This is a genomic window from Lactobacillus sp. WILCCON 0149 (genome assembly GCF_057197965.1).
Genome location: NZ_JBUBHO010000001.1, coordinates 1,496,022 through 1,611,364, shown reverse-complemented (window position 1 = coordinate 1,611,364; position 115,343 = coordinate 1,496,022). Strand labels below are relative to the sequence as shown.

Below are 115,343 nucleotides of genomic sequence, written 5' to 3'. Positions count from 1 at the left end.
CAATGAGCGTTACTCCCACAACCTCAGAAATGACTGGCTCTTGATCGGCAAGGTCATGGCCTGGTTTTTGCCAGTAGCCATGCTCCTTATGCTGCAGCCTGACTTCGGGACCACCCTGGTCTTTGTAGCGATTACCGCGGGGATCCTTCTGGTTTCAGGGATCTCCTGGAAAATCATCATTCCTGTCTTTATCCTGATGGTAGTCGTTGGCGTCGGCGTCATCCTCCTGGTCTTTACCAGTGAAGGGCAGACGATTTTGCGCCATTACTTCAAGACCTACCAGTTGGAAAGAATCAAGTCCTGGAGTGACCCCTCTGGTGACAACTCAAACAGCGCCTACCAGCTCTGGCAGAGCATGAAGGCCATCGGGTCTGGGCAGATTTTTGGCAATGGCTTTAACAATATTAAAGTCTACGTGCCAGTCCGGAACTCAGACATGATCTTCTCCGTGGTTGGGGAAAGCTTCGGCTTTGTCGGCGGCGTGGCCTTGATCGGGATTTACTTCGTCTTGATCGTGCAGATGGTCAAGATCACTTTCTCGACCAAGAACGCCTTCTATTCATATGTGTCCACAGGGATTATCATGATGATTTTGTTCCACGTCTTTGAAAATATCGGCATGAGCATTGATTTACTGCCCCTTACCGGGGTGCCTCTGCCGTTTGTTTCACAGGGTGGGTCTGCCTTGATCGGGAACATGATCGGGATCGGCTTGATCCTCTCGATGAAGTGGCACAACAAGGACTACATGTTCAGCACGGCTGGCGACTTTTAACTGAGAACGAAAAAATAGCCTCAATCTGGTTAATTCCAGTTTGAGGCTATTTTTTATTCCAAGGTGGCTAAGATCTGCTTTACGATCATGTTCAAATCGCGGTCTTCGTCAGCTGCTTTATCAGGAAGGACGATGAAGCGCTGGACAAAGTATCCGGCAATTGGCGCTGTTAAAAGGCGAATCAGATCAAGGGAATTATATTCTGGATGCTTTTCTAAAAGAATGCCTTTTACGCTTTTTGCCAGCTGGGGATTTTCAGTAAGTCGCTGTTTGGTCTCTTCCAAAGTTTCATTGATAAAAGCAGGATTGGTCAAGGCTTCTTGCAGCATGATCTTGATAACCTGCCGGTTTTTCTTGATGAAAGCGAAACGGTTGAAAACGATGAAGTGAACCAGCTCCTGCCGGCTTTTGGCTGAATTCTGCTTGATCTCCTGGATGAAGTCTTCTTGAATCTTAGGAAAAAGCTCGTGGGCCACCGGGCTGATGACCGCATTCAGCAGGTCGGACTTGGTTTTATAGTACTTGAAGATCGTGGCCTGGCTGATCCCTGCCCGTTTGGCAATTTGGGCGGTAGAGGTGCCGTCAAAGCCCTGCTTGGAAAAGAGCTCGATGGCCGCAAAGAGGGCCTTCTTTTGCCCCTGGGGCAGCTTTTTGCTCTGTAATAATCCTTGATAGTCTTCCAGAATCGTTGCATCGCTCATCTAAATTACACCTTTCGATAACGTTTCAAGCCCAGAATGTTGACCGCGGTCAAGATGACTAGGAAGAGGACCAGGGCCCACAGGTCGCCTGCTAGCTGGGCAAGACTTGCTCCTTCCATAATGATACCAGTCATCGCGTCGCCAGCGTAGGTCAAAGGCAGAATTTTACCAATAACTTGTACCCAGCTGGCCATGGAGGAAAGAGGAATGATTCCGGAGAAGAAGACCTGCGGCACGATTACCAAAGGCAAAAACTGCATCATTTGAAATTCAGATTCGGCAAAGGTGGATAAAAGCAGGCCAAAAGCTAGGGCGACGAAGGCGGTCAGTACGCAGACAAGCGTGAGATCAGCCAGGCTGCCAACAACTTCAATTTTTAAGATATAAATGCCAGCAACGCTGATGACGATCGCCTGCAAAAGGCCCAGGATCCCGTAGCCCAGCATGTAGCCAAAGACGATGTCGCTGCGCTTGACAGGAGTGGCTAGCAGGCGGTCAAGCGTACCAGTTGTCCGTTCGCCCAAGAGGGCCATGCCAGAAATCAAGAAAACAAAGAAGAAAATGAAGAAGGCCATCAAAATTGGCGCGATCTTGGCGAAGTAGCCAGTGTCCTTGTCACCATAACGGTAATGGTTGACAATTTTTACCTTCTGGCTGCTTGCCTTGATCTGACCGCTGGCTTGAATGCTGGTCTGAATAGCAGCATTTTTTCCGCTGAGCTTGGCCAGCGACTGACTTAGCTTGCTGATCACTTTTTGCTGAGTTATCAAGCTTTGCTTGAGTTTGCCTGCCTGTTTGGCCGTGTTTTTGGTCTGGCTTTTAACCAGGGCGGCTTTGAGCGCTGACTTGGTTAGGGCTGTCTTGCTGGAGTCGATGTTGGCGTGGGTAACTGTGTAGCGGTTGCCTTTTCTGATAATAACGCCGTCAACCTGCCGCTTCTTGAGAGCCCGCTTTGCCTTGGAGCTGCTGGAATATTTTTTGACGGAAACGCCTGAAAGATTATCTAGATCGCTGACGACTTCCTGTTTGACATTGACCGTGGCTAGAGTCACTTTAACGTCACTATTGGCGGAAAACATGGTGTTCATCAGCCAGAGGATAATCAAAGGGCCGACGAACATCAAAAGCAGGGTGCGTTTGTCTCGGCTCAGTTCAGTTAAGACTTTTTTGGTGATTGTCAAAGTTCTCATATTTCGTTTTCCTCTTGTTGTTCAGCTTGTAAAAATACACCCTCGATTGTGGAGACCTGGTAGTCGGCCTCCAGTTGCTTTGGTGAGTCAAAAGCAATGATCTGCCCGTGTAAGAGCAGGGCAACACGGTCAGTCAGTTCTGCTTCATCCATGACGTGGGTGGTGACCAGAATGCCGCGGCCCTTGTCGCGCAAGTGTCTCAGCTCCTGCCAAATCTGCCGCCTCAAAGCTGGGTCAATGCCAACCGTGGGCTCGTCAAGAATCAAGAGCCTTGGTTTTCCAAGCAGGGCGATTGCCAGGGAAAGCCGACGCTTCATTCCTCCGGAAAAGTTTTTGACTCGCTCATCCAGGCTCTGCGTTAAATCGACGACTTCAGCGGCATGATCGATTTGATAAATGATTTCACTTTTGGGGATGTTTTTCATGACCGCGAAAAAGTGCAGGTTTTCCCGGGCAGTCAAATTGTCATACAGGGCATCGGCTTGGGCCATGTAGCCCAGCTCACCCAGGATATGCCGGTTCGGCATCTTTTTGTCCAAGATGAGGGCCTTGCCGGCTGAAACTTTTTCCATGCCCAGCATAACCTTGATCATGGTTGACTTGCCCGCGCCGGACGGACCGATTAAACCAACGATTTCGCCGGGATGCAGGCTTAAGCAGATCTCATCTAAAATTCTGTGTTCACCAAAGTTTTTGTTGACGTGATCCAGCAGAATCAGCTTTTCTTCTTCGGTCATAATGTGCTCCTTTTCTTTGCTTACCTTTTATCTTTTTCTCTCAGTAAGTGAGTAATCACTCACCTACAAGAAAGAATTATAGTGAGTGTTCACTCACTTAGCAAGAGTTTTTTTAAAAAAGTAAGGCAGAGCGGAATGAAAGCAGAAAAAAACGCCAAACCAAGCGGTTTAGCGGTTAAAAAATTATGCTGGACTTAGTCCAAAGCAGCCTTGTTGTGCCGAACGACCAGGATGTCGCAGTCAGCAGTTCTGGTGACGTATTCAGTCACGCTGCCGATGAGCAAACGCTCAACGGCGTTCAAACCGGTCGCGCCGACAACGATCAAGTCGATGTCGTGCTTCTTCGGGAATTCCCGGCTGATGATGGCCTTTGGTGAGCCGAATTCGATAGAGTAGTGGACTTCCTTGACGCCGCTGTCTAAGGCAGACTGGTAGTACTTTTCCATCTTCTTCTTGGCGTCGTTGGAAACCTGCTCAACCATGGCTGAGTCAAAGCTGGAAACGTTCTGGAAGGACCGCGTGTCGATAACGTGGAGAATTTCCAGGCTGGCGTTCATGTGCTTGGCAACCGTAACGGCCTTCTTGAAAGCCAGGTCAGCTTCCTTGGAACCGTCAACAGCTACTTGGATATGTTTGTATTGGTATTGTTTAGTCATTTTTGCCACCTCTTCCTGTCTCTATTTTACCAAAAAAATGAAAGCATTTTAATAAATTTACTGATTGTTTTGCGAAAGAAGGAGGGCGAAGATAAAAATCGTCGCTGAGCCCAAAAAGAGGGTGATCAAGTTGAGATACTTGTTGCCAAAGAAGAGCAAAATGATCCCCAAAACGCTGATCGCGAGAAGCGTCCAGGCGCAGATGGTCATCAAACTGTGAAGCTCCGGGGAGCTGGAAACGTCAAAGACCAGGAAGGCGCCGTTTCTCCGGTGCCAGAGGTACCAGGCGGTCAGCAGCATGCAGGCGATAAAAATAATCATGAAAATACGGATGTAGAGCATCGAATGAACTTTCTAGTTTTCAAAAGGGCTGAAAACACACTGAGTAATCTAGGGGCAGGAATAAACAAAAAAGCGGCCCGAAGGACCGCTGTTATTGTCTAAGAAAATCCGAGTTGACCAAAGCATAAATGGCGCTTGTTGATCCCGTAAAAAAATCACAAAATCCGGCCCATCGCGCAGTGAATATGGATTCTGCGTAAGCAGCATTCCGATTCAGTAGTTACTGACAGGCCACCACGTCCTTAAGTTTGATCGGTCAACTAATTTACAAATAAGCTTTCTGACGATCAACTCAGATCACTTATTATAATATAGAACCCGGCAGCCTTTGTCAAGTAAAATCGTAGCGCTTTCACTTTCTCTTAAGACCCTCTTTTTGCAGGTCATGCAGGCGCTGGTACTGGCTCTTAAAAGCTGCTTCAAACTTGCTCTCGCCCTTAGGGGCAAAGTACTGCTTGCCCTGCAGGCGGTCAGGCAGATAGGCCTGGGCCACCCAGTCGCCCGGGTAGTCATGGGGGTAAAGATAGCCAGTTCCGTGGCCCAGCTTGCCGGCACCTTGATAGTGGGCGTCTTTCAACTGGTCGGGAATCTGGCCGACATTAGTCTGGCGGATATCGGCTAAAGCCGCGTCGATAGCTGTCATAGCAGAATTGCTCTTAGGAGACAAGCAGAGCTCGATGACGGCGTTGGCCAGGGGGATCCGGGCTTCTGGCAGGCCCAGCTGCTGGGCGGTCTGTACGGCTAAAATAGCCCGCTCACAGGCCGGCGGATTGGCCAGGCCGATATCTTCATAGGCAATTACGCTGAGCCGGCGGCAGATTGAAACCAGGTCACCGGATTCGAGAAGCCGGCCCAGGTAGTGCAGGCCCGCATCAGTGTCAGAGCCCCGGATGGACTTTTGAAAGGCGGACAAGAGGTCATAGTGGCCGTCCCCGTCGGCATCAAAGTTCTGGATTTTCAGCTGCAGGGAATCGGCCATGTCGTCCAAGGTAACCGTGAAAGAGGAGGCGTCTTTGCCTTCAGCTTCCAGTTCCTGCTTGGTCGACAAAACCGCCAGTTCCAGGCTGTTTAAAGTGGCCCGCAGGTCCCCGTTGCCTTTCTGGGCCAAAAATTTCCCCGCTTCATCCGTCAGCTTGGCATGGTACTTGCCCAGGCCTCTTTCTTCATCGGTTAAGGCCCGGTTGACAGCTGTCAAAATCTCGTCTTCAGTCAAAGGCTTCAGTTCAAAAATCTGGCAGCGGGACCGGATGGCCGGGGAGATGGCCAGGTAGGGATTTTCCGTGGTGGCCCCGATCATGATCACCTGGCCGGATTCCAGCAGCGGCAAAAGGAAGTCCTGCTTGACCTTGTTGAGCCGGTGGATTTCATCCAGCAAAAGGACGACCGTCCCGCTCATCTTGCCTTCAGCGGCGACCTGGGAGAGCTCTTTTTGCCCGTCGGTAGCCGCGTTGAGCTGGCGGAAGGCATACTTGCTGCTGCCGGCGATCGCGCTGGCGATGCTGGTTTTGCCAATGCCCGGCGGTCCATACAGAATCATGGAAGAGAGCTGCTTGGCTTCAACCATGCGGCGGATGATCTTTTTAGGGCCGACCAGGTGCTGCTGGCCGACGACCTGGTCGATGGACTGAGGCCGCATCCGGTAGGCTAAGGGCTTCATTTATCGCCCCCAAAGAATTTGGCCAAAAAGCCCTTTTTCTTTGGCACCGGCAATTCTTCCGCCGGCAGGGGCGGGGCGTAGACCTGAGTCAATTCGATCCGCATCCGGTTGATGGCTTCCTTGCTGACGACCAGAACGGCAGAATCGTCATCGCCTTTTCTGGCACTTTCGTCATTGACCAGACGGAAGGGAACCTGCTCCTTGCTGGCCCGGCTTTCAATCTGGCTGACAAAGGCCGGGTTGGGGGTGTTGGCGTTGATTAAAATGGTGTAGCCCTTGTAGTCAGCAAAGTGATCCAAGAAAAGTTTGGTTAACTTGGCGTCTTCACAGTCTTTGATGGTCATGCGCACGAAAACCCGCTCCCTCAAAGAGCCCAAGAAGCGCCGCCGCTCGTCAGGTCTGGTCTGCGGAGTAATGCCGCTAGCAGCATTTTCGACTCTTTTGGCTAAATCTTCAGTCATGGCTTCGTCCTTTCTAAAAATTAATACTGTCTTTTTCTGGGTCTAAAGCATATTATAACTGAACTTTTTGGGCAAGAAAAAAGCCTTTCCCAAAACTGGGAAAGACTTTGAAGCCGAATTGATATTACAGCAACTTGTTGTAGTATTCAACAACCAGGGCTTCGTCAATTTCTGGTTCCATTTCGTCACGTTCTGGGAAACGAACCAATTGACCTTCCATCTTGTCTTCGTCAAATGAAACAAATGATGGACGTGAAGCAACAGCTTCCAAAGCGTCCTTAACTTGTTGCAGGTTCTTTGACTTTTCCTTCAAGCTAATGGTTTGACCAACCTTAACTTCGTATGAAGGAATGTCAACGCGCTTGCCATCAACAGTGATGTGGCCGTGGTTTACCAATTGACGGGCTTGTTCACGGGTAGTAGCCAAGCCGAGACGGTAAACAACGTTGTCCAAACGACGTTCAAGCAAGATCATGAAGTTGGTACCGTGTTGGCCTTCACGGATCTTACCAGCGCGGGCAAACAAAGTACGGAATTGACGTTCGTTCAAGCCGAACATCCAGCGCAGCTTTTGCTTTTCGTGCAATTGCATGCCGTATTCTGAAAGACGGCCGCGTTGGTTAGGACCGTGTTGACCTGGAGCGTATGAACGACGAGCAAGTTCCTTGCCAGTGCCTGACAAAGAAATACCCAATCTTCTTGACCGCTTCCAACTTGGACCAGTGTATCTTGACATATTAAAATTCCTCCAATAAAAATAATAAAAATTGTTGGAGTAAAATAATCACAATATAAGCTCAACATTCGTGCATCCCGAGTTTACATTTTCGCCCGTGCAGCGTGGGTTACTCGTTCACTAAACGTCCCGGGATGTTGACGTTCTTGTCGCTTATGGCTGCAAATATTTTACACGTTGACCATTATAAGGGCTTTGGGCCCGGAAAGCAAGAAAAAAACGCAGAAAGTCTGACAAAGTCGAAATATTTCAGAGGCTAGTTTGGTATAATTAACTTTAGTTCGGAGGAGAAAGATATGTCATCAACACAATCTCTACTACTCATCACTTTAATTATCACGATCATCGTCCTGGTCATGGCCATGCTTTTGATCAACCGCCGGCAATTGCGCGAGATCGAAGAGCTCGACAATGAACTGGGCAATATGGAAGACTTGCACTTAGAGCGCGCTATCGGCAAACTGGACCAGATGGAACTGGCCGGGGAAAGCCTGGCCACCCTCAATACCTGGAAGAAGAGCTACCAGAAGGCAGCGGAACTTTTTCCTGAAATCCAGCGCTTGATTGAAGACGGGGCAGACGAAAATGCCCGCTACCGCCTGGTCAAATCCCACCAAAGCATCAAGCAGGCCAGAGAATTAGTCGACTCCATCTCTGAAGACGTCAAGAATTCATCGGATGTCTTTACCCAACTTTTGGAGTCGAACCGGGAAAACAAGGCCCAATATGACGAATTGATGCAGAGCTACCGGGAAATCCGCAAGGAAATCCTGGCTGATTCTTTTGACTACAGCGTGGCGTTAGAAGAGATAGAAAACCACTTGTCCGCCATGGAAGAAGACTTTGCCCAGGCCAAGAATCTGTCGGCTCAAGGCGACCATGTTGAAGCCAAGCGGGTTTTGGCGAAAATACGCGACGATCTGACGGCCTTGAAGACCAAGCTGCCTGAAGTTAAGGAAGACCAGCACAACCTGCAGACCGTTTTTGCCGAACAGCTGGACGAAATCGCGGCTGGCTACAAGCAGATGCGGGATGCCAAGTACGGTTTCGGCAGCCTGGACGTCTTGCTGGAAATCAAGCAGAGCAACGACCAGATTGACCGGTCCCTGGCTTCTTTGGCCCAGCTGGATTTGGAAGAAACCAGCAAGGGGATGAAGAAGGTCGAAAAGGAGATCAAGACCCTTTACGGGATCCTGGAGAAGGAATACAAGGCCCGGCCTTTTGTTGAAAAGAACCAGGACAAGCTGCAGCGGCTCTTGACCCACCAGCAGACCGTCAGCCAGCAGCTGATCAAGAAATTGCGCCACATCGACGAAAGCTATGAGCTGACCCACGGGGAACTGGACGAAAGCCGGGAGCTGGAAAGAGAAGTCCATAAGATGGATTCTGACTACATCCGGGCCAGCCAGCGGATCGCTGATGGCCGGGCGGTTTACTCTGAAGTCCAGGACGACTGGATCAGAATTCTTGGCCGCCTACAGGAAATCGGCAAGCGCCAGCAAGAGCTCTCTGAAGCGGTTGACGGCCTTTACGAGGCTGAAGAAGTTGCCCAGCGGTCAATCAAGGAATTCAAGCAGCAGGTCTCCCTGGTCTACCGCCACCTCAGCCGGCAGAATCTGCCGGGGATTCCGGAAGGCTTTTTGCAAATGTACACCCTGGTCATCAATGAAATCAGCAAGACCAGCGGGGAACTCAACCAGGTCCGGATCAACATGGAAAAGATTTCTGAAGAACTGGTGCAGATCTCAGATGACGTTGACCGCCTGCAAAGAGAAGCAGAAGACATTATCAGCTCAGCCAATCTTTTTGAGCTGACCATGCAGTACTCCAACAAGTTCCTGGACAATGAAGGCGTAGTCCGGGCCCGCAGAAACGCTATGAAGCTGTATGACCGGGACTACAACTACAAGGATGCCCTGGACACGATCGCTACGGCGGTGGAGCGGGTTGAACCAGGCAGCTACCAGCGGATTGAAAATTCCTACTATCAAGAACAAAAAGAGCTGATTGATTGAAGTCAAGCGGCTTTTGGACTAAAATAAAATATCATTTAAAACTAAGCGGTCATTAAAATGGCCGCTTTTTTCAAGGAGCAAGAAGAGTGATTTATTTTGACAACAGTGCCACGACGAAAATGGCACCTGAAGCATTAGAGACCTACAGCCAGGTCGTGACCAAAATCTGGGGCAACCCTTCCAGCCTGCACAAGTTAGGCGACCGGGCCCACGGCCTGCTGGAAGCTTCCCGTAAGCAGATCGCGGATTTGCTGGGAGTAAATACCGATGAAATCTACTTTACTTCCGGCGGGACGGAATCCAACAACACGGCCATCAAGGGGACGGCCTGGGCCAAGCGGGAATTCGGCAAGCACATCATCACCTCATCCGTTGAGCATGCCTCAGTGGCCAATACCTTCACCGAACTGGAAAACCTGGGCTTCCGGGTTACCCGCCTGCCAGTTGACAAGGAAGGCCGGGTCAATCCAGAAGACTTAAAGGCCGCCCTGGACAAGGACACGACTTTGGTTTCTATCATGGGCGTCAACAACGAAATCGGGACCATCCAGCCGATCAAGGAAATTTCTGAAATCCTGGAAGACTACCCGAACGTTCACTTCCACGTCGACAATGTCCAGGCCCTGGGCAAGGGGATCTGGGACCAGGTCTTCACCTCCCGGGTCGACATGATGAGCTTCTCTTCCCACAAATTCCATGGTCCGCGCGGCATCGGCATTTTGTACAAAAAGCGCAGCCGGATGCTGATGCCTTTGTGTGAAGGCGGCGGCCAGGAAAAGGGCTTGAGAAGCGGGACGGAAAACCTGGCGGCCATCGCGGCCATGGCCAAGGCCACCCGCCTGCTTTTGACAGATGAAAAGGAAAAGGCTGACAGAGAATACGCCATTAAGGAGAAGATCAGCAAGTACCTGGCAGATAAGCCGGGCATCCACATCTTCTCTCCTTTGCAGGCTGACTTCGCTCCCCACATCCTTTGCTTTGCCTTGGAAGGGATCCGGGGCGAGACTTTGGTCCACACTTTGGAAGACCAAGACATCTTTATTTCCACCACTTCCGCCTGCGCCTCAAAAAAGGCGGACGAAGCCAGCACTTTGGTGGCGATGAAGACGCCAGATGAAATCGCGACCAGCGCCGTCCGCCTCAGCTTTGATGAAAGCAATACTTTAGAAGAAGCAGACGAATTCATCGCGGCTTTTGACAAGATTTACCAGCACTTTGCCAAGATCAACCACTTAGGAGAATAAAATTTGCAATACACAGAAATCATGATTCGCTACGGCGAACTGTCCACTAAGGGCAAGAACCGGAAGGACTTTATCAACCGCCTGGCCAGCAATGTCCAAAAGGTGCTCCGCGACTTCCCGGACTTGAAGATCCAGACCCACCACGACCGGATGCACATCCTTTTGAACGGGACGCCTTTTGAACCAGTAAATGACCGCTTGAAGGTCGTTTTCGGGATCCAGACCTACTCACCAGTCATCAAGACTGAAAAGAGCCTGGAAGCCATTGAAAAAACTGCCCTGGAACTGATGCAGGCAACTTACAAGCCAGGCATGACCTTCAAGGTCAACACCAGAAGAAGCGACCACAAGTTTATCTACGACACCAATCAGCTGAACCAAATGGTGGCCGACTACCTTTACAACCACATGGAAGGCCTGCAGGCGGAAATGAAGCACCCGGACATGGTCCTGCTTTTGGAAATCCGCCAGGACGGGGCCTACATCTCCAACCAGCTCTTGCATGGGGCAGGCGGGATGCCGGTTGGCACGGCCGGCAAGGCAGTGATGATGCTGTCCGGCGGGATCGACTCCCCGGTAGCTTCCTACCTGGCCATGAAGCGGGGCGTGAACATTGAAATGGTCCACTTCTTCTCACCGCCATACACTTCTGAAAAGGCCCTGGCCAAGGCCAAGGAATTGACCAGCATTTTGGCCAAGTACAGCGGCCGGATCAATTTTATCGAAGTGCCTTTTGCTGAAATCCAGGAAACGATCAAGGAAAAGCTGCCAGAGGGCTACTTGATGACCGTTCAGCGCCGCTTCATGCTGCGCCTGGCTGACATCATCAGAGAGAAGCGTCATGCTTTGGCCATCTTCAACGGGGAATCAGTTGGCCAAGTTGCTTCCCAGACCTTGGAATCCATGGCAGCCATCAATGACGTGACGACCACTCCTGTATTGCGGCCAGTTGCCACCATGGACAAGACCGAAATTATCGCCAAGGCTGAAGAAATCGGGACTTTTGACCTGTCCATCCAGCCATTTGAAGACTGCTGCACCATTTTTGCCCCGCCGCGGCCAAAGACCAAGCCGAAGATCGAAAAGGCCCGGGAATACGAAAGCCGCCTGGACGTTGACGGCTTGATTGAGCGGGCCTTGGCCGGAGTCAAGGTCACTCCGATCTACCCAGGCCAAAGCTTCCTGGACGACCTGGCTGAAGAAGACGCGGACCTGCTTTAATGCTGCGCCTGGACAAATTTTTGGCCAACATGAAGGTGGGATCAAGGTCCCAGGTTCATGAGATCATTAAAGCTGGCCAGGTGACGGTCAACGGGAAGGTCTGCCGGTCAGCCAAGCAGAAGGTGAAAGAAGATGCTGAAGTCCTGGTCAAGGGCCAGGCCATTGTCTACCAGCAGTACCACTATTTTTTGCTCAATAAGCCAGCTGGCGTCTTGTCAGCAACGGAAGACTCCCGGCAAAAGACCGTCCTGGACCTATTAAAAGACCAGGACCGCTATCAAAAAATTGCCCCAGTTGGCCGTTTGGACAAGGACACAACTGGTCTCTTGCTTTTAACCAATGACGGGCAATTGGCCCACCAGCTCCTGGCTCCGGAATACCATGTGGCCAAGACCTACTACGCGCTTTTGGCCGGAGTGGCTGATGAAGAAACGGCCAAGGCAATTGCGGCAGGCCTCACTTTAAAAGACGGAACAAAGCTAAAGCCGGGCAAGCTGAAGATCTTGAGGCAAGACAGAGAACAAGAGCAGTCAGAAATCGAGATCACCATTACGGAAGGCAAATATCACCAGGTCAAGCGGATGTTTGCCTCCCAGGGGATGAAGGTTTTAAAGCTCAAAAGGCTCAGCATGGGTCCCTTGACTTTGCCGGCTGATTTGGCGGCTGGCTCCTACCGGCCTTTGACGAAAGAAGAGCTGGCGGCCTTAGAGCAAGTTTCCCTTTAATGGCTGAAAAAATTATGCTATACTTTGTGACAAAGCCAAGATCAAGAGGTGGCGCTTCATGACAGAGAAAGGTCATTTAAGCTGAGAGACCGGAAGGCGCCTGGTAGCTTGATTCGCTGGCCGGCTGAAGCAGGAGTAAGCCGGTCCGGTATCCGCGCCGTTACCGCGTTTAAGCGGAGCATTATGCTCAATTTAGGTGGTACCGCGGTTATATATCGTCCTAGACATTTACTTGTCTAGGACTTTTTTATTGGAGGAAATTTATGACAGAATTAGCACCAAAATACAACCCGCAAGAGGTTGAAGCTGGCCGCTATCAAGAATGGCTGGACGAGGACCTGTTCAAGCCGTCCGGCGACAAGAAGGCCAAGCCTTACTCAATCGTTATCCCGCCGCCAAACGTTACTGGCAAGCTGCACCTGGGCCACGCCTGGGACACGGCGATTCAAGACACCTTGATCCGCTACAAGCGGATGCAGGGCTATGACACCCTTTACCTGCCTGGCATGGACCACGCCGGCATCGCCACCCAGGCCAAGGTTGAAGCCCGCCTCAGAGAACAAGGGGTCAGCCGCTATGACCTGGGCCGGGAAAAGTTCGTGGAGAAGGTCTGGGAATGGAAGGACGAATACGCCAACATCATCAAGAGCCAGTGGCAAAAGCTGGGTCTGTCCCTGGACTACAGCCGGGAACGCTTTACCCTGGACAAGGGCTTATCCAAGGCTGTCCGCCGGGTCTTTGTTCAGCTCTACAATGAAGGCTTGATCTACCGGGGTGAATACATCATCAACTGGGACCCGAAGCTGCGGACTGCCTTGTCTGACATCGAAGTTGTCCACCAGGACGACCAAGGGGCCTTCTACCACATCAACTACCCGCTGGCTGACGGTTCTGGCAGCGTGGAAATTGCTACTACCCGGCCGGAAACCATGTTTGGTGACACGGCCGTGGCTGTTGCCCCAGGGGATGAACGCTACAAGGACTTGGTTGGCAAGAAGCTGATTTTGCCGCTGGTTGGCAGGGAGATCCCGATCATTGAAGACCAGCACGTCGACCCGGAATTCGGGACTGGTCTGGTGAAGATTACCCCGGCCCACGACCCGAACGACTTTGAAGTCGGCAACCGGCATGACCTGCCACGGATCAACGTGATGAACGATGATGGGACCATGAACGACAAGGCGGGCAAGTACGCCGGCATGGACCGTTTCGACTGCCGCAAGCAGCTGGTTGAAGACCTTAAGGCTGAAGGCTACCTGATCAAGGTTGAACCAATCGTCCACTCAGTTGGTCACTCTGAACGTTCCGGCGTGCAAGTTGAACCTCGCCTGTCCACTCAATGGTTCGTCAAGATGAAGCCGCTGGCTGACAAGGTTTTGGAAAACCAAAAGGGCGAAGGCAGAGTCAACTTCGTGCCAGACCGCTTTGAAGGCACTTTAGAGCGGTGGATGGAAAACGTCCACGACTGGGTCATCTCCCGTCAGCTCTGGTGGGGTCACCGGATTCCTGCTTGGTACAACAAGCAGACCGGGGAAATGTACGTCGGTGAGGAAGCGCCAGAAGATATTGAAAACTGGGAACAAGACCAGGACGTTCTGGACACTTGGTTCTCCAGTGCCCTCTGGCCATTCTCAACTTTGGGCTGGCCGGATGAAGACTCTGCTGACTTCAAGCGCTACTTCCCAACCAACGCCCTGGTAACTGGCTATGACATTATCTTCTTCTGGGTTTCCCGGATGATCTTCCAAAGCCTGCACTTCACTGGCGAGCGGCCATTTGACAATGTCGTTTTGCATGGCTTGATCAGAGACGAGCAGGGGCGGAAGATGTCCAAGTCCCTGGGCAACGGGATCGACCCAATGGACGTCATTGACAAGTACGGCGCCGACGCTTTGCGCTGGTTCCTTTTGAACGGGACCGCGCCTGGCCAGGACACCCGCTTCAGCTACACCAAGATGGACGCTGCCTGGAACTTCATCAACAAGCTCTGGAATGCCAGCCGTTTTGTGATCATGAACCTGCCGGAAGACGCCAAGCCTGCCCAAAAGCCGGACACCAGCAAGTTTGACCTGGCTGACGCCTGGATTTTTGACCGCTTGAACCATACTGTCAAGGAAACCAACCGTCTCTTTGACGAATTCCAATTCGGGGAAGCCGGCCGGGAAATGTACAACTTCATCTGGAATGACTTCTGTGACTGGTACATCGAAATCTCCAAGGTTGCCCTTTACGGCGACGATGAAGAACTGAAGGCCAGAAAGCAGGCTAACTTGACCTGGATTCTGGACCAGATTCTGCGCCTCATCCACCCAATCATGCCATTCGTGACTGAAAAGCTCTGGCTGTCCATGCCGCATGAAGGCAAGTCCATCATGACTGCCGCTTACCCGGAAGCCCACGATGAATTTGACAACGCCAAGGCTGATGAAGACATGGCCTTCTTGATCGAAATCATCAAGGCGGTCCGGACCATCCGGATGGAAGTGAACGCTCCAATGTCCAGCGCTATCGACATCTTGATCCAGCTTGATGACGAAAAGAATGAAGCAATCCTGCGGGACAACATGGAATACGTGGAAAACTTCCTGCACCCGAAGAAGCTGGAAATCTCCGGCAAGATCAACGCGCCGAAATTAGCCAAGACGGCTGTCATCGCGGGGGCCCAGATCTTCGTGCCGCTTTCAGAACTGGTTGACCTGGATGAAGAAATCGCCAAGATGGGCAAGGAAGAAGCCCGCCTGGAAGCTGAAGTCGACCGGGCAAGCAAGAAGCTGGCCAACAAGGGCTTTGTTGACCACGCTCCAGCTGCCGTGGTTGAAAAGGAAAAGGGCAAGCTGGCTGAATACGAAAGCCAGCTGGCCGGCGTGCGCGACCGCATCAAGGAATTGAAAGAAAGTCGTTAAAGACGTGAAATTTAAGACAGTTAATGAACTTACCGCTTACCTCTATCATTTGCCGCGCTTGCACGAAAAGAGCGACCTGACCTATGTCAAACGGGTGCTCAAGGCCCTGGGCGATCCCCAGGACAAGGTCAAGTGCTGCCACATTACGGGAACCAACGGCAAGGGCTCAACTGCATATTACCTGAGCAATCTGCTCCAAAAGGCCGGTCAGCAGACTGGCCTTTTTGTTTCGCCCTTTATCATCAGTTTTAACGAGCGGATCCAGCTGAACGGGCAGGCAATTGCGGATGATGACCTCTTGGCCGTTGCCAACGAAGTCGAAGCAGCGGTAGACCGCCTGCGCGAAAAAGAGGCGGATTTTGCCCTGGTTACCTTTGAATATGAAGTCGCGATGGCCTTTCTCTTTTTTGCCAAGCAAAAATGCGACTACGCGGTTATTGAAGTTGGCATTGGGGCTGAGCATGATAAGACCAACGTGATAACGCCCGCGGTCAGCTTGATTACCACAATTGGCCTTGACCATGAACAGATCATCGGGCCGACCTTGGCGGACATTGCTAAAGAAAAGAGCGGAATTATCAAGCCAGCTGTCCCAGTTATTCTCGGCGATATTCCGGCCAGCGTGCGGAGAATCGTTGAAGAAAAAATCACCAAAACTGCCAGTCCTGCTTACTGGCTGGGCCAGGACTTCCAGGTTAAGGAAGAAAAAACAGGCTATGAGCTGCTAGTTGCCGGACAAAAATACCAATTGCCGACTTGGCCCCTGCCTGAAGTTAAAGACGCGGCCATGGCTTTGGCGGCTTTTGCCGTATTGCCTCTTGCTTTAAGTAAAAAAGCAGCAGAAGAAGCCTTGACCAAGACGACGGTTCCTGGCCGCTACCAGCGCCTGGAAAAGGCGGGATGCAGCTTTTTGCTGGACGGGGCTCACAATGTCCAGGCTGGCCGCGAGCTTGCGGCATATGCCCGCCGCTTGGCCAAAGAAAAGGGCGGCCGGCTTTTGGTTTTAGCCGGCATGATGAAGGACAAGGACTTGAGCGACTTTTTAGCCTTGCTGAAGGACGAAAAAGTAACCTTGACCAGCCTGGCCTACCCGCGGGCTGCTAAAAAGGCTGACTTTCCGGCCTGGGCCCAGGAAAATTTTGCCTATGAGGGTGATTTGAACCAAGCTTTAAAGCAAGTGATGGCGGAAGCTGGCGACCAAGACTTGATCTTGGTTACGGGTTCTTTTTACCTGGTCAGCGCGGTTCTGCAGCTTCTGCAGGTGGACTGAGGATGAAAGATGAAAGAGGAAAAATATGCGTGTTGAAGCTTTAAAGACGGACAAGCAGGGGGTTATTTTTGACATGGATGGACTCCTGGTCAACTCCGAAGAGCTCTACTGGAAGGCCAACATCCAGGCTGCCCGGGAATACAAGCTGGGCATCAGCGATGATACTTACTTGGGCTTGGTTGGCGCCAGCGTCAAGGCCATGGATGAATTTTACGAAAAATACTTTCCAAGCGATGAGGTCCGTCAAGCTTTTGTCAAGCGGACTGACGACCTGGTCTGGGAGTGGACCGACCAGGGCAAGCTGAAGCTGAAGGCCGGAGTCAAGGAGGCCCTGGAGCGCTTTAACGATCTGGGCTTAACGATCGGGATTGCCAGCAACAACTATAAGAGCGTGGTTGACCACAATCTTTGGGTGACCGGCTGCCGGAACAGCTTTGACTTTATCGTTACCCATGATGAAGTTGCTGAGAAAAAACTCCGCTCCAAGCCTTTCCCGGACCTCTATCTGGCTGCCCAGGAGCGCAGCGGCCTTAGTAAAGACCAGCTCTTGATTTTTGAAGACTCCAGCATGGGGGTCGAGGCAGCGGAAAATGCCGGGATTGATTGCGTTATGATTCCGGACCTTAAGCCTGCTACAGCAGAAGACCGGGCGCGGGCCCAAATGATTTGTCCGGACTTTTTTGACTTTTTGAAAAAAATTTCCTAGTTTTTGGCGTAATTAGTAGTAGAGCGTAAAAATAAGGAGGAAAGTCAAATGACTGAAACTACGCAAAACTACTATTATGTTGAAAGTGACCGTGACCTGCTCAAGCTGCTCTTTGACCAGCTGCCCTGCCAGAGTCTGGATGATCTGTTGCACTTGCTGGACCAAAAGCACATTGCCAGCTTCAAGGACATCTTGGACTATGCCTCAGGCCCCGATTGTTCCAATGACCTGGCCTTGACCATCGAGGTGGCCATGGATCGTTTGCGGCGGACTGACATGCGGCGCAGCTCTGACTGGGCCAGCAGCTCTAAGATTGGCAATTACCTGGCCAATAAGCTGCTGGGGCAAAAGCAGGAGCAGTTCTGGGTCCTGTATTTTGACCAGCAGCAGAATCTGTTGGGGGAAAAAATGCTTTTCCAAGGCACCCTGGACCGGTCCTGGGTCCACCCCAGAGAAATTTTCCGCTGGGCGGTGGTCTACGGCTGCGCCAGCATTATTGTGGCCCACAACCATCCCAGCGGGGCGCTGACTCCGTCAGACAATGACCTGGAACTGACCAAGGGCTTGAAAAAAGCCAGCAAGATCATGAAGATCACCTTTCTGGACCATTTCATCATCGGCGGAGGCGAATACTTGAGCCTGCGGGAGAGGGAATTGTTTTAAAATTAGCTAAAATTTGTACCAATCCATGACTTTCACGGGCATTATGCTATAATTAAGCAAGATTAAGCGAGTAAATAAGGAGAGATATCCGTGTTTGGATTAGGTTCAAAGAATATCGGCATTGACCTGGGTACCGCCAACACCCTGGTCTACGTTGAAGGCAAAGGCATCGTTTTGCGTGAGCCTTCAGTCGTTGCCAAGAATACCAAGACTGGCGAAGTTATTGCAGTTGGTTCAGAAGCCAAGGAAATGATCGGCAGAACTCCAGGCTCAATCGTGGCTATCCGCCCGATGAAGGACGGGGTTATCGCTGACTACGACACGACCGCGGCCATGCTTAAGTACTTCATGGGCAAGACGGTCGGCAATTCCAAGCCTTCAGTCATGATCTGCGTGCCTTCAGGCGTCACTGAAGTTGAAAAGCGCGCAGTTATTGACGCTGCCCGGGTGGCAGGCGCCAGAGAAGCTTATGTGATTGAAGAACCATTTGCCGCAGCTATCGGTGCCGGTTTGCCGGTTATGGAACCAACTGGTTCCATGGTTGTTGACATCGGTGGTGGTACGACTGACGTAGCCACTATTTCCCTGGGCGGGATCGTTTCTTCAACTTCCATTCGCCAGGCTGGTGACAAGTTCAACCAAGCAATCACCAACTTCGTTCATGGCAAGTACAACCTGCTGATCGGTGAAAGAACCGCTGAAGACATCAAGATCCAAATCGGTTCAGCTTCCGTGGAAGCAGCCAAGGAAATCGAATCCATGACCATCCGCGGCCGTGACCTGGTGTCAGGTTTGCCGAAGTCATTGGAAATCAGTGCCGTTGACGTTGCAACTGCTATTCAAGACGTTGTTCAAGACATCATTGTTGCGATCAAGGAAACTTTGGAATTGACTTCTCCTGAAATTGCCGCAGACGTAATTGACCATGGTATCGTCCTGACCGGTGGTGGTGCCCTGCTCAAGAACTTGCCAGAAGTCATCTCTGACGCGACCAAGGTGCCGGTCTTCATCGCTCAAGATCCGCTTGACTGTGTAGCAATCGGTACCGGTGAATCTTTGAAGCACCTGGACGTAATGCGGAAGACTAGCAGATAAGAAATAAGAAAACCGGCCTCCGGGCCGGTTTTTATATTTGGATAGGTGTCTATGAAGAATTTTTTTCAAAACAGGAAAATGCTGGCGGCTTTTGGAACCGTGGCGCTTTTAGCAGCCCTGCTTGGCTCAACGGTGATGCTGAGAAATAACTTGAGCGCGCCGCTTTTAATCCAGCGCTTGGGCAATGATATCGTCTCTGTTGGTTCAAGAATCGTGAGCGTGCCGGTTTCCTGGTTTACTGACGGAATCGACAGTGTCAATGACTTGAAGAACGCTGCTGACGAAAACAGCCATTTAAAGAAGAAAGTATCTGAACTGGCTCAAGTAGAAGCCAGAAACGCTGCCTTGGAAAAGGAAAACAAGCAGCTGAAGGCAGCGGCTGGAATCAAGAAGACCTTGACCGGCTATACGACAACGACTGCTTCAGTAATTTCCCGCTCAAGCGACAGCTGGTCAGAAGTCTTGACCATTGACAAGGGGAAGAGCTCAGGCTTAAAGAAGGACATGGCAGTTATGTCTGGCGGCGGCGTGATTGGCCGGATCCTGGAAGTCGACGCGGCTACGAGCAAGGTGGAACTGATTACCACGACTGACAGCTCAGCCAACCGCTTTGCCGTGCAAGCCACGACTGACACGGGCAAGGTTCTGCACGGGATCATTAGCGTGCAGTCCGGCGGAACTTTGACCTTCACCCAGGCCTCCAGCTCAAGCAAGCTGAAGAAGGGGACCAAGGTCTACACCAGTGGCCTGGGCGGGACTTCGCCAAAAGGGCTCTTGATCGGGACGGTGGCGGAAACCACCAAGGACAGCTTTGGTCTGTCTGACTTGATCAAGATCAAGCCGGCCGGCAATTTGAGCGACGCGTCCGTGGTAACGGTCGTCAAAAGGAGCGTGGCTGGCTAATGCGGATTTTTAAGCAATGGGTTTTGGCAATCGCTCTTTACCTGGCCATGGTTTTGGAAGGGACTTTGTCCGTTTACCTGCAGCCGGCCTTGACCTACCAGCATGGCCGAGCAGGGCTCTTGATCCTGCCAATTTCCGTTTTGATCATCGCTTATGAAGATGACCGGAATGAAAAAGAAATCTGGCTGGCTCTGGCTGCCGGGGTGGTTGCTGATCTCTATTTCTGGGGGATCATCGGGATCTATACCTTTATCCTGCCAGCCCTGTCGGCATTTGGCCGCTGGTATGCCCGGGTCTTTCCCGAACTCTTCGTTTTCCGTCTGCTGGGCAACATTCTGGCGATTACCGTTGCCTGCCTTTATACCTGGCTGGTTTTCCGGTTGATTGGCTGGACGGATCTGACCTTGAAGGCGATTGGCTTCAGCTTGTTGTACACGGCTGGCTGGACAACCGGGATCAGCCTGTTGACCTACTGGCTTTGGGCCAAGCTGGCCAGATCTTATCCTTTCCTGGTTGACTTGGACAATTACCGGTATTAATAAGCGCATAAAAAAGCGGCCAGCGTGAAGCTGACCGCTTTTGAGCGTATTGCCGGTTTATTGGGCAGTTAAGTAGTAAATGACTGAGGCTGCCACGCCAAAGAGCGTGATTAAAGCCATCAGAACTACCATGAAATTCTCAATCTTTTGAAATGTCGACTTTTTCTTTTTACGTGCCATAGAAGCCTCCTATATGAGAGTGATTATAACCTTTTTGGCGGCGATTTGCAATTTGCTTGCTGCACTTTAAGAGAAAAATAAAATTACGCGTGGTGCTAGTTGAAGAAGTTGAGTCCATATCTCTGTAGGATGTAGCTGATATTGTAAGTTAGTACGATTATCTCGACGGTTTGTTGGAAACCGTCTGTACTTCTTGCAAGAATATTTTCAATTCCGTAGTACTTTAGTACAGAGAACACACTCTCGATCGTTCGGCGAATTGCCATTAGCTCTCTTTTGTTATGCTGCTTAGCACCTTTCATATTTTTCCGGTAAGGTGTCCACAGTATATAGCCGTTTATCTTGAGAGTATCGTGCAGCTGCTTGCCTATATAGCCTTCATCGCCTAAAATAAAGTGCCCTTCGGGATGGGTAGTGAGAATCAGCTCTTCTGCTTCTTTTGCATCGTGTATTGATGCTTGTGTGATTACATAGCCAAGAACATAACCGTCTTGAGCTACGGCAAAGTGGCCTTTAAAGCCGTAATAGTAAAACTGTTTGGTTGAGTTATAGCCAATGTTGGCAATTCCTTCAAACACTTTAGCTCTGCGGTTTCTGATTGGCTGACACAAAGGCATGGGTAGACTGTCAATGATCATGTACTGATCAGACAGATCGACTCTTGAGTTTAGTTCGTTGACGATCTGAACAGTGATGCCAAGAAGCGCTCTAGCTCTGCGATTGAAACGAGATCTGGAGAGCCCACAAAGTCCCCAACAGCGAGCAAATCTGCGCTGAGAAGATATACCTTCCTCAGCTTGCCAGACAAGTAATGCAATAATTTCGTAGTCTGGAACCTTTACCAGACTGGCATTGCGACGGTGAGTTAACCGAGATGGAGCGTACTTGTAATAAAGTTTCTTGCAGATTTTCGACAAAGTTCGAAATTCCACTTGCAAACGGTGACTATAACGTTTAATCTGTAGTTGGTTCAACATTGTAAGGACTCCTTTCTTTTTTCCAACTAGAGTCTACAATGTTGGACCTTTTTTGTTAAGAAATTGAAACTATATTTCAACTAGCACCACGCGTATAAAATTGTGTTAAACTAGCTAGCAGATGGAGGAAAATTATGCTGATGATATTCTTATTGCCGGTCTTTGGCCTGGCCGCCGCCTACCTGGTCAACTTGATCTGGCCCAAGGCCGCTTTTAGAGGCTACGACGTTATGCCTTTCTTTTTGATCTATGCCTGCCAGCTGATGACCAATTTAAAGGGCGTGCCTTCCTTTTTGCCTGCCGGCTTTCTGCTTTACTTCATATTGATACTGCTGGCCGCAATCAGATGGGCCATGATCAATAAGAACATTTCCCTGGGGAAAATGTTCCGCCAGTTCTGGTCCTATCTTGATGCCTGCAGTTTCTTTTGGTACTGCGGACTGCTTTTGGTCGTTTTAATCTGAATGAGAACTGTCAACCGCCCTTGGCGGCTGGCAGTTTTTTAATTTTTTCGGAAATCTGCTTGTGTTTTTCAGATATTGTGGTTTAAAGTGGGGATTTGTGGTAAATTGTTAACAGAAGGGAGGAGCCTGCCATGTTCATGGGCGAATACCAGCACAATTTGGACGCCAAAGGCCGCTTGATCATTCCGGCAAAGCTGCGCGAACAGATTGGGCCAGCCATGGTTTTGACCCGGGGCATGGAAGGCTGCATTTTTGGCTATCCTTTGACGGAATGGGCCAAGATCGAGGCCAAGCTGGCCAAGCTTCCTTTGACGAAGAAGAACGCGCGGAGTTTTACCCGGATGTTTTATTCGGGCGCCATGGAAGGTGAATTCGACAAGCAGGGGAGAATCAACTTGTCCCCCACCTTGAAGAAGCATGCCGGCCTGGTTAAAGAATGCGTCATTGTCGGCGTCTCCAACCGGATTGAAATCTGGGCCAAGGAGCGCTGGGAAGAGTATTCTGACGAAGCCAATGAAAGCTATGATGAAATTGCGGAAGATTTGGACGATATCGAGTTATAAAGATGGAATTTAAGCATACTAGCGTGTTATTGCACGAAACAATTGACAACCTGGCCCCTCGAAGCGGTGGCACTTACGTAGATGCCACCTTTGGCGGGGGCGGGCATGCAAGATACCTGCTAAGTAAGCTGGATAAAGGAAATCTGATTGGTTTCGACCAGGATCAGTACGCGATTGACACCGCCCAGAGCAATTTCGCTGACTTTTTAAAAGAAGACAGCCAGCCGCGCTTGCAGCTGGTCCACAACAACTTCAGTCACTTAAAAGAAGAACTGGATAAGCTGGGCATCAGCGGCATTGACGGCATCTACTATGACCTGGGTGTTTCATCCCCGCAGCTGGACCAGGCTGAGCGCGGTTTTTCCTACCGTTTTGATGCCAGATTAGACATGCGGATGGACCAGAGCCAGGACTTTGACGCCTACCAGCTGGTCAACCAGTATGACCAAAAGCAGCTGGCTGACGTTCTTTACCGTTATGGCGACGAGAAGTTTTCCCGGCAGATCGCCAGAAAGATCGTTGAAAGAAGACGGGTCAAGCCGATCGAAACTACTTTTGAACTGGTAGAGATCATCAAGGAAGCCATTCCGGCAGCAGCCCGCCGCAGCGGCGGACACCCGGCCAAGAAGAGCTTCCAGGCCATCCGGGTGGAAGTCAACCACGAGCTGGACGTTTTGCAGGCCTCTCTGGAAGAAGCCATCAGCCTGCTTAATCCCGGCGGCCGGATCAGCGTCATTACCTTCCAGTCTTTGGAAGACAAGATCGTCAAGAAAACCTTCAAGAAGTATTCAGAAGTTGAAATTCCCCGCGGGATGCCGGTTGTGCCCGAAGGGATCAAGCCAACTTTACGCCTGGTCAACCGCAAGCCAATTACGGCTAGCGAAGAAGAACTGGCGGAAAACAACCGGTCACACAGTGCAAAATTAAGAGTAGCAGAGAAATTATAAAGAGGACCACAATGGCTGGAAACACAGTTAGAAAATATAATTACGAACCAGAAGAGGAAGCCCGGAAAAGTCCTCGTTTGGTGGTTGACCCGCAGAAGGTGCCGTACTCAGCTTTTGAAAAGCTGCTGGCAGCCTTGGGCCTGCTTGGAGCAGCTGCCTTGATTACCTTGAACGTGTCTGCCAGCGTTTCGGCGACTTACGCCCAGCGGCAGTTAACCAATGTCAAGGAATCAATTACCAAGCAAAAGAACGCAACGGCTGACTTGCAGCAGGAAATTGGCGAGCTATCGTCAAATACCCGCTTGAACAAGATCGCCCAAAGTCAAGGACTGAAGTTGCGTGAAAATAACATTAGGACAATTCGCTAATGAAGAAGACCACTAATTTAAGAAAAATAAAATCCAGAGCACACGGCTATCGCTTTACAGTTGGGAGAATTCTAGAGCTAGTCGTTGCTTTGGTTTTTCTTTTTTTTGCTGGCCGCATGCTCTATCTGTCGATTTCCAAGACCATTGACGGCCAGGACATCAGTAAGAGAACTGCCGCGATTTACCGGCGCAACACTGTTTTGACGGCTAACCGGGGCACGATTTACGATAAAAACGGCCTGGTGATTGCCCAGGACTCCCACACCTACACGGTTTACGCGATTTTGGACAAGACTTATGTCGACTCCAATAAGAAACCGCTCTATGTCAAGGACAAGGAAAAAACAGCTGAAAAGCTGGCCACGGTTTTGCCAATTTCAAAAGCGAAAATCCTCAAGTATCTGAATCCAAAAAACAAGAACACCTTCCAGGTACAGTTCGGGACAGCAGGATCCGGTTTAACCTTGACTGAGAAAAAGAAGATCCAGGCCATGCACCTAACGGGGATCAAGTTCATGGAAACGCCGTCCCGCTTGTATCCAAATGGGGTTTTTGCCTCAAACGTGGTCGGCTACACGGTTTCAAAGACCAATTCCAAGAGCCAGGCGACGGAACTGGAAGGGGTCACGGGGCTTGAAGCCTACTTTAACAAGATCCTCAAAGGGACCAACGGTTATGAGACCAGCATGGTTGACTCCACGGAAAACCAGCTGCCAAGCGGGTCTCATTCCTACAAGGCAGCTAAAGACGGGGACAATCTCTACTTGACGATTGACTCTCAGCTGCAAAGCGCCCTTGAAACCTATATGAGCAAGGTGCAGAAAAACTACAAGCCTAAAGCCATGACAGCGGTTATTGAAGACTTGAAGACCGGGAAGATTCTGGCAGCCTCTCAGCGGCCGACCTTCAACTCCCAGACCAAGGCCGGGATCAGCAAGGCGGGCAGCAACCTCCTGGTCCAGTCCAGCTATGAGCCTGGTTCTGTTTTCAAGATCCTGTCTCTGGCAGCCGCGGTCAACAGCGGCAACTATAATCCAAATGCCTACTACCGGTCAGGGTCAATTACTGTTTCCGGCTCCACCATCTATGACTGGCAGAAGTCCGGCTGGGGGACGATTCCATACTCCCAGGCCTTCCCTCGTTCCAGCAATGTCGGGATGGTCTACTTGGAAAGAAAGATGGGGGCCAAGCTCTGGCGCAAGTACCTCAAGATGTTCCGCATTACCCACAAGACCGGGATCACCCTGCCAGGTGAAGTATCCGGCAGCTTGTCCTTCTCCAGTCCGGTTGACCAGGCGGTAACTTCCTTTGGTCAAGGGGTCACGGTCAACGTCATGCAGATGATGCAGGTTTACAGCGCCCTGGCTAACAACGGGCAGATGGTCAAACCGCAATTGGTGGAAAAAATTACCGATTCTTCCGGCAAGACGGTCAAGAGCTACAAGGTTCAGAAGGTCGGCAAGAAAATTTTTACGACCCAGACCAGAAAAGTAGTCATGCAGAATATGAAGAAGGTTCTGGATGAAAAAATCGGGACGGGCCACACCTACTACATGAAGGGCAAGGACTTCGGGGTCAAGACCGGGACGGCCCAGATCGCCAAGGCAACCGGCGGCTACATGACCGGGGACCGGAACTACATCTTCTCAGTCGTAGGGATTACCCCGACCGACAATCCCCGCTACTGCATTTACTTGACCATGAAGCAGCCAAGCCGTTTAGGCAGCGGGGCAGAAACCATCCTGGCCCAGATCTTCAAGCCGATGATGAGCCGGCTGGTTCTGTTGAACAAGGGTGACAAGTCAGCTTCAGCCGTGGTCAAGGTGCCTAAATTTACTGGCATGACCTACGCCAAGGCTAAGAAGACCGCGACCTCAAACGGCCTCAATCTGGTTCGGCTGGGGACCGGGTCCAAGGTTCTCAGCCAAAAGGCAGCGGCGGGCGAAACGGTATCCGTCGGCAGTACTGTCTTTGTTTTAACCAGCGGCAAGATCACCCTGCCAGATTTGACTGGCTGGAGCGAAAGCAAACTGGAGGCTTATGCCTCCCTGGCTGGAATCAAGCTGCAGCTGTCGGGCAGCGGCAAGGTCAAGTCGCAAAGCCTGGCTGAGGGGACAACTGTTAAATCAGGGACGAAATTGAAAGTAGAGTTAAAGGAGTAATAGATCGATGCAAGCAAGTTTGATTGCTTTTATGATTTCACTGGTATTAAGCGCCTTGCTTTTGCCATGGCTGATTATCTGGATGAGAAGCCACGACGAAGGCCAGCAGATCCGCGGTGAAGGACCAAAGTGGCATGAAAAGAAGTCGGGGACGCCGACCATGGGGGGAACGGTCTTCGTTCTTTCAGCCGCTGTGGCAACGATCGCCATCTGTGCTTATAAGGGCCAGCTGACCAAGACAGTCTGGATTTTGTTAGTTGCCCTTTTGGGTTACGGGGTTATCGGCTTCCTGGATGACGGCTTGAAGCTCTTTTTCAAGCGGAACCTGGGCCTTAGAGCCTGGCAAAAAATGGCCCTGCAGCTGGTCGTAGCCGCCGGGATCGTTTTGCTGGCAGCCAGTGACAACTTTGACTTTGGCCTCTACCTGCCTTTTGCCGGGGTGGTCAAGAACATGGCTCTGTTTACCTTGTTTGAAGTTTTCTGGCTGGTTGGCTTTTCAAACGCCGTCAACCTCTCAGACGGTTTGGACGGCCTGGCAACCGGTCTGTCCTTTATCGCTTACGGAACTTACGCCTGGCTGGCCTTCAAGAGCCAGAACTTTGGCGTTTTGGTCTTCTGTATGGCGGTAATGGGGGGCCTGGCAGCCTTCTTCATGTTCAACCACAAGCCGGCTAAGATCTTTATGGGGGATGCCGGTTCCCTGGCCCTTGGGGGCGGTTTAGCAGCGGTCAGCATCTTCTTGGGCCGGCCATGGTCCTTGCTTTTGATCGGGATCGTCTTTGTCTGCGAAACGGCCAGCGTTATTCTGCAGGTTGCTTCGTTTAAGACGACCGGCAAGCGGATTTTTAAAATGACGCCAATCCACCACCACTTCGAAATGCTGGGCTGGTCCGAATGGAAGGTCGACCTGGTCTTCTGGCTGGTTGGGCTGATTGGCAGCGGAATTTATTTGATGATTTGGGGATAATTAACGATGAAAGAAATCGATAAATATGCTGGTAAAAACATTCTTGTTTTAGGTCTGGGCCGGAGCGGCTTCGCGGTCAGCAAGCTGCTTTTAAAGCTTGGCGCGCGCCTGACTTTAAATGACAAGGCGGACCTTACGGCTGACCCTAAGGCCAAGCAGTTGGCTGACCTGGGCGTCAGAGTAATTGGCGGCAGTCACCCGGTTGACCTTTTTGACCAGGAAAAGTTTGACTACCTGGTCAAGAATCCCGGCATCCCTTACGAGAACCCAATGGTGGCCAAGGCCAGCGAAAAAGGGGTTCCTGTCATCACTGAACCTGAAGTTGCTTTAAGCGCCAGCGAATCACCTTATGTCTGCGTAACCGGGTCAAACGGCAAGACCACTACGGTCATGCTGACCCAGCAGATCATGGACCACTACCTGGCAAAGCAGGGCCACCACGCTTACGCGGTCGGCAACATTGGCTGGCCGATTTCTGAAGTAGTTTTGGACCAGGCCGGCCCAGATGACCTTTTGGTCGTGGAAATGTCCAGCTTCCAGCTGATGGGGGTTACCGACATTGAACCAAAGGTAGCTGCCATCGTTGACATCTACAACAATGTTCACCTGGACTACCATAAGACTTTTGACAACTATGTTGATGCCAAGTTGAACATTGGCCGCTTCCAAAAGGATAGCGACTACTTCCTGGCCAACTTTGACCAAAAAGACATCCTGGCCAAGGAAGAAAAGGCAACCCACGCTAAGATCTTGACTTTCAGCGAAACTGATTCAGCAGCTGACTTCTACATCGGCCAGGACTACTTGATGCATGGCGATGAAAAGATGATGAAGATTGCCGACATCAAGCTGCCTGGGATCCACAACTTGCAGAACTCCCTGGTTGCCATCGGCATCAGCAGCCTGATGGGGGCGGGCAAGGACGACATCGCGGCCGTTTTGTCCACCTTCACCGGGGCTGAACACCGCCTGCAGTACGTGACGACCCTTGACGGGGTCAAGGTCTACAATGACTCCAAGTCAACCAATATCGAGGCTGCCACCGTGGCCATCCAGTCCTTTAAAGAGCCGGAAGTTCTCTTGGCCGGCGGCCTTGACCGGGGCTTTGTCTTTGACTCCCTGATCGATCTGTTTAAAAAGCACGTTAAGGCCATCGTGACCTATGGGGAAACCCGCTACCTGCTGGCTGACGCGGCCAGAAAGGCCGGGATCAAGACTATTGTGGTCGTTGACAACCTGCATGAAGGGGTCAAGGCAGCAGCCAAGCTGGCTGAAGCTGGCGACGTCCTGCTCTTTTCACCGGCCTGCGCTTCCTGGGACCAGTTCAAGACCTTTGAAGAACGCGGCGAATATTTTGTCAAGTATGTAAAAGAATTGGAAGAGAAATAAAATGAGAGTTATTTTTTCTGGTGGCGGCACGGGCGGCCACATTTATCCCATCATGGCCTTGATTGAACGCCTGAAGGAAGAAGGCATCTGCCAAGACGATGAGATTTTGTTCGTCGGCACCAAGAAGGGGCTGGAATCCAAGATCGTGCCAGCCGCCGGGGTCAACTTTAAGACCATTGACATCCAGGGCTTTGACAGAAAGCACCTGCTGAACAATGTTAAGACCATCCAGCTCTTTTTGAAGGCCACCAAGCGGGCCAAGGAAATCCTGGCTGACTTTAAGCCGGACGTTGTCCTGGGCACTGGCGGCTACGTCAGTGGGGCGATCGTTTATGAAGCCAGCAAGATGAAAATCCCGACCATGATCCACGAGTCAAATTCCGTGGTCGGGGTGGCCAATAAGTTCTTAGGCCACTATGTGGACAAGATCTGCTACACTTTTGATGACGCGGCCAAGGAATTTCCGGAAAAAAAGAAGCTGGTCAAGACTGGCAACCCGCGTTCCCAGCAGGTTTTGAGCTTAAACGCCAAGCCTGTTGACCTGGAGGGAGACTTGGGCCTTAACCCGCAGATTCCTACGGTCCTGGTCTTTGGGGGTTCCCGGGGGGCTTTGGCCATCAACCGGGTTATGCTTAAGTCCTTGATGGAGCTGAAGAAGAAGCCTTATCAAGTGATCTGGGCCACTGGTACCTACTACTATGACGCTATTGAGAAAAAGCTGGCTGACGTTGACTACGGCGACTCCATCAAGGTCGTGCCGTATATCGCCAACATGCCAGGCCTCTTGCCGGAAATGACCTGCGTTGTTTCCCGGTCCGGGGCAACCAGTCTGGCTGAATTCACGGCTTTAGGCGTACCGGTGATCTTGATCCCAAGTCCAAACGTCACCCACAACCACCAGATGAAGAACGCCATGGACCTGGAAAAGGCCGGGGCAGCTTTGGTGATTGCTGAAGATGATCTGAACGAAAACACCTTCGTGTCTTCAATTGACCACTTGCTCTTAGACCAAAGCTATGCAGAAAAGATGCGGCAGGCTTCCAAAGCCTTGGGCGTGCCAGATGCCTCTGACCAGGTCATCAAGGTCATGAAGGAAATTGCCAAGAAGAACTGATGAAAAAAGATTAGGAGGAAGCGATGGCTCGCAAACGGATAACCCGCAGAGATCCAGAAGAGGAACTCTCTAAATTTTTACGCCACGAACCTGGCCAGGGGCAGGAAGGGCGGAAATTGTCGAGCCAGCTTACTTCGCTTAAAAAAGAGCGCAGGCGGGGCCTCTTGACCCGGCTGGGCTCGATCATGACCGTCTGCCTTTTGGCCATAGCCTTTTTAGCCTACTACGTTTCGCCTTTGGCTGACGTATCGACGGTCAGGGTGCTCGGAGCCGATGACCTGGATGGCAAAAGCATGGTTGAAGTAGCCCAGATCAAGGCTTCTGACAAGGTGGTCGATGCCTTGCGCAGCCAAAAGAAGATCAGCAAGAAGCTGGCCGCTAAATACCCCGAAGTTGCTTCAGTTACTTTATCAGTTAAGGGTCTGAACACTTTGAACATGCAGGTGCATGAACGGAAAGTGATTGGCTACATCAAGGATGGGTCCAGCTACCGGAAGATTCTCGCCAATGGGGAACTAGGCACCAAGAGCCTGGCTTGGAGCGAGGTGGATCATGATAAGCCGCTCTTTATTGGCTACAGCAAGCAGGTGGCCTTGAAGACCAACCTTAAAATTTTTAACTCTTTTCCTGAATATTTCAAAAAGCAGGTTAAGATGCTGTCTGGCAATACCAGGCGCAAAACCCAGATGATTCTGGTCATGAAAGATGGCAATGTGATAATCGGCAACACTGAGACGATAAAATCCAAGGTTAAGTACTATAACTCGATTAAACAGGATTTGACAACCAACAGTGTCATTGACATGGAAGTCGGTGCCTTTACCCGTCCTTTGACCAGCGCGGAAAAAAAGGCCTACGGCTTGTCTTAATTTTGTATTTTTAAAAAATTATGATATTATCTAAATATTAGAATTGGGGGAAGGAAACTTGGATAATTCAACTTTGTTAGTTGGTCTGGACATTGGGACCACGAGCATCAAAGTCGTTGTTGCCGACGCCGCTCATCAAGAGCTGCAGGTTTACGGGGCAGTTGCCGCGCCAACGCATGGGATGCGGCATGGAAAGATCGTTGATATCGATCAAGTTGCCGAATCTGTCAAGAACGCGATCCAGCAGGTCAGCGAGAAAACCAACAGCAAGATCAACCGAGTGGTGACAGCTTTGCCAGTCAGCATGCTGCAGCTGGAAAATGCGACTGGTCTGGTCAATATTTCTGATTCTGGCAAAGAAGTTGCCAATGAAGACGTGCAACAGGTGATGTATGCCGCCATCAAGGCCGCCAAGAAAAAGGACCGGCAGGCAGTTGCCTTCTTCCCAAGCCGCTTTTTGATTGACGGGGAAAAGGACGTTGACGATCCGCGGACCATGATTGCCCGCTCCCTCTTGGTGCAAGGGCTGGTAATGACGGCGCCGTCAGCGGAGATTCACAACATCAACACGGTTTTGAATCACGCCGGCATCCGGAACAACTTCTTCGTTCCGGCACCAATGGCCGTTTCCAGCGTGGCGCTGGATGAAGCTGAAAGAACCTTTGGGGCAATTCTGCTGGACATGGGCGGCGGCAGCACGACCGCCACGGTTATCCGCGACGGTCAGATCAAGTACGCCACGGTTGACCTAAAGGGGGCAGCTGACATCACTCACGACATTTCCGTGGTTTTGTCAACGACCATGAGCGATGCAGAAGCCTTGAAGCGGGATTATGGCTATGCCGACCCAGACCTGGCTTCTGAAAATGAAAAATTTGCAGTTAAAGCCGTGGGCAAGGACGAAAACAACCTGGTCAGCGAGAAGTATCTTAGTGAGATCATCAACGCCCGCCTGCAGCAGATCCTGCGCCGGGTCGGCCGGGGCCTGTACAACCATGATGCCCTGTCCTTGCCAGCCGGGGTCATCATTACTGGCGGCAGCGCGCTTTTGGCCGGGATCGATGAATTGGTAGCAGCCGACTATGACGTCAAGGCCAAGATCTACCAGCCTGCCCAGATTGGCCTGCGCAACCCGGTTTATTCAGTGGCTTACGGGATCGTCAACTATGCCAACCAGTTGAGCGACATTGGCTACCTGGCCAACACCGTGATTTATCATGATTCAGCTCTTGCTTCCAACGAGCGGCCGGCCAGCGGCGGAAATAGTCAAAAAAATGCTAAAAGAGTGACGCGGAAAGCTGAAAATGACACTGAATTAGCTTATAATAAGACTAAGCATGATGGGGAAGTAGACACAGAAACCCGGCATGAAGAAAAGACTAATAATAACGAAAATAAAAACAAGGGCTTGGCTGCATTTTTCAGAAAGTTCTTTGATTAAGGGTGGTAAACGTAGATGGCTTTGGATTTTACTTTTGATTCAGATGACAACAACAACGCAGTTATCAAAGTAATTGGCGTTGGCGGGGCGGGCGGCAATGCCGTCAACCGGATGATTGAAGACGGCGTGCAGGGCGTCTCCTTCATCGCGGCCAACACCGACGTACAAGCTTTGAACAGCAACAACGCTGAAGTTAAGATTCAGCTGGGGCCGAAACTGACCAGGGGCTTGGGAGCAGGTTCACATCCTGAAACCGGGCAAAAGGCCGCTGAAGAAAGCGAAGAAACGATTGAAGACGCGCTTAAAGGCGCTGACATGATCTTCATCACTGCCGGCATGGGCGGTGGTACTGGTACCGGGGCAGCCCCGGTGATCGCCAAAATTGCCCGGGAAACCGGTGCTTTGACGGTTGGGGTGGTTACCCGCCCATTTAGTTTTGAAGGCCCTAAGCGGTCCAAGAATGCCGCTGACGGGATCGCCAAGCTGAAGGAATACGTTGACACTCTGGTCATCGTTGCCAACAACCGGCTTTTGGAAATCGTTGACAAGAAGACGCCGATGATGGAAGCCTTCAAGGAAGCCGACAACGTCCTCAAACAGGGTGTCCAAGGCATTTCCGACTTGATCACTTCAACCGACTATGTGAACCTGGACTTCGCCGACGTCAAGACGGTCATGGAAAACCAGGGTGCAGCCTTGATGGGGATCGGCCGGGCCAGCGGTGAAAACCGGACGGTGGAAGCAACCAAGATGGCGATCTCCTCACCACTTCTGGAAGTTTCAATTGACGGGGCCAAGCAGGTCCTCTTGAACATCACTGGCGGTCCGGACTTGACCCTGTTTGAAGCCCAGGATGCTTCAGAAATCGTCTCAACTGCTGCCGGCGAAGACGTTAACATTATCTTCGGTACGGCCATCAACCCTAACCTTGGCGATGAAGTCGTGGTTACGGTGATCGCAACTGGGATTGACGACGAAGCTGAAGCAGCTGCGTCTAAGCAGTTGCCAGGCCGCGGCCACCAGGTGAGCGCTCCTAGAGAAAAGCCAGCTGCTCCCAAGATCTTGACTCCAGAAGAAGCAGCTCCAGCTGCTCCAGTGCAAGAAGCTCCAGTTCAAGAAGAAGTCAAGCCGGCCAGCCCGGTTAAGGAAGAGAAGCCAGCCATGATGGACCCAATCAGCGTTTGGGGCCTCAACGACGATGACTACTCAAGACGGCAGAACCCGGAAGAACAGAAGCGGCAGGCTGAAGAAAAAGATGCAAAGCTGGATGCTGATCCGAGCAGCACGATTTCACAAATTGACATCAACACCGATTACGACGACGATGATGATGACGACATTCCGTTCTTCAAGCATCGCCGGGACCGGTAAAGGAGGCAGAATAAATGAACAACAAATTGAAAGACTTTTTCGGCTTCGGCGATAACGATTCCTACGAGGAAAGAGACAGCTACGAAGACCGCTACGAAGAACAAGAAGAGATGCAAAACAGCTACCGGCCAAGCAGCAACCGCGACAGCAATGTCGTATCCATCAAGTCCGGCCAAGCTGGCAGCGGCCCAAGCAAGATCGTTCTTTACGAACCGCGGGTTTACTCTGATGCTAAGGAAGTAGCTCAGAACTTGCTCAACCAAAAGGCGATCATCATCAACTTCAGCCGGATGGACGATGCTTCTGCCCGCCGGGTGGTTGACTTCATCACCGGGACGGTTTACGCCCTCAATGGTGAAATCCAGCGCGTTGGCGACAAGATCTTCCTGGCTACCCCGCCGAAGTTTGAAACTGATGGCAAGATCACTGAACTGCTTGATAAGAAAGATACTTTAGGTTAATGCAAACATTTTTGGTTTTTTTGTACCGGCTGCTCTACTTCATCTGTGAAGCTTACAGCCTCTTGATCATTATTGATGCCTTTATGTCTTGGATTCCGGCGATCAGCGAATCAGCGGTTGGCCGTTGGATTGACCGGATTGTCAACCCCTTTGTCAACCTTTTTAGGCAGGGGCCGATCTTGCGCTTGATCTACGCGACTGGCATTGACATCTCACCGATGATTGCCTTGTTTGTGATCTACTTTGTCCAAAGCGTTGCCTTGGGCTGGCTCTTCAACATTTTAGGGAGGATTTTCCTATGATGGACAAGCGCCAAGCCAGCAGCTTTTACCCACATTTTGCAATTGAAGAAAGACCAACAATTGACCATTTTGTTGGTCTTTTTAATCGCCTTTTGTTTACCGGTCAAGCTGTCTTGACCGACTTCCTGGACCCCCGGCAAAGGCAGATCATGGAGACGATCGCTGGCGGGGAAGCCATCGTGCAGGCTTTTGGCGGCTATGAAGAAGCAGAAAAGTGCCGTCTCTACATTAGTCTTGAATGGGAGAACCTGAAGCCAGATGACTACCAGGTTCAGCTTTTTGAAATTGCCTATCCGCAAAAGTTCGCCAGCCTCCGCCATAGCCAGATTCTGGGCAGCTTGGCCAATTCCGGGGTAAAGACCGGCACCTTTGGCGACATCATTACGGATGGGCAAGGCCGATGGCAGTTTTTCGCGGAAAAAGAACTGGCCGAATTTTTTGCCAGTCAGATCGACCGGATGGGGCCGGTCAAGGTCCGCCTAGAAGAGAAGCCGTTAAAAGACCGCTTAGAAGCAGAAGACAATTCCGAGGCCATTACTGCTGTGGCGTCCTCTATGCGCCTGGACGCGGTTTTAGCGGCTCTAAGCAATAAATCCCGCAGCCAGGTAAAAGAGGCCTTGGAAGCTGGAGAGGTCCGCTTAAACTGGCATGAAGAAATGAGGGGGGAAAGCCTGCTGAAAGTCGGGGACATCTTGAGCCTGCGCCGCTTTGGCCGGGTCAAGCTCTTGTCCGCTCAGCCCAGCAAAAAAGGCCGCCTCCGGCTGGAAGGCCAGTTTTGGCCAGCAAAAAGACAATAAATATTGTCAATAACTTGGGATAATGTCCCGTAAAATTTAAATTATTAGCGGGGAATTTTCCCCGCTATTTTTATGTGAATCTGTGATATCTGTGCGCTTTTTTCTGCTGCTCAATGAACGAAGCACGCTTCCAAGGATGGGACATCGGTGGAATATACTTTTTCCGCGGTTTCTTCTTCTTGGTCTCGAAATCAAGATCTGGAGAGACCTTGGCATTCTTCGGAATCTCGGTCAAGGCGTACACTTTTTCGTCAACGGTGACCAATAACTGGCCATCTAACGCTTGGATAACCAGGCATTTAGTGCCTTTGGCAAAGCAAATAAGCTTGTTTGAGGCATCTGTGGCTTGATAATAGTGATTCTTGTAGGAGATAGCCGAGCCGCTGTCAAACGTACGTGGAGACAGTACTGCCAGCGTGTAGTTGATCTTCTCGCCATTAGGGCTGTCGGCGAAAGCTGACTCAAATTTGCGTACATCCTGCCCAAACTTCTCGTTGAATTTTGGTACAAAAACCTCCCGGAGATACTTGTTGGCACCTTCGATTGTTGTTATGTTGTGGAGCCTCAGTTCGGGCTTTAAACGGCTCTGTACGGTCTGATTCGCCCGTTCTACCATGCCTTTGGCCTGTGAGACGCTAGTGGTTACGATGTCTGTTCCGAGAGTCTTGCAGGCATAACCGAATTGCGTAAGTACATCTTTGTGCTCTGCCTTGGTCTTAGCCGTCTCGTAGTTGAAAACAGTCCGATTATCGGTCTTGAATCTAAGAGGGATACCGTAATCCACCAGAATCTGCTCGTAGACGTGATAGTATGCATTCAGAGTCTCCTGCCAGTCGAAGTAGGCGCCGACCAGGTTGCCTGTGGCGTTGTCTATGGCTAGGTGCAGGTGAGCCTTCTTATCGCCAAACCAGAGCAGGGAAGAGGCATCCATTTGAATTTCCTCACCGAAGTACTTACAGCGCTCGTGACGAGGGTGTGCGTCTTCTAAGGCTACCTGGTGGTCGATAACCTCTTCGGAAACTTTGGTTGCCTGCTTTGGGTGATCCCGGTACCACTTCTTTTTGGCCATTTTCCGCTTAGTTTGCCTCCAAGGCTTTGGCGAAAGGATGTAATTGTCCTTAAGCAGGTTATAGACCTTGGTGTAAGAAACAGAGATGTGCTCAATTTCATCAAGTAGCTCAACGAAGTGAGTCAAGTTGCAGTCTTGATATTTGGTGCGATATAGGGTTACAATTTGGTTGTTAATTTCTGTGGTGAGACAATTAACAGGTAAGCGGCCGGCGTTCCCATGAACAAAGGCCGCTTTTCCTTTGCTTCGATATTGGTTGATCCTTCTGTTCAGCTGTCTAACTGAGATCCCCAAGATAAGGGCAGCTCTCTTCTTGTTTCCGCCGTGATCAACCAGTTCTTTGATGATTCTGTATTGTTCTTCGTACTTCATAGTTAACCTAACTTTCTTCATTGTCCGTAACCTCCGATATATGGAGATTATGCCAGACATTTTCCTCTTTGGGACATTTTTCTCTGTTAACACTTAAGACATTATCACTTGTTAAACACATTTTGGCCAGCAAAAAGACAATAAATATTTGACAAAGGGCCGGTTGATGCCTTAAACTCTTTTACTGTAGATAGAAAACTTTTTTCATTGTTTTTTTATCTCTTACATAATTACGATTAATAAATCAGACTGACAGTCCTGCTTTAAGGCGACCTTAGCGAGTTAATGATGGTGGAAGATTAACACAAGCCGGCGAGCGATCAGCTGCCGATTGGTCTGAACGGGGGCCGGCACGATAAGCCGGCAGGAGTGGGGCCCTTCGGGGCTCAATTTAGGTGGTACCACGATAGTCTCGTCCTATTTTAGGATGAGGCTTTTTATTTTAGCGAAAGGATTTTTACATATGCGGGTTAAGGATACGCTGAACCTGGGCAAGACCAAGTTCCCGATGCGGGGCAACCTGCCCAAGCGGGAAGCAGAATGGGAAAAGAACTGGGAAGACCAGAAGTTTTACGAAAGACGCTTGAAGCTTAACGAAGGCCATGAAAGATTCGACCTTCACGACGGCCCTCCATTTGCCAACGGCAACATCCACATGGGTCACGCCTTGAACAAGATCACCAAGGACATCATCGTTCGGAGCAAGAACATGGAAGGCTACTATGCTCCTTATGTTCCAGGCTGGGATACCCACGGCCTGCCAATTGAGCAGCAACTGACCAAGCAAGGCGTTGACCGCAAGACCATGGACCGGGCTGCTTACCGGGAATTGTGCCGGAAGTTTGCCATGGAGCAGGTTGAAAAGCAGCGGACCGACTTCAAGCGCTTGGGCGTCATGGGCGACTGGGACCACCCTTACATCACCCTTTTGCCGGAATTTGAAGCTGCTGAAATCCGGGTCTTCGGCAAGATGTACGAAAATGGCTACATCTACCAAGGCAAGAAGCCGGTTTACTGGTCCTGGTCCAGTGAATCAACTTTGGCTGAAGCCGAAGTTGAATACCACGACGTGGAATCACCATCAATCTACATCTCCTTCCCGGTCAAGGACGGCAAGAGCAAGCTGAGTGAAGAGAACACTTACTTCTTGATTTGGACGACCACCCCATGGACTATTCCTTCCAACCAAGGGATCGCCGTCAACCCGAAGTTTGACTACTCAGTCGTTGAAGTCGGCGACCGCCGCTACGTTGTTGGCACTGACCGCTTAAGCGCCGTAGCCGAAATTTTGGGCTGGGACGACTACAAGACTGTTCAGCACCTTAAGGGGACGGACATGGAATACATGGTGGCCAAGCACCCTTACATCGAAGGCCGCGACAGCCTTTTGATGGAAGCCGTCTACGTTACTGACGATGATGGTACCGGCCTGGTCCACACCGCTTCCGGCTTTGGTGAAGACGACTACAACACCGCCATGCGCTACGGCTTTGACGTTTTGTCACCAATGGACAACAAGGGCTGCTTCACTGAAGAAATCCCTGACCCGGACCTGGTTGGCAAGTTCTACACTGACACCAACGAAATCGTTAAGGAAAAACTGGCAGCTGCCGGCAACCTTTTGCACTACAGCACCTTTGTCCACTCCGCCGCTCACGACTGGCGGACCAAGAAGCCGGTAGTCTACCGGGCAACCACTCAATGGTTTGCCTCAATCTCCAAGTTCAGAGACCAGATCCTGGACCAGATTGAAAAGACCACCTTCTACCCGGCCTGGGGCAAGACCCGTCTTTACAACATGATCAAGGACCGGGGCGACTGGGTAATTTCCCGCCAACGTGCCTGGGGCGTGCCTTTGCCGATCTTCTACGCTGAAGACGGCACGGCTATCGTGACTCATGAAACGATCGAACACGTGGCTGACCTCTTTGCCAAGGAAGGCTCCAACGCCTGGTTCACCCACCCGGTTGAAGAACTTTTGCCAGAAGGCTTTACTTCAGAACACTCACCAAATGGCAAGTTCACCAAGGAAACTGACATCCTGGACGTTTGGTTTGACTCCGGGTCATCCTGGAGCGGGGTTCAGGCTCTGGGCAGAGACGTGCACTACCCGACTTCCATGTACCTGGAAGGCAGCGACCAATACCGGGGCTGGTTCAACTCCAGTTTGATCACCAGCGTGGCGACTAACGGGGTGGCTCCTTACAAGTCAGTCCTGTCTCAAGGCTTTACTTTGGACGGGCAAGGGCGGAAGATGTCCAAGTCATTGGGCAACACGATCGCTCCTAACGATGTCATCAAGCAAATGGGGGCTGAAATCATCCGCCTCTGGGTTGCTTCCGTTGACGCATCCGGTGACGTTGGCGTGTCAATGGACATCCTGCGCCAGGTTTCAGAAGGCTACCGGAAGATCAGAAACACCTTCCGCTACATGCTGGCCAACACGGCTGACTTTGATCCGGAAAAGGACCGGGTAGCTTACAAGGACCTGCGCAAGATCGACCAGTACCTGGAAGTCAAGCTCAACGACTTGGTTGCCGAAAGCATCGTCAACTACGACAAGTATGACTTTGCTGACGTTTACAAGTTAGTCTTCAAGTTCATCACCAACGACCTGTCCGCCTTCTACCTGGACTTTGCCAAGGATGTCCTCTACATCGAAGGCAAGGACAGCCACGCCCGCCGGTCAATGCAGACGGTGATCTACGATGCCGCTGTCAAGCTGGCTAAGATCCTGGCACCAATTTTGCCGCACACCATGGGCGAAGTTTGGGGCTACTTGAAGGAAAATGAAGAAGACGTCTACCTGTCCAACTTCCCTGAAATCGAAGATTACGCTAATGCTGACGACTTGAAGGATAGCTGGGGCGAATTCATGAAGCTCCGCGATGACGTTCTGAAGGCTCTGGAAGAAGCCCGGGACCAAAAGCTGATCGGTAAGTCCTTCGAAGCCAGCGTGACCGTTTACCCAAGTGAAGAAACCAAGGCTGCCTTGGACAAGCTGGCTGGTGAAGACTTCCGGGAAATCTTGATCGTGTCCAACTTGGTCATGGGTCAAGGAGAAGTACCGGCTGACGCCAAGAAATTTGACCACGCCAGCGTCCTTGTCCGCCGGGCCGAAGGCGAAGTCTGCCCACGCTGCCGGATGTACCGGACTGACCTGGGTGCTGACAGCCGTCTGCCGCAATTGTGCGGCCGCTGCGCATCTATCGTGGTCAGCGATCACCCGGAAGTACTTGAAGAAGGCTTGGAAGACTAATGCGGACCGGAGTTGTAAAGCAATTTGCCGAAAAAGCAAGTTTCGGCTTTATCGAAGACGATCAAAATCACAAATCATATTTTGTCTTTTATACCGCCATCAAGGAGGAGGGCTATAAGAGGCTTGAAGTCGGCCAGCGGGTGAGATACCAGCTTGCCCAAGGTAAACACGGCCTGCAGTGCATCAACGTTTACTTGGCCAAAGACTAAGCAAAGGAATGACATATGGATTTAAAGGAAACTGAAATTTCAACGAAGGAGGCTTTCCACGGCAGCTTCATCAACCTGCGGGTTGAAAACGTGATGCTGCCAAATGGGAAAACCGCCTCCAGAGAGCTGGTCGACCACCGGCCTGCCTCAGCGGCCATCTGCATCAACGATGAAAAGAAGATGCTCCTGGTTACGCAATGGCGGGAAGCAATCAAGCAGCTGACTCTCGAAATTCCAGCCGGAATGGTTGACGCTACCGACGTGAGTCCCTTGGATGCAATGAAGCGGGAGTTAAATGAAGAAGGCGGCCTGAAAGCCGAATACTGGGAAAAGGTTGCCGAATTCTACACTTCACCAGGATTTTGCAATGAAAAGCTGTACCTCTTCTACTGTGACACGCTCAGCCCAGTGGCTGACAAGCTGGACCTGGACGAGGACGAATTTTTAACGGCAGAATGGTACAGTCTTGAAGAGTTAAAGAACCTGTTGACAGAGGGCAAAATTGTCGACGCGAAGACCATTTATGCTATTTCCGTATGGGAAAACATGCTGCTGACCGGTTCAGAAGGTTAGACTATGACAGAGAAACGTTCCGATTACCGCCGCCGCCAGGCAGAACAAGCAGAAAAGGCAAATAGACAGGAAGCAGCTGATTCAGCTGCTTTTCCTGCTTTTAAGCAGAACCAGGAGCAGAAAGCCCTGAAGGCAGAAAGGCTGAAAAAAAGGCTGAATTTTGCTATCCTGGTCGTGTGCCTTTTAATCATCCTGGTTTGGGTGATTTTATTGAAATTTTAAATTGAATTGAGGATTACCGATGAAAATTGCAATCGTTGTGCCAATGGCTGAAGAAGCTGAATTTTATCATCAATACTTTTCCTCAGGTAAAAAAGAAATGTTCGGTTCAACTGAATTCGGGCATTTTTCCGTTGCCGGCAACGATCTTTACCTGGGCTTGACTGGGATCGGCAAGGTCCAGGCGGCCATGAACCTGACCAGCCTTTTGGCCAAGGAAAAGATGGACCTGGTCATCATGACCGGGTCAGCCGGGTCTTTGCAAAAAGATGTTCAGCGGATGGACCTGGTTTTGCCAAGCGAATTTGCCTACCACGATGCCCACAACACTTCAGCGGGCAACTATGTCGAAGGGCAGATTCCGCAGGAACCGGCCCGCTTTAAGCTGGACAGCGCGGAAAGAGACAAGTTCAAGGACTTTTTGGCCAAAAAGGGCGTAGCCTACAAGGAAGGCCTGGTCGTGACCGGGGACTCCTTTATTTCCTCTCAGGCGCAAAAAGATGAAATTCTGGGCAATTTTCCAACTGCCCTGTGCGTGGAAATGGAAGGGGCGGCTTTTGCCCAAGTGGCCTACCACTTTAACGTGCCGTTGATTGCCTTGCGGGCAATTTCCGATAATGGGGATGAAGATGCCGACAATGACTTTGCCGCCTTTGTCAGAAAGGTTGGTGCCCAGGCGGCAGAACTGATCGTGGAATACTTAAGGGAGAATGATTTGTAAATGAAGCAGGTATATCTTGACAACGCGGCAACGACGCCGATGTCACCGACCGTCATTGACGTGATCGCTGATGAAATGGCCAATGACTTCGGCAATGCTTCCAGCACCCACACTCTGGGCCGGAAGGCCCGCAACACCGTGGAAACGGCCCGGCACACGATTGCCCAGGCCATCAATGCCAAGGACCAGGAGATTATTTTTACCTCCGGCGGTTCAGAAAGCAACAACACGGTAATTTTTGGCGTGGCGGAAATGCAGAAAGACGTGGGCCGGCACTTGATTACGACCAAGATCGAGCATGAATCAGTCTTAAAATCAATGCAGCACCTGGAAGAACTCGGCTACGAAGTGACCTACCTGGACGTTGACGGGGACGGGCACATTTCCCTTGACCAGCTGCACGAGGCCATCAGAGACGACACGATTCTGGTCTCAGTCATGGCGGTCAACAACGAAGTTGGCAGCATCAACCCTCTCAAGGAAATCGGGCAAATCGTCAAGGAAAGCAATGCCTTCTTCCACGTTGACGCTGTCCAGGGCCTGGGCAACATCGATCTGGATGTTGAAGAAATGGGAATCGATTTTATGTCGACTTCAGCCCACAAGATCTATGGGCCGAAATTCCTGGGCTTCCTGTATGAAAGAGACGGGATCCGCCTGCCAAACCGGATTTATGGCGGCGACCAGGAATTGAAGCGGCGGGCCGGTACGGAAAACGTGCCGGGGATCGCCGGCTTTGGCCAGGCAGTAGCTGAAGTGCAAGCTGAATCCAAGGCTGACCTGCAGGCCAAGTACACTGACTTCCAGAAGATCGTCTTGAGCCGGCTGGATGAAAGCGGGGTAGCCTACGAGGTCAACAGCCCCTTGACCGGCCTGGTTTCTCACCATGTCTTGAACCTGCGCTTAAACGGCCTGTCCACCTATGTCCTTCTGGCCAACCTGGACCTGGCCGGCTTTGAAGTGTCGGGCGGTTCTGCCTGCACGGCCGGCAGCCTGACCCCGTCACACGTTTTGACGGCTATGTTTGGCCAGGATTCGCCAAAGGTCAGCGAATCGATCCGGATTTCTTTTGGCCGCTACAACACGGCGGAAGAAGTGGAAGCCTTCGCGGATGCCTTGGTAAAGGTGGCCCGCAAGCTGCAGGACCGGAAGCGGGAAGACTAAATAGTTGCTTTTTTGAAGGAATGTACTTACAATTAATAAGCGAGGTTTTACTTTATGGCTAATACTGTGATGATCAATGGCGACAAGCGGAAGTTCATGCTTAATCCAGACGTGAAGCTGTATGCGTTGATTGACGCCGGCTTCCAGAAGACCCCCCGGGGCAACTTCGTCTACGAGCACCCACTTTACAACGAATCGCCTTACAACGCGACGACCAAGCTGAAGATGACGATCAAGAGTGACTTGTCAGGCTTGACTATGATCGTTACGGATCCAAGCGGCCTGAAGAAGGTAAACATTTTTAAAAACAAGCAGCTGGCTCCGACGGTTGAACTTTTGGACTATATCTTGAAGGACCTGGAGGAGCGGAAAATTTTAAGCGAAGTGAAGGATTGATTTAATGGTTGACAATAGCAAGATCAGAGTCGTTGTCGGCATGAGCGGCGGGGTTGACTCTTCAGTAGCAGCCCTTTTGCTCAAGCGGCAAGGCTACGACGTCGTCGGCGTTTTTATGAAGAACTGGGATGATACCAATGATGATGGTGTCTGCACGGCAACTGAAGACTACGAAGACGTCAAAAAGGTTGCCGACAAGATCGGCATCCCTTACTATTCGATCAACTTCGAAAAAGAATACTGGGAGCGGGTCTTCCAGTACTTTTTGAAGGAGTATAAGGCTGGCCGCACGCCTAATCCCGATATCATGTGCAACACCGAGATCAAGTTCAAGTCCTTCCTGGAATATGCCCTGGACCTGGACGCTGACTACCTGGCCATGGGTCACTATGCCAAGACCATGGTTGATGAAAATGGCGTGACCCACATGATGCGGCCAAAGGATGGCAACAAGGACCAGACTTACTTCTTAAGTCAATTGACCCAAGAACAGATCAAGCGGGTCATGTTCCCCCTGCAGGACTTGACTAAGCCGGAAGTGCGGCGGATTGCCGAAGAAGCCGGCCTGGTCAACGCCAAGAAGAAGGACTCAACTGGGATTTGCTTCATTGGGGAAAGAAACTTCAAGCACTTCCTCAGCGAATTCCTGCCAGCCCAAGGCGGGGACATGGTGACTCCGGACGGGCAAGTTGTCGGCCAGCACGCTGGCCTCATGTATTACACGATCGGCCAGCGGCAGGGCCTGGGCCTGGGTTCAACCAAGCAGTCCACTGCTCCGTGGTTTGTCGTGGGCAAGGACCTGGCAAAGAACCAGCTGATCGTTGAGCAGGGCTATGACAGCCCCCGCCTTTACGCTGACCGCCTGCAGGCTTCCGGCATGACTTTCTTTACCGGCAATCCTGACCAAGATACGGAATTTAAGGCGACCGCCAAGTTCCGCTACCGGCAGTGCGATGTCGGCGTTACTGTCAAGTATCACGCGGACAGCAAGACGGCTGACGTCTACTTCGACGAGCCAGCCCGGGCGGTTACCCCGGGCCAGGCCCTGGTTTTATACGATGGCGAGGAATGCCTAGGCGGCGGAAACATTGACGCTGCCTTCAAGGATGACAAAAAGCTGCAATTAGTTTAACGGCAAGGCCAAGTCCCAGCGGACTTGGCCTTGTTCGTGTTTTTGGGGTTAGGCTTTTGCTATAATAAATAGCGATAGTTACGAGAGGCGATAAAAATTATGGAAATATATTTTGTAAGACATGGCAAGACTCAGTGGAACCTGGAGCAGCGCTTCCAGGGCGGACAAGGCGATTCAAAATTGCTGCCGGAAAGTTTGGCCGACATTGAGAAGCTGGGACGTTATTTAAAAGGGGAACATTTTAAGGCTGTTTACGCCAGTCCTCTGGACCGGGCAAGAATGACGGCCCAAGGGCTGATTGATGCGGCCGGGATCCGCCTGCCCCTGCATATCGATGAACGCTTGCGGGAAATGAACCTGGGCAAGCTAGAAGGGATGAAGTATGCAGAGGCGGAGAAGCTCTATCCCCAGGAAATCGGCAATTTTTGGCATCACCCAGACAAGTACGACAGCAAGGTCGTAGACGGGGAAAGCTATGAGCATGCCATGGCCAGGGGCCTGGACTTCGGCCGGGAAATGGCCAAGAAGTACCCGAAAGACAACGACAAGGTTCTGGTGGTCAGCCACGGGGCAGTTTTGTCAGCTATCATGGGGGCGCTTTTGGGCTATGACCTGGCAAACTTGCGGAAAAATGGAGTCATCTACAACACCAGCGTTTCAATCTTGGAAAGCCAGGAAAACGGACCGGACTTCAAGCTGGTCAAGTGGTCAGACGTTACTCCTTTAGGACATAAAATGTCAGAAACGGATGGTTTGTAATGGAGCAAAAGATCAATCAGCTTTATGAAGAAGGAAAAGTTGACCAGGCGATTCATGCTTTGATTGAAAAAATCGACCATAATCCCCGGGAAACTGACAATTACTTGCAGCTGGCAACTTATCTTCTCGACCAGGGCAGCGCTGAGCAAGCCAGGGAGCTTTTGACCAAGGCGCGGGGGATCGCGGAAGACCCCCAGGCCTTGACCTATGACCTGGCGGTCTGTGACTACGCCTTGGGCGACTTTGACCAGGCCCTGGCCCGCTTGGCCCAGATTCCGGATGACGACATGACCATGTACCAAAAGGCTCTGGTCTACCTTAAGCTGGGCCAAAGCCAGAAGGCTCTGGCTTATGCCTTGTCGATCAAAGAGAGCGACGACCGAGTAAAAGAACTCATCGGTGACATCTGGCTGGCCCTGGGAGAACTAGAGTCTGCCCGGGCCAGCTACCTGGAGATTGCTGAAGGGCAGAGAACAAGCAAGCTGAACTTTTTGCTGGGTCTCACTTATTTCAGCCAAGACCGGGACAAGGCAGAAGAATTTTTTGCCAAATCCAAGGAGCAGGATCCCAAATATTACCAAAAAGCCAAGGATCAATATGAGTCCCTGCTGAAGCTTTTGAGCCAAGGAAAGGCAGGGGCAGGTAAAGAATAATAAGGAGCGGGAAATGACCGAGTTTAGCGGTGAAGTAAAGAGCGTGATTTATGAAAACGCGCAAAATATGTACAAGATCTTGCTGGTCGCCGTAAATACGCCTCTGGCCGGCTACGACGATGACGAAATCAAGGTGACGGGGACCTTCGGAGACCTGGAAATTGGCCAGGAATACAGCTTTACCGGTGAACTGGTCACTCACCCCAAGTACGGCTTGCAGTTTCAAGCGACCGGCTGCCAGCCGGCCTTGCCTAAAGAAACCGGCGGGGTGGTCAAGTACCTGTCTTCTGACAAGTTCCCCGGCATTGGGCCCAAAACAGCGGAAAAAATCGTTGACCAGCTGGGCGGCGGGGGCCTGAAGAGCCTGCAGGCTGATCCGGCCTTGATTGCCCAGCTGGATCTTTCCCAAAAGCAAAAAGACAGCCTCTTGTCTGGCCTGGCCCAGATGGACTCTTTTGACGACCTGGCCATGACTTTGGCCAGTTACGGGATTCCCCGCAAGGTGGCTGGCCGCCTCTACCAGAAGTACCATGACCAGACCTTGAAAAAGCTGCAGGCTGACCCCTACCTGCCTTTAGGCGAGGTGACCGGCTATTCCTTCAAGCAGGCCGACCATCTGGGAATTGGCTTTGGCATTGCCCTTGACAGTTTGGAGCGGGCTAATGGCGGCATCCTGGCCGTTTTACTCCAGGCCTTGACTATGGATGGGGAAACCTATCTGGAACTGGATCAGCTTTTGCCGGCGGCCAAGGAACTGACAAATATCAATTATGACCGGCTGGCTGAAGCGGTCAATGACCTGCAAGACAAGAAAAAGGTCGTCGTGGAAGATGGCCGGGCCAGCCTGCTTGGACCATTTCAAGTGGAAAGTGAGATCGTGACTGACCTGGCTGACCTTTTGGCCAAGGGCAAGGAGGAGGACTATAAGGACAAGGACTTGGACCAGGCCATCAAGCGGGCTGAAAAAAAGCTGGGGATCAGCTATGACCCTGAGCAAAAGCAGGCCATCAAGAACGCGGTAACCAGTCCGGTATCAATCTTGACCGGGGGACCAGGCAGCGGGAAGACGACCATCATTGACGGGATCCTGCTGGCTTTAAAGGACCTGGCCGACATGGACGAAGAAGAAGCTGAAGAAGCAATTCTCCTGGCTGCCCCAACTGGCCGGGCCGCCAAGCGGATGGGAGAAGTGACCGGCTATCCGGCCAAGACCATCCACCGGCTTCTGGGTCTGGGGATCGACAACAGCGAGGAGATGGAGCTGAATGATTTGGAAGGGGAGATCTTGATCGTCGACGAAATGTCCATGGTTGACATCTACCTCTTTGAAAAGCTGCTCAGCGCCATTAGCAATGTCCGCCACCTGGTCTTTGTCGGCGACAAGGACCAATTGCCATCCGTTGGGGCAGGGAAAGTTTTTGCTGACTTGATTGAGGCGGACTTCATTCCAACCTGCCAATTGCAGGTGGTCCACCGGCAAAAGGATGATTCAACGATTATTCCTCTGGCTCATGCGGTTAATGAAGGGGCCGACCCGGCTGTTCTATTGCAAAAAACGGCCAGCTACTCCTTTATTCCCTGCCCGCCCCATGCCGTGCCTAGCGCTGTTGAGCAGATCACCCGGGCAGCCTTAAAGAGCGGCTTTGCGGCTGACGACATCCAGGTTCTGGGTGCCATGTACCGGGGTGACGGAGGGATCAACAGCTTGAACGACACCCTCCAGCAGGTAATTAATCCGGAAAAGGGCAATGATCAAGCAGTTGAAGCCCATGGCGAAAATTTCCGCTTGAACGACCGGGTCCTGCAGTTGCAAAATGACCCGGAACGAGGGATCTACAACGGCGAGATCGGCAAGGTCGCTTCCGTTGACCCGGAAATGCTGGAAGACGAAGATGATGAGGTCAAGCTTTTGGTCAATTTTGACGGCAAGGAAGTGGCCTATACGCAAGCTGACTTGAACAATCTAACCCGGGCCTATGCCATCACCATCCACAAGTCCCAGGGATCGGAATTTCCTTTGGTCATTCTCTGTTTGACCATGCAGAACTATATCATGCTCAAGCGGAACCTTTTGTACACGGCCATCACCCGGGCTTCCCAGAAGCTGGTCATGGTTGGCCAGGAGCAGGCTTTTGCCCAGGCCATGCGGGTCAAGGGCAATGAGCGGCGGACCAACCTGGTCTGGCTCTTGAAGGAACGCTTTAAGCCTGAAGAAGGCCAAAAGACAGAAGAGCAAGAAACAGAAGAAGAGGATGAGAGTAAGTTACCAGAAGAAAAAGCTGAAGACTACATCTTGACCGGGGCCCGGATCAGCCGGGCGGAGATTTCCCCCATGGTCGGCATGGAGGACCTGGTTCAGGGATGCAAGAATCTGGTAGAAATCGTCCGGACCAAAGGGACCGCTGGCATAATTAAATGAACTTTTTGACAGAAGGACTGGCTTGACCAGTCTTTCTTTTTTGCCTAAAACTTAAGAAAGTTACTTTTTGTAAGCAAAGTACTGACAAGGGAGAAGAGATAGGATATACTAAACATAACTTACAAAAAGTTAGTTACTCTTGAAGAAAGTTGGGTAAAAAATGACGGAAAAAGAAACAAGAAAGACAGTTAAAAACATCATCATTGGTTTCGGCAAGGGGGGCAAGACCCTGGCCAAGTTCCTGGGCCAGCAGGGCGAAGAAGTCCTTTTGGTTGAAAAGTCACCGAAAATGTACGGGGGTACCTGCATCAACATCGCCTGCCTGCCGTCCAAGCGCTTGATTTTGGAAGCAGCAGCCGGCAGCGATTTTTCTGAAGCAGTAGCTGGCAAAAATGAGATGACGGCTCAGCTGCGGGAGAAGAACTACCAGATGCTGGCTCAGGAAGACACGGTGACCGTGCTTGACGGCCAGGCCCGCTTCATCGGCGAAAAGGAAATTGAAGTCACTGGTCCGGCTGGCAAGCAGATTTTTAAGGGTGAACGGATCTTTATCAACACTGGGGCCAGCCCGGTTCTGCCACCTATTCCTGGCTTAAAAGAGAGCAAAAAGCGGCTGGATTCCACCCAGGCCATGGACCTGGATGACCTGCCAAAAGAACTTTTGATCCTGGGGGCGGGCTACATTGGTCTGGAATTCGCGGCCATGTTTGCCAATTACGGCAGCCAGGTGACTATTTTGGATCACAGTCCGGAATTTTTGCCAAGAGAAGACGATGATATCAAAGCCGCTGTCAAGGCTGACCTGGAAGCGGCTGGAGTTAAATTCATCTTAGGTGCCGATATCGAAAAAGTCAGCGATGAAGCTGATAAGGTCGTAATTGACTACCAATTAGGCGAAGAAAAAATGACTGCTTCAGCCGACAAGATCCTGGTCGCTGCCGGCCGGCGGGCCAACACAGCTGACCTTAACCTAGAAGCGGCCGGGGTAGAAACTGATGACCGGGGCAATATCAAGGTTGATGACTTCTTAAGAACAAGCGCTGACCAGGTCTGGGCCCTGGGCGACGTCAAGGGCGGACCGCAGTTTACCTATGTTTCATTAGATGACTTCAGAATTGTCAAGGACCAGCTTTTTGGCGAAGGCAAGCGGAAAGCCAGCGACCGGCAAATCCTGCCGACCAGTGTCTTCATTACTCCGCCTTTGTCAGCCGTTGGTCTCAATGAAAAAGCCGCTCAAAAGGCCGGGGTCGACTACCAGCTCTTCAAGCTGCCGGTTGCTGCCATCCCCAAGGCTAAAGTAGCCAAGGACAGCCGGGGCTTGTTCAAGGCCCTGGTTGACCCGGCAAGCGGGCAGATCCTGGGGGCCAGTCTGTACGGCCTGGAATCCCATGAACTGATCAACCAGATTGCTTTGGCCATGAAGGCCAAGCTGCCTTACAGCTTCCTGCGTGATCAGATCTACACCCACCCGACCATGAGCGAGGCTTTCAACGACCTCTTCAAGTAAAAAATGACAAAGGGCATAAAAAAAGAACTCCGGCAGGAGTTCTTTTTTGCTATCAAGCTTTATTTCTTTTCGATCAGCATTGGCAGGATCATCGGCCGTCTTTCGGTGCGGGAGTATAGGAAGTCCTGCAGGTTCTCGACGATCGCCTTGCGGATTTCGCTGTCCTTAGGCTTGTCGCTCTTAGCCATTTCCGTCTTCAAGACATGGTAGACGTGCTTCTGGGCCGCGTTGATCAAGTCCTGAGACTCGCGCATGTAGACAAAGCCCCGGCTGAGGATGTCAGGACCTGCCAAGACCCGCTTGTGCTTGTAGTCAACCGTGGCTACGGCAACGACCAGCCCTTCTTCAGACAGGATCTGCCGGTCGCGGACAACAATGTTGCCGACGTCAGCGGCACCGGAAGTGTCGACGAAGACGTCCTTGACGTGAATGTCACCGGCAATTCTGGCCCCGTCAGGGCTGAAGCAGACTACTTCACCATTCTTCAAGACGAAGGTGTTTTCTGCTGGCACGCCTGCTTGCTGGGCCAGGTGGGCGTGGACAACCTGCATCCGGTATTCCCCGTGCACCGGGATCATGTACTTTGGCTTAGACAATTCGACCATGAGCTTCAGTTCTTCCTGGCCGCCGTGGCCGGAAGTGTGGACATTGTTGACCCGGCCGTGGACGACGTTGGCTCCGCCTTCCATCAGCTTGTTGATCAGCTGGTTGACGCTCAAGGTGTTGCCTGGAATTGGGTTTGATGAGAAGATCACGGTGTCGTGCGGCTTCAGTTTGATCTGCCGGTGGGTGCCGTTGGCAATCCGGGAGAGGGCAGCCAGAGGTTCACCTTGCGAACCGGTGCAGAGGATCATGACCTTTTCCGGCGGCAGGGAGTTGATCGTTTCTGCGTCGACGATCAAGCCTTCCGGCACATCCAGGTAGCCTAAATCGATCCCGTTTTGGATCCCGTTCTCCATGCTCCGGCCAAAAATCGCCACCTTGCGGCCGGTGTCGATCGCGGCTTGAATGGCGGTTGACACCCGGTAAAGGTTGGAAGCAAAAGTGGCAAAAATGATCCGGCCCTCAATGCCGGTGATGATGTTGTGCAAAGAGCCGGCAACGAAGCGCTCAGACTTGGTAAACTGCGGCACTTCGGCATTGGTTGAGTCGCTCAAGAGGGCCAAAACGCCTTCTTCACCCAGCTGGGCCATTCTCTGGAAGTTAGGGGCCGGCTGGTTCATGACTGGGGTCAAGTCGAACTTGAAGTCACCGGTGAAAACAACCGCGCCAAGCGGAGTGTGAACGGCAATCCCCAAAGTGTCGGGGATTGAGTGGGTGGTTCTAAAGAAAGTCACGCTGAGCTTGTCAAAAGTCAAAACCGTGTCTTCATGTTCTTCATGCAGTTCAGTCCGATCCAGAATTCCATGTTCTTCACACTTGCTCTTGATCAAGGCCAGGGCAAAAGGCGTGGCGTAGACTGGAATTTCCGGAATCTTTTCCAGCAGGAAGGGAATCCCGCCGATGTGGTCTTCGTGGCCGTGGCTGACAACCAGGGCCTTGATCTTCTCCCGGTTCTTGACCAGGTAGGAGTAGTCGGAGATAACATAGTTGATCCCCAGCAGCTCGTCTTCTGGAAACTTGATGCCGCAGTCCATGATGACGATTTCGTCTTGGTATTGGACGCAGTACATGTTACGGCCGATTTCGTGTAATCCCCCGATCGCGAAAACGGCTACTTCGTTTTGCTTAATCTTCACTGTCAGCTTGGCCGAAGGCAGTCAGCTTGAAGTCGGCGTGTTCTTGTTCGTACTTCAAGGAGTTGCCAGTTAATTCTTGGATGAGCTCGATGTTGTAGGGGGTGTTTTGTTCAACGAGGGCTCTGGCTTGGACAACGTTGTCGGCTTCCATGTAGAGAGTCTGGGTCGTTTCTCTGCGTGGGTTAACGATCTTGTCCTTTTGATATAAAACTTTGTAGATCATAAAAAATCTCCTTATTGTTTAATTGTAATTCGATCTCTGTTTGAGAAATTTTGACAAAAATACTCAATAGCTAATTAAAGTTTAGCATAATTAGAAAAGCAAGTATAGAAACAGAACTTGCCTATAAGGAAAAAGAGAACAAAAAAGTCCAAGCCAGGACGAAGCGGGCTGGCTTGGACTCTTGGGCCTAGTAGATGACGATGGTGTCTTCATCCAGGGCAAATGGGTTCTTCTTGTTGATCCGGTCGTAGAAGAGGTGGCCGTTCAAGTGGTCGATTTCGTGGCCGGAAACGATGGCTGGGTAGCCTTTGAGGCGGATGGTCTTTTCCTCGCCGTCAACTGTCCAGTAGTGAACCGTAACCTTGTTTGGCCGCGGAACGTAGCCGTCAATGACCTTGTCGACGCTGAGGCAGCCTTCGCCTTCGCCCAGGCAGGTCTTGCGGACGGATTCAGAGATGATTTCCGGGTTGACGTAAACTTCCTTAAAGATAATTTCACCCTTGTCATCTGGAACCAGAAGAGCAGCCATGGATACGCCTTCTCCGACCTGCGGGGCAGCCAGGCCGACGCCGGCCCGGAGCTGGTGCTTGGCGGCAATCTTTGGATCTTGTGAGTTTACCAGGTATTCCATCATGTCATCGGCCAGCTTGCGGTAGTGGTCTGACAATGGAAAAGTCAATTTTTGAGCAACTTGCCGCAAAACGGGATCCCCGTCGCGGACAATATCTTTCATTAAGATCAATTTCGTTTCTCCTTTTAAAATAATCGCTAATATATTTTTACCACAAAAACGCCCCTTATGGTTAAACATTCTCTGAAAAGCCTTTGTAAACTAAAGGAAATTTGTTGACCAGGTCCAAGAGTGGTTGTACAATAGATGATTGTAAAAAATATAAACTGATTACTTCGGCCAGCCTACTATCTAAGGCTAAAGGGAACTGTGCTTTTGTCACAGTTCTTTTTATGAGGAACGGGGAGGAAACATTTTTGGCAGATCAAAAGAGAAGAGAAAACATCAGAAACATCGCGATCATCGCGCACGTCGACCACGGTAAGACTACCCTGGTTAACCAGCTGCTCAAGCAGTCAGACACTTTACCAGAACACATGAACCTGGAAGACCGGGCAATGGACTCCAACGCCATTGAACGTGAACGTGGGATCACGATTCTGTCAAAGAACACCGCGGTCAGCTACAAGGGCACGACCATCAACATCCTGGACACCCCAGGCCACGCCGACTTCGGTGGGGAAGTTGAACGGATCATGCACATGGTTGACGGTGCCCTGCTTCTGGTCGACGCTTACGAAGGCCCAATGCCGCAGACTCGCTTCGTTTTGCAAAAGGCCCTGGAAGCCGGCGTTAAGCCAGTTGTTGTCGTTAACAAGATCGACCGTCCTGGTGCTCGTCCAGCTGAAGTTCTGGATGAAGTCCTGGAACTCTTCATCGAACTTGGCGCCAACGACGAACAACTTGAATTCCCAGTTGTTTACGCTTCTGCCTTGAACGGTACTTCCAGCTACTCAGACGACCCGGCTGACCAGGAAGAAACTATGGACCCGGTTTTCGACACCATCATCAAGGCCATTCCGGCTCCACTTGACAACGAAGACGAACCTCTGCAGTTCCAAATCACCATGCTTGACTGGGACGACTACGTTGGCCGTATCGGTGTCGGCCGCGTTTACCGGGGCAAGATCAAGGTCGGCGACGAAGTTACTGTCATGAAGCTTGACGGTTCCAAGCAAAACTTCCGCGTGACCAAGCTCTTTGGTTACTTCGGTCTGAAGAGAAACGAAATCAAGGAAGCCAAGGCTGGCGACATCATCGCCATCAGCGGGATCAATGACATCTTCGTCGGTGAAACCATCGCTTCTAAGGAAAACCCAGAAGCCTTGCCAATTCTGCGGATCGACCCGCCGACTCTGCAAATGGACTTCGTGGCCAATGACTCACCATTCGCCGGCCGGGAAGGCAGCCAGGTTACTCCAGCCAAGCTGGAAGAACGGCTTTTGCGGCAAACCCGGACTGACGTTTCCTTGAAGGTTGAACCAACGGATCAATTGAACGCCTGGACTGTTTCAGGCCGTGGGGAACTTCACCTGTCCATCCTGGTTGAAGAAATGCGCCGGGAAGGCTTCGAACTGCAACTGTCACGGCCAAAGGTTATCTACCGGGAAGTTGACGGGCAAATGTGCGAACCATACGAAGCTGTCCAAGTCGATGTGCCAGACGAATACGTTGGTTCAGTTATCGACGGCTTGTCCCAACGCAAGGGTGAAATGCAGAACATGGTTTCCAAGGGCAACGGCCAGACCCGCTTGGAATTCTCAGTTCCTTCCCGTGGTCTGATCGGCTACAACAACGAATTCATGTCCGCAACTGGTGGTTACGGGATTATGAACCACACCTTCAGCGAATACAAGCCAGTCGTTAAGAACTGGAACCCAGGCCGGCGCAACGGTGCTTTGGTTTCCATCAACCAGGGTCAGTCAACTACTTACTCCCTGCAGTCAGTTGAACAACGTGGCCAGCTCTTCATCGGTGCCGGCGTGCAAGTTTACGAAGGGATGATCGTTGGTGTATCTTCCCGTGACCGTGACATCGCTGTCAACGTAACCAAGGGCAAGAACCTGACCAACACCCGTGCTTCTGGTAAGGACCACGCGGCTGCCATCAGAACGCCAAAAACTTTGACTTTGGAAGAATCAATCGAATTCTTGAACGATGACGAATACTGTGAAGTAACTCCAGAAAGCCTGCGCCTGCGGAAGAAGATCTTGAACACTTCAGAACGGCAAAAGTTTGACAAGAAGAAGGCCAAGACCAACTAATTGTTATTTTTTGGTAAGTCTCTCCCCCTATTTATAGGAGGAGGGGCTTTTTTGTTTTATAATGAAAAGCGACGATTATTTTTAATGAGGGGAAATAGTGAAAAGCGTGAAGGAAAATAAAACGGGAGCTGGCAAAATTGCCAAAATAAAAGAGACATTCAAATATTTCGACTACCGGATCTTCATCGTCTACTTGCTTTTGATGACGATCGGGGTGATCGCGGTCTATTCAGCCAGTTCAGAAATCCTGCTGATCAACGGTTTTAAAGCCACGGTTTATGGGCAAAAGCAGCTGATTTACGCCTTTTTCGGGGTGATAATCTGCCTGGCCTGTTACAGCATCAACCTGGATTACTTAAGGCGAGGCAAGCTGCTCTTATGGCTGCTGTTAATCGTGGCTGGATTATTGGTCTACGTTAGGGCTTTTGGCCAGGCAGTCAACGGGGCCAAGGGCTGGATCAACCTGGGCCCGATCAACATCCAGCCTTTGGAACTGGCCAAGCTGGTCTTGCTCTTGTATCTGGCCCGGATGCTGGCTAAAGCCGATGGGCGGTTAGTGCGCGGGCATATCATTTCCCAGCTTTTGCCAACGGCTTTAGTAGCAGGCTTTTTGATGATTCTGGTCTTGATCGAGCCAGACTTCGGGGGGACAGCCATTCTTTTTTGCCTGGTCTTGATCATGTACTCAGTTTCCGGTATTCCAACCGGCTACGCTCTTTTGAGTCTAATCGGCATCACCGTTCTGGTCGTCGGGGGTTTCAGCTTGATTGTGGCCTGGAACCCGAGCTTCTTGCAGGATGTTTACGTCTACAAGCGTTTCATCGCTTTTTTGCACCCGTTTAAGACAGCGGCTAATGAAGGGGCCCAGCTGGTCAATTCCTATTACGCTATCCACAACGGCGGTTTATTTGGCCTGGGCCTGGGCAACAGCATCCAGAAGCGGGGCTATCTGCCAGAACCTTACACGGACTTTATTTTGTCGATTATCGCCGAAGAAGTCGGCTCTTTGGGGGCGTTATTAGTTCTGGGCCTGCTCTTTTACCTGATGCTTTTGATCATGGAGCGGGGGGTCAAGGCCCAGTCCCAGTACTCCACCTTGATCTGCTTCGGGGTGACCGCGATTATCTTTTTCCAGACTTTATTTAACGTTGGCGCGGTATTAGGCCTGATGCCGATCACTGGGGTGACTCTGCCCTTTATCTCTTATGGTGGGTCATCACTCTGGGTTTTGTCGGCCGCTATTGGCCTGGTCTTAAATGTTACCGCGGAAGAAAAAATCAGACAGGAGGTGCAAGCAGCTGATGAGTATTAACCAAGAATTAAAAGAGCAGGAGATTCCCAGCCGGACCAGTCTGATCGTGTACCTGCGCAATGTCAACAACGACCAGTTCAAGCTGCGCCGGTTCGGGGACATCGTTTATTTTTCCAAAAAGCTGCATTATTTGATTCTGTACGTCAACCAGGAAGAGGCGGAAGAAACGGCTAGCAAGCTGCGGAGCTTTAGCTTTGTCAAGAAGGTTGAATTTTCCCAAAATGATGCCCTGGACCTGGACAATCAGAAGATTGAGCAGCAGATCAGCGACATGGCCAAGGAGGCCGAAGAGAAGTTAAATCAGACAGATAAAGAGGACTGGATCAAGTGAGAATCATTTCTGGAAAATACGCCAAGCGGAATCTGTTTACACTCAAGAGCCAAAAGACCCGGCCAACTAGTGACAAGGTCAAGGAATCCTTGTTCAACTCCCTAGGCCAGTTTTTTGCTGGAGGAGAGGTCCTGGACCTGTACGCTGGCAGCGGGGCTTTGGGCATTGAAGCCGTCTCCAGAGGTTGCGACCATGCGGTATTAAACGACGTCAGCCGGCCGGCCTGCCAGATCATCAGGAAAAACGTGGACCTAACCAAGGAGCCGGACCGCTTTGAGGTCTTCACCATGCCGGCTAAAGTGGCCTTGAAGGTTTTCGCTGAGCAGGAAAGGAAGTTTGACCTGGTCTTTTTGGATCCGCCATATGCCAAGCAGCAGATGGTCAAGGACATGACCGCTCTTGCTTCCTTGGGCCTGCTCAATCCTGGAGCCAGGATAGTCGTGGAAACTGATGAGCAGACAGACTTGCCGCCGGTTTCAGGCTTTGACCTTTTGAAAGACCACCATATGGGCAAGACTATCGTAAGAATTTACCAGAGGGCAGAATAGATGACGACAGCGCTATTTCCGGGGAGTTTTGACCCCATTACCAACGGACACATGGATACCATTGAGCAGGCGGCGAAGGTCTTTGACCGCCTCTTGGTCGTGGTAATGACCAACAGCTCAAAAAAGGCGCTTTTCACGCCAGATGAGCGAGTGGACTTGATCCAGGCCGCGGTAAAAGAACAAGGACTGACTAATGTTGAGGTCCTGGCCCGGCCTGGCCAGCTGACGGTTGACCTGGCTAAGGAGCTGGGGGCCGGAGTCCTGGTCCGCGGGGTCCGCAACAGCAGCGATTTTCTCTATGAGCAGCAGATCGCCCAGCTGAACCAGGAGCTAGCCCCGGACCTGCCGACTGTGTTATTTATGGCTAAAGCGGCCAATAGTGCTTTGGCATCGAGCATGCTGAAGGAAATTGCCATGTTTGGGGGCGACTTGGACCGCTTTTTGCCCAAAAAGGCCGCCAGAGCCTTGAAGGAGAAGCTGCAAAGTGAAAGTTAAAAAAGACAGACAAAGCAAACAGTGGCGCCGGGCCCTGGTTGGCTTATTTACAGTCATCCTGCTGGCCCTGGTCCTGCTTATGCCGACCAAGTACGTGATTGAGGCGCCAGGGGATGCCCTGCCGGTCGGCGACTATTTAAAGACCACTGGGGTTAAAGCTAAGAACAACCTCTACTTCGTGACCGTGAGCGAAAGGCGGGCGGTTTTAGGCGACTATTTATGGTCTTTTACCCAGCCATATGAAGACCGCTTGACCATGGATGAAGTGACCGGGGGGTCAAGCACTGAACAATATGAACAGCTGCAGGAATGGTACATGCAGACCAGCCAGCAGACGGCCATCTATTACGCGGCTAAGAAGGCAGGGCTTAAACCCAAGCTGAAGTATCAGGGCGTATATGTGATGGACCTGCAGTCTACTTCCAGCTTTAAAAAGAAGCTCTTGATCGGGGACACGATCGTGGCGGCCAACGGGCATAAGTTCAAGTCCGTCAAGGGCTTCATGAGCTATCTGCAAAAGCAGAAGATTGGGCAGAAGGTGTCGATTACGGTCTTGCGGTCCGGGAAAAAGCGGACTTTTACCGGGAAAATCGTCAAGGTTAAAGGCACCGGCAAGCCGGGGATCGGAATCAGTATGGTGGAAAGAGTCAAGGTTGAAGTCAGCCCGAAGACCACCATCAGCACGGGCGACATCGGCGGCCCGTCAGCTGGTCTGATGTTCTCCCTGGCCTGCTACCAGAACTATACTGGCAAGGACTTGACCAAGGGCCATAAGGTTGCCGGGACGGGGACGATCGACGCAAGCGGCAAGGTCGGCATCATCGGCGGCGTGGACAAGAAGGTCGTGGCCGCGGATAAGGAAGGAGCAGAAGTATTTTTCGCCCCAACCGACCAAACCGGGGTCAAGAAGTCCCAGACCAACTACGCCGTGGCCAAAAGAACGGCCAAGAAGCTGGGCACGAAGATGAAGATCGTGCCGGTGGCAACTTTTGACGATGCTTTGAAATACCTGCAAAAGCACTACAAGTAAAGAACAAACAGATTAAAAGAACCGAAGCCAGCCTTCGGTTCTTTTTTTGCCTCAGTAACTTTTTCCCGGCTTTTTTAGGAAAAAAGGCTGTATTTGGCGTACTAGTTATTGAGGTGATAAAAATGAATCAGTCAAACGAAAAAACGGAAGGCAAGCAAAAGCTGCAGGACCTGCTTGCCTGGCTGACCGAAAAGAAAATGTACATCATAATCGTTTTGCTGGCGCTAGGGGGCTTTTACTATGTCAACCGGCAGCCAGCCGCTGACAATTCAGCTCTTTTGTCCAGCAGCCAGAGCATGAGTGAGAATAGTGGCCAGAGCCTGCAAAGTTCCAGTGTCAGTTCAGTGGCTTCCAGCGCCAGCTCAGCGGCTGGCGCAGCAAATAGCGAAGTAGTCTGCGATATTTCAGGAGCCGTCAAGCACCAGGGGGTCTATCGGCTGAAAAACGGGGCAAGGCTGGAAGACTTGATTGAAAAGGCCGGAGGCTTGACCAAGGATGCCCAATTGAAGGCCATCAACCGCAGCCAGCTGTTAAAAGACCAGGACAAGATCTACATCCCTGGCAAGGGGGAGAAGGTGGAAGCGGCCCAGACTGCTAATTCAGCCTCGGCAACTACTCCTGCTTCTTCTTCTGCTTCTTCATCAGCTTCTTCTTCAACTTCTGGCGCAGCTTCTGGTGACTTGATCAACTTGAACACGGCCACGGCGGCCGACCTGCAGAAGCTGAACGGGATCGGGGAAAAGAAGGCTGAGCAGATCATTGCCTACCGGCAGGAAAAAGGGTCTTTTAAGAGCATTGATGAGTTGAAAGAGGTGTCGGGAATTGGCGACAAGACCTTCGCGGCAATTAAGGATCAGCTTACGATCTAGCCTGGAAGCCGGTTTTTACTTTCTTTTGGCCTTGGCCAGCGTCAGCTTGTGTGGGGTCTTTCAATTGCAAAAATGGGGAAGGCTCTTGGCCTTGGCTGCCTTGCTTTATCTGCTGTTTTTGCTCAAGGGAAAATATGGAGGCTTATTTAAATTTGCTCTTTCTTTCTTGCTCCTGCTGGCTTTAGTCTTGGCTAAAGACCAGGTGAAGCCGGGCGAGCCGGCAGGCGACATCCGCCTTTATCCTGACCAGGTGAAAATTACTGACGGCTGGCTAAGCGGGCGGGGGCAGACTGCGACGCAGCAAGTGCAGGTTTACGGGCCGGCAAGCAGGGAGGCACTAGCTCTGCTTGAAAATGGGCAGAGCATTTACTTAACGGATGTTTCTGGAGCCGTCAGCGAGATTGAGCCGGCGACCAATCCGGGCCAGTTTGACTACCGCCGCTATTTAGCCAGCCAGCATGTCTACCGGCAGGTCAAGCTGGCTAATTATCAGGTAAGGCCAGCTCCGGTTAGTCTTTTGACCCGCCTGCATGGCCTGCGCTGGAAAATTCAAGCTTATCTTAAGCGCCTGCCGCGCCTCTTGGCCTTTTTTGCCAGTGAATTGCTGCTGGCGGAAAATCCGGCTGGGGACAACCAGGCCAACTTGAATACCTACCGGGATCTGGGGGTTATCCATATCTTGAGCATTTCGGGGATGCACGTGGGTATTTATGTCTTTGCCTTGGCAGTTTTAGGCAGCTGCCTGCACATGACCAAGGAGGAAGTTTTTGCCGCCTCCTGCGGCTTGTTGGCTTTTGAGGTCTTCCTGAGCGCGGGTCAGCCCGGTTTTATCCGGGCGACTCTCAGCTATCTTTTTTCTGCCGGCCTGGCTTTTAAGGGCCGGCGGATCGGCCGGGCGGATTTGCTGGGCTTGACCTATTGCTGCCAGCAGCTTTTTACTCCCCGCCTTTTGCTGGAAACGGGCGGGATCTTGACCTATTGTTTGGCCCTGGGCCTGGTCTTGACGGCGAAATTGCCAAACTTCAGGCAGGCCTTCTGGCTGAACGGCCTGCTGACGCCGTTTTTGCTTTACTTTTTCTACCAGGTCAATGTCTGTACGATTTTTTACAATATTTTGGTCGTGCCCTATTTCAATTACATAGTCATGCCTTTGACCGGACTGGCCTTGCTGGCTCCGCCCGGTCTGACGGCAATTTTTGAAAAAATCCTGGAGACGGCGGAAGGCCTATTGGCTAATATAGCCAAAACCGGCTTTGGCCAGTTGATCTATGGCCAGGTCAAGGGCTGGCAGCTGGCCCTGCTATTTGCTTTGACCTTCCTGTATCTCATTACGAGTAAAAAGAAATACCGCCATATTCTGGCGGCAGTTTATCTCTTAATTTTTGTCAGCATCCATTTTCCTTTGGAGGGGCAGGTCTCTTTTATCGACGTGGGCCAGGGCGACAGCATCCTTTTAACGACGCCCATTAGGCGCCGGGTCTACTTGATCGATACCGGGGGCAAGCTGACTTTTGGCAAAAAGAAGCAGAGCCAGCCCCAGATTGACCGGATTACAATTCCCTTGCTAAAATCCCAGGGAATCAGCCAGATTGACGGTGTCTTCGTCAGTCACCAGGACGCTGATCATGTCGGTGACTTGGGGCCGCTTTTAGAAGAAATGCCAGTCAAACGCCTCTATATGGGGGCCGGCCTTATTCAAAATCCCAGCTTTCGGGCTAGGATAGCCGGCCGGGTGGCAAAGACCAAGCTGATTGAGCTGAAGGCAGGGATGGAGGTAAAAGAAGCGATCAACTTCCAGGTTCTGCACCCAGAAGTAGCGGGAAAAGGGGAAAACAAGGACTCTTTGTCGCTCACTTGCCGCTTGGCCGGGAAAAGTTGGGGCTTTACCGGTGACCTGGACCAGGCAGGTGAAGAGGCAATTATCAAGAAGTATCCGGATTTAAAAATTGACTACTTCAAACTTGGCCACCATGGCAGCGATACGTCTTCTTCAACTGTTTTTTTACAGGCAATCCAACCGAAATTAGTCTTTATCTCAGCCGGCCGGAACAACCGCTACCACCACCCCAAGCCGGAAACTTTAGCCAAATTGCACCAATTGGGGATTTCCTACCTCAATACTCAAACGGAAGGGATGATCAGCTGGCATTACGGCAGCAAGGAATACTTCAGCAGTTTTCTGGAAGGGCGGCGGGTATGTTATCATTATTAAAGACTTACTTTTAGAGGGAGGAAAGCGGCTTGCCAAATTTAATATCCCTGTTTCCCAACAGCCAGGCAGGCAACCCAAATGTCTTGCTGCAGGGACCGGATGCTTTTTTAAATGACTATCTGGCTCACAATTATGTCCAGCAAGCAGCCTTTCAAGGTCTGGAGAAGGTGACAGTCGACTGCGAGAGCGATCCGCTGGACGACTTGATCGCTGCTTTGGCGGAGGCTAGCCTCTTCAGCCAGCAAAAACTGGTTTTAGTCAAGAACCCAATTTTTTTGACGGGGAAATTCCCAGCCAAATATAAGCAGCAAGGGGACCAATTGCTGGAAATCTTCAGCCACCTGGACCAAATCGACGATGTGATCGTTTTAGTAGCCAGCTATGAGAAGCTGGACCGGCGCAAGAAACTGACCAAGCAGGTGGAAAAGAGCTTCAACACAGTCTCTACCGCTGTCAAAAGCTATGAAAGCGGCCGGGTCATGCAGGCCTTAGTCAAGGCGGAAGGCTACCGCTTTGGCAAGGGGGCCATGGACCTCCTCATGGAGAGAAGCGACCAGGTTCTGGACGCGGCCCTGGGCAATTACAACAAGCTGAAGGCCATCAGCGACGGCCAGGAAATCAGCCGGGACTTGGTGGACCGGAACATCGACCTTAGCCTGGACCAGAATGTTTTTGCTATTTTGGAAGCTGCCTTAAAAGGTGACTACCAAGAGGCGATTGACCGCCTGGACGGACAGCTGCGGGAAGGAACCTACCCCTTGCAGCTGGTCGCGGTCTTTTTCAGCCAGGTCGAATTTTTGCTCTGCGTGAAGGTGATGGGGCAGAGAAGGCGGAGTGAAAGCGAGATCGCCAAGGAATTGTCCGCCCACCCTTACCGGGTCAAGACAGCCTTGAAGTCCAGGGCGAAAGTCGGCCAGCTGAAGCGGATGCTGGCTCAGCTGATCCAGCTGGACTACCGCTACAAGAGCGGGGTCTGCCAGGGCAGCCGCTTTTTAAAGGCTTTTATCTTGACCTGCTAGGCAAAAAGAGAAACAAAATACAGAAAAAGGCAAAAGAAAAAGAGCGGGAAACGAATTGTTTCTCGCTCTTTTGTTGATTGCTAGTTTAATTACTTAGCAAGCTTAGCCAAACGACTCTTGTCACGGTTAGCCTTGTTCTTGTGGATCAAGCCCTTTGAAGCAGCCTTGTCCAATTCACGGATAGCAGCAACGTGTAATTCGGAGGCGTTGTCCGCACCAGCAGCTTGAGCAGCCTTGAACTTCTTAACGGCAGTTCTCATAGTGCTGAGTTGAGCAGCATTGCGTTCGTTAGCAACAGCTTGAGTCTTAACACGCTTGATAGCAGATTTGATTTGTGGCATTAGGTTCACCTCCAATAACTGATTGAAATTCACTAAATTATTATACTGAAAGCCGGCGCCAGATGCAAGAAGAAATTTTGCTTGCTTTTTCTAAAAAATCGGGTATGATTATATTTGTTATGTGAACCTCGGACGTTGTCTTTACGTTTCACCTAACGGCTGACGCTGTCCGGGGCAATTTTTTTAAAGAAAGGTGCAGAAACATGGCAGTTTCAAAAGAAAGAAAGAACGAAATCATCAAGGAATACGCAACCCACGAAGGCGACACTGGTTCCGTAGAAGTACAAGTTGCTGTTTTGACTGAAGACATCAACAACTTGACTCAACACATGCGTGAACACTCACACGACCACCACTCATACGTTGGTCTGTTGAAGAAGATCGGTCACCGTCGTAACTTGCTTCGCTACTTGCAAGAAAACGACCTGGAACGTTACCGTGCATTGATCGCTCGTTTGGGTCTGCGTCGTTAATCAAGGACTCATCAAGAGGCTGGGCTTTTCCCGGCCTCTTTTCTTTTTCTCTTTTTTGCTTTTCACTTTTCTTTCTTTTCCTTTGCAGGCTTAGTGACTATCATGCTCATGCCCTTTATGTTAAAATTAAAAAGATTATAAGCGTTTTGATCGACAGATCCATATAAAGCATCTATCAGACAAAGAATTGATTTAACATGATTACGAAAAGGAGAGGTTTATGTCAGACAAGTTAAAAATCATGGTTCTCAGCGGGGTCCGCGAGCAGGGCAAGGACATGTTTGCCGTTCAGGTAAACGATGAAATTTTTGTTTTGGACGCCGGCCTCAAGTACCCGGACAGCTCATTGTTCGGGATCGACGTGGTAATTCCGGACATGGAATTCTTCAAGCAATATGGTGACCAAGTCGCGGGGATCTTTTTGACCCACGGCCACGCCGACTCTATCGGGGCTTTGCCATACATTCTGCGGGACTGGGACATTCCGGTTTTCGGCTCAAAATTAACTATCGAACTGGCCAAGATCGACGTGCAAAGAGAAAACAAGCGGCGGAACAACCAGCTTTTCAACGTTATCGACGCCGATACGGAAATCGACTTCAAGAATGCCAGCGTGTCCTTCTTCCACACCACTCACTCAGTGCCGGACTCTTTGGGGATTGTCATCCATGCTCCGCAAGGGCAGATCGTCTACACCGGTGACTTTAAGTTTGATCCTTCAGCCCGGCCAGCTTACCGGACTGACATGACCCGGCTGGCTGAAATCGCGGAAAACGGCGTTTTGGCCCTTTTGCCGGACTCATCCAACGCTGAAGCGGTTTTCCCGAACGCCAGCGAAAATGAAGTAGGTGCCTACATCACCAATGTCTTCAGAAACGCCAAGGGCCGGATCATCGTGGCCGGCAAGGCTTCCAACTTGAACCGGGTTCAGCAGGTCTTTAACGCCGCTGCCGCTACCGGCCGCCGGGTTCTTTTGACTGGCCGGGACGTGGCCAAGATCGTCCACACTGCCATGAAGCTGGGATACCTGGAAGTGCCGGACGGGCTTTTGATGAAGGTCAAGGAACTCAAGGACGTGCCGGATGAAAAGACGGTCATCCTGGAAACCGGCCGGATGGGCGAACCGCTCCAGTCCCTGCAGAAGATGGCCAACAACCGCCACCGGATGATCACCATCCACGAAGGGGACCTGGTCTTTATCGCCACGACCCCGTCACATGCCGTTGAAACCACGGTGGCCATCACCAGCGATATGGTTTACCGGGCTGGCGGCACGGTTATTGAACTTGGCCGCAACATGCACACTTCCGGCCACGCGACTGGCCGGGACCTACAGACCTTGATCGACCTCTTGAAGCCGCGGATCCTGGTTCCGGTAATCGGGGACTACCGGCTTTTGGAAGCAGTCAAGGACTTAGCCGTTGAAACTGGGATGGACCCAGACGACGTCTACATTACCCAAAACGGGGACTGCCTGGAATACGACACTAAGCGCGGCCAGTTCTTCCGCGGGGATGCTGTACCAGGCGAAGACACGATGATCGATGGCTCCGGGGTCGGCGACGTGGGCAACATCGTTTTGCGCGACCGGGAAGTTTTGTCAGACGACGGGATCTTTATCGCCGTAGTCACGATTGACCGCAAGAAGAAGAAGATCGTTTCCGAACCGCAAGTCACCAGCCGGGGCTTTGTCTACATCAAGGCCAACCACAAGCTGATGAACGACTCAATCCAGGTCATCAAGGACGCCATTCAGGCCAACTTTGAACACAAGAAGTTTGACTGGACTGAGCTCAAGCAGGACATGCGCTCCAGTCTGGAGAAGTTCCTCTACAAGCAGACCAACCGTCGGCCAGTCGTTTTGCCAGTCGTTATGGAAGTCAACCAGAACCGGCACCGGGCAATGCAGAAGAAGGCCGAAGACGCGGCTGAAGGCGCCAAGGAAAAGACTGCTAAGAAGCGTACAAACCGCAAGAAGCAGACCAAGCCGGCAAATAAGATCGCCAAGTCTGGCAAGAAGCCAGCAGCAAAGGGCAAGAAGCCGGTAAACAAGAACAAGAAGGAAAACAAGGCAGATGACAAGCGTTAGCCAAGAGAACCTGCTGAAATTGGTCAGACGGGCCGAAGCAGACGGGGACTACCAGGCTGCCTGCGGGCACCTGGAAGAGGCACTGAGGCTGGGCTTTGACGAAGACCTGGCCCTGGAATTGTCCCGCCTTTTGCGCTTAAACAAGGAGGAAGATCAGGCTTATGCCCTTATCAAGGCATTGCCTGATCTTTTTTCCCGGGATAAAGTACGGGACGAGTATGGCCAAGTCCTGGCGGCCAATAATTTTTTGATCGAGGCCCTTCAAGTCAAGCATTTGACTGAGGGAGAGATCGACTTTCCGGTTTTGCCAGCAGAAAAGCAAGAACAAGAGAAAATCCTGCTTGCTTTCAGAAAAACGCAGGCAGTCAGCCAAAGTCAGTATGAGCAGCTTTTAAAGCTGGATTTGCCGACCTACCTGGCCTTTGCCAGAAGCCTTTTGCTGGATCCTTTGGCCAATTATGCCTTGCGCCTGGCGGTTTGCGAGGACCTGGTCAAGCTGGGGGTTAAAGAGGAGATGCAGGTCATGATCCTGGGGGACTTGAAGAGTTTTGTCCCGGCGGAAACTGCCTTGCTTAAGCAGGACCCGGTTTACCGGGAATTCATCGCTTCTCTGGCCAGCCGCTACCAAAACCGCCCCAGCGAATTGCCTTTGATTCTGGCTGAGGGGAATTACGCTTTTGGCCAGCTTTACCCCTGCCAGGGGGATTATGTCACTAATCCCGATGCTTTTGCCCGGGACCTGACCGGCTTTTTGCGGCAAAAGCGGGGCGGGGAGAGCCAGAACTTGCTGGAAAAAATCTATCAGAAAAATACTGATTAATCTTTTTGCAAATCACTTTACTTTTTGCCGGCATTTAGTATAATCATTTTTGGATATTTTCAAGAAGTTGCGCTATTGCTACTAGCGTACTTCTTAGGAAAGTAGTACAATATTCAACAGAGAATCATCCGTTAGTTTTGTCTCAACGGACTTCTTGTAAAATTTCAGGAGGGTCATTTTAATGGCAGAAAAAGAACATTACGTTAGAACTAAGCCACACGTTAACATTGGTACTATTGGCCACGTTGACCACGGTAAGACTACTTTGACCGCAGCTATCACTACTGTGTTGGCTAAGAAGGGTTTGGCACAAGCTGAAGATTACTCACAAATCGACGCAGCTCCAGAAGAAAAGGAACGTGGTATCACTATCAACACTGCCCACGTTGAATACGAAACTGAAAAGCGCCACTACGCCCACATGGACGCCCCAGGCCACGCCGACTACATCAAGAACATGATCACTGGTGCCGCTCAAATGGACGGTGCTATCTTGGTTGTTGCCGCAACTGACGGTCCTATGCCACAAACTCGTGAACACATCTTGTTGGCTCGTCAGGTTGGTGTTAACTACATCGTAGTCTTCTTGAACAAGTGCGACTTGGTTGACGACCCAGAATTGATCGACTTGGTTGAAATGGAAGTAAGAGACTTGCTTTCAGAATACGGTTACCCAGGTGACGATGTTCCTGTAGTCCGTGGTTCAGCTCTTAAGGCTCTTGAAGGCGACGAAGAAGCTCAAAAGAAGATCGAAGAACTGATGGACGTTGTTGACGAATACATCCCAACTCCAGAACGTGAAACTGACAAGCCATTCTTGATGCCAGTTGAAGACGTCTTCACTATCACTGGTCGTGGTACTGTTGCTTCAGGCCGTATCGACCGTGGTACTGTTAAGGTTGGCGACAGCGTTGAAATCGTTGGTTTGGTAGAAAAGGTCTTGACTTCAGTTGTAACTGGTTTGGAAATGTTCCACAAGACTCTTGACTTGGGTGAAGCCGGCGACAACGTTGGTGTATTGCTCCGTGGTATCGACCGTGACCAAATCGTTCGTGGTCAAGTTTTGGCAGCTCCAGGCTCAATCAAGACCCACGAAACTTTCAAGGGTCAAGTCTACATCTTGAGCAAGGACGAAGGTGGCCGTCACACTCCATTCTTCTCAGACTACCGTCCACAATTCTACTTCCACACCACTGACATCACTGGTGAAATTGAATTGCCAGAAGGTACTGAAATGGTTATGCCTGGTGACAACACTGAATTCTCAGTTACTTTGATCAAGCCAGCCGCTATCGAAGTTGGTACTAAGTTCACTATCCGTGAAGGTGGTAGAACTGTTGGTGCCGGCCAAGTTACTGAAATTGACGACTAATTTTTAGTTTTTGAATTTTAGTTCTAACAGTGTAAAAAGGTGTTCTTCTCAGAAGAACGCCTTTTTTTATCCAAAAAAGCCCTATTTTGTAGTACTTTCATTGTTTTTTGACCGGCTTTAAGGTAAGATATTTAAGTATGCAAAGTAGCAAACTCAAAATAGACATTGGAGGTATTTGATTAATGTCTGCTAACTGGAAAACTACCGGTAAGACTACTGGTGAACTTTCTTTTGAAATCTCTCAAGATGAAATCAAGAAGAGCCTGGACAAGGCTTTTAACCGCGTAAAGAAGAGCTTGCGTGTACCTGGCTTCCGTAAGGGTCACGTTTCCCGTGTAATCTTCAACCAATACTACGGTGAAGAAGCTCTTTACGAAGACGCTTTGAACTTTGCTTTGCCAGAAGCTTACAGCGCTGCTGTTAAGGAAACTGGCATCAAGGCAGTTGGCCAACCTCAAATCGTTCCTGTATCAATGGACAAGAACAAGGCCTGGGAAATGAAGGCAATCGTAACGGTTGAACCAGAAGTTGAACTTGGCCAATACACTGAAATCGAAGTACCAAAGCAAAACACCCGCGTTTACCAAAAGGACATCGACGCTGAATTGACTAAGCGTCAAGAACAAAACGCTGAAATGGTTTTGAAGAACGACAAGGCTGAAAACGGCGACACTGTAACCATCGACTACGTTGGTACTGTTGACGGCGTTGAATTTGACGGCGGCTCAGCTCAAAACTACTCCCTGGAATTGGGCTCAAACACCTTCATCCCTGGCTTTGAAGACCAACTGGTTGGCCACGGCGCTGGCGAAGAAGTTGACGTTGTCGTAACCTTCCCAGAAGACTACGGCGCAAAGGACCTGGCTGGCAAGGAAGCTCACTTCGCAACCAAGATCCACGAAGTTAAGGCAAAGCAATTGCCAGAACTTGACGACGAATTTGCCAAGGACGTTGACGACTCAGTTGAAACTCTTGACGAATTGAAGGAAAAGATCAAGGCTGAACTGAAGTCTGAAAAGGAAGAAGCAGCCAAGGCAGCTATCCAAGAAGCAGCCATCACTACTGCAGTCAAGAACGCTACTGTTGAAGAAATTCCTGACGTGATGATTCAAGAAGACGTTGACAACCAACTCAACCAATACTTGGGCGACATGCAACGTCAAGGGATTGACCCACAAACTTACTTCAAGTTGACTAACACGACTGAAGACCAACTGCGCAGCCAATTGTCAGCAAACGCAGCTGAACGCGTTAAGACCAACCTTGTTCTGGAAGCAATCGTAGCCAAGGAAGGCTTCGAAGCAAGCAAGGAAGAAATCGACGCTGAAATCAAGGACCTGGCAGACAGCTACAACATGAGCGAAAAGGCAGTTCGCAACGCTTTGAGCGACGAAATGCTGGCTCACGATATCAACGTTCGCAAGGCAATGAACTTGATCACTGACAGCGCTAAGCAAGTAGCTAAGGCTAAGCTTGAAGAAGGCAGCGAAGACGAAGAAGAAGACAAGTAATCGCCTGTCAATAGCCTGAATTCCCCAGAAGTGGCACCTGCCCCTTTTGGGGTTTTCTTTTGCCAAGATGGAAGAAAAAATACAAGGCTAATTTCGCGCAAGTTGCCCGTATTTATGCTAATCTAGTCTTTAGCAAATAGAGGAGGGAATACATGGCTACTAAGTTTACAGATCCAGAAGAAGTGAAATGCTCATTCTGCGGCAAGTCTGCCAGCCAAGTAAAAAAAATGATTGCCGGCAACGGCGTATACATCTGCAACGAGGACATTGAACTCGCCAAGCGGATTATTGATGATGAGCTGCGTCTGGATTCACTGAAGGAGGCGCGCGAGCTTCCCAAGCCAATGCAAATTAAAGAAGAACTGGACCAGTACGTGATTGGCCAGGACCGGGCCAAGCGGGTTCTGTCCGTGGCGGTTTACAATCACTACAAGCGGATCAGTCAAATGGATGTTGATTCTTCAACTGAACTGCAAAAGTCTAACATTGCCTTGATCGGGCCAACTGGGTCAGGCAAGACCTACCTGGCGCAAACTCTGGCCAGGATTTTGAACGTACCGTTCGCGATCGCGGACGCGACTACTTTGACTGAAGCCGGCTACGTAGGGGAAGACGTCGAGAATATCCTGCTTAAGCTGCTGCAGAATGCTGACTACGACCTGGAGAGAGCCCAGCGGGGGATCATTTATATCGACGAAATCGACAAGATCTCCAAGAAATCAGAAAATGTGTCAATCACCCGGGACGTGTCTGGTGAAGGGGTTCAGCAGGCTCTTTTGAAGATCCTGGAAGGGACCATTGCTTCTATTCCGCCGCAGGGCGGCCGCAAGCACCCGCAGCAGGAAATGATCCGGATGGATACCACCAACATCCTCTTCATTGTCGGCGGGGCCTTTGACGGTATCGAAGAGATCGTCAAGAACCGGCTGGGCAAGAAGACCATCGGTTTCGGGGCAGAACAAGAATCCGGCAAGGTTGACGACGACAACTGGAACCGCTTCTTGACGACCGGTGACTTGGTCAAGTTTGGCTTGATCCCAGAATTCATCGGTCGGATTCCAATTATCACTACCTTGGACCGGCTGGATAGCGACGATTTGGTCCGGATCTTGACTGAACCAAAGAATGCCTTGATCAAGCAATACCAGAAGCTGCTCTCCCTTGACGGGGTTGACCTGGAATTTGAACCAGCTGCCGTCAAGCAGATTGCTGACCTGGCTATTGAACGGAAGATGGGGGCCAGAGGCCTTAGAACCATCATTGAAAATGCTATGATGGACATCATGTACCGGACGCCAAGCGAAAGCGACATCAGCAAGGTCATCATCACGCCGGAAACGATTACCGGGATGGGCGAGCCAAAGGTGATCCGCCGTGAACTGGAAGAGGTTGCCGATGATCATTAACCAATCAGAATTTGCCGTCAGCGCGGTTAAAGCCAGCCAGTACCCAGCAGGCGGCTTGGATGAAATCGCCCTGGCTGGCCGGTCAAACGTTGGTAAGTCCAGCTTGATCAACACCCTTTTGCAAAGAAAGAACCTGGCCCGGACCTCCTCGTCGCCGGGCAAGACCCAGACCTTGAACTTCTACCGGGTCGACAGCGACCAAGCTGACTTTTACCTGGTCGACGTGCCAGGCTACGGCTATGCCAAGGTTTCCAAGAAGCAGAGAGAAGAGTTCGGGGAAATGATCCAGGACTACCTGGAAACCCGGGCCTATCTCAAGGGCTTGATTTTGCTGATTGACGGCCGCCACGAACCGACTGCCGACGACATTGCCATGTATGACTATGCCCAGTATCTGGACCTGCCGGTATTAGTTGTGGCCACGAAGATGGACAAGATCAAGAAGAACGCCTTCAACAAGACTGAGGCGGCCTTCAGAAAGCACTTGAACTTGAACAAGGACAATGTGACCTTCCTGCCATTTTCATCAGTGACCAAGCTGAATGTTGACCAGGTCAAGAACTGGATTGCAGCCAGACTGGACGAAGAATAGCAGACAAAACAAAAATGCTCAAAGGATTATTCCTTTGAGCATTTTGCGTTTACCGGTGTTTTTTCGGCATTTGCGGCCGGTGGTTAAAGAGTTCGGCAATCAGCTTGAAGGCTCCGTAGATGATCAAGAGGATCCCGATCTCAATGATTGATTGGTGGTTGAAGTATTCTGGGTTGATGATGACGATGATCCCCAAGGCAAAAGAAATGATGGCTTCAGCCACGGTGATGATAGTTCTAAAGACCCCGGTCTGCTTGCGCAAAATAATCTTGCGGGTCCGGCCATAGGCATAGAAAAGCAGGAAGGCTCCCAGGAAGTAGTGGGCCAAAAAAACTAATAGCTGATTGCTCGATAAAAGCGCTACAGAGGCCGCGAACAAGACCAGGTAGGTGATCAAGAAGAAGCGCTTTTGCTGGGGCTTAAAGGCCGAAACAGAGACCGAGAGAATATGGTTGACGCTGAAGATAATCCCCCCGACCGCGGCCAAAATCCCGAAGGCCTTGAAGGCATAGTCTGGGGCCGTAAGACTGATGATGCCAAGCAGAACCAGGAGCCAGCCAGTCAGAGTATCCCGGCTGAAAAGGGCGGCCCCAATCTGCTGGTTCTTGATCAGCTGCCAGATTGAAGAGAAAAGGTTGCCTAAGATAAACTTAGTCCGCCTTGAAGAGTTGGTCACAGACAAAAGGATGGCTCCAAAGCCCCCAAAGCCGTTTTTAGCCAGCTGGTTGATCTTGCTGGATCCACTGGCCGCCAGGGCGTCAAAGAGGTCTTGGGTTAGGGCTTCCCGCTCTTCCAGGCTGGCTGATCCGATCCATTGGTTGATCAGCTGGTTGTAGACCCGGGACTCAGGATTGGGCCGCTTGCGGGTCACGAAATGGCTGCCCTTGATCTGCCAGGAATAAGTGTCATGTTGGGCGATGTTGCCATTGGTCGAATAGACGATGACTGGGTCGACCTCCCTGGGTTCAAACAGGCGGCCGATAATGGAAAAGTCGGGCACGTAGCGGCGGAGAACTCTTTTTAAAAAGTCCTCGTTATAGTCAACTCCGGCCTCACTGGCCAGACCTGGACTGTCAAAGGTGTAGACAGCCTTGATCCGGGCCCGGTAGTCCTCAGGCAGCTTCAAAGCAGCGTATTCAGCCAGGTTGCCTCCCTTGGAGTGGCCGCCCAGGATATAGTCTGCTGTGTCATCAGCCAGGAGGTCCTTGAGGTAGCGGGCGCCTAAGATCTGGGCTTTGGTTTCCTTAAAAGAAATTTCAAAGTCTTCCCGCCAGCCGACCAGGGTGTCGTCGGTCCCCCGGAAGGCCACGTAGTGGGTACCATCTTCAAGGACGATTTTTAAGGCACTGAACTGGCACTGGTCGGTCAAAACAGTGTTGGAGTGGGACAAGCGGGCATCCTTAAAGCGGTCGCCCTCGCTCATTAGGCGGAAGAGTTCCTGGTACTGGCTAGCGTCTATGCCGGTAAAGGAAGAGGCAAAGTATTTCTCGGCGATTTCGCGTACGGTAACTTCCTTATTGCCGGAAGGGATGTACTTTTCCAAGTTAAGATAAGAAAAAATTGCTAAAACTAAAGCGTCAATTTCGTTGAAAGGAGACTTCTCCAGTGGAATGTCGCCCCGCCATTCCAGGTAGGTCAGCAAGTTGCTGTTGTCCAAGATGCTCACATCCTTAAAGAAAAATAATTGCAAATGCTTACAAGTTAATTTTAGCCTAAATAGGGCAGAGGTGGGCAGATTTACGGGAAAATTTAGCGACTTTTATAAAATATAAAAAGCCGCCAACAAGCGGCTTACTTTGCCTCTTTGCCGGCAGCTTTGTCGTCTTCTTTTTCCTTGCCCTTGCCGGAAGCGGCTTTCTTAGGGTCAGGGATGCTGGCGAATTTGTCGAAGAGTTTGTCTAAGTCGTCTTGTCTTTTAAAGGTTAAACCCATTTGTCCATATCCTGCTTTCCATTGAAATAAAATATCTACTTTTGCCTCAATTATAGCGATTTTTTTGCTATTCAGTCAATTTTGAACTATACTTACAAAAAAGAAGTAAAAAAGTAAGCAGTATTAAGAGAGGTGCAAAAATGACTGATGCGATTGATGCAATTGAAAAGCGCCGCAGCACGCGCTATTTTGACCAAAGCAATGAGCCTAGCCGGGCAGACCTGGAAGAAGTAGTCCGCTTGGCTGGCCAGGCTCCGTCTTGGGTTGATTCCCAGCCCTGGCGGGTTTATTTAGCCATGGGGGAAACGGCCAAGAAGATCCATGCCCGCCACCTGGCTTTGGCTGAAGCGGGGACGGCTCCGTCCCCAGACTGGGAAACCTGGCACCGGGAAGACTGGGATCCTTATCCAAGGGAAAACATGCTCCGGCACAACCAAGCCAGCCAGGAATATTTGAACACGCCGGAATTGCTGGACCTCAGGACCAACATTTTGCAGAAAAATCTTTACTATGCCCCGGCAATTGCTTATTTGACCATTCCTAAGCACTCCAACCTCTGGTCAGTCTATGATCTGGGTGCTTTTGCCCAAACTCTGGCAATCGCTGCCAAGGCCAAAGGGATTGACACCATGCCGGCTTATGAACTGGTCAAGTACCCGGCCAGCGTACGGGAAATCATGGGGATCCCGGATGACCAGACTCTGGCCATGGGGATCGGCCTGGGCTATGCCAAAGATGAGTACGTCAACGGCTACCAGGCTCCCCGCCGGGATCTGGCTGTTTTTTTGACGGTTAAGGATTAAACTGAAAAACTTGCAAGAATGCGTTGACTTTTTGTAAGTGAATCTGTAAGATTAAATTAAATCAAATTGAGAAAGGAGCTAAATCATGTTTGCAATGCAAGAAAACCAAACTATGTGCGTTTGTTGTATGTCACTTATGTCATACGACCGTTTTGTGTTGCCTAATCTGGATTTAGCTCAGACCAAGTGATTTGCCTAGTAATTGTTAGCTTAGTGGCAAATGAAGCAGCTGTTTCCTTTAGGGAGCAGCTGCTTTTTTGTCTTAGGAGGAAAAAATGCAAAAGATCAAGAAATTCACCCTTGCCGCTGTCAGCGTCAGTGCCGCCTTCCTGCTGGCCGCTTGCGGCAGTCAGCAGAGCTCAAGCTCATCAAGTAAGGACAAGCAGGTCTTAAAGCTCAGCGCGACCGCTCCGCTGGATACCATTGACATCAGCAAGGCGACCGGTTATGGGCAGACGGGGAACGTTTTTGAAAGCTTCTACCGTTTGGGCAAAAACGGGCAGCCAGCCGCCGGCTTAGCCAAGTCCGGCACCGTGTCTAAGGACGGCAAGACCTGGACCTTCAAGCTGCGGTCAAACGCCAAGTGGTCAAACGGGGAAAAGATTACCGCCCAGGACTTCGTCTACTCCTGGCGGCGGACGATCAACCCAAAGACGGCCTCACCTTACGCCTATCTTTTCTCTGGCATCAAGAATGCTGATGAAATTATTGCCGGCAAGAAGGACCCGTCCAGCCTGGGCATCAAGGCTTTGAACCAGGAAACCGTGCAAGTCAAGCTCAACCGGCCAATTGCCTACTTCAAGGTCTTGATGGCTTATCCGCTTTTTGGGCCGCAAAACGAAAACTTCATCAAGAAGGCGGGCAAGAAGTATGCCACCAGTTCCAAGTACATGCTCTACTCTGGTCCCTTTAAAATCACTGGCTGGAAGGGGACCAATGACACCTGGTCTTTTGTCAAGAATAACCAATACTGGGACAAGCAGGCTGTTAAGCTGAGCAAGATCAGCTACCAGGTCGTTAAGACCACCAACACCGGCTACCAGCTCTACCAGCAGGGCAAGCTGGACCTCACTCCGCTGTCTAGTGAACAGGTCAAGCAGCTGAAGAAGAATAAGGACTTCAAGACTTACCCATACTCCTACGTTGCTTATTTGGCCTACAACTTCCAGGCTAAGGACGCGACAGTTAAGAAGGCTTTGAACAACAAGAACATCCGCCTGGCTTTGTCCCTGTCACTAGACCGGAAGATCTTGACCAGCAAGGTCTTCGGGGACGGGTCAAGCGTGCCGACTGGCTTCGTGGCTTCCGGCTTGGCCTATGACCCAGCCAACAAGGAAGACTTTGCCAAGGAGCAAAAGGTGGCTAATACCGTTGACTACAACGAGAAGCTGGCTGAAAAGTACTGGAAGGCTGGCTTGAAGGAATTGGGCTTGAAGAAATTGAACCTGACCTTGCTGGCTTCAAACGAAAGCACCAACGCCGACGCCTTGACCCAGTACCTGCAGTCCCAATGGACCAAGGTTTTGTCCGGCATCAGCGTGAAGGTCAGCTCTATCCCAAGCAAGAACGCCTACACCAAGGCTGCAAGCGGGGACTTTGACATCTACGTTTCCGGCTGGGGCGGGGACTTCAGCGACCCGATGACCTTCATGCAGATCCTGCAGAAGGGGACTAGCTACAACTACGGCAAGTGGAACAATGCTGAATACAACAGCTTGATCAATAAGGCTTTGACGACTGATGCCAACGATGTTAACAAGCGCTGGCAGGACCTGGTCAAGGCTGCTCAAGTGGCTAATGCCGACCAGGCAGTCAGCCCGATCTACCAGCAGACGACCGCCTACCTGCAAAACAGCAAGGTTAAGGGGATCATCCACAACAATGCTGGTACCCAGTGGAGCTACAAGTACGCTTACATCAAGTAATTGAGCAAGTAGCAAGTTAGATATGCAAACAAAAAAGCGAGACCAGTGGTCTCGCTTTTTTAATGCCGGCTAGCTCTGTGACTGGAATTAGCCTTAATTTTGTGGGGATGCCGTTTGAACTTGACCTGGCCGCCCTCTGGCAGGAAGCGGAAGTGGCGCATCTTGGCGTTAAAGGGGCGGCCGGAAAGTCGGATGGCGGTCCAGTCCTTCATCAGCTTGATCATCCGGTCTAATTCCTGGACTCTTTTGGCCTGGCCTTCTGCTTCAGCAGCCTGGTGGATGTCACCTTCCAGGCGTTCGATCAAATTCTGATGGTAGGCAAGAAGCTCGGAGGTTAAGGGTGCGCGGCGGTACTGGTTGAAGAGCTTTTGGATCAGTTCCATGGCTTCCAGACTGTCTTTGGGTTGAATGTAACGGGGATCGTTTTCTTCATTCATCATTTTCTACCTTTCTTTTGCTTTATACTTTTTCTCCATGTTTTCTTTTCAGTTTTTTCTGGCCTTTAGCTTAAAGATTACAGAAGTGTTAAAAAATGCGATAACTAAAAATCACTCTAGCAATCTTTTAATTTTTTTGCCATAATATAGAGAAAAGCATAAGGCTTTTACTTTAGGATACCAGAATCAGAAAAAACGAGAGCTTGTTTGGCAAAATTTGTCAATTATGAGGAGAAAAAAGATGAAGGCATACTTGTTCGGCATTACGCCGGTGGAAGAAGCTTTTTTAAAAGAGTGGCAGGACCAGCACCCAGACGATAAAATTTCTTATACCCACAGCCCCTTGACGGCAGATAACCTGGAAGAAGCCAAGGGCTTTGAGGCAGTTTCGACCCAGCAGGCAGAAGCCTTGACGGCCGCTGACCTTGAGACTTTGGCGCAAGGAGGAGTCAAGCACCTGGCCTTGCGGAAGGTGGGGGCGGACAATATCGACTTGGAAGCGGCCACGAAGTGCGGGATTACCGTCGCTAATGTGCCGGCTTATTCGCCGCGGGCAATCGCGGAAAATGGCTTGACCGGGGCCATGTACCTTCTGCGCAAGTGGGGCTACTATCACCGGAAGATGCGGCGGGGGGATTTTACCCGGCCAACGGAGCTGATGAGCGATGAGATTTTCAACCAGACGGTCGGCATCGTCGGCTTGGGCCGGATCGGAGCAGCAGCGGCGGAAATGTACCATGCCCTGGGGGCTAGAGTCATCGGCTATGACCCGGTTTACAATGCTTCTTTAGAGCCTTTTTTGGACTTCGTTGATTTTGAGACCTTGATCAAGGAAAGCGATATCGTTCAGCTGCACATCCCGCTGACTCCGGAAAACAAGGGCATGTTCAGCGCCAATGAATTTGCCAAGATGAAGGACGACGCGATCCTGGTCAACCAGTCAAGAGGTGAACTGGTCGATACCGCGGCCTTAATTGTGGCCTTGAAATATCATGAAATCGGCGGGGCTGCCCTGGACGTTTTGGAAGGGGAAGAAAAAATCTTCGGCCGCAAGTTTGAGGACGTGGGTTCTTTGCCGGAAGAGTACACGGAGCTGATCAACCTGCCGAATGTGGTCATGTCCCCGCACTCAGCCTACTATACCAAGATGGCGGTCAAGAACATGTTCTTCCAGAGCATGACTGATATCGAGCGGACCCTGTCCGGGAAAAAGGCCTTTTTCAAGGTTAATTAGCTAAAAAGCGAAAAAAGAAGAACAATGACAAGCCCTGGCAGGCCAATCCTGCTGGGGCTTTTTCCATCTGTTAAGCTTTTTGTAAAGATTAACACCTGCTAAAAAATTCTGTTAGACTAAAGGTGAAGTGAAGTAAAAAGTTTTTGCAAAGGACAAGGAAATGGCAAATCAAGATCAAGCATATTTAGACTTACTGAAAAAGATCATGACCGAAGGCAATGACAAAAATGACCGGACTGGGACAGGCACCAGAAGCCTCTTTGGGGCCCAAATGCGCTTTGACTTAAGCCAGGGCTTCCCGGTCTTGACGACCAAGCGGGTGCCTTTTGGCTTGATCAAGAGCGAGCTTTTGTGGTTCTTGCGGGGAGATACCAATATCCGCTTCTTGCTTGAACATAAAAACCACATTTGGGACGAATGGGCCTTTAAGAACTGGGTGACCAGCCCGGAATACCAGGGCCCGGACATGACTGACTTTGGCCTCAGGAGTCAAAAGGACCCGGAATTTAAGGCAGTCTATGATGAAGAAATGCAGAAATTCTGCCAGCGGATTCTGGATGATGAAGCTTTTGCTCAAAAATACGGCAACCTGGGCGACGTCTACGGGGCCCAGTGGCGGCACTGGGGCAAGCGGGATGGCGGCTTTATCGACCAGATCGCGAACGTGATTGAGCAGATCAAGACCAATCCCGACTCCCGCCGCTTGATTGTAACGGCCTGGAACCCGGAAGACGTTCCTTCCAGCGCCCTGCCGCCTTGCCATGTCCTTTTCCAGTTTTATGTGGCTGACGGCAAGCTCAGCCTGCAGCTTTACCAACGCTCAGGTGACATGTTCTTAGGCGTGCCATTTAACATCGCCAGCTACTCTTTGCTTTTATCGTTGATTGCTCGGGAAACCGGCCTGGAAGTGGGTGAGTTCGTCCACACTATCGGGGATGCCCACATTTACAAGAACCACTTTGCCCAGGTTGAAGAGCAGCTGAAAAGAACGCCATTTGACGCGCCAACTTTGTGGCTGAACCCAGAGAAGAAAAAAGTAGCAGATTTTGAAATGGCCGATATCAAATTGGTCAACTACCAGCATGGGTCCACGATCAAGGCCCCGGTTGCCGTTTAGAAAGGGTGGAAAAATGCTTAGCTATGTTTGGGCACAAGATGAAAAAGGCGCCATCGGCTACAAGGGCCGCCTGCCCTGGCACCTGCCCGCTGATTTGGCCCACTTTAAGGAAAAGACCATGGGCCATCCCATGCTGATGGGGAGAAAGACTTTTGAATCCTTGCCTGGCCTGTTGCCAGGCCGGGAGCATGTTGTACTTTCCAGCAGAAAATTGGACCTGCCAGCTGGAGTTTTGCAGCTGAAAAGCGAAGAAGAAGTTTTCAGCTGGCTGAAGGAGCAGGCCGGGGAAGTCTGCGTCATTGGCGGCTCCAGCCTCTTTGCCCTGCTGGCTGACCAGGTTGACAAGCTGGAAGTGACCCGGATTAAGGGGACTTTTCCAGCTGACACCTACATGCCGGACCTTGTCTGGGCGGCTTTTGACCTGGTAAATACAGAAGCCCACCAGGCTGATGGCAAGAACAAGTATGATTATGTCTTTGAGACCTACCTGCGCAAAAAATAGCAGGGAGGGCAAGTTGTGAAAAGTGAGATGTGAGTGATATGAAAACAAATTTGCAGACGGGGCTGACCGAGGAGGAGGTCGAACAGAAAAAAGCGGCCGGCAAGGTCAACACCGCCATTGATGATGAGTTCAAGACCAACCGGCAGATCATCGTTGAAAACACCTTTACCTACTTCAACTTGATCTTCCTGGTTTTGACCATCCTGCTTTTAATTGCCGGTGATATTCGTGACTTGACTTTTTTGCCAGTGATCATCTTGAACACGATCGTCGGGATCGTCCAGGAAATCCGGGCAAAATCCGTTTTAAGCAAGCTGCAGGTCTTAAACCAGACCAAAGTTTTGGCGCTCAGAGGCGGAAAAAGGCGGCAGGTGCCAATTGATCAGCTGGTTGAAGGGGACCTGGTCCTCTTGAAAGCCGGTGACCAGATCCCGGCCGATGCCAAGGTGGTCGACGGCAGCGTCCGGGTCAATGAATCGCTCTTGACCGGGGAAAGCGACGAAATTGCCAAGGAGGTTGGCGATGAGCTTTTGTCCGGTTCTTTCGTCGTTTCCGGTGAAGTCATGGCTCAGCTGGTCAAGGTGGGCAGCCAGTCTTACATCGCCAAATTGACGGCGGAAGCCAAAGCCATGGGCGGCGGAGAAGAGTCAAAGATGATCCGGGCCATCAACCGTTTGATCAAGTGGGTCGGCATCATCATTATTCCAATGGGGGTAGCCCTTTTTGCCCAGGCCTACTTCCTCAACCACCGGTCTTTTGCTGAATCGATCAGTTCGATGGAGGCGGCCATTATCGGCATGATCCCGGAAGGACTTTATCTTTTAACGACGGTTGCCCTGGCCCTGGCTGCCATGCGCCTGGCCAGAAACCAGGTCATGCTGCACGATATGAAGAGCGTGGAAACCCTGGCCCGGGTCAATGTTCTCTGCGTTGACAAGACGGGGACGATCACTGAGCCAAAAATGGCGGTGGAAAAAGTCGTCCCGGCAAAAAATTACCCGGGAAATGATTTGGAAGATCGGCTTGCTGCCTACGTTTCCAACATGCCTGTCGATAATATCACCGCTGAAGCCTTGAGCCAGAAGTTTGGCCAGGACCAGCCCTTGGTCAATGCCAAAAGGGTAATTCCTTTTACTTCAGTCAACAAGTACAGCGGGGCGGTTTTTGCCGGCTACACTCTGCTTTTGGGGGCACCGGAAATGATCCTGCGCTCTCAGCTGAAAGCCTGCCAGGAAGAGTTTGCCCGTTACCCAGAAGAAGGCTACCGGGTCCTGGCTTTTGCCAAGTATCCAGCTGAACTGGCGGATGAAAAGGAAGCCTTGACCCAGGAGGTCGAAGTTCTGGGCTACGTACTTTTGTCCAACCCGATCCGGAAAGAGGCCAAGGAGACTTTTGAATATTTTGCCAAGCAAGGGGTGGAAATCAAAGTCATTTCCGGGGATAATCCGGTGACCGTTTCCCGGGTGGCCGGCCAGGCCGGGATTGCCGGGGCGGAAAAATACATCGATGCTCAGACGATCAAGCCGGGTGAATACGAGCAGGCTATGGCTGAATACAATGTCTTTGGCCGGGTCAAGCCGGAGCAAAAAAAGGAATTCGTCCAGGCCCTGCAGAGGATCGGTAAGACTGTGGCCATGACCGGAGACGGGGTCAATGACATCCTGGCCATGAAGGAAGCCGACTGCAGCATTGCCATGGCTTCAGGCAACAGCGCTGCTGTCCAGGCCTCCCAGGTGGTTTTGCTGGACTCCAATTTTGCCAAGATGCCCCAGGTGGTCAATGAGGGCCGGCAGGTGGTCAACAATATTGAACGTTCAGCTGGCCTCTTTTTGGTTAAAAACATCTTCTCCTTGCTGATGGCGGTCTTTTCCTTGATCTTGACGATTAACTACCCAATCAAGCCGGCACAGATCACCTTGATCTCCAGCTTTACGATCGGCCTGCCATCCTTCCTTTTGGCTCTGGAAAAGAACCATTCCCGGATCCGGGGCAATTTCACGGTCAACATTCTGACCAAGTCAATACCTGGCGGGATTACCGACTGGCTGGCCGTCAGCATTCTTGTCTTGACCAACAAGTTTACCAATATTGGGGACAATGAAGTCGCGACCGCGTCAACTGCCCTCCTGGTCTTGGTGGGCTTGATGGTCCTCTTCTGGATCTCACGGCCGCTCAACAAGTACAAGCTGGGCGTTTTGGCCCTGTCAGTGGTCTGCATCATCTTGTCGATCATCTTTATTCCTGGCTTCTTCAAGCTGAGTCCGCTCTCTGGCCGGGCCATCTTCACGGTCGTCGTCCTCTTCTTTGCCGGCATGACCCTCTTCAGAATCATGTCGCGGATCTGCGATGGGATCAAAGAAGTCAGCAACGTCCTGACGGAGAAGGGGAAAGATGCCAAGCTGCGGGATCTTTTGGCCGCTTATGGCAAGGACCGGAATGAGCTTTAACATTTTTTTAGAAAAAGGCTTGACTTACTTAAAAAATAATGATAAATTTAGAGCATCAAGTTAAGAAAAGTTATCTCGAAAAGCAGAGTAGTCGGGTGACGATCCTTTACAGAGAGGCGGCAGATGGTGAAAGCCGCCAGGAGAGTTCCGGTGAACATGGGCTTGGAATGATATGCCGCGGTGATATTTAGCCGCTGCCGGGGTTGCTCTCGTTAAACAAGCAAGCTGTTTCTGCTTTAGTTTGGAGACAGCTGGTGAGATTTATTACGCAAGTAATGAATGAACTAAAGGTGGTATCACGAGCGCTCGTCCTTTATCAAGGACGGGCGCTTTTTCTTTTCTGTTCGAATTTGACTGCCGCTGATCGGGATTGCTGCTGTGTTTCTGGAGGTATTAATCATGAGAAAAAAGAAACAAAGAAACATTATTATTGCTGTTGTGGCCGTTGTAGTTGTGGCTGTTATCGCCTTCTTCTCCTTTGGCAAGAAGGGCGGTCAGCAAAGCGCTAAAACTGAAACGGTGACCGTCGGGACTGTTGGGGCAACCAAGGCTGAACGGGCTATCTGGAAGAGCGTGGCTGCCACGGCCAAGAAGAAGTATGGTATTATTGTCAAGACCAAGAACTTCTCTGACTACAACCAGCCAAACAGCGCCTTGAAGTCAGGGGACCTGGACCTTAACGCTTTCCAGCACTACAACTTCTTGAACAACTGGAACAAGGCCAATAAGAGCAACTTGGTAGCTATCGGCAAGACCTACATTGCTCCAATCCGTCTTTACTCACTTAAGTACAAGTCATTGAAGGCTCTGCCAAAGGGTGCTACGATCGCTGTTCCAAACGACGCGACCAACGAAGCCCGGGCTCTCTTGGTTCTGAAGAACGCCGGCCTGATCACTCTGAAGGGAACCAGCGCAACTAAGCTTTACACTGTTGCTGACATCAAGAGCAACCCGAAGAACTTCAAGATCAAGGAAGTTGCTACTGAACAAGCTGCCAGAGTTTTGAAGTCAGTTGACGCTGCTGTTGTCAACAACGACTACGCCAACCCAGCCGGCCTGGGCGACAAGCAAACCATCTACGTTGAACCAATCAACAAGGACTCATACCAATGGATCAACATCATCGTTGCCCGCAAGAAGGACAAGAACAAGAAGGCTTACAAGGAAGTCGTTAAGGCTTACCAGACTGAAAAGACCAAGCAGCTGTACAAGAAGTACTACGGCAGCAAGCAAGTTGCAGCTTGGGATGCCAAGTTCTAAGATTTTTAACTTAACCTAGAAAGAAGCTTTGATCATATGAGCATTATTCAACTGGACCACGTCAGTGTGACTTTTAAGCGGAAAAAGGCTGCCGATGTGCAAGCCGTGCAGGACGTGACTCTGCACGTCGAAAAAGGCGACATCTACGGGATCGTCGGTTTTTCCGGGGCCGGGAAGTCCACCCTGGTCAGAACCATCAACCTTTTGCAAAAGCCAACGGCCGGAGACGTCGTGGTTGAGGGTGTCGACTTTGTCAAAGACGGCAAGCAGGTGATCAGCGGCAAGGACCTGCAGGCCCGCCGCCGGAAGATCGGGATGATTTTCCAGCAGTTCAACCTGCTGAATGAAACAACAGTCATTGAAAACATTGCCTTTGCCCTCAAGCACTCAGACCTCTCTGACGATGAGCTGGAAGAAAAATGCCACAAGCTTCTGAAGCTGGTTGACCTGGAAGACAAGGCCAATGCCTATCCAGCCCAGCTCTCCGGCGGCCAGCAGCAGCGGGTGGCGATTGCCCGCGCTTTGGCCAATGATCCGGAAATCCTTTTGTCAGACGAAGCAACCAGTGCCTTGGACCCGCAGACGACCATCCAGATCCTGGACCTTTTGAAGAAACTGAACCGGGAACTGGGCTTGACCATCGTTTTGATCACCCACGAAATGGACGCGGTTAAGAAGATCGCCAACAAGGTGGCAGTTATGGAAAATGGCCGGGTCGTGGAAAACGGCAACTTACGGGATGTCTTCCTTCAGCCAAAGGCTGAACTGACCCAGAAGTTCGTCGGTGGCTCTTTGGCCGTAGTTGACACCTTGAAGAGCTTGAACATCAGCCTGGCTGAAAATGAAGCCCTCTACCAGCTGGTCTACAGCTTGAACAACGTGGCCAAGTCGATTATCATCGAGCTCTACCGGGAAGTCGGCGTGGAAGCATCGATGCTTTACGGCAACGTGGAAGTTTTGGCGGACGAACCGGTCGGGACTTTGCTGGTCACGGTCAAGGGGGATGCTGAAAAGCAGAAGGCAACCTTGAAGTTCTTAAACGACGAGGGTGTCACGGTAACGGAATTAGACGAAAGAGGTAACCGCTTATGATTAATGGTTTGGTACACTGGATCGCGCAGACCTTTCCAAATATTTACAACTTGGGCTGGAGTGGGGACACCGGCTGGGGCACCTCAATTCTGCAGATCATCTACATGACCTTCTGGCCGTCTATCTTCGGCGGAGTTCTGGGCCTCTTCTTCGGGGTCGTTCTGGTTCTGACCGAGCCAGGCGGGATCCTGGAAAACAAGTTCTGGTTCAACTTCTGCGACAAGCTGATCTCCGTTCTGCGGGCCATTCCATTCATTATTCTTTTGGCCTTCATTTCACCTTTGACCCGCTTGATCGTGGGGACGGAAATCGGGGACACGGCTGCTCTGGTGCCACTGACTTTGGGGATCTTCCCATTTTATGCCCGCCAGGTGCAAGTCGCTCTGGAAAGCCTGGACCCGGGCAAGGTTGAAGCAGCCCAGAGCCTGGGCGCAAGCAACTGGGACATTATTTTTGACGTCTACCTCAAGGAAACGCGGTCAGAAATCATCCGGGTATCGACTGTTTCCATCATCAGTCTGATCGGCTTGACCGCTATGGCCGGGGCCGTTGGGGCCGGTGGTCTGGGTACGACCGCTATCCAATACGGCTACCGCGACTTCGCCAACGACGTGACCTTCCTGGCCACTCTCCTGGTCGTAATCATGATCTTCATCGTGCAAGTGGTCGGCGACTTCCTGGCCAAGAAGCTGAACCACCAGCACCGGTAAGTATTTTTTGAAAGAATCTTCTCATTGCAGGAGATTCTTTTCTTTTTGGCAAAGTTAGAAGCAAATTGACATTTTTAAAAAATAGCCTTTTCAATTTTAAAAAGTTAAAAAATGGTTTATAATGTGGAGGTAAGTAATAAATAATTTGAGTAGAGGAACTATCATGGCAAAATACGAATTTAAGTCCACTCCAATCGATTTAGTCAACCCAAGCTACGACCTGGTAGTCATCGGGGCCGGCGGTACCGGTTTGTCTGCTGCCTTGCAGGCACATGAACTTGGCGCCAGCGTGGCTGTTTTCGAAAAGAACGAAGTTTTGGGCGGTAACACCAGCAAGGCTTCATCTGGGATGAACGCGGCTGAATCCCTGGTTCAATACAAGCACGGCATTATCGACAACAAGGCTGACTTCTACCAAGAAACCCTTAAGGGCGGCGGCAACTTGAACGATGAAGCAATGCTGACCTACTTCGTTGACCACGCTGCTCTGGCAATTGACTGGCTGAAGCAATACGGCGTTGAGCTGGATGACTTGACTATTACCGGGGGGATGAGCAAGAAGCGGGCTCACCGGCCAGCATCTATGGCGCCAGTTGGCGGCTACTTGATTACCGGCCTGTTGAAGAGCATTGAAGCAGCCCGGATTCCAGTCTTCAACAAGACCAAGGTTGTTAAGCTTTTGCAAGACGAAAAAGGCAAGGTAACCGGCATTGACGTCGTTGGCCCAGATGGCCGCCGGCAAGTTATGGCCAAGGCTGTTATTTTGGCAACCGGTGGTTTCGGTGCTTCCAAGGAAATCATCAAGAAGTACCGGCCAGACCTGGAAGGCTACAAGACGACCAACCAAGCTGGTGCAACTGGTGACGGCTTGATCTTGGGTGAAGAAGCCGGCGCGGAACTGGTGCAAATGGACTTTATCCAAGTTCACCCAACTGCCCAAACTGATGGTGAAAAGACCTTCTTGATCGGGGAAGCTGTCCGGGGCGAAGGCGCTATTTTGGTCAACAAGGCTGGCCAGCGCTTCATCAATGAACTGGACACCCGGAAGGTTGTTTCAGCAGCCATCACTGGCTTGAATGAAGACGGTGCCTACCTCATCTTTGACCAAGGCGTCCGCGACCACGTTAAGGCAGTTGAATTCTACGACCACATCGGCTTGGTAGAACACGGCGCTACTTTGGAAGAACTGGCCGGCAAGATCGGCGTTGACGCAGCTGGCCTTGAAGCAACTGTTGCCAGCTGGAACGAAGCAGTTAAGAGCCAAGACGACCAAGCCTTTGGCCGGACTACCGGGATGGACCGCGACATCTCTGTTGCGCCATACTTTGCTATTCACATTCACCCAGCTATCCACTACACGATGGGCGGTTTGCACATCAACCCTGAAACTCAAGTTTTGGGCAAGGACGACAAGGTTATCGAAGGCCTTTACGCGGCTGGTGAAGTTTCCGGGGGCCTGCACGGCAACAACCGGATTGGCGGCAACTCAGTTGCTGAAACTGTAGTCTTTGGCCGGCAAGCTGGTATCCAGGCAAGCAAGTTCGTGCGCGGCGAAAACTAAGCTGAAAAAGAACAGACTAAAATAGAATACTATCTTAGACAGCAGCTCTCAGGCTGCTGTCTTTTTTTACCAAGAATTAGCAAATTAAAGTTCACTCCTTCACATACCTGTGTTATGATAAAGGAAAACGGTTGAAACCGCTTTATGATAAATGATGTGATGATGAAAGGAAGAGATTATGAGCACTAGAGAACGTTTTAAGCAGAGTGAACTGGTCAAGGCTAATAAGAAGTTCAGCCGGGTACGGGCGACTATTGAATCAGCATTTTACGGCAATAATGTTTATGAAGTCAAGAGTGTAGCTGAGGCATATGAACTGGCTAAAAGACAGCCAGGGGTGATTGAGACAGATCTGCCGATCCTGCACACCAGTGATTTGGGTCTGCCGGTCGGGGCCAAGCAATTGGTTTACAACCACGGCAAGGTCTTGGGCCGGACGGCGTCAGCTCGGCACTTTGTTGATGACCCAGATGAGGACGCGGCTGCATTAACTAATTGTCTGTATGAGGACATCTATGCGGGTCATGAGCAAAAGTATTTAAAGGCGACGGTCCTGGTTGGGCTGGATCCTTCATTTACCTTAAAGGCCCACTTGATGCTGCCGGAAGATCAGGCTTTTAACCTGCTCAGTTACGTGCTCAACTTCCAATTTTTTGATGAAAAAGCGGCTGAGATGTATGAGCAGTCCAAGCTTTATGATGAAGGGGACCTCTACTTCTACTTTGACCCGAATGTAACGGATCCAGCTTACCCGGACGGACTGGCAATTTTTGACGCTCCGCATAACTGCGCCGCGGTGTTTGGCCTCCGCTATTTTGGGGAGCTGAAGAAGGGGACCTTGACTTTAGCCTGGGCCCTGGCCCACCGGCACGGCTATGCCGCCTGCCACGGAGGCGAGCAGGCCTTCCACTTTGAAGACAAGGAGGACAAAGTTTTCGCCTTTTACGGTTTATCAGGTTCGGGCAAATCAACCTTGACTCATGCTGATCATGATGGCAAGTACGACATCACGGTTTTGCACGACGATGCTTTCATTATCTCAAGAGAAGACGGCAGCTCAGTAGCTTTGGAGCCCGCTTACTTTGACAAGACCCACGACTATCCGGCTGGTCACCACGAGACCAAGTACTACACCGCCGTAATGAACTGCGCGGTTACTCTGAATGAAGAAGGGCGGAAGGTATTAGTCACTGAAGACCTCCGAAACAATAACGGCCGGGTCATCAAGAGCCGGTATACTTCAGCCAATCGGGTCGATGTGGAAGAAAATCCAATCACAGCCCTCTTCTGGATCATGAAGGACAACTCTTTGCCGCCTGTATTAAAGGTGACGGATCCGGTTTTGGCCACGACGCTGGGCTTGACTTTAGCGACCAAGCGGACTTCGGCAGAGAACCTGCCAAAGGGTTTTGACATGAACACCTTGGTCATTGAACCTTTTGCTGACCCCTTCAGAGCTTACCCGGTAGCTGGCGACTATGGTGACTTCAAGGAGCTTTTCACCAAGCGCGGAGCTGAATGCTATGTTTTAAACACGGATGCTTTTTGCGGGAAAAATATTCCTAAGGAACTGACCCTGGAGATCATTGAAAAGCTGGTGGATGATACTGACCAGTGGGAAGCTTTTGGCGATTTTGCCGGTGTCAGCTACATGCCGCTTGCTGACTATCAGGTTGACTTAGATTCAGCTGACTACAAGCAAAGCCTCCGGGCCCGGATGCAGGACCGGCTGGACTGGCTGAATGCTTATAACGGCGAGCATCCGAAGACGCCGCTGCCAGAAGAAGCCAAGGAATGCTTGGAAAAAATCGTGGCGGAACTAAAGTAAGCTGCCTATCTCTTACCTTTTGACTATTTAACAGACCTCCGGGTCTGTTTTTTCTTTTACAAAAGAAAAATAAAAAATCTTGTCATTTTCGCTAGTGAAAATAGCAAGATTCCGAACTATTGTGCCTTTAACAAATAATTCACGCCCAAAAGGCAAAACAAAAGGAAGAGGATACAAGTTAAAAATTATTACAACGCTGCCGGGTGCACCAATCATAAAACGAATGAAAAAGCAAATTTGACGAATCAAAAATAACGAGTATACTAATATTTGTTGCCGCGTGAGACAAGCAAGTCTCGCGGAGGCAAAAAGAAAATATCAAAAACTTGTTGACAAGAATCAAACAAGCGAGTAGGATATAAAACGTTGCGTCACTTGACGCAAGTTGGTACTTTGAAAACTGAACAAAGTTTCGCAGTGTGCGGGTCAAACATTGTTTGATCCAAACAAATAAGCGAAGTCAATTCGCAAGCAAATAATCTGGAGCAGATTTAAAAAGGCTCAATTTTCAAATTGAGAGTTTGATCCTGGCTCAGGACGAACGCTGGCGGCGTGCCTAATACATGCAAGTCGAGCGAGCTGAATTCAAAGATTCCTTCGGGATGATTTGTTGGACGCTAGCGGCGGATGGGTGAGTAACACGTGGGCAATCTGCCCTAAAGACTGGGATACCACTTGGAAACAGGTGCTAATACCGGATAACAACATGAATCGCATGATTCAAGTTTGAAAGGCGGCGCAAGCTGTCACTTTAGGATGAGCCCGCGGCGCATTAGCTAGTTGGTGGGGTAAAGGCCTACCAAGGCAATGATGCGTAGCCGAGTTGAGAGACTGATCGGCCACATTGGGACTGAGACACGGCCCAAACTCCTACGGGAGGCAGCAGTAGGGAATCTTCCACAATGGACGCAAGTCTGATGGAGCAACGCCGCGTGAGTGAAGAAGGTTTTCGGATCGTAAAGCTCTGTTGTTGGTGAAGAAGGATAGAGGCAGTAACTGGTCTTTATTTGACGGTAATCAACCAGAAAGTCACGGCTAACTACGTGCCAGCAGCCGCGGTAATACGTAGGTGGCAAGCGTTGTCCGGATTTATTGGGCGTAAAGCGAGCGCAGGCGGAATGATAAGTCTGATGTGAAAGCCCACGGCTCAACCGTGGAACTGCATCGGAAACTGTCATTCTTGAGTGCAGAAGAGGAGAGTGGAACTCCATGTGTAGCGGTGGAATGCGTAGATATATGGAAGAACACCAGTGGCGAAGGCGGCTCTCTGGTCTGCAACTGACGCTGAGGCTCGAAAGCATGGGTAGCGAACAGGATTAGATACCCTGGTAGTCCATGCCGTAAACGATGAGCGCTAGGTGTTGGGGACTTTCCGGTTCTCAGTGCCGCAGCAAACGCATTAAGCGCTCCGCCTGGGGAGTACGACCGCAAGGTTGAAACTCAAAGGAATTGACGGGGGCCCGCACAAGCGGTGGAGCATGTGGTTTAATTCGAAGCAACGCGAAGAACCTTACCAGGTCTTGACATCCTGTGCAAAACTTAGAGATAAGTCTTTCCCTTCGGGGACGCAGAGACAGGTGGTGCATGGCTGTCGTCAGCTCGTGTCGTGAGATGTTGGGTTAAGTCCCGCAACGAGCGCAACCCTTGTCTTTAGTTGCCATCATTAAGTTGGGCACTCTAGAGAGACTGCCGGTGACAAACCGGAGGAAGGTGGGGATGACGTCAAGTCATCATGCCCCTTATGACCTGGGCTACACACGTGCTACAATGGGCAGTACAACGAGAAGCGAACCCGCGAGGGCAAGCGGATCTCTTAAAGCTGTTCTCAGTTCGGACTGCAGGCTGCAACTCGCCTGCACGAAGCTGGAATCGCTAGTAATCGCGGATCAGCACGCCGCGGTGAATACGTTCCCGGGCCTTGTACACACCGCCCGTCACACCATGGAAGTCTGCAATGCCCAAAGTCGGTGGGATAACCTTTTAGGAGTCAGCCGCCTAAGGCAGGGCAGATGACTGGGGTGAAGTCGTAACAAGGTAGCCGTAGGAGAACCTGCGGCTGGATCACCTCCTTTCTAAGGAAAACAGATGGATGGAGAGCAGAAATGCTAAGAGAAATCCATCAGTTACGGAAGCACACTGCAAAGAAACTTTGTTCAGTTTTGAGAGTATCAACTCTCACTTGTACGTTGAAAACTGAATATCTTAATTCCAAGAAAAAACCGAGAATCATTGAGATCAATGAAAACATTGCAAAGCGACCGAGAGAGTTCGAAAGAACAAACTTGCAAGGTCAAGTGAAGAAGGGCGCACGGTGAATGCCTTGGCACTGGAAGCCGATGAAGGACGCGACTAACCGCGAAAGTCTTCGGGGAGCCGTAAGTAGGCTTTGATCCGGAGGTCTCCGAATGGGGGAACCCAGCATGTGCAGACATGCTATTCTTGTGTGAATACATAGCACAAGAAAGGAACACGCAGTGAACTGAAACATCTAAGTAGCTGCAGGAAGAGAAAGAAATATCGATTTCCCAAGTAGCGGCGAGCGAACAGGAAAGAGCCCAAACCGGCAGATTTATCTGCCGGGGTTGTAGGACTGAGACATGGCACTTCAGAGGATAGCAGAAGCGTTTGGGAAGACGCGCCAGAGAGGGTGAGAGCCCCGTAAGCGAAATCCAAAGAAGGCCTATCAGTATCCTGAGTAGGGCGGGACACGTGAAATCCCGTTTGAATCCGCGAGGACCATCTCGCAAGGCTAAATACTAACCAGTGACCGATAGTGAACCAGTACCGTGAGGGAAAGGTGAAAAGAACCCCGGGAGGGGAGTGAAAGAGAACCTGAAACCGTGTGCCTACAAGTAGTCAAAGCCCGTTAACGGGTAATGGCGTGCCTTTTGTAGAATGAACCGGCGAGTTGCGTTAGTCAGCAAGGTTAAGTCAGAAAAGACGGAGCCGCAGCGAAAGCGAGTCTGAAGAGGGCGAGCAGTTGGCTGACGCAGACCCGAAACCAAGTGACCTACCCATGACCAGGTTGAAGGCGCGGTAAAACGCGCTGGAGGACCGAACCCACGTAAGTTGAAAATTGCGGGGATGAGTTGTGGGTAGCGGTGAAATTCCAAACGAACTTGGAGATAGCTGGTTCTCTCCGAAATAGCTTTAGGGCTAGCCTCGCAAAGAGGATGCTGGAGGTAGAGCTCTGTTTGGACTAGGGGCCCGTCAAGGGTTACTGAATTCAGATAAACTGCGAATTCCAGACATTTATGTGCGGGAGTCAGACTGCGAGTGATAAGATCCGTAGTCGAAAGGGAAACAGCCCAGATCACCAGTTAAGGTCCCAAAATTCATGCTAAGTGGAAAAGGATGTGGAGTTGCGCAGACAACTAGGACGTTGGCTCAGAAGCAGCCATCATTCAAAGAGTGCGTAATAGCTCACTAGTCGAGTGACGCCGCGCCGAAAATTTACCGGGGCTAAGCATGATACCGAAACTGTGGATGTGCATTATGCACGTGGTAGGAGAGCGTTCTAGCGGCGGTGAAGCATGACCGAGAGGACATGTGGAGCTTCTAGAAGTGAGAATGCCGGTATGAGTAACGAAAGACAGGTGAGAATCCTGTCCGCCGCAAGACTAAGGTTTCCTGGGGCAGGCTCGTCCGCCCAGGGTAAGTCGGGACCTAAGGCGAGGCCGAGAGGCGTAGTCGATGGACAACAGGTTGAGATTCCTGTACTGCACCGAATCGTTATGAGCGATGGAGGGACGCAGGAGGCTAGCAGCGCGTGGTGCTGGATACCACGTTCAAGCGTCAAGTCTGAGAGCGAGTCAAATGCTTGCTTTCATAAGGACAAGGCGTGATGAGGAGCGAAATTAAAGTAGCGAAGGCTGCGACGTCACACTGCCGAGAAAAGCTTCTAGCCAGAGACGGTGCACCCGTACCGCAAACCGACACAGGTAGTCGAGGAGAGTATCCTCAGGTGAGCGAGAGAACTCTCGTTAAGGAACTCGGCAAAATGGCCCCGTAACTTCGGGAGAAGGGGCGCTGGTCGCAAGATCAGCCGCAGTGAAAAGGCCCAAGCAACTGTTTATCAAAAACACAGGCATCTGCAAAATCGTAAGATGAAGTATAGGTGCTGACACCTGCCCGGTGCTGGAAGGTTAAGAGGAGAGCTTAGCGCAAGCGAAGGTTTGAATTGAAGCCCCAGTAAACGGCGGCCGTAACTATAACGGTCCTAAGGTAGCGAAATTCCTTGTCGGGTAAGTTCCGACCTGCACGAAAGGTGTAATGATTTGGGCACTGTCTCAACGAGAGACTCGGTGAAATTATAATACCCGTGAAGATGCGGGTTACCCGCGACAGGACGGAAAGACCCCATGGAGCTTTACTGCAGTTTAATATTGGGTATCTGTCAAGCATGTACAGGATAGGTAGGAGCCGGAGAAGATAGGACGCCAGTCTTATCTGAGGCGCTGTTGGGATACTACCCTTGCTTGACGGATGCTCTAACTCAGGTCTGTGATCCAGGCCGAGGACAGTGTTTGACGGGCAGTTTGACTGGGGCGGTCGCCTCCTAAAGTGTAACGGAGGCGCCCAAAGGTTCCCTCAGAATGGTTGGAAATCATTCGCAGAGTGTAAAGGTAAAAGGGAGCTTGACTGCGAGAGAGACAACTCGAGCAGGTACGAAAGTAGGGCTTAGTGATCTGGTGGTACCGCATGGAAGGGCCATCACTCAACGGATAAAAGCTACCCTGGGGATAACAGGCTTATCTCCCCCAAGAGTTCACATCGACGGGGAGGTTTGGCACCTCGATGTCGGCTCGTCGCATCCTGGGGCTGAAGTCGGTCCCAAGGGTTGGGCTGTTCGCCCATTAAAGCGGCACGCGAGCTGGGTTCAGAACGTCGTGAGACAGTTCGGTCCCTATCCGTCGTGGGCGCAGGAAATTTGAGAGGAGCTGTCCTTAGTACGAGAGGACCGGGATGGACGCACCGCTGGTGTACCAGTTGTCTTGCCAAAGGCATCGCTGGGTAGCTATGTGCGGACGGGATAAGCGCTGAAAGCATCTAAGTGCGAAGCCCCCCTCAAGATGAGATTTCCCATTTCTTCAAGAAAGTAAGACACCTCAGAGACGATGAGGTAGATAGGCCGGGAGTGGAAGAAGCGTGAGCTTTGGAGCGGACCGGTACTAATCAGTCGAGGACTTGACCAAAAGAGCGAAGCAATGAAGGTTTTGACTTGGAAGAGATATTCAGTTTTGAGCGTGCAAGCTCAAAGAGAGTGCGGTGGCAATGGCAAGAAGGATACACCTGTTCCCATGCCGAACACAGCAGTTAAGCTTCTTAACGCCGAAAGTAGTTGGTGGGAAACTGCCTGCGAGGATAGGAAGCTGCCGCGCGAATCAAGAGTCAGACGGAAGTCTGGCTCTTTTTGTTTTATATTCTTACGATAGAAATTGCTTTTTAGCCAGAAAATGGCCTACAATAGATTGACAGTTATTTAGCAGCAAAAAACCGCCCAAGTGTTGGACGGTTGCAAATAGTATTTAGCTGGTTTAGATTGCCATTCTCAGCTGAGCAGGGCTGAGGATTCTGCCCAAGCGCTCAGCGCCTTCATCGATCTGGCTCAGACTGGAACCAGTGAAGTTGACCCGGAGGCCGTTATTTTTGTCCCAATTTGGATAGAAGCTGGCAGAAGGCACGTAGATGAGGTGTTCTTTCGGCACAGCTTCGTCAAGCAAGAGCTGTCTGGTATCAATTTCATCTCCTAGTTCAACCCAGAAGAAGAAGCCGCCTTCCGGCTGGCTGATTTTGGCATCAGCTGGCAGATAAGTCTTTAAAGCCTTGGCCATAGCATCCAGCTTGACCCGGTAGACCTTCTTCAGCTGGTCAATATGCTGGTCCAGGTCATTATCAGCCAGGTAGGCAGCAACAGTACCAGCGGCTAAGTACGGTACTTCCAGGTCAGCTGACAACTTCAAGTTGACCAGCTGCTCCTTGATTTCCGGACTGGCCACCAGCCAGCCTAAACGGAAGGCAGGGGAAAGAATCTTAGAGAAGCTGGACAGGAAAATTACCCGGCCTTCGGTGTCAAAGCTCTTGATGCTTGGCAAAGTTTCCCCATGGTAGCGCAGGTCCCGGTATGGGGTGTCTTCCAGGATGACGAAGTCGTAGCGGTTAGCCAGATCGACCAGGCGCTGGCGCTTGGCCAGGGACATGGTGATCCCGGTTGGATTGTGGAAGTCCGGCACCGTGTAGAAAAGCTTGATTGCCGGGTGCTTTTTCAGTACTTCTTCAAAGTAGTCCAGGTTGACCCCGTCGTCTTCCAGAGGAATTTCGTGGTAGACTGGCTCGTAATTGTCAAAAGCAGCCAGGGCTCCGACATAGCTGGGAGCTTCAACTGCCATTTCATCGCCAGCTTCCAGGAAAAGCTTGGCTACCAGGTCGATCCCTTGCTGGCCGCCAGCCGTCAGCAAAATGTCATCGGCGTTAGCCTCGATTCCCTGCTGCCTTGCCCGGTTTGCCAGATAGTCGCGCAAGTCGCCCGGCCCTTTAACGTCATGGTATTGGAAGGAGTGGGCCTGTTCCTGGTTAACGGCCTTTTGGTAAGCAGCTTGCAAAGCCTGGCTTGGGAAAAGGCTTTCGTCCGGGCAGCCGCCGCCAAAGGAGATGTTGTCGGAAAAGTTGCTTTCCGGGAAGAGCCCTTGCAGGCGGGATGGATTTTCAGTTTTGATTCTATTGGCAAAAAGCTTGCTTAACATTTTTCATTGCTCCTAATTGTATTGTCATTTGTGCGTTGACTATATTATAATTGCTTGAGTAAGAATAATAAAATTCAACTTGTTTAATTTTAAGTGAAATATTTTCATGTTAGGAGGGGCAAATGCTGCCATTTCCATATTTAGTCTTCAGGACGGTTATTGACCAGGGGACCTTCAACAAGGCTGCCCTGGTCTTAAACGTCACTCCGTCAGCGATCAGCCACTCGGTCAACCAGCTGGAGACGGAACTGGGCTTTCCAGTCTTCGTCAGATCAAGAAACGGGGTCAAGCTGACGCCTGATGGGGAAAGGATTCTCCCCTTGATCCAGGAAATTATCAATGACCAGAGCCGGCTGGAGCAGGTAGCCCAGCAGATTCAAGGCCTGGACACTGGTTTGATCCGGATCGGGGCCTTTTCTTCCGCCTGCATCAACTGGCTGCCGCCTTTGATCCAGAATTTTGCCAAAAACTACCCCCAGGTCAAAATTTCCGTCCGCCAGGCTGGCTTCAGCGAAATCACCCAGGCGGTGAAAAGCGGGCAGCTGGACCTGGGCTTGACCATGCTGCCGGAAAATGATCAGGGAATCAGCTGCGAGAAAATTCTGGAAGACGAAATCTACTGCATTGCCCCCAAAAACTTCCAGGTCAAAAACGGTCACAGCGTTAGTGAAGAGGATCTGGTAAATTACAATTTTATCCTGCAGCAAAGTGACTACGACCTGGACACGAAAGCTGCCCTGGACCACTATTCCATCAAGTCAACGGCGATCCAGTTCTCCATTGACGACCAGTCAATCGTAGCCATGGTAGAAGCAGGCCTGGGCCTGGGCATCCTGCCGGCTTTGGCCCTGCAGAAGATGCAGGGAGAGGTCAAGATCCTGCCTTTCAGCACGCCCTTTTACCGGAAGATTGCCCTGGTGACTTCCAACCAGCAGCGCCTGGCTCCGTCAACCAGGCAGATGATCAGGAACGTGCATGAGCTGATTAGGCGCCAGTATCCTGGCGGACGCTTGACCATGGAAGCTGAAAACGCATAGAATGCATGCAGTCTGTATAAATAGTATAATGAAATTATTAAAATCTGTTGTCACAGGCGCTAATCTCTTGCTATAATATACAGAGTAAAAATAAATGAGACTGCAAAGCGTTTTGTCACACTCGATGAGATTAATAGGAAGCATGAACTAAATTTTGCATCAGCGATGGGGCAAGCAAGCGCTGAGTGATTTTTATTCAATTTTTTAGACATAGGAAACAAAGAAGGTATTTTATGAACGGTAAACAACTTGTTGCAGAAGCCTTACAAACGGTTTTGCCAGACTGGTCACTGGAAGATATTGACGTCAAGATCGAACGTCCAAAGGATGAAAAGCTGGGGGATTACGCTTTTCCAACCTTTACTTTAGCCAAGACCATGCGCAAGGCGCCAAACTTGATCGCGGCTGAACTGGCTGAAAAGATTGACCAGGGGAATTTTGAAAAGGTCCAAGCAGTTGGTCCATACATCAACTTCTTCTTGGACAAGAGCCAGACTGGGGCGGCTATTTTACAGGAAATCCTGGCTGACCCTGAAAACTACGGTGCCCGTGACCTTGGCCACGGCCGGAACGTTTCAACTGAATACTCATCACCTAACATTGCCAAGCCAATGGGGATGGGCCACCTGCGGTCAACCATGATCGGTGAAGCTATTGCCCGCATCCTGGCCAAGGAAGGCTTCAAGCCAATCAGAATTGACTACCTTGGCGACTGGGGCACCCAATTCGGGAAGATGATGGCTGCCTACAAGATGTGGGGCAACGACGCCGACATTGAAAAGGACCCAATCAACACTCTTTTGTCCTACTACGTCCGGATCAACCGGGAAGCTGAAGAACACCCGGAATACGATGAAGCCGGCCGGGAATGGTTCTCCAAGCTGGAACACGGCGACGAAGAAGCCAAGCGCCTGTGGAGCTGGTTCAGAGAAGTTTCCCTGGAACGGTTCAAGAAGGTTTACGACATGCTGGACGTCCACTTTGACTCCTTCACCGGTGAGGCCTTCAGTGCCCAAATGATGGATGAACCAATCAAGATCCTCCGGGACAAGGGCCTCTTGGTTAAGAGCCAAGGTGCTGAAATCGTTGATCTTGAAAAGTACAACCTGCCGCCTTTGATGGTTATCAAGAGTAACGGTACTTCAACTTACATCACCCGTGACCTGGCAACTGCCATGTACCGGAAGAAGACTTACGGCTTCTACAAGTCCATCTACGTTGTTGGCCAGGAACAAGAAGTCTACTTCCAGCAGCTGCGTGCTTGCTTGAAGGAAATGGGCTTTGACTGGGCAGACGACATTGTCCACATCAGCTTCGGTCTGATGAGCATCAACGGCCAGAAGATGTCTACCAGAAAGGGTAACGTCGTTAACCTGGAAGACGTTTTGAACGAATCCGTTGACCTGGCCCGCAAGCAGATTTCTGAAAAGAATGCCGGCTTGAAGAACGCTGACGAAGTTGCCAAGCAAGTCGGCATCGGCGCGGTTGTCTTCCACGACTTGAAGAACTACCGCCGCAACCCGATCGACTTCAACTTGGAAGAAGTTGTCAAGTTCGAAGGCGAAACCGGTCCTTACGTGCAATATGCCCGGGCCCGTGGCGAAAGCCTTTTGAGAAAGAGCGGCATTACCGACTTCTCAGATGTTGACTTGACCAAGATCGGCGCTGAAGAATGGGACTTGGTCTCCTTCATGGGCCGCTACGCCGACACCATTCAAAAGGCCATGGAAAGCTACGACCCAAGCGCGATTGCCAAGTACGCCCTGGAACTGGCCAAGCGCTTCAACAAGTACTACGCTCATACCAGAATTTTGGTTGATGACGTTGACGAAGATGTCAAGAAGGCCCGTTTGGCTGTTGTTCAAGCAGTCAGCCACGTCATCAAGTCAGCCCTGGACTTGCTGGACGTTAAGGCACCAGACGAAATGTAGTTTTTTATTTAAATTGAATGATATTAAATGCCTTGAATTTGCTTCAAGGCATTTTTTATTGGATAATGCTAATGGTGTTAGAGATTTTTGGGGAAATTTGATTAAAAAAAGCAGGATAAGTCAAGAATAATTAAATAACAGCTTTATTGAAATATAAAAGTGCGCTAAAATTAAAGGTATCTAAAACGCTTAAATATAAGATTAAGGGGCAATAATTATGAACTACAAAGAAAGAAGACAGCTGATTTACGAATTGATTCAAACCAACAAGATTGAAACGCAAGAACAATTGCTGCTCTTGCTGCAATCCCATGGAGCAAACGCAACTCAAGCCACCATCTCCCGTGACATTCACGCCTTGCACATCAGCAAGGTGCCAGATGATGATGGTCGCAGTTACTATGTCAAGGCGCCATCAGCTGCTGTTAACCGGGAAAGGCAGCTGAAAGACGCGATCCGGGAACGGGTGGCTACTGTTACTGCAGTTCAGTTCACGGTCGTTATTCAAACCAGCATGAAGCTGACTTACGCGCCAATTTTGGCAGGATTAATCGATGACATTGATAACGATGACGTAGTCGGCACGATTGCCGGCACCGATACCTTGCTGGTCATCTTAAAGGATGCTGAAGCAGCTGAACGCTTTGCTGACTGGGCACAAGCCATCGTCAAGGAACGGAAGATCTACTAAGGCGGCAGATATGGCAAGAATTTCGGTCTATATGACTGGCGGAATAGCGGCCTATAAGGCAGTCAGCGTTGTTCGCGGCCTGCAAAATGCGGGCCATGAAGTCCGGGTAGCAATGACGGCCAATAGCGAAAATTTTGTTGGACCGGCAACCCTGGCAGCCTTGACGAAATGGCCGGTTTTAGACGACTTGTTCAGTCCGAGCCGGCAGGCTGAAATCGCCCATATTGACCTGGCTGACTGGAGCCAGCTGGCTTTGGTTGTACCGGCTGATGCCAACATTTTGGCCAAGATGGCCCAGGGGATGGGGGATGATGCAGTTTCAACCACTCTCTTGGCCCTGCATTGCCCGCGCTTGATCGTGCCGGCAATGAACACCCACATGTGGGAAAATCCCGCTGTTCAGCGCAATATCCGCCTTTTAAAAGAAGGCGGCGACCGGATCATGGAGCCGGCCGTGGGCAGACTGGCTGAAGGCTACGCTGGCAAGGGGCGGATGCCGGAAGCTGAAGAAATCATGGCCTGGCTTGAAGAGCAGCTGGACTTGCCGGCAAAAGGCAGGAGAATCGTCGTCACTGCCGGGGGGACCCTGGAAGCCATTGATCCGGTCCGCTTTATCGGCAACCGGTCAAGCGGCAAGATGGGTTTCCGCCTGGCAGAAGCCGCGGCTAGAAGAGGAGCCGAGGTGGACTTGATTTACGGGAACGTTTCAGTTTCTTTGCCAAAAGATGCCCGGATCCACCTGCATCCCGCCTTGTCAACTCAAGCCATGCTAGAGCAGCTAGAAGAACTTTTCCCAGCTGCTGACGCCCTTTTGATGGCGGCAGCCGTCAGTGACTGGCGGCCAAAAGAAGCAGCTGACCACAAGCTGAAGAAGCAGGCCGGGGTAGAGGAGATGACCCTGAAGCTGGTCAAGAATCCGGACCTGTTAAAGACAATGGCCCAAAAGAAGCGGCCTGATCAAGTGGTCATCGGCTTTGCCGCTGAAACCAACGACCTTTTGGTCAATGCCAGCCGGAAGCTGGCGGAGAAGGGGGCCGACGCGATCGTGGCCAACGATGTCAGCGGGGATGCCTTTGGCGGCGACGAGGACCAGGTGACGGTCCTGGAAGCAGGCAAGGAGCTTGATCCTTGGCCGCGGATGAGCAAGCAGGCCGTGGCTGACCGCTTGATCGCGCTGACTTTGGACCGGCTGGCGGAAAAGAGCAAGTAACAGAAATAGAGGAAAAGGCCTTTTACTTGGTGAAAGGCCTTTTATTTTTTCTGAAACTTTTGCTAAAATGAACCGCTTTCACTATAATAAGAGTAAGAGTTTCGTAAAAAAGATTGGGAGACGAACGATGAAGAAAATTGATGCCCACCTGCACTTGGTGCGGGACCTGGCCAGCTACAAGGGGAGCGGCAGAAGCAATGCCTTAGGGGGCGGCCTGGTGGTCTGGGACAATGGCTTTAAAACCCGCCTCTTTCCGGCAGGCTGGGGAGATGACTCTTTTAGACTAGCTGCCGCGAAAAAAGTGATGGAGGAGCACGATGTGGCCAAGGCCGTTCTCTTGCAGGGCAGCCTGTACGGCTTTCAAAACTATTACAGCTGGCAGGCGGCTAAGGCGGATCCAGAGCATTTTGCTCCGGCTTTTTCCGTTGACCCCTTTGCCAGTGAAGCGGAAAAAATCGTCAAGCGTCATGTTGAAGATTTAGGCTTCCGTGCCTTGAAGCTGGAAGTTAGCCAGGCCGGCGGCCTCATGGGCTACCATTTGCCTTTTGACTTGGCGTCAGATGTGCGTTTGGGCAAGATTCTGGACTACCTCAGTTCTTATCCTGGCTTCGCGGTGGCTGTGGACTACGGAGACAGCAGCCAGGCCAGCCACCAGCCCCGGTCTTTGGCCCGGCTGGCTAAGCGTTACCCAGATTTGGACTTTGTTCTCTGCCATCTGTCTTTCCCCAAGCCCGGCCAATTGGCCTTGCTGGAAAAAGAATTGGCACTGTTGGCTCCTTTGCCAAACATCAGCTTTGATCTGGCGGCTTTGCAAGACATTTCCGGCGAGCAGACTTATCCTTATCCCTTCTGTCAGGAAGCGGTGGGCCTGGCCAAAGAAATCGTTGGGGCAAAAAGACTTTTATGGGGTAGTGATGCTCCCTGGTCAGCTACTTTCAATGATTACGGCCAGCTTTATTCCTGGCTGGAAGATTCGGGGATTTTTTCAGAAACAGAAATGGCAGATATATACTATGGCAATGCGGAAAGAATCTATTTCAAGGCAGACCACGTGGCGGCATTAAAAGCCAGCCGCGATCCGCTGTTTGAGGGAGATGCGTAAGATGGAAAATGCGAAAGTTTTGGTGGCGGGCTTGGCAGTCAAGAGCCTGCCCGAATTGGAAAAAGTCTGCGAGGTGACCTTTGCCCCGGAAGAGGCTGGCAAGGACTGGTACCTGGCTAACCTGGCGGAATTCGATGCCTTGATCACCGGCAAGCTGCCGGTTGACCAGGAACTGCTGGACGCGGGTAAAAAGCTCAAGATCGTTTCCGCGACCGGGGTTGGCTATGACCATATCGACGTGGACTATGCCAGCAGCCAGGGGATCATCGTGTCCAACTGTCCAGCCAGCGTCATGCAGCCGACGGCGGAAATGGCCTTTACCCTCCTTTTGGCCCTCAGCCGGAAACTGGCCCTCTACAATCAAGAAATGCGGCAAGGGCACTTTTTGGATACGGGCCTGGCGGAAAACCAGGGGCAAAGCCCGGTCGGCAAGACTTTGGGGATCTTCGGCATGGGGAGAATCGGCAAGACCCTGGCCAGCTATGCCCGGACTTTCGGGATGAACATTCTCTACCACAACCGCCACCAATTGCCGGAAGATGAAGAGCGGGCCCTGGGGGTCAGCTACGTCCCTTTGGCTGACCTGCTCAGCCAGGCCGACTATGTCAGCTTGAACGCGCCAGCGACGCCGGAAACTTACCACGTGATCGATGAAGCAGCCTTGAGCATGATGCAGCCGTCTGCCTTTTTGATCAATACTTCCCGGGGCAGCCTGGTCGATGAAGCGGCGCTTTTGCGGGCCTTAAAGGCCAAGCGGATCGCCGGGGCGGGCTTGGACGTGTTTGAAGAAGAACCGGACTTCAACAAGGAATTCTGCCAGCTGGACAATGTGATCCTGACCCCGCATGCTGGCAGCGCCACCCGGGAATCCCGGCACAGCGTCTTGCAAGAAGCCAGTCATAATATCGTCTCCTTCCTGGTCAACGGAGTTCCGGTCAACCGGGTCAACTAAAAGATGCGAAAGCATCTTTTTTTCGTTATCATTAAATGTAAAGCGATTTAAAGGGGGCAGAGAGCTTGCTTGATCCACAGCAGGTCTTAAAGAAGTATTTTGGCTATGACAGTTTTCGGCCAGGCCAAAGAGAAATTATTGAAAAAGTTATTCGGGGGGAGAATGTCCTGGCCGTTATGCCGACCGGGGGCGGGAAGTCTCTTTGCTACCAGATCCCGGCCTTGATGATACCGGGCACGACCGTAGTCATCTCGCCCTTGATCTCTTTGATGAAGGACCAGGTTGACAGCCTGCGCGAATATGGGATTCCGGCCGCGGCACTTAACAGCTCCACGGCCCAGGAAGACGTCAATCCTATCTTAAGAGCCTGCTATGAAGGAAAAATCAAGCTGCTCTACGTGACGCCGGAGCGCATGGAGATGGACTATTTCCGCTATCAGCTCAACTTCTTGGAGGTCAATTTGGTCGCCATCGATGAGGCCCACTGCATTTCCCAGTGGGGGCACGACTTCCGGCCGGCCTACCGAAAGCTGAAGGACGGGATTAATGCCCTCCATACCCGTCCTAATGTTTTGGCCCTTACAGCCACGGCCACCAAGGCGGTTAGAGAAGACATCGGCCAGCAGCTGGATATTTCTGAAAAGAATTTTGTCATCACCAGTTTTGAAAGAAAAAATCTTCGCTTCAAGCTGGTCAACGCGCCCAAAAACAGCCGGGCCTATATCGTCAACTATTTAAAGCAGCACCGGGGAGAAGCTGGAATCATTTATTCCAACACTCGGAAAAAGGTGGAGGGGCTGACCGAATTTTTGCGCCGGGAGGGCTTTAACGTTGCCGCCTACCATGCGGGGATGTCCAATGAGGAGCGGGCCCAGGTCCAGGACGACTTCCAATATGACCGGATTCCCTTGATTGTGGCCACGAATGCTTTTGGCATGGGGATCGACAAGAGCAATGTCCGCTTTGTTATTCACGCAAACAGCGCCAAGAATCTGGAGGCTTATTACCAGGAAGCCGGCCGGGCCGGACGAGACGGACTGGAAAGTGAGGCAGTAATGCTCTTTCACCCAAGCGATCTTAGGCAGTTCCGCTGGTTTATCGACAATTCTGAAGCTGATGAATCCTACCGGCAGGTCCAGTACCAGAAGCTGCAGACGATCAGCGACTATGCCAATACCGACGAGTGTCTGCAGCAATTCATCGTTCGCTACTTTGGCCAGGACTGCCCGCCTTGCGGTAAGTGCAGCAACTGCCTCAGCCAGGGTGATTTCCAGGATATAACGGCTGAGGCTCAGGCCATCATCGGCATGGTCTATGACTTAGACGGCCGCTATGGCAAAAAGATCGTTGCCCAGGCAGTAACAGGGTCTAAAGTCAAAAAAATCAGTGAAATCGGAGCAGATGAGTGTGTCCACTACGGTCTGCTCAAAGGGAAAAAGCAGACTGATGTAAGCAGCTTGGTCGACTACTTGGTCTCAAAGGGCTACCTGCAGCTGGTGGGGGACCGGTATCCCTTGGTCCACGTGACCAACCGGGGCTGGGACGTTCTGGACGGCAAGGCCAGGGTCAAAAAGCGCCAGGAAGCCAAAAGCGAGCAACTTGCTGAAACAGGCGGTGACCAGGTCCTCTTTGAAGAGCTCAGAAAGGCCCGCCGGATTCTGGCCCAGAAGCGAGGAGTGCCGCCTTTTGTCATCTTCTCTGACTTGTCCTTGCGGGACATGGCGGCCAGAAAGCCGCGAACGCCGGAGGAGCTGCTCCAGTGCAGCGGGGTCGGGGATGCAAAATTGGCCAATTATGGGAAAGCCATGCTGGCCGTAATCAAAGAATATGGATAAAAGCTGAAGAAAGCAGGTGGAGCAGATGGCTGATCATGTAGATCATATCGAAGTACGGGGAGCCCGCGTCCACAATTTGAAAAATATCGACGTTGACATTCCTTTGAATGAAATTACCGGCATTGCCGGGGTATCGGGGTCCGGCAAGTCCTCTCTGGCTCTGGGGATTTTGTACGCGGAAGGCTCCAGGCGCTATCTGGAGTCGCTGTCGACTTATACCCGCCGGCGGATGACCCAGGCGGCTAAGGCTGACGTGGATTCAGTCCGCTATATTCCAGCCGCCCTGGCCCTGCACCAGCGGCCGGGAGTTCCGGGAATCCGCAGTACTTTTGGGACGGGGACTGAGCTTTTGAACAGCCTGCGTTTGATGTTTTCCCGCCTTGCCTGCCACCGCTGCCCTAATGGCCACTACCTGCAGCCCAGTTTGAAGGTTGCGGCTGAGCAGCCCCTTTTTTGCCCGGAATGCGGCGCCCAAGTGGAAGCACCAGGGGCGGAAGACCTGGCCTTTAACAGCCGGGGAGCCTGCCCGACCTGTTCTGGGACAGGGATCGTCCGCTTGGTAAATGAAGCCAGCCTGGTTCCCAATGAAGACCTGTCGATTGATGAAGGGGCAGTTTTGCCCTGGAAGCGGCTGATGTGGTCCCTGATGCCGGACGTGGCCAGGGAGATGGGGGTCAGGACGGACGTGCCCTTTAAAGAGCTGACTCCGGAAGAAAGGGAGATTGTTTTTCATGGCCCGGCTGTCAAAAAGCGGATTCTGGTGCAGAATAAAAAGCAAAATAGTGGCGGTTACCTGGATTTCACCTACTTCAATGCCGTTTATACGGTTGAGAATGCCTTGAGCAAGGTCAAAGATGAAAAAGGGATGCAGAGAGTCGCCCCCTTCTTAAAAGAAGACCAGTGTCCGGACTGCCGCGGCAGCCGTTTGTCAGAAGCGGCCCGGGCCCCAAAGATCATGGGAGAAAACCTGGCTGAGATCTGCCAGAAGACTCTGACTGAAGCGATCGCTTGGGTCAAGAAGGTGCCGGCCTGGCTGCCGGAAGCCATGCGGCCCATGGCCCGCAATATCTGCTTATCCTTTACCGACACGGCCAAGCGCTTGCTGGACCTGGGCCTGGGCTATCTCAGCCTCGACCGGGCGGCTTCCACCTTGTCAACCGGGGAGCGGCAGCGGATGCAGCTGGCCCGGTCTGTCCGCAACCAGACAACTGGGGTCCTGTATATCCTGGATGAACCCTCAATCGGCCTGCACCCAGCTAACTTGACCGGACTGAATGAAGTAATGGAGGATCTGGTGGCTGATGGTAATTCGGTTGTTTTGGTGGACCACGACGTCCAGGTATTAAAGCAAAGTGACTGGATGATTGAGATGGGGCCAAGAGCCGGGGCAGAAGGAGGGAAAGTCATCGCTTCTGGCCGACCGGAGGACCTGGCGGCTAATCCGGATTCAATCATCGGACCATTTTTAAAAGAAAAAGGCCGTAAATTGCGGCCGGTCTGTCCGAAAGAAGAAATGTTCGCTGAAGGGCAGCTGGAGCTGAAAACCGGACCCCTGCATACGGTCAAAGGGCTGGAGCTGACTCTTCCTGTGGGCCGCTTTAACGTGGTCACCGGCGTCTCCGGGTCAGGCAAGTCGACCCTGGTCCTGGAGTCCCTGCTTCCGGCAATTGAAGCCCAGGCAGAAGGCCGGGATTTTCCAGCCCACGTCAAGGCTTTAAACAGCGGCCGGATTAAGCAGGTCAAGTTGATTGACGCCAGCCCGATCGGGATCAATGTCCGGTCAACTGTCGCTACTTATGCCGGCATCCATGACGATTTGCGGAAGACTTATGCCAAGCTGGACCAGGCAAAAAAAGCCGGCCTAAAGGCCGGGTCCTTTTCCTACAATACCGGCAGCCTCCGCTGCCCAGCTTGTGATGGGACCGGGACGATTTCTTTGGACGTGCAGTTTTTGCCGGATGTCGATATCGTCTGCCCTGCTTGCCGGGGGTCGCGCTACTCAAAAGAAGCGGCGGCCTTTAAGCGGAAGTGTCCGAATGGCGAAGAACTGTCTTTGCCAGACTTGATGGAAATGACGGTTGACCAGGCCCTTGAGTATTTAAGCGACTTGAAGGCAGTGGCCCGGAAGCTGCAGACTCTGCATGACCTGGGCCTGGGCTACTTGACTCTGGGTGAGCAAACTCCGCTTTTGTCCGGCGGAGAAGCCCAACGCTTGAAGCTGGCTTCAGAAATGAGCAGGGGCCAGGAAGATACTCTTTTTATTTTTGATGAGCCGACCATCGGCCTGCACCCCTTGGATGTGGCGACCCTGGTTCAGGTCTTCCAGCACTTGATCAAGCAAGGAGCGACCTTGATCGTGATCGAGCATGACCTGGACTTGATCCGGAACGCGGACTGGATAATTGACTTAGGGCCAGGAGGAGGCAAGGAAGGTGGCAGGATCATTGCAACGGGTACTCCGGCTGAGATCAAGGAAAATCCGGCCAGCGTCACCGGCCGCTACTTGTAATTTCTTTTATAAAAGCAAAAACCTTCAGAAGTTTTCCTTCTGAAGGTTTTAATCGTTATTGCTGCAATATTTTTTTAGAAAAGTTTGGCCTTTTCGCACAGATCGTCAAAGCGTTCCCAGAACTTGTCGTAGTTGGCGGAAGTTACCAGGGTCATTGGCCGGCCGTTTTCAGTTTCAAAGAAGCGGGCAGCCCGGTCGCCGTCAGTGTAGACGTCGGACTTGGTTTCCCGGGTCGTGGCGATTTCCGGGTAAAGGGCGCTCATGGTGGTCAAAACGTCCCAGAGGTAGTAAGTTGAGTCGACTTCAAAGGAGTTGACCAAGGCGTAGACATAGCCTAAGAATTCAAAGGCCGGGTACTTGCGGTTAACGGCAAAGTGCTGGCGCATTTCATCGGTCAGAGGCAGTTCTTCAGTTGATTCCAGACCAACCTGCTGGATCTTGATCTTGGAGTCCCAGACCGTCTTGCAGGCTTCTGGGTCCCACCAGGCGTTCCATTCCTGGGTCCCGTCAGCGCATGGAGCGTAAACGTTGCCGTGGGCGTTCAAAGACCCGCCCATCCAGTAAAGTTCTTCGATTTTGTCTTGAATGCTTGGGTCGATTTTCAGAGCCCGGGCTAAGTCAGTCAAGGGGCCAGTGAAGACCAGAGTAACCGGGCCGTCAGCGGCGTGGATCTTGTCGATCATGTCCAGGTGGGCCGGCTTAGCGGCAACTGGCGTTTCGACAGTGCCTTTTTCATTCAAGATCGGGAAGTGGTCAACGGAAAAAGCTGACACTCTCCAGGCTTCCGGGAACTGGTGGACTGCCCGGGAGTCGGACTTGGCTACTTCCAGCTTGTCGCCGCGCTGGTTGAAGCGGTCGATCAGCTTCCGGGACGCGGAAACGCCTGGTTCAACATAGCCATCAGCATCGGTTACCCCGACCCCGATCAGCTTGATGTCGGGTGCTAAAAGCATCAGCAAAAGTGAAGTAAAGTCGTCCATGTTGCTGTCATGGTTCAAGTAGAAGTTCTTCATGTTATCTTACCTTCCTAAAATCCTATAGTCTTAACAATAATATTATACGTGATAAGCTGACAAAAGACAGCCGTTTCAGTGAAAAAAAGTTTATTTTGCACTAAAAGTCGAACGAGCTTTGCCGTAGAAGAATTATTGTTAAAAGATGTTTATCTTTCTTCCGCCTTGGTCATGAAAAATCATTAAAATATTTTTGAGATTATAGGCGGATCAGTGTTAGAATAATACTTTTCGTGATAAAATCGTACGGTAAATGAATCGCGGGGAGGCAGACATGGCAAGTCAATTGATTGAAAATAAATTGAAATTGCTGCCGGAAAAGGCCGGTTGCTATCTGATGAAGGACGTCAACGGCAAGGTTATCTATGTTGGCAAGTCCAAGAACCTGAAAAACCGGGTCCGGTCCTACTTCAAGAGCAGCCAGGAAGGCCGCCGGGCCGAGCTGGTCAAAAACATTGCCGACTATGACATCATCGTGGTGGATTCCGACAAGGAAGCTTTTTTGCTGGAAATCACCCTAATCAAAAAGTACCAGCCCTATTACAATGTTGCTCTGAAGTCGGGAACAGGCTACCCCTACATTGAAATCACCAATGAGAGAAATCCCCAGACCCGTCTTACCTCGATCGTCTACAAGGACAAGGGCTACTATTTTGGCCCTTACCCCAACGTCTACGCGGCCAGCGCGACTTTAAAATTCATCCAGAAGGTCTTTCCTTTGCGCCGCTGCAGCGGCTATACTGGCCGGCCTTGCCTTTACTACCATATGGGTCAGTGCCTGGGCAGCTGCTTTAAGGAAGTGCCGCAAAGTGAATATGATGAGCAGATCAAGAAGATCAAGCGCTTTTTGAACGGGGACATCCAGGAAGTCAAGAAAGACTTGACGAACAAGATGATGCAAGCTTCAGCCAACCTGGAATTTGAAAGGGCGGGGGAACTCCGGGACCAGCTCAAATACATTGAAGAAACGGTTGAAAAGCAGAAGATCATCTCCAACGACCATACCCAAAGAGACATCTTCAACTATTACGTGGACCGGTCCTGGATTTCCATCCAGGTCTTCTTTTTGCGGCAAGCCAAGCTCTTGCGGCGGGAATCGCACATGTTTCCTTTGACTGATGAAACTGATCCGGAAGACGAATTCATGTCCTTTATTGCCCAGTTCTACGCGCAAAAAAACCGGGTTAAGCCCAGGGAGGTCCTGGTGCCTAAAGGCATCGACCAGGATGAACTGGCAGCGGCGATCGGCATCAAGGTCCGGACCCCGCAAAGAGGGCAGAAGGCTTCTTTGATGGAGATGGCCAGAGAAAATGCCCAGTTGAAGCTGGATGACAAGTTCCGCCTGCTGGAGCTCGGCCAGCGCAAGACCAAGGGGGCCCAGGAAGAAATTTTCAAGGCCCTGGGTCTGCCTTACGGGTCATACATTGAGAGTTTTGACCACTCCCATATTCAAGGGGCAGACCCGGTCTCGGCCCTGGTTGTCTTTAAAGACGGGGAGCCCTTTAAAACTGGCTACCGGAAGTTCAAGCTGAAGGGGGAAGTCGAGCACCAAAACAGCGCCGATGAAGTCGGCAACACCCGGGAAGTCGTCCGCCGCCGCTACAGCCGCCTGTTAAAAGAACATGAAAGAATGCCGGACCTCATCCTGATGGACGGGGGGCAGATTCAGGTGGAAGCCTGCGAGGACGTCTTAAGAAATGAGCTGAACCTGGATATTCCGGTAGCCGGGATGGTAAAAGATGACAAGCACCGGACCAACCACCTCTTGTACGGTGATCCTTTTAACGGCCAGCCTTTTAAAATGATCCCAATGGACCCGAAGTCAGAGGGCTTTTACCTTATGACCCGGATCCAGGATGAGGTCCACCGCTTCGCCATCACCTTCCACCGGCAGACCCATGCCAAGAATTCCCTGGTCAGCCGGCTTGACTCCATCAAGGGCATCGGCCCTAAGAGCCGGACCAAGCTTTTGCGGAAGTTTGGCTCTTTAAAGAAGATCAAGGAAGCTTCAATCGACGATCTGCGCAAGGCGGGACTGACTTTAACCCAGGCGCAGGCTGTCAAAATTTCCCTTTAGCTATTGGGCAAAATAGCTTATTATTAAATGGTAACAATTAACGAAAGAAAGAAAAGGTTAGAACAAGAATGCCAACTCCTTCAACATTTGTTGATCAAACTAAAATTGAAGTCCAAGCCGGTAAGGGCGGGGACGGCATGGTGGCCTTCCGCCATGAAAAATTCATGCCTAATGGCGGACCAGCTGGCGGTGACGGCGGCCGGGGCGGCTCCATCATCTTTGTGGCCGACAATGGCCTCAGAACCTTGATGGACTTCCGCTACCGGCGCAAGTTCAAGGCTGAGCCTGGCGAAAACGGCCGCATCAAGGCCCAATACGGCAAGGCGGCCAAGGACCTTTACCTGAAGGTGCCAGTCGGCACGACCGTCTATGATTTTTTCACCGGTGAGGAAATCGGTGACTTGGTCAAGGACGGCCAGGAACTGGTCGTTGCTAAAGGCGGCCGGGGCGGCCGGGGCAACATCCACTTTGCCACCAGCGTCAACACGGCCCCGGAAATCGCGGAAAACGGGGAACCAGGTGAATTCCGGACCCTCCGCTTGGAACTGAAGGTCCTGGCTGATGTTGGTCTGGTCGGCTTCCCGTCTGTCGGCAAGTCAACCCTTCTGTCAGTCGTCACCAGTGCCAAGCCGAAGATCGCGGCTTACCAGTTTACTACCTTGAAGCCAAACCTGGGCATGGTCCTGCTGCCAGACGGTCGGGACTTCTCCATGGCCGACCTGCCGGGCTTGATCAAAGGGGCCAGCCAGGGGGTAGGGCTGGGGATCCAGTTCCTGCGCCACGTGGAAAGAACCAAGGTTATCCTGCACATGGTCTCCATGGACCCAAACAACGGCAGGGATGCCTACGAAGACTATGAAACCATCTTGCACGAACTGGCTTCATATACGGAAGATGACCTCTCCAGCAAGCGGGAAATCATCGTGGCCAGCCAGATGGACATTCCAGGTGCTGATGAAAAATTAGCCCAGTTCAAAAAGGACCTGGCTGCTCATGGGGTTGACCAGGAAGTTTACGAACTCTCCAGCGTCACCCACCAAGGCGTTGACCGTTTGATGAGCCGGGCGGCTGACTTGGTCAGCGAGGTTGAAGCCCAAGAAGCAGCAGCCGCCGTCAAGCCGCAAGAAGAGGTCAAGACTAAGACCTACAAGTACCACCGGCCAGAAAAGATGGAATTCACGGTTGAAAAGCTTGCTGATCATGAATTTGAAATTCACGGCGAGCAGCTTGAACGCTTGGTAGCCATGACCAACCTGGACCACCAGGATGGGATCATGCGCCTGGCCCGCCGCTTGAAGAAGATGGGCGTTGATGATGAACTGCGGGCGCAAGGCGCTGTCGATGGAGACGACGTTTACATTGGCGACTTCAGCTTCGAGTTCGTGCAATAAAGGATAGATTGAGACTTTTAGAATAGAGAAACGAAAGTTAGAGAATTGAAAAAATGAAGAAACGATACATTACTGGCTATGCTGGTTTGCGTGCTTTGGCCGTAATTGGGGTAATCCTGTATCACCTGGACCCGGACCACTTTGGCGGAGGCTACCTGGGCGTGCCGATCTTTCTGGTTTTGACAGGCTATCTGGTAACTGATCAGATTATGGCTGCCTACCGCAATCATGGCTATTTTGACATTAGGGCTTTTTACCAACGCCGCTTTAAGCGCTTATACCCGCCGCTGATTGCCATGCTCTGGCTGACCAGCGCGTATATCGTGCTTTTTCAGCGCAACCTCTTAAACAAGCTCTACCAGATCGTCGCCAGCAACCTGCTGGGCGTGTATAACTGGTGGCAGATTTTTAACGGACAGAGCTACTTTGAACGTTTCGCCAATAATGAATCGCCTTTTACTCACTTGTGGACGATGGCGATCGACTGGCAGTTCTACTTGCTCTGGCCACTGGTGATGGCCCTCTTGGTCAAATTCGTCAAAAGGCGGCGGAACATTTTCTGGGTTCTGGTTGGCCTGTCAGTTCTGTCGGCAGTCGAAATGGCCCTGCTTTTCCGGCCAGGCCAGGATACCAGCCGAATCTACTATGGAACCGACACCCGCTTCTTCTCTTTGGGCCTGGGCAGCGCCATGGCCATCCTCTGGCCTTTTGAGGAGCTGGACAACCGTTTCACCAAAAGCGATGGGGTCGTCCTCAACTGGACTGGTTTAGCCACGCTGTTTGGGATGCTGCTGCTTATGTTCTCGCCTTTGATGAACGCGCAGACGGCTTTCCCATATTATGGGGGGATGTTTATCTTCAGCTTCTTCGTGACGGTTTTCGCCGCTGTGATCGCGGCTCCGGTCGGAATCTGGAACCGGCTGATGACCAACCCGGTCTTTGACTGGCTGGGGTCAAGAAGCTATGAAATCTACCTCTACCAGTTCCCGGTCATGATCTTTTTTGAAAGCTGGGTCAGTGACCTGGCCGACCACGTTGCCCTTTACCGGGTGATCGAAGTCGTCTTGATTCTCTTGATCAGTGAACTGACTTACCGGCTTTTTGAAAAAAGACGCTATACCGGGGAAGGCATCCGCTACAATCTGGCCAAGCTCTTCCATTGGCCGGTCAAGGTTTCAAAAAGCTGGCTGCAGACCGCGGCCTTCTTCCTGGTCTTCCTAATTGGCAGCGGCGGAATTATCTTCTCCCCGCTGGCCAAGGCTGACAACAAGGATGGGGCTTTGATCAAGACGATCAATGACAACTCCAAGCAGCAGGCTGAGATGAACAAGAAGGCCTTGGAATCAATCAAGAGCTCGCAAAAGGCGGCCAAGAAGTCGTCTAGCAGTCAGAGAACGCAGACGTCCAAGGCCAAGACCAAGTCAAAAACGACTAAGTCTAAGACCAGCGGGAAAAAGGTCAACCAGGAATTTGAGAAGTACGGAATCAGCCAGGCTGACCTGCAGGAAGCGCAAAAGCTGCAAGTTACGGCAATCGGCGACTCGGTCATGGCTTCTTCAAGTGACATCTTGCACCAGCTTATGCCGCACGCGGTTATCGATGCTACGGTTTCCCGCCAGGCTGACGTGGCTCCTCAGCTGCTTCAGTCTTATGCCCAAAAGGGCGAACTGCAGGACAATGTCCTGCTCGGCCTTGGGACCAACGGGCCTTTTACTGATGATGAGGTTAAGCAGATCATGCAGATTGTGGGTCCAAAGCGTCATCTTTTCTGGATCAATGTCGTCGTGCCGACCCGGTCCTGGCAGAACCAGGTCAACCAGCAGCTGCAGGCCTTGGCTAAAAAGTACAAGAACTTGACCGTCATTGACTGGTATGGCTACGCGCACAGCCAGTCCAGCTGGTTTTACGGCGACAAGACCCACCCGAATGACGTGGGGCAAAACTACTATAGCGCGTACGTCGTCAAAGAAATGGTTCGCGCCAGCGAATCGAATTAGCCTTTTTTAATTGGAAAAGAATGGGAGTTAAATGGAACTGGAATTTCTTGGAACCTGCTCGGGCCAGCCGTCAAAATTGCGGAACGTCTCGAGCCTGGCTTTAAAACTACTGGATGAGCTGAACGAGATTTGGCTCTTTGATTGCGGGGAAGCAACCCAGCATCAGATTCTGCGCACCAATATCCGCCTGCGCAAAATCACGAAGATCTTTATCTCACACAACCACGGCGACCATATTTTTGGCCTGCCGGGCCTTTTGTCAACCAGGTCTTTTCAAGGTGACGTTGGCCCCTTGACCATCTATGGGCCAGCAGGGATTGAACAGTTTGTCAAGACATCTCTCAGGATTTCCAAAACCAAGATTTCCTATCCAATTAAATTCGTTACCCTGGAAGAGGCGGGCAAGATCGTCAGCGAGCGGGGCTTTGAAGTCTATACTGAAAAGCTGGATCACCGGATCGACAGCTGGGGCTTTCGGGTAGTCGAGGCTGACAAGGCCGGTGAACTGTTAATGGATAAATTGGCAGAATTTAAAGTGCCAAACGGGCCGCTCCTTGGTAAACTAAAGAGGGGCGAGCAGGTCGAGTTGGCTGACGGCACGGTTTTAAACGGCAAGGACTTCCTGGGTCCGGCTAAAAAAGGCCGGGTGGTGACCGTGATTTACGACACCCGGTCCACACCTTCAATCCGCCGCTTAGCCGACCATGCCGACGTCTTAGTCCATGAAGCAACTTTTGACGCCAGCGAAAGCAAGCTGGCCAGGGATTATTACCACTCAACGTGCACACAAGCCGCTGAGACGGCCGCCGCCTGTCAGGTTGGGCATTTGTACCTGACTCATGTTTCGGCCCGCTACGTGGGCCCTCTGGCCAGCCAGATGGTCAAGCAGGCCCGGGAGATTTTCCCGGCCACGACCCTGGCCAGGGACCTGGACAGCTTCGTAGTTCCAATGAAAGGTTAACGTGTTTAAAGATGAATGATTCATTACGCAATAAAGTTGTAGTTATTACCGGGGCCAGCAGCGGGATTGGCCGCTCAATCGCCCTGGAAAGCGCCAGCCGGGGCGCTACGGTCGTTTTGCTGGCCCGTCGCCTGGACAAGCTGGAGGAAATCGCGGCTGAAGCCAGAGAGTTGTCTGGCTCAGCAGCTTTTGCCGTTAAGGCAGATTTGGGCCTGGCCAGCGACATTGAAGCGGCTTTTGCCCAAGTCAAGGAAAAGGTCAAGCATATCGACTACCTGGTCAACGCGGCTGGTTTCGGCAAGTTTGAAGAATTCATGGAAGCTGACATGCAGGACGCTACGGAAATGTTCCAAGTCGACGTCTTGGGCTTGATGTACATGACCCGGCTTTTCGGCCGGCTCATGCTGGAGCAGGGCAGCGGGCAGATCATCAACTTCGGCTCCATGGCCGGCAAGGTGCCGACGACCAAGTCAGCTGCTTACAGCGCCGCCAAGGCAGCCGTAATCCAGTTCTCCAACGTCCTGCGCCTTGAACTGAAGCCTTTCGGCGTCAAGGTTATGACCGTCAACCCGGGCCCGGTTTACACCAACTTTTTCAACATTGCCGATGCAAGTGGCCAGTACGTCAAGAATGTGCAGGCTTTCATGCTTGATCCAGACGACGTGGCTTGGGAAGTAGTCCACTACTTCGGCTCAAACAAGCGTGAGCTCAACCTGCCGGTCAGCCTGGCGGCTTTGGCCAAATTGTACAACTTGTTCCCGGCAATTGGGGACAGATTGTCGCTTGAATTTGCCTCCCGCAAATAAATAAAGTAAGGTTTTTCTTGATTTATTTGCCAGGCAATAGTATTATTTAATTACTTGAGTATTTAGGTCAACGACCTGATACTGTGATACTACAATAAAGGAGATCAGTTATAAATGGCAGTTCCTGCAAGACATACTTCTAAGCAAAAGAAACGTTCACGTCGCGCTCACTTGAAGCTCAGCGTGCCAGCAATGCACTACGACGCAACTACTGGTGAATACCGTTTGAGCCACCGTGTTTCCCCTAAGGGTTACTACAAGGGTCGTCAAGTAGTCAGCGAAAACAGCGCTAGCGATAACGACTAATTTAAAAGGCACCTGTTTTTTCTGGTGTCTTTTTTTATGCCAAAAATTAGGATTGAGGAATTCGAAAAATGAAACTGGTTTTTTTACATTCAAGCGACACCCACGGCTACCTGCTGCCAACTGACTACCAGACCACGGGCGAATATGACGCTCCCTTTGGTCTGAGCCGGGTAGCCAGCGCCATCAAGGCTGAAAAGGCCAAGTGGGGGGCAGACCACGTGATCGTGACTGATGCCGGTGACTGCCTGCAGGGGTCTCCCTTAGCTGCTTACACCCATGGCAGCAAGAATTTGGACAACCTGGCCCGTTTTACCGCCGCCTACAACGCGGTTGGCTATGACGTCCGCTGCCTGGGCAACCATGACTTTAACTTTGGCCAGGACTACATGGCCTACTACGTGGACAACAACAAGGCCCCATTCGTCAACTGCAATATTTTAGACGCCGAAACCCAGGTGCCGACTCTGGGCCGGGACTACCTGATCTTGGAAAGAAGCGGGGTCAAGGTTGGCGTTTTAGGGATTACCACCCAATACATTCCTCACTGGGAAGCGGCTGACCGGATCAAGGGCCTGGCCTTTAAGTCGGCCTACGAGCAGATTGCCCATTTTGCCAAGATCATCAAGCCGCAGGTCGATGTCCTGGCTGTCCTTTACCATGGCGGCTTTGAAAGCGACATTGCCAGCGGGGAAGCGACTGAACCGCACAACGGGGAAAATGAAGGCTACCGGATTCTGACCGAGATCCCGGAAGTCGACGTGATGCTGACGGGCCACCAGCACCGGAGACTGAACATGATCAGCCCGTCCGGCAAGCCATGCGTGCAGCCGGGCTACCGGGGCGAGGCAATCGCTGAAGTAGTTTTGGACCTGGAAAAGACGCCAGCAGGCTTCAAGGTAAAGCAGGCAACCAGCGAATTGATCGATACCAAGGACTTTGATTCAGATCCAGAAGTTGAGGAAATCGTTAAGCCACTTGATGCAGCCACTCAGAAATGGCTTGACCAGCCAATTGCCCACCTGGACCAGCCGGCGCCAATTGAAGACGCCAACAAGGGGCGGATTGAAGGGGCACCTTTCATCAACCTGCTCCAGCAGATGCAGCTCTACTTCACCCACGCTGACCTCTCAGCCACAGCTGTGATGAACGATGTGGCCAAGGGCTTTGGCAAGACGGTGACCATGCGGGACATTCTTTTGAACTACCCATACGCCAACCAATTGGTCAGCGTCAAATTGACTGGCAAAGAGCTCCGCCATATCGTTGAGCATACAGCCAGCTTTTTGGAAAAAGACGAAGATGGCAAGATCCACTTTATTGACCGCTATCTGAAGCCAAAGCCGGAACTTTACCA

Annotated in this window: 100 protein-coding genes and 3 rRNA genes (2 of these 103 cut by a window edge); 83 read left to right on the top strand and 20 right to left on the bottom strand. The window is 51.3% G+C overall.

The annotated features are described in order from the left end of the window. Positions 1–775, top strand: partial view of an FtsW/RodA/SpoVE family cell cycle protein gene (locus tag ACYVUV_RS07380; RefSeq protein WP_439775770.1) — the 3' portion only. The gene continues 416 nt to the left of window position 1, outside the view; the window shows 775 of its 1,191 coding nt (coding positions 417–1,191); the start codon falls outside the window, past its left edge; the stop codon is at positions 773–775. A 53-nt stretch (positions 776–828) separates the two neighbouring features. Here ACYVUV_RS07380 and ACYVUV_RS07375 read toward each other — a convergent pair whose 3' ends face one another. The 8 genes from ACYVUV_RS07375 to rpsD form a co-directional block, all read right to left on the bottom strand. Further along, positions 829–1,476 carry a TetR/AcrR family transcriptional regulator gene (locus tag ACYVUV_RS07375; protein ID WP_484499232.1) on the bottom strand — a complete coding sequence of 216 codons (648 nt, stop codon included), beginning with the start codon at positions 1,474–1,476 and terminating at the stop codon, positions 829–831. Between the two features lie 5 nt (positions 1,477–1,481). Next, positions 1,482–2,666: an ABC transporter permease gene (locus tag ACYVUV_RS07370; protein WP_439775402.1), complete on the bottom strand. Its 1,185-nt coding sequence runs from the start codon at positions 2,664–2,666 to the stop codon at positions 1,482–1,484. Next, on the bottom strand, positions 2,663–3,403 hold the full coding sequence (locus ACYVUV_RS07365; protein ID WP_439775403.1) for an ABC transporter ATP-binding protein: 741 nt from the start codon (positions 3,401–3,403) through the stop codon (positions 2,663–2,665). Before ACYVUV_RS07365 ends, ACYVUV_RS07370 begins: the two co-directional genes overlap by 4 nt. A gap of 194 nt (positions 3,404–3,597) precedes the next feature. Next, the gene (locus ACYVUV_RS07360) at positions 3,598–4,059 is read right to left on the bottom strand and encodes a universal stress protein (RefSeq protein WP_439774679.1); all 462 of its coding nucleotides are present in this window, start codon (positions 4,057–4,059) and stop codon (positions 3,598–3,600) included. A 57-nt stretch (positions 4,060–4,116) separates the two neighbouring features. Continuing rightward, positions 4,117–4,401: a hypothetical protein gene (locus ACYVUV_RS07355; RefSeq protein WP_439774678.1), complete on the bottom strand. Its 285-nt coding sequence runs from the start codon at positions 4,399–4,401 to the stop codon at positions 4,117–4,119. A 352-nt stretch (positions 4,402–4,753) separates the two neighbouring features. Then, entirely contained in the window at positions 4,754–6,058 is a 1,305-nt protein-coding gene (locus ACYVUV_RS07350; RefSeq protein ID WP_439774677.1) for a replication-associated recombination protein A, read from the bottom strand. Then, positions 6,055–6,519: a YueI family protein gene (locus ACYVUV_RS07345; RefSeq protein WP_439774676.1), complete on the bottom strand. Its 465-nt coding sequence runs from the start codon at positions 6,517–6,519 to the stop codon at positions 6,055–6,057. Before ACYVUV_RS07345 ends, ACYVUV_RS07350 begins: the two co-directional genes overlap by 4 nt. 124 nt (positions 6,520–6,643) lie before the next feature. After that, positions 6,644–7,255 carry a 30S ribosomal protein S4 gene (rpsD, locus tag ACYVUV_RS07340; protein ID WP_201331551.1) on the bottom strand — a complete coding sequence of 204 codons (612 nt, stop codon included), beginning with the start codon at positions 7,253–7,255 and terminating at the stop codon, positions 6,644–6,646. Positions 7,256–7,551: 296 nt separating this feature from the next. On the opposite strand from rpsD, the gene ezrA reads away from it, so the two are divergent. The 11 genes from ezrA to mreD all read left to right on the top strand — a co-directional run bounded on the left by ezrA (position 7,552) and on the right by mreD (position 20,539). Next, a complete protein-coding gene (gene ezrA / locus ACYVUV_RS07335) occupies positions 7,552–9,270 on the top strand; it encodes a septation ring formation regulator EzrA (protein ID WP_439774675.1) in 1,719 nt (572 codons plus the stop codon). A gap of 86 nt (positions 9,271–9,356) precedes the next feature. Next, the gene (locus ACYVUV_RS07330; protein ID WP_439774674.1) at positions 9,357–10,514 is read left to right on the top strand and encodes a cysteine desulfurase family protein; all 1,158 of its coding nucleotides are present in this window, start codon (positions 9,357–9,359) and stop codon (positions 10,512–10,514) included. Between the two features lie 3 nt (positions 10,515–10,517). After that, entirely contained in the window at positions 10,518–11,735 is a 1,218-nt protein-coding gene (gene thiI / locus ACYVUV_RS07325; protein WP_439774673.1) for a tRNA uracil 4-sulfurtransferase ThiI, read from the top strand. Next, positions 11,735–12,460, top strand: coding sequence for a pseudouridine synthase (locus ACYVUV_RS07320; RefSeq protein WP_439774672.1), 726 nt, complete (start codon positions 11,735–11,737; stop codon positions 12,458–12,460). The genes thiI and ACYVUV_RS07320 overlap by 1 nt, the downstream gene beginning before the upstream one ends. Positions 12,461–12,723: 263 nt before the next feature. Further along, positions 12,724–15,363 carry a valine--tRNA ligase gene (locus tag ACYVUV_RS07315; protein ID WP_439774671.1) on the top strand — a complete coding sequence of 880 codons (2,640 nt, stop codon included), beginning with the start codon at positions 12,724–12,726 and terminating at the stop codon, positions 15,361–15,363. A 4-nt stretch (positions 15,364–15,367) separates the two neighbouring features. Next, positions 15,368–16,633 (top strand): bifunctional folylpolyglutamate synthase/dihydrofolate synthase, encoded by a 1,266-nt coding sequence (locus ACYVUV_RS07310; protein ID WP_439774670.1) that lies wholly within the window; start codon positions 15,368–15,370, stop codon positions 16,631–16,633. Positions 16,634–16,658: 25 nt separating this feature from the next. Then, positions 16,659–17,339: an HAD family hydrolase gene (locus ACYVUV_RS07305; RefSeq protein WP_439774669.1), complete on the top strand. Its 681-nt coding sequence runs from the start codon at positions 16,659–16,661 to the stop codon at positions 17,337–17,339. 48 nt (positions 17,340–17,387) lie between these two features. After that, positions 17,388–18,002: a JAB domain-containing protein gene (locus ACYVUV_RS07300; RefSeq protein ID WP_439774668.1), complete on the top strand. Its 615-nt coding sequence runs from the start codon at positions 17,388–17,390 to the stop codon at positions 18,000–18,002. 90 nt (positions 18,003–18,092) lie between these two features. After that, positions 18,093–19,097: a rod shape-determining protein gene (locus ACYVUV_RS07295; protein ID WP_004560533.1), complete on the top strand. Its 1,005-nt coding sequence runs from the start codon at positions 18,093–18,095 to the stop codon at positions 19,095–19,097. Between the two features lie 51 nt (positions 19,098–19,148). Then, positions 19,149–20,000 carry a rod shape-determining protein MreC gene (mreC, locus tag ACYVUV_RS07290; RefSeq protein ID WP_439774667.1) on the top strand — a complete coding sequence of 284 codons (852 nt, stop codon included), beginning with the start codon at positions 19,149–19,151 and terminating at the stop codon, positions 19,998–20,000. Further along, entirely contained in the window at positions 20,000–20,539 is a 540-nt protein-coding gene (gene mreD / locus ACYVUV_RS07285) for a rod shape-determining protein MreD (protein WP_439774666.1), read from the top strand. Before mreC ends, mreD begins: the two co-directional genes overlap by 1 nt. Before the next feature lie 57 nt (positions 20,540–20,596). Here mreD and ACYVUV_RS07280 read toward each other — a convergent pair whose 3' ends face one another. Next, positions 20,597–20,719 carry a DUF4044 domain-containing protein gene (locus ACYVUV_RS07280; RefSeq protein WP_439774665.1) on the bottom strand — a complete coding sequence of 41 codons (123 nt, stop codon included), beginning with the start codon at positions 20,717–20,719 and terminating at the stop codon, positions 20,597–20,599. Between the two features lie 95 nt (positions 20,720–20,814). Then, a complete protein-coding gene (locus ACYVUV_RS07275) occupies positions 20,815–21,693 on the bottom strand; it encodes an IS982 family transposase (protein WP_484499368.1) in 879 nt (292 codons plus the stop codon). A gap of 137 nt (positions 21,694–21,830) precedes the next feature. On the opposite strand from ACYVUV_RS07275, the gene ACYVUV_RS07270 reads away from it, so the two are divergent. From ACYVUV_RS07270 to ACYVUV_RS07205, 14 genes are all read left to right on the top strand, one after another. Then, the gene (locus ACYVUV_RS07270; protein WP_439776256.1) at positions 21,831–22,160 is read left to right on the top strand and encodes a DUF3397 domain-containing protein; all 330 of its coding nucleotides are present in this window, start codon (positions 21,831–21,833) and stop codon (positions 22,158–22,160) included. 131 nt (positions 22,161–22,291) lie between these two features. Next, positions 22,292–22,723, top strand: coding sequence for a division/cell wall cluster transcriptional repressor MraZ (mraZ, locus tag ACYVUV_RS07265; RefSeq protein ID WP_003619156.1), 432 nt, complete (start codon positions 22,292–22,294; stop codon positions 22,721–22,723). Between the two features lie 2 nt (positions 22,724–22,725). After that, positions 22,726–23,670 carry a 16S rRNA (cytosine(1402)-N(4))-methyltransferase RsmH gene (rsmH, locus tag ACYVUV_RS07260; protein ID WP_439776255.1) on the top strand — a complete coding sequence of 315 codons (945 nt, stop codon included), beginning with the start codon at positions 22,726–22,728 and terminating at the stop codon, positions 23,668–23,670. Between the two features lie 11 nt (positions 23,671–23,681). Then, a complete protein-coding gene (gene ftsL, locus ACYVUV_RS07255; protein ID WP_439776254.1) occupies positions 23,682–24,038 on the top strand; it encodes a cell division protein FtsL in 357 nt (118 codons plus the stop codon). Beyond that, positions 24,038–26,200 (top strand): peptidoglycan D,D-transpeptidase FtsI family protein, encoded by a 2,163-nt coding sequence (locus tag ACYVUV_RS07250; RefSeq protein ID WP_439776253.1) that lies wholly within the window; start codon positions 24,038–24,040, stop codon positions 26,198–26,200. The genes ftsL and ACYVUV_RS07250 overlap by 1 nt, the downstream gene beginning before the upstream one ends. A 7-nt stretch (positions 26,201–26,207) precedes the next feature. Next, positions 26,208–27,167, top strand: coding sequence for a phospho-N-acetylmuramoyl-pentapeptide-transferase (mraY, locus tag ACYVUV_RS07245; protein WP_484499231.1), 960 nt, complete (start codon positions 26,208–26,210; stop codon positions 27,165–27,167). Positions 27,168–27,173: 6 nt separating this feature from the next. Continuing rightward, the gene (gene murD, locus ACYVUV_RS07240) at positions 27,174–28,556 is read left to right on the top strand and encodes a UDP-N-acetylmuramoyl-L-alanine--D-glutamate ligase (RefSeq protein ID WP_439775580.1); all 1,383 of its coding nucleotides are present in this window, start codon (positions 27,174–27,176) and stop codon (positions 28,554–28,556) included. 1 nt (position 28,557) lies between these two features. Beyond that, positions 28,558–29,670 carry an undecaprenyldiphospho-muramoylpentapeptide beta-N-acetylglucosaminyltransferase gene (gene murG, locus ACYVUV_RS07235; RefSeq protein WP_439775581.1) on the top strand — a complete coding sequence of 371 codons (1,113 nt, stop codon included), beginning with the start codon at positions 28,558–28,560 and terminating at the stop codon, positions 29,668–29,670. Positions 29,671–29,693: 23 nt separating this feature from the next. Next, a complete protein-coding gene (locus ACYVUV_RS07230; protein WP_439775582.1) occupies positions 29,694–30,539 on the top strand; it encodes a cell division protein FtsQ/DivIB in 846 nt (281 codons plus the stop codon). A 58-nt stretch (positions 30,540–30,597) separates the two neighbouring features. Next, entirely contained in the window at positions 30,598–31,980 is a 1,383-nt protein-coding gene (gene ftsA, locus ACYVUV_RS07225) for a cell division protein FtsA (protein ID WP_439775583.1), read from the top strand. Positions 31,981–31,995: 15 nt separating this feature from the next. Continuing rightward, positions 31,996–33,351 carry a cell division protein FtsZ gene (ftsZ, locus tag ACYVUV_RS07220; RefSeq protein ID WP_439775584.1) on the top strand — a complete coding sequence of 452 codons (1,356 nt, stop codon included), beginning with the start codon at positions 31,996–31,998 and terminating at the stop codon, positions 33,349–33,351. Positions 33,352–33,365: 14 nt separating this feature from the next. Further along, positions 33,366–33,812: a cell division protein SepF gene (locus ACYVUV_RS07215; RefSeq protein WP_439775585.1), complete on the top strand. Its 447-nt coding sequence runs from the start codon at positions 33,366–33,368 to the stop codon at positions 33,810–33,812. Further along, a complete protein-coding gene (locus ACYVUV_RS07210) occupies positions 33,812–34,114 on the top strand; it encodes a YggT family protein (protein WP_300615333.1) in 303 nt (100 codons plus the stop codon). The genes ACYVUV_RS07215 and ACYVUV_RS07210 overlap by 1 nt, the downstream gene beginning before the upstream one ends. Next, on the top strand, positions 34,114–34,911 hold the full coding sequence (locus tag ACYVUV_RS07205; RefSeq protein WP_439775586.1) for a YlmH family RNA-binding protein: 798 nt from the start codon (positions 34,114–34,116) through the stop codon (positions 34,909–34,911). Before ACYVUV_RS07210 ends, ACYVUV_RS07205 begins: the two co-directional genes overlap by 1 nt. Positions 34,912–34,981: 70 nt before the next feature. Here the strand turns inward: ACYVUV_RS07205 and ACYVUV_RS07200 are convergent, their stop codons facing one another. Then, complete coding sequence (locus ACYVUV_RS07200) at positions 34,982–36,373, bottom strand: ISNCY family transposase (protein ID WP_484499230.1); 1,392 nt, start codon at positions 36,371–36,373, stop codon at positions 34,982–34,984. 442 nt (positions 36,374–36,815) lie between these two features. Between ACYVUV_RS07200 and ileS the strand changes: the two genes are divergently transcribed. The 12 genes from ileS to ACYVUV_RS07140 all read left to right on the top strand — a co-directional run bounded on the left by ileS (position 36,816) and on the right by ACYVUV_RS07140 (position 49,363). After that, positions 36,816–39,611: an isoleucine--tRNA ligase gene (gene ileS / locus ACYVUV_RS07195; protein WP_439774636.1), complete on the top strand. Its 2,796-nt coding sequence runs from the start codon at positions 36,816–36,818 to the stop codon at positions 39,609–39,611. Beyond that, positions 39,611–39,820, top strand: a complete 210-nt coding sequence (locus tag ACYVUV_RS07190; RefSeq protein ID WP_439774637.1) for a cold-shock protein — start codon at positions 39,611–39,613, stop codon at positions 39,818–39,820. The genes ileS and ACYVUV_RS07190 overlap by 1 nt, the downstream gene beginning before the upstream one ends. A 15-nt stretch (positions 39,821–39,835) precedes the next feature. After that, positions 39,836–40,393: an NUDIX hydrolase gene (locus ACYVUV_RS07185; protein ID WP_439774638.1), complete on the top strand. Its 558-nt coding sequence runs from the start codon at positions 39,836–39,838 to the stop codon at positions 40,391–40,393. Between the two features lie 3 nt (positions 40,394–40,396). After that, positions 40,397–40,615: a hypothetical protein gene (locus tag ACYVUV_RS07180; protein WP_439774639.1), complete on the top strand. Its 219-nt coding sequence runs from the start codon at positions 40,397–40,399 to the stop codon at positions 40,613–40,615. A 19-nt stretch (positions 40,616–40,634) separates the two neighbouring features. Further along, entirely contained in the window at positions 40,635–41,333 is a 699-nt protein-coding gene (locus tag ACYVUV_RS07175) for a 5'-methylthioadenosine/adenosylhomocysteine nucleosidase (RefSeq protein WP_484499229.1), read from the top strand. Then, positions 41,334–42,497, top strand: coding sequence for a cysteine desulfurase family protein (locus tag ACYVUV_RS07170; protein WP_439775533.1), 1,164 nt, complete (start codon positions 41,334–41,336; stop codon positions 42,495–42,497). Positions 42,498–42,551: 54 nt separating this feature from the next. Next, on the top strand, positions 42,552–42,893 hold the full coding sequence (locus ACYVUV_RS07165) for a DUF1831 domain-containing protein (protein WP_439775534.1): 342 nt from the start codon (positions 42,552–42,554) through the stop codon (positions 42,891–42,893). Positions 42,894–42,897: 4 nt separating this feature from the next. Next, positions 42,898–44,025, top strand: coding sequence for a tRNA 2-thiouridine(34) synthase MnmA (gene mnmA / locus ACYVUV_RS07160; protein ID WP_439775535.1), 1,128 nt, complete (start codon positions 42,898–42,900; stop codon positions 44,023–44,025). A 99-nt stretch (positions 44,026–44,124) separates the two neighbouring features. Continuing rightward, positions 44,125–44,784, top strand: a complete 660-nt coding sequence (locus ACYVUV_RS07155) for a histidine phosphatase family protein (RefSeq protein WP_439775536.1) — start codon at positions 44,125–44,127, stop codon at positions 44,782–44,784. Continuing rightward, positions 44,784–45,437, top strand: coding sequence for a tetratricopeptide repeat protein (locus tag ACYVUV_RS07150; protein ID WP_439775537.1), 654 nt, complete (start codon positions 44,784–44,786; stop codon positions 45,435–45,437). The genes ACYVUV_RS07155 and ACYVUV_RS07150 overlap by 1 nt, the downstream gene beginning before the upstream one ends. A 13-nt stretch (positions 45,438–45,450) precedes the next feature. Further along, positions 45,451–47,856, top strand: coding sequence for an SF1B family DNA helicase RecD2 (gene recD2 / locus ACYVUV_RS07145; RefSeq protein WP_439775538.1), 2,406 nt, complete (start codon positions 45,451–45,453; stop codon positions 47,854–47,856). A 160-nt stretch (positions 47,857–48,016) separates the two neighbouring features. Continuing rightward, complete coding sequence (locus ACYVUV_RS07140) at positions 48,017–49,363, top strand: FAD-dependent oxidoreductase (RefSeq protein ID WP_439775539.1); 1,347 nt, start codon at positions 48,017–48,019, stop codon at positions 49,361–49,363. Between the two features lie 59 nt (positions 49,364–49,422). Here the strand turns inward: ACYVUV_RS07140 and rnjA are convergent, their stop codons facing one another. From rnjA to def, 3 genes are all read right to left on the bottom strand, one after another. Next, positions 49,423–51,102: a ribonuclease J1 gene (gene rnjA / locus ACYVUV_RS07135; RefSeq protein WP_439774755.1), complete on the bottom strand. Its 1,680-nt coding sequence runs from the start codon at positions 51,100–51,102 to the stop codon at positions 49,423–49,425. Then, positions 51,092–51,325 (bottom strand): DNA-dependent RNA polymerase subunit epsilon, encoded by a 234-nt coding sequence (locus ACYVUV_RS07130; RefSeq protein ID WP_439774754.1) that lies wholly within the window; start codon positions 51,323–51,325, stop codon positions 51,092–51,094. Before ACYVUV_RS07130 ends, rnjA begins: the two co-directional genes overlap by 11 nt. A 187-nt stretch (positions 51,326–51,512) precedes the next feature. Beyond that, complete coding sequence (def, locus tag ACYVUV_RS07125) at positions 51,513–52,067, bottom strand: peptide deformylase (protein ID WP_439774753.1); 555 nt, start codon at positions 52,065–52,067, stop codon at positions 51,513–51,515. Positions 52,068–52,288: 221 nt separating this feature from the next. Between def and typA the strand changes: the two genes are divergently transcribed. The 9 genes from typA (at position 52,289) to holA (ending at position 61,976) form a co-directional block, all read left to right on the top strand. Then, a complete protein-coding gene (typA, locus tag ACYVUV_RS07120; RefSeq protein ID WP_270448173.1) occupies positions 52,289–54,160 on the top strand; it encodes a translational GTPase TypA in 1,872 nt (623 codons plus the stop codon). Between the two features lie 106 nt (positions 54,161–54,266). Then, complete coding sequence (locus tag ACYVUV_RS07115) at positions 54,267–55,472, top strand: FtsW/RodA/SpoVE family cell cycle protein (RefSeq protein WP_439774752.1); 1,206 nt, start codon at positions 54,267–54,269, stop codon at positions 55,470–55,472. Continuing rightward, complete coding sequence (locus ACYVUV_RS07110; protein ID WP_439774751.1) at positions 55,462–55,803, top strand: YlbG family protein; 342 nt, start codon at positions 55,462–55,464, stop codon at positions 55,801–55,803. Before ACYVUV_RS07115 ends, ACYVUV_RS07110 begins: the two co-directional genes overlap by 11 nt. Next, a complete protein-coding gene (rsmD, locus tag ACYVUV_RS07105; protein WP_439774750.1) occupies positions 55,800–56,351 on the top strand; it encodes a 16S rRNA (guanine(966)-N(2))-methyltransferase RsmD in 552 nt (183 codons plus the stop codon). Before ACYVUV_RS07110 ends, rsmD begins: the two co-directional genes overlap by 4 nt. Next, positions 56,352–56,846: a pantetheine-phosphate adenylyltransferase gene (gene coaD, locus ACYVUV_RS07100; RefSeq protein WP_439774749.1), complete on the top strand. Its 495-nt coding sequence runs from the start codon at positions 56,352–56,354 to the stop codon at positions 56,844–56,846. Next, the gene (locus ACYVUV_RS07095) at positions 56,836–57,876 is read left to right on the top strand and encodes a SepM family pheromone-processing serine protease (RefSeq protein WP_484499228.1); all 1,041 of its coding nucleotides are present in this window, start codon (positions 56,836–56,838) and stop codon (positions 57,874–57,876) included. The genes coaD and ACYVUV_RS07095 overlap by 11 nt, the downstream gene beginning before the upstream one ends. A 122-nt stretch (positions 57,877–57,998) precedes the next feature. After that, positions 57,999–58,745 carry a helix-hairpin-helix domain-containing protein gene (locus tag ACYVUV_RS07090; RefSeq protein ID WP_439774747.1) on the top strand — a complete coding sequence of 249 codons (747 nt, stop codon included), beginning with the start codon at positions 57,999–58,001 and terminating at the stop codon, positions 58,743–58,745. A 1-nt stretch (position 58,746) separates the two neighbouring features. Beyond that, on the top strand, positions 58,747–60,957 hold the full coding sequence (locus tag ACYVUV_RS07085) for a DNA internalization-related competence protein ComEC/Rec2 (RefSeq protein WP_439774756.1): 2,211 nt from the start codon (positions 58,747–58,749) through the stop codon (positions 60,955–60,957). A 29-nt stretch (positions 60,958–60,986) separates the two neighbouring features. Next, positions 60,987–61,976, top strand: coding sequence for a DNA polymerase III subunit delta (gene holA / locus ACYVUV_RS07080; RefSeq protein WP_439774746.1), 990 nt, complete (start codon positions 60,987–60,989; stop codon positions 61,974–61,976). Between the two features lie 89 nt (positions 61,977–62,065). On the opposite strand, the gene rpsT is transcribed toward holA, so the two are convergent. Then, positions 62,066–62,317: a 30S ribosomal protein S20 gene (gene rpsT, locus ACYVUV_RS07075; RefSeq protein ID WP_270448164.1), complete on the bottom strand. Its 252-nt coding sequence runs from the start codon at positions 62,315–62,317 to the stop codon at positions 62,066–62,068. A 203-nt stretch (positions 62,318–62,520) separates the two neighbouring features. Between rpsT and rpsO the strand changes: the two genes are divergently transcribed. The 7 genes from rpsO to yihA all read left to right on the top strand — a co-directional run bounded on the left by rpsO (position 62,521) and on the right by yihA (position 70,580). Then, on the top strand, positions 62,521–62,790 hold the full coding sequence (gene rpsO, locus ACYVUV_RS07070; RefSeq protein WP_002879084.1) for a 30S ribosomal protein S15: 270 nt from the start codon (positions 62,521–62,523) through the stop codon (positions 62,788–62,790). 220 nt (positions 62,791–63,010) lie between these two features. Next, positions 63,011–64,879 (top strand): ribonuclease J, encoded by a 1,869-nt coding sequence (locus ACYVUV_RS07065; RefSeq protein WP_484499227.1) that lies wholly within the window; start codon positions 63,011–63,013, stop codon positions 64,877–64,879. Beyond that, positions 64,866–65,699: a tetratricopeptide repeat protein gene (locus ACYVUV_RS07060; protein WP_484499226.1), complete on the top strand. Its 834-nt coding sequence runs from the start codon at positions 64,866–64,868 to the stop codon at positions 65,697–65,699. The genes ACYVUV_RS07065 and ACYVUV_RS07060 overlap by 14 nt, the downstream gene beginning before the upstream one ends. A gap of 181 nt (positions 65,700–65,880) precedes the next feature. Continuing rightward, entirely contained in the window at positions 65,881–67,071 is a 1,191-nt protein-coding gene (gene tuf, locus ACYVUV_RS07055; RefSeq protein ID WP_300616111.1) for an elongation factor Tu, read from the top strand. Between the two features lie 182 nt (positions 67,072–67,253). Then, positions 67,254–68,582 carry a trigger factor gene (gene tig / locus ACYVUV_RS07050; protein ID WP_439776201.1) on the top strand — a complete coding sequence of 443 codons (1,329 nt, stop codon included), beginning with the start codon at positions 67,254–67,256 and terminating at the stop codon, positions 68,580–68,582. Between the two features lie 152 nt (positions 68,583–68,734). Continuing rightward, positions 68,735–69,988: an ATP-dependent Clp protease ATP-binding subunit ClpX gene (clpX, locus tag ACYVUV_RS07045; protein WP_300616115.1), complete on the top strand. Its 1,254-nt coding sequence runs from the start codon at positions 68,735–68,737 to the stop codon at positions 69,986–69,988. Next, positions 69,978–70,580 carry a ribosome biogenesis GTP-binding protein YihA/YsxC gene (yihA, locus tag ACYVUV_RS07040; protein WP_439776202.1) on the top strand — a complete coding sequence of 201 codons (603 nt, stop codon included), beginning with the start codon at positions 69,978–69,980 and terminating at the stop codon, positions 70,578–70,580. Before clpX ends, yihA begins: the two co-directional genes overlap by 11 nt. A 49-nt stretch (positions 70,581–70,629) precedes the next feature. On the opposite strand, the gene ACYVUV_RS07035 is transcribed toward yihA, so the two are convergent. Continuing rightward, positions 70,630–72,237, bottom strand: a complete 1,608-nt coding sequence (locus tag ACYVUV_RS07035) for an Mbeg1-like protein (protein WP_439776203.1) — start codon at positions 72,235–72,237, stop codon at positions 70,630–70,632. Between the two features lie 134 nt (positions 72,238–72,371). Continuing rightward, positions 72,372–72,512 (bottom strand): SPJ_0845 family protein, encoded by a 141-nt coding sequence (locus tag ACYVUV_RS07030; protein WP_002879072.1) that lies wholly within the window; start codon positions 72,510–72,512, stop codon positions 72,372–72,374. Positions 72,513–72,652: 140 nt separating this feature from the next. On the opposite strand from ACYVUV_RS07030, the gene ACYVUV_RS07025 reads away from it, so the two are divergent. Then, positions 72,653–73,315: a nitroreductase gene (locus ACYVUV_RS07025; RefSeq protein ID WP_439776204.1), complete on the top strand. Its 663-nt coding sequence runs from the start codon at positions 72,653–72,655 to the stop codon at positions 73,313–73,315. A gap of 275 nt (positions 73,316–73,590) precedes the next feature. After that, positions 73,591–75,240, top strand: coding sequence for a peptide ABC transporter substrate-binding protein (locus ACYVUV_RS07020; RefSeq protein WP_439776205.1), 1,650 nt, complete (start codon positions 73,591–73,593; stop codon positions 75,238–75,240). 59 nt (positions 75,241–75,299) lie between these two features. On the opposite strand, the gene ACYVUV_RS07015 is transcribed toward ACYVUV_RS07020, so the two are convergent. Then, positions 75,300–75,677 carry a hypothetical protein gene (locus ACYVUV_RS07015; protein WP_439776215.1) on the bottom strand — a complete coding sequence of 126 codons (378 nt, stop codon included), beginning with the start codon at positions 75,675–75,677 and terminating at the stop codon, positions 75,300–75,302. Between the two features lie 241 nt (positions 75,678–75,918). On the opposite strand from ACYVUV_RS07015, the gene ACYVUV_RS07010 reads away from it, so the two are divergent. The 12 genes from ACYVUV_RS07010 to rrf all read left to right on the top strand — a co-directional run bounded on the left by ACYVUV_RS07010 (position 75,919) and on the right by rrf (position 92,809). Further along, positions 75,919–76,911, top strand: coding sequence for a D-2-hydroxyacid dehydrogenase (locus ACYVUV_RS07010; RefSeq protein WP_439776206.1), 993 nt, complete (start codon positions 75,919–75,921; stop codon positions 76,909–76,911). 160 nt (positions 76,912–77,071) lie between these two features. Beyond that, a complete protein-coding gene (locus tag ACYVUV_RS07005; protein WP_439776207.1) occupies positions 77,072–78,028 on the top strand; it encodes a thymidylate synthase in 957 nt (318 codons plus the stop codon). A gap of 13 nt (positions 78,029–78,041) precedes the next feature. After that, positions 78,042–78,530, top strand: a complete 489-nt coding sequence (locus ACYVUV_RS07000) for a dihydrofolate reductase (RefSeq protein ID WP_484499225.1) — start codon at positions 78,042–78,044, stop codon at positions 78,528–78,530. A 38-nt stretch (positions 78,531–78,568) separates the two neighbouring features. Beyond that, positions 78,569–80,977 carry an HAD-IC family P-type ATPase gene (locus ACYVUV_RS06995; RefSeq protein ID WP_439776209.1) on the top strand — a complete coding sequence of 803 codons (2,409 nt, stop codon included), beginning with the start codon at positions 78,569–78,571 and terminating at the stop codon, positions 80,975–80,977. A gap of 399 nt (positions 80,978–81,376) precedes the next feature. After that, entirely contained in the window at positions 81,377–82,237 is an 861-nt protein-coding gene (locus tag ACYVUV_RS06990) for a MetQ/NlpA family ABC transporter substrate-binding protein (RefSeq protein ID WP_439776210.1), read from the top strand. A gap of 36 nt (positions 82,238–82,273) precedes the next feature. Then, positions 82,274–83,329 carry a methionine ABC transporter ATP-binding protein gene (locus tag ACYVUV_RS06985; protein ID WP_439776211.1) on the top strand — a complete coding sequence of 352 codons (1,056 nt, stop codon included), beginning with the start codon at positions 82,274–82,276 and terminating at the stop codon, positions 83,327–83,329. Next, a complete protein-coding gene (locus ACYVUV_RS06980; protein ID WP_439776212.1) occupies positions 83,326–84,039 on the top strand; it encodes a methionine ABC transporter permease in 714 nt (237 codons plus the stop codon). The genes ACYVUV_RS06985 and ACYVUV_RS06980 overlap by 4 nt, the downstream gene beginning before the upstream one ends. Before the next feature lie 163 nt (positions 84,040–84,202). After that, positions 84,203–85,600, top strand: a complete 1,398-nt coding sequence (locus ACYVUV_RS06975) for a flavocytochrome c (protein ID WP_484499224.1) — start codon at positions 84,203–84,205, stop codon at positions 85,598–85,600. Positions 85,601–85,778: 178 nt separating this feature from the next. Next, complete coding sequence (locus ACYVUV_RS06970; RefSeq protein WP_439776214.1) at positions 85,779–87,428, top strand: phosphoenolpyruvate carboxykinase (ATP); 1,650 nt, start codon at positions 85,779–85,781, stop codon at positions 87,426–87,428. Positions 87,429–87,937: 509 nt separating this feature from the next. After that, a 16S ribosomal RNA gene (locus ACYVUV_RS06965) occupies positions 87,938–89,500 on the top strand. A gap of 216 nt (positions 89,501–89,716) precedes the next feature. Beyond that, a 23S ribosomal RNA gene (locus tag ACYVUV_RS06960) occupies positions 89,717–92,623 on the top strand. A 69-nt stretch (positions 92,624–92,692) separates the two neighbouring features. Next, positions 92,693–92,809: ribosomal RNA gene (rrf, locus tag ACYVUV_RS06955) — 5S ribosomal RNA — on the top strand. Together the 16S, 23S and 5S rRNA genes form the textbook arrangement of a ribosomal RNA operon. 156 nt (positions 92,810–92,965) lie before the next feature. On the opposite strand, the gene ACYVUV_RS06950 is transcribed toward rrf, so the two are convergent. Beyond that, the gene (locus ACYVUV_RS06950; RefSeq protein ID WP_439774710.1) at positions 92,966–94,171 is read right to left on the bottom strand and encodes an aminotransferase-like domain-containing protein; all 1,206 of its coding nucleotides are present in this window, start codon (positions 94,169–94,171) and stop codon (positions 92,966–92,968) included. 122 nt (positions 94,172–94,293) lie between these two features. Between ACYVUV_RS06950 and ACYVUV_RS06945 the strand changes: the two genes are divergently transcribed. From ACYVUV_RS06945 to ACYVUV_RS06910, 8 genes are all read left to right on the top strand, one after another. After that, positions 94,294–95,208 (top strand): LysR family transcriptional regulator, encoded by a 915-nt coding sequence (locus ACYVUV_RS06945; protein ID WP_439774711.1) that lies wholly within the window; start codon positions 94,294–94,296, stop codon positions 95,206–95,208. Between the two features lie 233 nt (positions 95,209–95,441). After that, complete coding sequence (argS, locus tag ACYVUV_RS06940; RefSeq protein ID WP_484499223.1) at positions 95,442–97,139, top strand: arginine--tRNA ligase; 1,698 nt, start codon at positions 95,442–95,444, stop codon at positions 97,137–97,139. 217 nt (positions 97,140–97,356) lie between these two features. Then, positions 97,357–97,830, top strand: coding sequence for an arginine repressor (locus ACYVUV_RS06935; RefSeq protein ID WP_439775157.1), 474 nt, complete (start codon positions 97,357–97,359; stop codon positions 97,828–97,830). Positions 97,831–97,840: 10 nt separating this feature from the next. Next, the gene (gene coaBC, locus ACYVUV_RS06930) at positions 97,841–99,040 is read left to right on the top strand and encodes a bifunctional phosphopantothenoylcysteine decarboxylase/phosphopantothenate--cysteine ligase CoaBC (RefSeq protein ID WP_439775156.1); all 1,200 of its coding nucleotides are present in this window, start codon (positions 97,841–97,843) and stop codon (positions 99,038–99,040) included. Between the two features lie 127 nt (positions 99,041–99,167). After that, on the top strand, positions 99,168–100,142 hold the full coding sequence (locus tag ACYVUV_RS06925) for an amidohydrolase family protein (RefSeq protein WP_439775155.1): 975 nt from the start codon (positions 99,168–99,170) through the stop codon (positions 100,140–100,142). A 1-nt stretch (position 100,143) separates the two neighbouring features. Next, positions 100,144–101,094: a 2-hydroxyacid dehydrogenase family protein gene (locus ACYVUV_RS06920; protein WP_439775154.1), complete on the top strand. Its 951-nt coding sequence runs from the start codon at positions 100,144–100,146 to the stop codon at positions 101,092–101,094. 65 nt (positions 101,095–101,159) lie between these two features. Continuing rightward, positions 101,160–102,929 carry a DNA helicase RecQ gene (gene recQ, locus ACYVUV_RS06915; RefSeq protein ID WP_439775153.1) on the top strand — a complete coding sequence of 590 codons (1,770 nt, stop codon included), beginning with the start codon at positions 101,160–101,162 and terminating at the stop codon, positions 102,927–102,929. Positions 102,930–102,954: 25 nt separating this feature from the next. Next, a complete protein-coding gene (locus ACYVUV_RS06910) occupies positions 102,955–105,438 on the top strand; it encodes an excinuclease ABC subunit UvrA (protein ID WP_439775152.1) in 2,484 nt (827 codons plus the stop codon). Between the two features lie 74 nt (positions 105,439–105,512). On the opposite strand, the gene ACYVUV_RS06905 is transcribed toward ACYVUV_RS06910, so the two are convergent. Further along, positions 105,513–106,451 (bottom strand): nucleoside hydrolase, encoded by a 939-nt coding sequence (locus ACYVUV_RS06905; protein ID WP_439775151.1) that lies wholly within the window; start codon positions 106,449–106,451, stop codon positions 105,513–105,515. Between the two features lie 274 nt (positions 106,452–106,725). Between ACYVUV_RS06905 and uvrC the strand changes: the two genes are divergently transcribed. From uvrC to ACYVUV_RS06870, 7 genes are all read left to right on the top strand, one after another. Next, positions 106,726–108,528 (top strand): excinuclease ABC subunit UvrC, encoded by a 1,803-nt coding sequence (gene uvrC / locus ACYVUV_RS06900; protein WP_484499222.1) that lies wholly within the window; start codon positions 106,726–106,728, stop codon positions 108,526–108,528. Between the two features lie 68 nt (positions 108,529–108,596). Beyond that, complete coding sequence (gene obgE / locus ACYVUV_RS06895; protein WP_484499221.1) at positions 108,597–109,919, top strand: GTPase ObgE; 1,323 nt, start codon at positions 108,597–108,599, stop codon at positions 109,917–109,919. Between the two features lie 53 nt (positions 109,920–109,972). After that, the gene (locus ACYVUV_RS06890; RefSeq protein ID WP_439774845.1) at positions 109,973–111,916 is read left to right on the top strand and encodes an acyltransferase family protein; all 1,944 of its coding nucleotides are present in this window, start codon (positions 109,973–109,975) and stop codon (positions 111,914–111,916) included. A gap of 31 nt (positions 111,917–111,947) precedes the next feature. Further along, positions 111,948–112,877 (top strand): ribonuclease Z, encoded by a 930-nt coding sequence (gene rnz, locus ACYVUV_RS06885; RefSeq protein WP_439774846.1) that lies wholly within the window; start codon positions 111,948–111,950, stop codon positions 112,875–112,877. A gap of 11 nt (positions 112,878–112,888) precedes the next feature. Then, entirely contained in the window at positions 112,889–113,683 is a 795-nt protein-coding gene (locus tag ACYVUV_RS06880; RefSeq protein WP_439774847.1) for an SDR family NAD(P)-dependent oxidoreductase, read from the top strand. Between the two features lie 114 nt (positions 113,684–113,797). Next, positions 113,798–113,989, top strand: a complete 192-nt coding sequence (rpmF, locus tag ACYVUV_RS06875; protein ID WP_003614010.1) for a 50S ribosomal protein L32 — start codon at positions 113,798–113,800, stop codon at positions 113,987–113,989. 68 nt (positions 113,990–114,057) lie between these two features. Beyond that, positions 114,058–115,343 carry the 5' portion of a bifunctional metallophosphatase/5'-nucleotidase gene (locus ACYVUV_RS06870; RefSeq protein WP_439774848.1) on the top strand. It continues 280 nt past the right edge of the window, so the window shows 1,286 of its 1,566 coding nt (coding positions 1–1,286); the start codon lies at positions 114,058–114,060; its stop codon lies beyond the right edge, outside the window.

What these genes read in the sequence shown, in the direction of transcription:
- ACYVUV_RS07375 (WP_484499232.1), bottom strand. Translation starts at nt 1,476, where the DNA reads ATGAGCGATGCAACGATTCTGGAAGACTATCAAGGATTATTACAGAGC.
- ACYVUV_RS07370 (WP_439775402.1), bottom strand. Translation starts at nt 2,666, where the DNA reads ATGAGAACTTTGACAATCACCAAAAAAGTCTTAACTGAACTGAGCCGA.
- ACYVUV_RS07365 (WP_439775403.1), bottom strand. Translation starts at nt 3,403, where the DNA reads ATGACCGAAGAAGAAAAGCTGATTCTGCTGGATCACGTCAACAAAAAC.
- ACYVUV_RS07360 (WP_439774679.1), bottom strand. Translation starts at nt 4,059, where the DNA reads ATGACTAAACAATACCAATACAAACATATCCAAGTAGCTGTTGACGGT.
- ACYVUV_RS07355 (WP_439774678.1), bottom strand. Translation starts at nt 4,401, where the DNA reads ATGCTCTACATCCGTATTTTCATGATTATTTTTATCGCCTGCATGCTG.
- ACYVUV_RS07350 (WP_439774677.1), bottom strand. Translation starts at nt 6,058, where the DNA reads ATGAAGCCCTTAGCCTACCGGATGCGGCCTCAGTCCATCGACCAGGTC.
- ACYVUV_RS07345 (WP_439774676.1), bottom strand. Translation starts at nt 6,519, where the DNA reads ATGACTGAAGATTTAGCCAAAAGAGTCGAAAATGCTGCTAGCGGCATT.
- rpsD (WP_201331551.1), bottom strand. Translation starts at nt 7,255, where the DNA reads ATGTCAAGATACACTGGTCCAAGTTGGAAGCGGTCAAGAAGATTGGGT.
- ezrA (WP_439774675.1), top strand. Translation starts at nt 7,552, where the DNA reads ATGTCATCAACACAATCTCTACTACTCATCACTTTAATTATCACGATC.
- ACYVUV_RS07320 (WP_439774672.1), top strand. Translation starts at nt 11,735, where the DNA reads ATGCTGCGCCTGGACAAATTTTTGGCCAACATGAAGGTGGGATCAAGG.
- ACYVUV_RS07315 (WP_439774671.1), top strand. Translation starts at nt 12,724, where the DNA reads ATGACAGAATTAGCACCAAAATACAACCCGCAAGAGGTTGAAGCTGGC.
- ACYVUV_RS07305 (WP_439774669.1), top strand. Translation starts at nt 16,659, where the DNA reads ATGCGTGTTGAAGCTTTAAAGACGGACAAGCAGGGGGTTATTTTTGAC.
- ACYVUV_RS07300 (WP_439774668.1), top strand. Translation starts at nt 17,388, where the DNA reads ATGACTGAAACTACGCAAAACTACTATTATGTTGAAAGTGACCGTGAC.
- mreC (WP_439774667.1), top strand. Translation starts at nt 19,149, where the DNA reads ATGAAGAATTTTTTTCAAAACAGGAAAATGCTGGCGGCTTTTGGAACC.
- mreD (WP_439774666.1), top strand. Translation starts at nt 20,000, where the DNA reads ATGCGGATTTTTAAGCAATGGGTTTTGGCAATCGCTCTTTACCTGGCC.
- ACYVUV_RS07280 (WP_439774665.1), bottom strand. Translation starts at nt 20,719, where the DNA reads ATGGCACGTAAAAAGAAAAAGTCGACATTTCAAAAGATTGAGAATTTC.
- ACYVUV_RS07270 (WP_439776256.1), top strand. Translation starts at nt 21,831, where the DNA reads ATGCTGATGATATTCTTATTGCCGGTCTTTGGCCTGGCCGCCGCCTAC.
- mraZ (WP_003619156.1), top strand. Translation starts at nt 22,292, where the DNA reads ATGTTCATGGGCGAATACCAGCACAATTTGGACGCCAAAGGCCGCTTG.
- rsmH (WP_439776255.1), top strand. Translation starts at nt 22,726, where the DNA reads ATGGAATTTAAGCATACTAGCGTGTTATTGCACGAAACAATTGACAAC.
- ftsL (WP_439776254.1), top strand. Translation starts at nt 23,682, where the DNA reads ATGGCTGGAAACACAGTTAGAAAATATAATTACGAACCAGAAGAGGAA.
- ACYVUV_RS07250 (WP_439776253.1), top strand. Translation starts at nt 24,038, where the DNA reads ATGAAGAAGACCACTAATTTAAGAAAAATAAAATCCAGAGCACACGGC.
- mraY (WP_484499231.1), top strand. Translation starts at nt 26,208, where the DNA reads ATGCAAGCAAGTTTGATTGCTTTTATGATTTCACTGGTATTAAGCGCC.
- murD (WP_439775580.1), top strand. Translation starts at nt 27,174, where the DNA reads ATGAAAGAAATCGATAAATATGCTGGTAAAAACATTCTTGTTTTAGGT.
- murG (WP_439775581.1), top strand. Translation starts at nt 28,558, where the DNA reads ATGAGAGTTATTTTTTCTGGTGGCGGCACGGGCGGCCACATTTATCCC.
- ACYVUV_RS07230 (WP_439775582.1), top strand. Translation starts at nt 29,694, where the DNA reads ATGGCTCGCAAACGGATAACCCGCAGAGATCCAGAAGAGGAACTCTCT.
- ftsZ (WP_439775584.1), top strand. Translation starts at nt 31,996, where the DNA reads ATGGCTTTGGATTTTACTTTTGATTCAGATGACAACAACAACGCAGTT.
- ACYVUV_RS07215 (WP_439775585.1), top strand. Translation starts at nt 33,366, where the DNA reads ATGAACAACAAATTGAAAGACTTTTTCGGCTTCGGCGATAACGATTCC.
- ACYVUV_RS07210 (WP_300615333.1), top strand. Translation starts at nt 33,812, where the DNA reads ATGCAAACATTTTTGGTTTTTTTGTACCGGCTGCTCTACTTCATCTGT.
- ACYVUV_RS07205 (WP_439775586.1), top strand. Translation starts at nt 34,114, where the DNA reads ATGGACAAGCGCCAAGCCAGCAGCTTTTACCCACATTTTGCAATTGAA.
- ACYVUV_RS07200 (WP_484499230.1), bottom strand. Translation starts at nt 36,373, where the DNA reads ATGAAGAAAGTTAGGTTAACTATGAAGTACGAAGAACAATACAGAATC.
- ileS (WP_439774636.1), top strand. Translation starts at nt 36,816, where the DNA reads ATGCGGGTTAAGGATACGCTGAACCTGGGCAAGACCAAGTTCCCGATG.
- ACYVUV_RS07190 (WP_439774637.1), top strand. Translation starts at nt 39,611, where the DNA reads ATGCGGACCGGAGTTGTAAAGCAATTTGCCGAAAAAGCAAGTTTCGGC.
- ACYVUV_RS07185 (WP_439774638.1), top strand. Translation starts at nt 39,836, where the DNA reads ATGGATTTAAAGGAAACTGAAATTTCAACGAAGGAGGCTTTCCACGGC.
- ACYVUV_RS07180 (WP_439774639.1), top strand. Translation starts at nt 40,397, where the DNA reads ATGACAGAGAAACGTTCCGATTACCGCCGCCGCCAGGCAGAACAAGCA.
- ACYVUV_RS07175 (WP_484499229.1), top strand. Translation starts at nt 40,635, where the DNA reads ATGAAAATTGCAATCGTTGTGCCAATGGCTGAAGAAGCTGAATTTTAT.
- ACYVUV_RS07170 (WP_439775533.1), top strand. Translation starts at nt 41,334, where the DNA reads ATGAAGCAGGTATATCTTGACAACGCGGCAACGACGCCGATGTCACCG.
- ACYVUV_RS07165 (WP_439775534.1), top strand. Translation starts at nt 42,552, where the DNA reads ATGGCTAATACTGTGATGATCAATGGCGACAAGCGGAAGTTCATGCTT.
- mnmA (WP_439775535.1), top strand. Translation starts at nt 42,898, where the DNA reads ATGGTTGACAATAGCAAGATCAGAGTCGTTGTCGGCATGAGCGGCGGG.
- ACYVUV_RS07155 (WP_439775536.1), top strand. Translation starts at nt 44,125, where the DNA reads ATGGAAATATATTTTGTAAGACATGGCAAGACTCAGTGGAACCTGGAG.
- ACYVUV_RS07150 (WP_439775537.1), top strand. Translation starts at nt 44,784, where the DNA reads ATGGAGCAAAAGATCAATCAGCTTTATGAAGAAGGAAAAGTTGACCAG.
- recD2 (WP_439775538.1), top strand. Translation starts at nt 45,451, where the DNA reads ATGACCGAGTTTAGCGGTGAAGTAAAGAGCGTGATTTATGAAAACGCG.
- ACYVUV_RS07140 (WP_439775539.1), top strand. Translation starts at nt 48,017, where the DNA reads ATGACGGAAAAAGAAACAAGAAAGACAGTTAAAAACATCATCATTGGT.
- ACYVUV_RS07130 (WP_439774754.1), bottom strand. Translation starts at nt 51,325, where the DNA reads ATGATCTACAAAGTTTTATATCAAAAGGACAAGATCGTTAACCCACGC.
- typA (WP_270448173.1), top strand. Translation starts at nt 52,289, where the DNA reads ATGAGGAACGGGGAGGAAACATTTTTGGCAGATCAAAAGAGAAGAGAA.
- ACYVUV_RS07110 (WP_439774751.1), top strand. Translation starts at nt 55,462, where the DNA reads ATGAGTATTAACCAAGAATTAAAAGAGCAGGAGATTCCCAGCCGGACC.
- coaD (WP_439774749.1), top strand. Translation starts at nt 56,352, where the DNA reads ATGACGACAGCGCTATTTCCGGGGAGTTTTGACCCCATTACCAACGGA.
- ACYVUV_RS07090 (WP_439774747.1), top strand. Translation starts at nt 57,999, where the DNA reads ATGAATCAGTCAAACGAAAAAACGGAAGGCAAGCAAAAGCTGCAGGAC.
- rpsT (WP_270448164.1), bottom strand. Translation starts at nt 62,317, where the DNA reads ATGCCACAAATCAAATCTGCTATCAAGCGTGTTAAGACTCAAGCTGTT.
- rpsO (WP_002879084.1), top strand. Translation starts at nt 62,521, where the DNA reads ATGGCAGTTTCAAAAGAAAGAAAGAACGAAATCATCAAGGAATACGCA.
- ACYVUV_RS07065 (WP_484499227.1), top strand. Translation starts at nt 63,011, where the DNA reads ATGTCAGACAAGTTAAAAATCATGGTTCTCAGCGGGGTCCGCGAGCAG.
- ACYVUV_RS07060 (WP_484499226.1), top strand. Translation starts at nt 64,866, where the DNA reads ATGACAAGCGTTAGCCAAGAGAACCTGCTGAAATTGGTCAGACGGGCC.
- tuf (WP_300616111.1), top strand. Translation starts at nt 65,881, where the DNA reads ATGGCAGAAAAAGAACATTACGTTAGAACTAAGCCACACGTTAACATT.
- tig (WP_439776201.1), top strand. Translation starts at nt 67,254, where the DNA reads ATGTCTGCTAACTGGAAAACTACCGGTAAGACTACTGGTGAACTTTCT.
- clpX (WP_300616115.1), top strand. Translation starts at nt 68,735, where the DNA reads ATGGCTACTAAGTTTACAGATCCAGAAGAAGTGAAATGCTCATTCTGC.
- yihA (WP_439776202.1), top strand. Translation starts at nt 69,978, where the DNA reads ATGATCATTAACCAATCAGAATTTGCCGTCAGCGCGGTTAAAGCCAGC.
- ACYVUV_RS07030 (WP_002879072.1), bottom strand. Translation starts at nt 72,512, where the DNA reads ATGGGTTTAACCTTTAAAAGACAAGACGACTTAGACAAACTCTTCGAC.
- ACYVUV_RS07025 (WP_439776204.1), top strand. Translation starts at nt 72,653, where the DNA reads ATGACTGATGCGATTGATGCAATTGAAAAGCGCCGCAGCACGCGCTAT.
- ACYVUV_RS07020 (WP_439776205.1), top strand. Translation starts at nt 73,591, where the DNA reads ATGCAAAAGATCAAGAAATTCACCCTTGCCGCTGTCAGCGTCAGTGCC.
- ACYVUV_RS07015 (WP_439776215.1), bottom strand. Translation starts at nt 75,677, where the DNA reads ATGAATGAAGAAAACGATCCCCGTTACATTCAACCCAAAGACAGTCTG.
- ACYVUV_RS07010 (WP_439776206.1), top strand. Translation starts at nt 75,919, where the DNA reads ATGAAGGCATACTTGTTCGGCATTACGCCGGTGGAAGAAGCTTTTTTA.
- ACYVUV_RS07005 (WP_439776207.1), top strand. Translation starts at nt 77,072, where the DNA reads ATGGCAAATCAAGATCAAGCATATTTAGACTTACTGAAAAAGATCATG.
- ACYVUV_RS07000 (WP_484499225.1), top strand. Translation starts at nt 78,042, where the DNA reads ATGCTTAGCTATGTTTGGGCACAAGATGAAAAAGGCGCCATCGGCTAC.
- ACYVUV_RS06995 (WP_439776209.1), top strand. Translation starts at nt 78,569, where the DNA reads ATGAAAACAAATTTGCAGACGGGGCTGACCGAGGAGGAGGTCGAACAG.
- ACYVUV_RS06990 (WP_439776210.1), top strand. Translation starts at nt 81,377, where the DNA reads ATGAGAAAAAAGAAACAAAGAAACATTATTATTGCTGTTGTGGCCGTT.
- ACYVUV_RS06985 (WP_439776211.1), top strand. Translation starts at nt 82,274, where the DNA reads ATGAGCATTATTCAACTGGACCACGTCAGTGTGACTTTTAAGCGGAAA.
- ACYVUV_RS06980 (WP_439776212.1), top strand. Translation starts at nt 83,326, where the DNA reads ATGATTAATGGTTTGGTACACTGGATCGCGCAGACCTTTCCAAATATT.
- ACYVUV_RS06975 (WP_484499224.1), top strand. Translation starts at nt 84,203, where the DNA reads ATGGCAAAATACGAATTTAAGTCCACTCCAATCGATTTAGTCAACCCA.
- ACYVUV_RS06970 (WP_439776214.1), top strand. Translation starts at nt 85,779, where the DNA reads ATGAGCACTAGAGAACGTTTTAAGCAGAGTGAACTGGTCAAGGCTAAT.
- ACYVUV_RS06950 (WP_439774710.1), bottom strand. Translation starts at nt 94,171, where the DNA reads ATGTTAAGCAAGCTTTTTGCCAATAGAATCAAAACTGAAAATCCATCC.
- ACYVUV_RS06945 (WP_439774711.1), top strand. Translation starts at nt 94,294, where the DNA reads ATGCTGCCATTTCCATATTTAGTCTTCAGGACGGTTATTGACCAGGGG.
- argS (WP_484499223.1), top strand. Translation starts at nt 95,442, where the DNA reads ATGAACGGTAAACAACTTGTTGCAGAAGCCTTACAAACGGTTTTGCCA.
- ACYVUV_RS06935 (WP_439775157.1), top strand. Translation starts at nt 97,357, where the DNA reads ATGAACTACAAAGAAAGAAGACAGCTGATTTACGAATTGATTCAAACC.
- coaBC (WP_439775156.1), top strand. Translation starts at nt 97,841, where the DNA reads ATGGCAAGAATTTCGGTCTATATGACTGGCGGAATAGCGGCCTATAAG.
- ACYVUV_RS06925 (WP_439775155.1), top strand. Translation starts at nt 99,168, where the DNA reads ATGAAGAAAATTGATGCCCACCTGCACTTGGTGCGGGACCTGGCCAGC.
- ACYVUV_RS06920 (WP_439775154.1), top strand. Translation starts at nt 100,144, where the DNA reads ATGGAAAATGCGAAAGTTTTGGTGGCGGGCTTGGCAGTCAAGAGCCTG.
- ACYVUV_RS06910 (WP_439775152.1), top strand. Translation starts at nt 102,955, where the DNA reads ATGGCTGATCATGTAGATCATATCGAAGTACGGGGAGCCCGCGTCCAC.
- ACYVUV_RS06905 (WP_439775151.1), bottom strand. Translation starts at nt 106,451, where the DNA reads ATGAAGAACTTCTACTTGAACCATGACAGCAACATGGACGACTTTACT.
- uvrC (WP_484499222.1), top strand. Translation starts at nt 106,726, where the DNA reads ATGGCAAGTCAATTGATTGAAAATAAATTGAAATTGCTGCCGGAAAAG.
- obgE (WP_484499221.1), top strand. Translation starts at nt 108,597, where the DNA reads ATGCCAACTCCTTCAACATTTGTTGATCAAACTAAAATTGAAGTCCAA.
- ACYVUV_RS06890 (WP_439774845.1), top strand. Translation starts at nt 109,973, where the DNA reads ATGAAGAAACGATACATTACTGGCTATGCTGGTTTGCGTGCTTTGGCC.
- rnz (WP_439774846.1), top strand. Translation starts at nt 111,948, where the DNA reads ATGGAACTGGAATTTCTTGGAACCTGCTCGGGCCAGCCGTCAAAATTG.
- ACYVUV_RS06880 (WP_439774847.1), top strand. Translation starts at nt 112,889, where the DNA reads ATGAATGATTCATTACGCAATAAAGTTGTAGTTATTACCGGGGCCAGC.
- rpmF (WP_003614010.1), top strand. Translation starts at nt 113,798, where the DNA reads ATGGCAGTTCCTGCAAGACATACTTCTAAGCAAAAGAAACGTTCACGT.